The sequence below is a fragment of the Streptomyces bicolor genome (assembly GCF_000719285.1).
Lineage (GTDB): Bacteria > Actinomycetota > Actinomycetes > Streptomycetales > Streptomycetaceae > Streptomyces > Streptomyces bicolor.
Genome location: NZ_JOFS01000011.1, coordinates 1 through 110494, shown reverse-complemented (window position 1 = coordinate 110494; position 110494 = coordinate 1). Strand labels below are relative to the sequence as shown.

General features: G+C 71.3%; 108 protein-coding genes and 5 pseudogenes (1 of these 113 cut by a window edge). 71 read left to right on the top strand and 42 right to left on the bottom strand.

Annotated features, from left to right (window positions below; translation table 11 throughout):
- Window positions 1-912, top strand: the 3' portion of a protein-coding gene (locus IF78_RS0117380; protein ID WP_031482324.1) for a DUF6895 family protein. The gene continues 9 nt to the left of window position 1, outside the view; only the last 912 of its 921 coding nucleotides appear in the window; its start codon lies beyond the left edge, outside the window; the stop codon is at window positions 910-912.
- A complete protein-coding gene (locus IF78_RS0117375; RefSeq protein WP_031482322.1) occupies window positions 909-2027 on the top strand; it encodes a serine hydrolase domain-containing protein in 1119 nt (372 codons plus the stop codon). Before IF78_RS0117380 ends, IF78_RS0117375 begins: the two co-directional genes overlap by 4 nt.
- 107 nt (window positions 2028-2134) lie before the next feature.
- Here the strand turns inward: IF78_RS0117375 and IF78_RS0117370 are convergent, their stop codons facing one another.
- On the bottom strand, window positions 2135-3502 hold the full coding sequence (locus tag IF78_RS0117370; RefSeq protein WP_031482320.1) for an alpha-lytic protease prodomain-containing protein: 1368 nt from the start codon (window positions 3500-3502) through the stop codon (window positions 2135-2137).
- 297 nt (window positions 3503-3799) lie between these two features.
- Between IF78_RS0117370 and IF78_RS0117365 the strand changes: the two genes are divergently transcribed.
- The 7 genes from IF78_RS0117365 (at window position 3800) to IF78_RS0117335 (ending at window position 10470) form a co-directional block, all read left to right on the top strand.
- Entirely contained in the window at window positions 3800-4249 is a 450-nt protein-coding gene (locus IF78_RS0117365; RefSeq protein WP_031482318.1) for a Fur family transcriptional regulator, read from the top strand.
- 24 nt (window positions 4250-4273) lie between these two features.
- On the top strand, window positions 4274-6490 hold the full coding sequence (gene katG, locus IF78_RS0117360; RefSeq protein WP_031482316.1) for a catalase/peroxidase HPI: 2217 nt from the start codon (window positions 4274-4276) through the stop codon (window positions 6488-6490).
- A 260-nt stretch (window positions 6491-6750) separates the two neighbouring features.
- Window positions 6751-7857 carry an NAD(P)/FAD-dependent oxidoreductase gene (locus tag IF78_RS0117355; RefSeq protein WP_031482314.1) on the top strand — a complete coding sequence of 369 codons (1107 nt, stop codon included), beginning with the start codon at window positions 6751-6753 and terminating at the stop codon, window positions 7855-7857.
- Window positions 7858-8071: 214 nt separating this feature from the next.
- The gene (locus IF78_RS0117350) at window positions 8072-8761 is read left to right on the top strand and encodes a hypothetical protein (protein WP_031482311.1); all 690 of its coding nucleotides are present in this window, start codon (window positions 8072-8074) and stop codon (window positions 8759-8761) included.
- On the top strand, window positions 8758-9045 hold the full coding sequence (locus tag IF78_RS0117345; RefSeq protein WP_031482309.1) for a BON domain-containing protein: 288 nt from the start codon (window positions 8758-8760) through the stop codon (window positions 9043-9045). Before IF78_RS0117350 ends, IF78_RS0117345 begins: the two co-directional genes overlap by 4 nt.
- Window positions 9042-9809: a metallophosphoesterase family protein gene (locus tag IF78_RS0117340; RefSeq protein WP_031482307.1), complete on the top strand. Its 768-nt coding sequence runs from the start codon at window positions 9042-9044 to the stop codon at window positions 9807-9809. Before IF78_RS0117345 ends, IF78_RS0117340 begins: the two co-directional genes overlap by 4 nt.
- Before the next feature lie 133 nt (window positions 9810-9942).
- On the top strand, window positions 9943-10470 hold the full coding sequence (locus IF78_RS0117335) for a hypothetical protein (RefSeq protein WP_031482305.1): 528 nt from the start codon (window positions 9943-9945) through the stop codon (window positions 10468-10470).
- Between the two features lie 278 nt (window positions 10471-10748).
- Here the strand turns inward: IF78_RS0117335 and IF78_RS0117330 are convergent, their stop codons facing one another.
- Window positions 10749-12011 (bottom strand): MFS transporter, encoded by a 1263-nt coding sequence (locus IF78_RS0117330; RefSeq protein WP_031482303.1) that lies wholly within the window; start codon window positions 12009-12011, stop codon window positions 10749-10751.
- Window positions 12012-12381: 370 nt separating this feature from the next.
- Entirely contained in the window at window positions 12382-12945 is a 564-nt protein-coding gene (locus IF78_RS0117320; protein WP_031482298.1) for a hemerythrin domain-containing protein, read from the bottom strand.
- A 359-nt stretch (window positions 12946-13304) separates the two neighbouring features.
- Here IF78_RS0117320 and IF78_RS0117315 point away from each other — a divergent pair, with 359 nt between their 5' ends.
- The 12 genes from IF78_RS0117315 (at window position 13305) to IF78_RS0117260 (ending at window position 25753) form a co-directional block, all read left to right on the top strand.
- Window positions 13305-14291: an NAD-dependent epimerase/dehydratase family protein gene (locus tag IF78_RS0117315; protein WP_031482296.1), complete on the top strand. Its 987-nt coding sequence runs from the start codon at window positions 13305-13307 to the stop codon at window positions 14289-14291.
- Window positions 14292-14332: 41 nt separating this feature from the next.
- Window positions 14333-15967 (top strand): carbamoyltransferase family protein, encoded by a 1635-nt coding sequence (locus IF78_RS0117310; protein ID WP_031482293.1) that lies wholly within the window; start codon window positions 14333-14335, stop codon window positions 15965-15967.
- Entirely contained in the window at window positions 15964-16959 is a 996-nt protein-coding gene (locus tag IF78_RS0117305; protein WP_031482291.1) for a glycosyltransferase family 2 protein, read from the top strand. Before IF78_RS0117310 ends, IF78_RS0117305 begins: the two co-directional genes overlap by 4 nt.
- Complete coding sequence (locus tag IF78_RS0117300) at window positions 16956-17513, top strand: D-glycero-alpha-D-manno-heptose-1,7-bisphosphate 7-phosphatase (protein WP_037640689.1); 558 nt, start codon at window positions 16956-16958, stop codon at window positions 17511-17513. The genes IF78_RS0117305 and IF78_RS0117300 overlap by 4 nt, the downstream gene beginning before the upstream one ends.
- Window positions 17510-18517, top strand: a complete 1008-nt coding sequence (locus tag IF78_RS0117295; protein WP_031482287.1) for a glycosyltransferase family 9 protein — start codon at window positions 17510-17512, stop codon at window positions 18515-18517. The genes IF78_RS0117300 and IF78_RS0117295 overlap by 4 nt, the downstream gene beginning before the upstream one ends.
- Window positions 18514-19476 (top strand): glycosyltransferase, encoded by a 963-nt coding sequence (locus IF78_RS0117290; RefSeq protein WP_031482285.1) that lies wholly within the window; start codon window positions 18514-18516, stop codon window positions 19474-19476. Before IF78_RS0117295 ends, IF78_RS0117290 begins: the two co-directional genes overlap by 4 nt.
- Window positions 19473-20708, top strand: coding sequence for a glycosyltransferase (locus IF78_RS0117285; protein WP_031482283.1), 1236 nt, complete (start codon window positions 19473-19475; stop codon window positions 20706-20708). Before IF78_RS0117290 ends, IF78_RS0117285 begins: the two co-directional genes overlap by 4 nt.
- Entirely contained in the window at window positions 20705-21385 is a 681-nt protein-coding gene (locus tag IF78_RS0117280) for a D-sedoheptulose-7-phosphate isomerase (RefSeq protein ID WP_031482281.1), read from the top strand. Before IF78_RS0117285 ends, IF78_RS0117280 begins: the two co-directional genes overlap by 4 nt.
- Window positions 21382-22836 (top strand): D-glycero-beta-D-manno-heptose 1-phosphate adenylyltransferase, encoded by a 1455-nt coding sequence (rfaE2, locus tag IF78_RS0117275; protein WP_037640685.1) that lies wholly within the window; start codon window positions 21382-21384, stop codon window positions 22834-22836. Before IF78_RS0117280 ends, rfaE2 begins: the two co-directional genes overlap by 4 nt.
- A gap of 64 nt (window positions 22837-22900) precedes the next feature.
- Window positions 22901-23920, top strand: coding sequence for a glycosyltransferase family 9 protein (locus tag IF78_RS0117270; RefSeq protein WP_031482278.1), 1020 nt, complete (start codon window positions 22901-22903; stop codon window positions 23918-23920).
- Window positions 23889-24833 (top strand): glycosyltransferase family 2 protein, encoded by a 945-nt coding sequence (locus IF78_RS0117265; protein WP_051827962.1) that lies wholly within the window; start codon window positions 23889-23891, stop codon window positions 24831-24833. The genes IF78_RS0117270 and IF78_RS0117265 overlap by 32 nt, the downstream gene beginning before the upstream one ends.
- On the top strand, window positions 24830-25753 hold the full coding sequence (locus tag IF78_RS0117260) for a glycosyltransferase family 2 protein (RefSeq protein ID WP_031482274.1): 924 nt from the start codon (window positions 24830-24832) through the stop codon (window positions 25751-25753). The genes IF78_RS0117265 and IF78_RS0117260 overlap by 4 nt, the downstream gene beginning before the upstream one ends.
- Before the next feature lie 17 nt (window positions 25754-25770).
- Here IF78_RS0117260 and IF78_RS48900 read toward each other — a convergent pair whose 3' ends face one another.
- On the bottom strand, window positions 25771-25944 hold the full coding sequence (locus IF78_RS48900) for a hypothetical protein (RefSeq protein WP_167348317.1): 174 nt from the start codon (window positions 25942-25944) through the stop codon (window positions 25771-25773).
- A gap of 314 nt (window positions 25945-26258) precedes the next feature.
- Between IF78_RS48900 and IF78_RS0117250 the strand changes: the two genes are divergently transcribed.
- A complete protein-coding gene (locus tag IF78_RS0117250) occupies window positions 26259-27476 on the top strand; it encodes a polysaccharide pyruvyl transferase family protein (RefSeq protein WP_051827960.1) in 1218 nt (405 codons plus the stop codon).
- A 28-nt stretch (window positions 27477-27504) separates the two neighbouring features.
- On the top strand, window positions 27505-28956 hold the full coding sequence (locus tag IF78_RS0117245; protein WP_031482270.1) for an FAD-dependent oxidoreductase: 1452 nt from the start codon (window positions 27505-27507) through the stop codon (window positions 28954-28956).
- Here the strand turns inward: IF78_RS0117245 and IF78_RS49720 are convergent.
- Both IF78_RS49720 and IF78_RS49715 read right to left on the bottom strand, forming a co-directional pair.
- Window positions 28939-29472, bottom strand: coding sequence for a right-handed parallel beta-helix repeat-containing protein (locus IF78_RS49720; RefSeq protein WP_031482268.1), 534 nt, complete (start codon window positions 29470-29472; stop codon window positions 28939-28941). The genes IF78_RS0117245 and IF78_RS49720 overlap by 18 nt on opposite strands.
- The gene (locus IF78_RS49715; protein WP_031482266.1) at window positions 29466-29771 is read right to left on the bottom strand and encodes a glycosyl hydrolase family 28-related protein; all 306 of its coding nucleotides are present in this window, start codon (window positions 29769-29771) and stop codon (window positions 29466-29468) included. The genes IF78_RS49720 and IF78_RS49715 overlap by 7 nt, the downstream gene beginning before the upstream one ends.
- Window positions 29772-29865: 94 nt before the next feature.
- On the opposite strand from IF78_RS49715, the gene IF78_RS0117230 reads away from it, so the two are divergent.
- Entirely contained in the window at window positions 29866-30645 is a 780-nt protein-coding gene (locus tag IF78_RS0117230) for an SDR family NAD(P)-dependent oxidoreductase (protein WP_031482264.1), read from the top strand.
- A 19-nt stretch (window positions 30646-30664) separates the two neighbouring features.
- Here IF78_RS0117230 and IF78_RS0117225 read toward each other — a convergent pair whose 3' ends face one another.
- The gene (locus IF78_RS0117225) at window positions 30665-31237 is read right to left on the bottom strand and encodes a GNAT family N-acetyltransferase (RefSeq protein ID WP_031482262.1); all 573 of its coding nucleotides are present in this window, start codon (window positions 31235-31237) and stop codon (window positions 30665-30667) included.
- A gap of 105 nt (window positions 31238-31342) precedes the next feature.
- Here IF78_RS0117225 and IF78_RS0117220 point away from each other — a divergent pair, with 105 nt between their 5' ends.
- Window positions 31343-32362, top strand: a complete 1020-nt coding sequence (locus IF78_RS0117220) for a sigma-70 family RNA polymerase sigma factor (RefSeq protein ID WP_031482260.1) — start codon at window positions 31343-31345, stop codon at window positions 32360-32362.
- A 92-nt stretch (window positions 32363-32454) separates the two neighbouring features.
- Here the strand turns inward: IF78_RS0117220 and IF78_RS0117215 are convergent, their stop codons facing one another.
- Complete coding sequence (locus IF78_RS0117215; RefSeq protein ID WP_031482258.1) at window positions 32455-33108, bottom strand: phosphoribosyltransferase; 654 nt, start codon at window positions 33106-33108, stop codon at window positions 32455-32457.
- Window positions 33109-33392: 284 nt separating this feature from the next.
- Here IF78_RS0117215 and IF78_RS0117210 point away from each other — a divergent pair, with 284 nt between their 5' ends.
- The 3 genes from IF78_RS0117210 to IF78_RS0117200 all read left to right on the top strand — a co-directional run bounded on the left by IF78_RS0117210 (window position 33393) and on the right by IF78_RS0117200 (window position 35363).
- Window positions 33393-33791, top strand: a complete 399-nt coding sequence (locus IF78_RS0117210) for an SseB family protein (protein WP_031482256.1) — start codon at window positions 33393-33395, stop codon at window positions 33789-33791.
- 121 nt (window positions 33792-33912) lie between these two features.
- Window positions 33913-34803, top strand: a complete 891-nt coding sequence (locus IF78_RS0117205; RefSeq protein WP_031482254.1) for an SDR family oxidoreductase — start codon at window positions 33913-33915, stop codon at window positions 34801-34803.
- 107 nt (window positions 34804-34910) lie between these two features.
- Window positions 34911-35363, top strand: coding sequence for a YbhB/YbcL family Raf kinase inhibitor-like protein (locus IF78_RS0117200; RefSeq protein ID WP_031482252.1), 453 nt, complete (start codon window positions 34911-34913; stop codon window positions 35361-35363).
- Here the strand turns inward: IF78_RS0117200 and IF78_RS0117195 are convergent.
- Window positions 35351-36274: a polysaccharide pyruvyl transferase family protein gene (locus IF78_RS0117195; protein WP_234439822.1), complete on the bottom strand. Its 924-nt coding sequence runs from the start codon at window positions 36272-36274 to the stop codon at window positions 35351-35353. The genes IF78_RS0117200 and IF78_RS0117195 overlap by 13 nt on opposite strands.
- Window positions 36275-36408: 134 nt before the next feature.
- On the opposite strand from IF78_RS0117195, the gene IF78_RS0117190 reads away from it, so the two are divergent.
- The 3 genes from IF78_RS0117190 (at window position 36409) to IF78_RS0117180 (ending at window position 37876) form a co-directional block, all read left to right on the top strand.
- Window positions 36409-36648, top strand: coding sequence for a hypothetical protein (locus IF78_RS0117190; protein ID WP_031482248.1), 240 nt, complete (start codon window positions 36409-36411; stop codon window positions 36646-36648).
- 123 nt (window positions 36649-36771) lie between these two features.
- Entirely contained in the window at window positions 36772-37104 is a 333-nt protein-coding gene (locus tag IF78_RS0117185) for a hypothetical protein (RefSeq protein ID WP_031482246.1), read from the top strand.
- A gap of 130 nt (window positions 37105-37234) precedes the next feature.
- Complete coding sequence (locus IF78_RS0117180) at window positions 37235-37876, top strand: phosphoribosyltransferase (protein WP_031482244.1); 642 nt, start codon at window positions 37235-37237, stop codon at window positions 37874-37876.
- Between the two features lie 3 nt (window positions 37877-37879).
- Here the strand turns inward: IF78_RS0117180 and IF78_RS0117175 are convergent, their stop codons facing one another.
- A complete protein-coding gene (locus IF78_RS0117175; protein WP_031482243.1) occupies window positions 37880-39004 on the bottom strand; it encodes a CapA family protein in 1125 nt (374 codons plus the stop codon).
- 166 nt (window positions 39005-39170) lie between these two features.
- Here IF78_RS0117175 and IF78_RS0117170 point away from each other — a divergent pair, with 166 nt between their 5' ends.
- Complete coding sequence (locus IF78_RS0117170; RefSeq protein WP_031482241.1) at window positions 39171-40583, top strand: RtcB family protein; 1413 nt, start codon at window positions 39171-39173, stop codon at window positions 40581-40583.
- A 97-nt stretch (window positions 40584-40680) separates the two neighbouring features.
- Here IF78_RS0117170 and IF78_RS0117165 read toward each other — a convergent pair whose 3' ends face one another.
- Window positions 40681-41136 (bottom strand): archease, encoded by a 456-nt coding sequence (locus IF78_RS0117165; protein WP_031482240.1) that lies wholly within the window; start codon window positions 41134-41136, stop codon window positions 40681-40683.
- Between the two features lie 102 nt (window positions 41137-41238).
- On the opposite strand from IF78_RS0117165, the gene IF78_RS0117160 reads away from it, so the two are divergent.
- The 3 genes and pseudogenes from IF78_RS0117160 to IF78_RS0117150 all read left to right on the top strand — a co-directional run bounded on the left by IF78_RS0117160 (window position 41239) and on the right by IF78_RS0117150 (window position 44442).
- Entirely contained in the window at window positions 41239-41706 is a 468-nt protein-coding gene (locus IF78_RS0117160) for a TIGR03668 family PPOX class F420-dependent oxidoreductase (RefSeq protein ID WP_031482239.1), read from the top strand.
- Between the two features lie 82 nt (window positions 41707-41788).
- Window positions 41789-43076, top strand: a pseudogene (locus IF78_RS43715) (gluconate:H+ symporter).
- 37 nt (window positions 43077-43113) lie between these two features.
- Window positions 43114-44442 (top strand): enolase C-terminal domain-like protein, encoded by a 1329-nt coding sequence (locus tag IF78_RS0117150; protein WP_031482238.1) that lies wholly within the window; start codon window positions 43114-43116, stop codon window positions 44440-44442.
- A gap of 31 nt (window positions 44443-44473) precedes the next feature.
- Here the strand turns inward: IF78_RS0117150 and IF78_RS0117145 are convergent, their stop codons facing one another.
- Window positions 44474-45286: an amidohydrolase family protein gene (locus IF78_RS0117145; protein WP_031482237.1), complete on the bottom strand. Its 813-nt coding sequence runs from the start codon at window positions 45284-45286 to the stop codon at window positions 44474-44476.
- An 80-nt stretch (window positions 45287-45366) separates the two neighbouring features.
- Here IF78_RS0117145 and IF78_RS0117140 point away from each other — a divergent pair, with 80 nt between their 5' ends.
- The 4 genes from IF78_RS0117140 to ppk2 all read left to right on the top strand — a co-directional run bounded on the left by IF78_RS0117140 (window position 45367) and on the right by ppk2 (window position 48367).
- Entirely contained in the window at window positions 45367-45792 is a 426-nt protein-coding gene (locus IF78_RS0117140) for a MarR family winged helix-turn-helix transcriptional regulator (protein ID WP_031482236.1), read from the top strand.
- Between the two features lie 56 nt (window positions 45793-45848).
- On the top strand, window positions 45849-46310 hold the full coding sequence (locus IF78_RS0117135) for an SRPBCC domain-containing protein (protein ID WP_031482235.1): 462 nt from the start codon (window positions 45849-45851) through the stop codon (window positions 46308-46310).
- 83 nt (window positions 46311-46393) lie between these two features.
- On the top strand, window positions 46394-47422 hold the full coding sequence (locus tag IF78_RS43710) for a pectate lyase (RefSeq protein ID WP_234439821.1): 1029 nt from the start codon (window positions 46394-46396) through the stop codon (window positions 47420-47422).
- A gap of 51 nt (window positions 47423-47473) precedes the next feature.
- On the top strand, window positions 47474-48367 hold the full coding sequence (gene ppk2 / locus IF78_RS0117125) for a polyphosphate kinase 2 (RefSeq protein ID WP_031482233.1): 894 nt from the start codon (window positions 47474-47476) through the stop codon (window positions 48365-48367).
- A gap of 14 nt (window positions 48368-48381) precedes the next feature.
- Here the strand turns inward: ppk2 and IF78_RS0117120 are convergent, their stop codons facing one another.
- The 5 genes from IF78_RS0117120 to IF78_RS0117100 form a co-directional block, all read right to left on the bottom strand.
- Window positions 48382-48765: a luciferase domain-containing protein gene (locus tag IF78_RS0117120; protein ID WP_031482232.1), complete on the bottom strand. Its 384-nt coding sequence runs from the start codon at window positions 48763-48765 to the stop codon at window positions 48382-48384.
- A gap of 87 nt (window positions 48766-48852) precedes the next feature.
- Window positions 48853-49755: a YceI family protein gene (locus IF78_RS0117115; protein WP_031482231.1), complete on the bottom strand. Its 903-nt coding sequence runs from the start codon at window positions 49753-49755 to the stop codon at window positions 48853-48855.
- Window positions 49756-49807: 52 nt separating this feature from the next.
- Entirely contained in the window at window positions 49808-50890 is a 1083-nt protein-coding gene (locus IF78_RS0117110) for a maleylacetate reductase (RefSeq protein WP_031482230.1), read from the bottom strand.
- Window positions 50887-51744 carry an intradiol ring-cleavage dioxygenase gene (locus tag IF78_RS0117105; RefSeq protein WP_031482229.1) on the bottom strand — a complete coding sequence of 286 codons (858 nt, stop codon included), beginning with the start codon at window positions 51742-51744 and terminating at the stop codon, window positions 50887-50889. Before IF78_RS0117105 ends, IF78_RS0117110 begins: the two co-directional genes overlap by 4 nt.
- Before the next feature lie 34 nt (window positions 51745-51778).
- Window positions 51779-53524, bottom strand: a complete 1746-nt coding sequence (locus tag IF78_RS0117100) for an FAD-dependent monooxygenase (protein ID WP_031482227.1) — start codon at window positions 53522-53524, stop codon at window positions 51779-51781.
- A gap of 149 nt (window positions 53525-53673) precedes the next feature.
- Between IF78_RS0117100 and IF78_RS0117095 the strand changes: the two genes are divergently transcribed.
- Window positions 53674-55443 carry a helix-turn-helix domain-containing protein gene (locus IF78_RS0117095; RefSeq protein ID WP_031482224.1) on the top strand — a complete coding sequence of 590 codons (1770 nt, stop codon included), beginning with the start codon at window positions 53674-53676 and terminating at the stop codon, window positions 55441-55443.
- Window positions 55444-55471: 28 nt separating this feature from the next.
- Here the strand turns inward: IF78_RS0117095 and IF78_RS0117090 are convergent, their stop codons facing one another.
- Window positions 55472-56056, bottom strand: a complete 585-nt coding sequence (locus IF78_RS0117090; protein WP_051827955.1) for an AMIN-like domain-containing (lipo)protein — start codon at window positions 56054-56056, stop codon at window positions 55472-55474.
- Window positions 56057-56252: 196 nt separating this feature from the next.
- Here IF78_RS0117090 and IF78_RS0117085 point away from each other — a divergent pair, with 196 nt between their 5' ends.
- From IF78_RS0117085 to IF78_RS0117070, 4 genes are all read left to right on the top strand, one after another.
- On the top strand, window positions 56253-57419 hold the full coding sequence (locus IF78_RS0117085; protein WP_031482220.1) for an FAD-dependent oxidoreductase: 1167 nt from the start codon (window positions 56253-56255) through the stop codon (window positions 57417-57419).
- Between the two features lie 120 nt (window positions 57420-57539).
- Window positions 57540-59639, top strand: a complete 2100-nt coding sequence (locus IF78_RS0117080; protein ID WP_031482218.1) for a xanthine dehydrogenase family protein molybdopterin-binding subunit — start codon at window positions 57540-57542, stop codon at window positions 59637-59639.
- An 18-nt stretch (window positions 59640-59657) separates the two neighbouring features.
- Window positions 59658-60113 carry a (2Fe-2S)-binding protein gene (locus IF78_RS0117075; RefSeq protein WP_031482216.1) on the top strand — a complete coding sequence of 152 codons (456 nt, stop codon included), beginning with the start codon at window positions 59658-59660 and terminating at the stop codon, window positions 60111-60113.
- A 56-nt stretch (window positions 60114-60169) separates the two neighbouring features.
- Entirely contained in the window at window positions 60170-61042 is an 873-nt protein-coding gene (locus tag IF78_RS0117070) for a fructosamine kinase family protein (RefSeq protein WP_031482214.1), read from the top strand.
- A 64-nt stretch (window positions 61043-61106) separates the two neighbouring features.
- Here IF78_RS0117070 and IF78_RS0117065 read toward each other — a convergent pair whose 3' ends face one another.
- Window positions 61107-62000, bottom strand: coding sequence for a hypothetical protein (locus IF78_RS0117065; protein ID WP_037640676.1), 894 nt, complete (start codon window positions 61998-62000; stop codon window positions 61107-61109).
- A 361-nt stretch (window positions 62001-62361) separates the two neighbouring features.
- Here IF78_RS0117065 and IF78_RS0117060 point away from each other — a divergent pair, with 361 nt between their 5' ends.
- Window positions 62362-63483 (top strand): IS630 family transposase, encoded by a 1122-nt coding sequence (locus IF78_RS0117060; protein WP_324617271.1) that lies wholly within the window; start codon window positions 62362-62364, stop codon window positions 63481-63483.
- A gap of 40 nt (window positions 63484-63523) precedes the next feature.
- Here IF78_RS0117060 and cpt read toward each other — a convergent pair whose 3' ends face one another.
- The 3 genes and pseudogenes from cpt to IF78_RS0117045 form a co-directional block, all read right to left on the bottom strand.
- The gene (cpt, locus tag IF78_RS0117055) at window positions 63524-64054 is read right to left on the bottom strand and encodes a chloramphenicol phosphotransferase CPT (RefSeq protein WP_078662488.1); all 531 of its coding nucleotides are present in this window, start codon (window positions 64052-64054) and stop codon (window positions 63524-63526) included.
- Window positions 64055-64153: 99 nt separating this feature from the next.
- Window positions 64154-65347 carry a CaiB/BaiF CoA transferase family protein gene (locus tag IF78_RS0117050; RefSeq protein WP_031482206.1) on the bottom strand — a complete coding sequence of 398 codons (1194 nt, stop codon included), beginning with the start codon at window positions 65345-65347 and terminating at the stop codon, window positions 64154-64156.
- A gap of 92 nt (window positions 65348-65439) precedes the next feature.
- Window positions 65440-65679, bottom strand: a pseudogene (locus tag IF78_RS0117045) (MarR family transcriptional regulator); the annotation flags it as partial.
- 145 nt (window positions 65680-65824) lie between these two features.
- Here IF78_RS0117045 and IF78_RS0117040 point away from each other — a divergent pair.
- On the top strand, window positions 65825-66178 hold the full coding sequence (locus IF78_RS0117040) for a hypothetical protein (RefSeq protein ID WP_031482201.1): 354 nt from the start codon (window positions 65825-65827) through the stop codon (window positions 66176-66178).
- Window positions 66179-66217: 39 nt separating this feature from the next.
- On the opposite strand, the gene IF78_RS0117035 is transcribed toward IF78_RS0117040, so the two are convergent.
- The gene (locus tag IF78_RS0117035) at window positions 66218-67213 is read right to left on the bottom strand and encodes a helix-turn-helix domain-containing protein (protein ID WP_031482199.1); all 996 of its coding nucleotides are present in this window, start codon (window positions 67211-67213) and stop codon (window positions 66218-66220) included.
- A 177-nt stretch (window positions 67214-67390) separates the two neighbouring features.
- Entirely contained in the window at window positions 67391-68365 is a 975-nt protein-coding gene (locus IF78_RS0117030; protein ID WP_031482197.1) for an alpha/beta hydrolase, read from the bottom strand.
- Window positions 68366-68617: 252 nt separating this feature from the next.
- Here IF78_RS0117030 and IF78_RS0117025 point away from each other — a divergent pair, with 252 nt between their 5' ends.
- A complete protein-coding gene (locus IF78_RS0117025; protein WP_031482195.1) occupies window positions 68618-69583 on the top strand; it encodes a TerC family protein in 966 nt (321 codons plus the stop codon).
- A gap of 212 nt (window positions 69584-69795) precedes the next feature.
- Window positions 69796-70677, top strand: a complete 882-nt coding sequence (locus IF78_RS0117020) for an LLM class F420-dependent oxidoreductase (RefSeq protein ID WP_031482193.1) — start codon at window positions 69796-69798, stop codon at window positions 70675-70677.
- Here the strand turns inward: IF78_RS0117020 and IF78_RS0117015 are convergent.
- On the bottom strand, window positions 70653-70871 hold the full coding sequence (locus IF78_RS0117015) for a hypothetical protein (protein WP_031482191.1): 219 nt from the start codon (window positions 70869-70871) through the stop codon (window positions 70653-70655). The two genes, IF78_RS0117020 and IF78_RS0117015, sit on opposite strands and share 25 nt — an antisense overlap.
- A gap of 130 nt (window positions 70872-71001) precedes the next feature.
- Between IF78_RS0117015 and IF78_RS0117010 the strand changes: the two genes are divergently transcribed.
- A complete protein-coding gene (locus IF78_RS0117010; protein ID WP_031482189.1) occupies window positions 71002-71907 on the top strand; it encodes a LysR family transcriptional regulator in 906 nt (301 codons plus the stop codon).
- A 51-nt stretch (window positions 71908-71958) separates the two neighbouring features.
- On the opposite strand, the gene IF78_RS0117005 is transcribed toward IF78_RS0117010, so the two are convergent.
- Window positions 71959-72522 carry an NADPH-dependent FMN reductase gene (locus IF78_RS0117005; protein ID WP_031482187.1) on the bottom strand — a complete coding sequence of 188 codons (564 nt, stop codon included), beginning with the start codon at window positions 72520-72522 and terminating at the stop codon, window positions 71959-71961.
- Between the two features lie 99 nt (window positions 72523-72621).
- On the opposite strand from IF78_RS0117005, the gene IF78_RS0117000 reads away from it, so the two are divergent.
- The 4 genes from IF78_RS0117000 to IF78_RS0116985 all read left to right on the top strand — a co-directional run bounded on the left by IF78_RS0117000 (window position 72622) and on the right by IF78_RS0116985 (window position 77101).
- Window positions 72622-73296 carry a TetR/AcrR family transcriptional regulator gene (locus tag IF78_RS0117000; protein WP_199921406.1) on the top strand — a complete coding sequence of 225 codons (675 nt, stop codon included), beginning with the start codon at window positions 72622-72624 and terminating at the stop codon, window positions 73294-73296.
- Between the two features lie 70 nt (window positions 73297-73366).
- Window positions 73367-74401: a LacI family DNA-binding transcriptional regulator gene (locus IF78_RS0116995; protein WP_051827973.1), complete on the top strand. Its 1035-nt coding sequence runs from the start codon at window positions 73367-73369 to the stop codon at window positions 74399-74401.
- A gap of 54 nt (window positions 74402-74455) precedes the next feature.
- Entirely contained in the window at window positions 74456-75634 is a 1179-nt protein-coding gene (locus tag IF78_RS0116990) for a 4-hydroxybenzoate 3-monooxygenase (RefSeq protein ID WP_031482180.1), read from the top strand.
- Window positions 75635-75664: 30 nt separating this feature from the next.
- Entirely contained in the window at window positions 75665-77101 is a 1437-nt protein-coding gene (locus IF78_RS0116985) for an aldehyde dehydrogenase family protein (RefSeq protein ID WP_031482178.1), read from the top strand.
- 33 nt (window positions 77102-77134) lie between these two features.
- On the opposite strand, the gene trxA is transcribed toward IF78_RS0116985, so the two are convergent.
- Window positions 77135-77521: a thioredoxin gene (gene trxA / locus IF78_RS0116980; protein WP_031482176.1), complete on the bottom strand. Its 387-nt coding sequence runs from the start codon at window positions 77519-77521 to the stop codon at window positions 77135-77137.
- Here trxA and IF78_RS50435 point away from each other — a divergent pair.
- Window positions 77520-77648: a hypothetical protein gene (locus tag IF78_RS50435; RefSeq protein ID WP_280514406.1), complete on the top strand. Its 129-nt coding sequence runs from the start codon at window positions 77520-77522 to the stop codon at window positions 77646-77648. The two genes, trxA and IF78_RS50435, sit on opposite strands and share 2 nt — an antisense overlap.
- Window positions 77649-77652: 4 nt before the next feature.
- The gene (locus IF78_RS0116975) at window positions 77653-79086 is read left to right on the top strand and encodes a dihydrolipoyl dehydrogenase family protein (protein ID WP_031482174.1); all 1434 of its coding nucleotides are present in this window, start codon (window positions 77653-77655) and stop codon (window positions 79084-79086) included.
- Between the two features lie 23 nt (window positions 79087-79109).
- On the opposite strand, the gene IF78_RS0116970 is transcribed toward IF78_RS0116975, so the two are convergent.
- Entirely contained in the window at window positions 79110-79757 is a 648-nt protein-coding gene (locus tag IF78_RS0116970) for a peptide deformylase (RefSeq protein ID WP_031482172.1), read from the bottom strand.
- Window positions 79758-79918: 161 nt separating this feature from the next.
- Between IF78_RS0116970 and IF78_RS0116965 the strand changes: the two genes are divergently transcribed.
- Window positions 79919-81319 carry a PepSY-associated TM helix domain-containing protein gene (locus tag IF78_RS0116965; protein WP_031482170.1) on the top strand — a complete coding sequence of 467 codons (1401 nt, stop codon included), beginning with the start codon at window positions 79919-79921 and terminating at the stop codon, window positions 81317-81319.
- A gap of 58 nt (window positions 81320-81377) precedes the next feature.
- Here IF78_RS0116965 and IF78_RS0116960 read toward each other — a convergent pair whose 3' ends face one another.
- From IF78_RS0116960 to IF78_RS0116950, 3 genes are read right to left on the bottom strand one after another with little or no spacing between them, the layout of a single operon-like run.
- Window positions 81378-81725, bottom strand: coding sequence for a tetratricopeptide repeat protein (locus IF78_RS0116960; protein WP_031482168.1), 348 nt, complete (start codon window positions 81723-81725; stop codon window positions 81378-81380).
- A 57-nt stretch (window positions 81726-81782) separates the two neighbouring features.
- Entirely contained in the window at window positions 81783-82247 is a 465-nt protein-coding gene (locus IF78_RS0116955; protein WP_031482166.1) for a winged helix DNA-binding protein, read from the bottom strand.
- On the bottom strand, window positions 82244-82792 hold the full coding sequence (locus IF78_RS0116950; RefSeq protein ID WP_031482164.1) for a MarR family winged helix-turn-helix transcriptional regulator: 549 nt from the start codon (window positions 82790-82792) through the stop codon (window positions 82244-82246). Before IF78_RS0116950 ends, IF78_RS0116955 begins: the two co-directional genes overlap by 4 nt.
- A gap of 113 nt (window positions 82793-82905) precedes the next feature.
- Here IF78_RS0116950 and IF78_RS0116945 point away from each other — a divergent pair, with 113 nt between their 5' ends.
- The 5 genes and pseudogenes from IF78_RS0116945 (at window position 82906) to IF78_RS43705 (ending at window position 87913) form a co-directional block, all read left to right on the top strand.
- On the top strand, window positions 82906-83871 hold the full coding sequence (locus IF78_RS0116945) for a pirin family protein (RefSeq protein WP_031482162.1): 966 nt from the start codon (window positions 82906-82908) through the stop codon (window positions 83869-83871).
- 1018 nt (window positions 83872-84889) lie between these two features.
- Window positions 84890-85039, top strand: a complete 150-nt coding sequence (locus IF78_RS48450; RefSeq protein ID WP_158751422.1) for a hypothetical protein — start codon at window positions 84890-84892, stop codon at window positions 85037-85039.
- A gap of 614 nt (window positions 85040-85653) precedes the next feature.
- On the top strand, window positions 85654-85932 hold the full coding sequence (locus IF78_RS0116925; protein ID WP_031482160.1) for a hypothetical protein: 279 nt from the start codon (window positions 85654-85656) through the stop codon (window positions 85930-85932).
- A 19-nt stretch (window positions 85933-85951) separates the two neighbouring features.
- A complete protein-coding gene (locus IF78_RS0116920; protein ID WP_158751420.1) occupies window positions 85952-86980 on the top strand; it encodes a hypothetical protein in 1029 nt (342 codons plus the stop codon).
- Between the two features lie 418 nt (window positions 86981-87398).
- Window positions 87399-87913: pseudogene (locus IF78_RS43705) on the top strand (DinB family protein).
- 663 nt (window positions 87914-88576) lie between these two features.
- Here IF78_RS43705 and IF78_RS48445 read toward each other — a convergent pair.
- The 8 genes from IF78_RS48445 to IF78_RS0116875 all read right to left on the bottom strand — a co-directional run bounded on the left by IF78_RS48445 (window position 88577) and on the right by IF78_RS0116875 (window position 98646).
- Window positions 88577-88726 (bottom strand): hypothetical protein, encoded by a 150-nt coding sequence (locus tag IF78_RS48445; protein WP_158751418.1) that lies wholly within the window; start codon window positions 88724-88726, stop codon window positions 88577-88579.
- 176 nt (window positions 88727-88902) lie between these two features.
- Window positions 88903-89856, bottom strand: a complete 954-nt coding sequence (locus IF78_RS48440; protein ID WP_158751416.1) for a hypothetical protein — start codon at window positions 89854-89856, stop codon at window positions 88903-88905.
- 121 nt (window positions 89857-89977) lie between these two features.
- A complete protein-coding gene (locus IF78_RS0116900) occupies window positions 89978-92578 on the bottom strand; it encodes an ABC transporter permease (RefSeq protein ID WP_031482154.1) in 2601 nt (866 codons plus the stop codon).
- A 96-nt stretch (window positions 92579-92674) separates the two neighbouring features.
- Window positions 92675-93454, bottom strand: a complete 780-nt coding sequence (locus IF78_RS0116895; protein ID WP_031482152.1) for an ABC transporter ATP-binding protein — start codon at window positions 93452-93454, stop codon at window positions 92675-92677.
- A gap of 207 nt (window positions 93455-93661) precedes the next feature.
- Entirely contained in the window at window positions 93662-94348 is a 687-nt protein-coding gene (locus IF78_RS0116890) for a response regulator (protein WP_037640672.1), read from the bottom strand.
- Window positions 94341-96056, bottom strand: coding sequence for a sensor histidine kinase (locus IF78_RS0116885; RefSeq protein ID WP_031482149.1), 1716 nt, complete (start codon window positions 96054-96056; stop codon window positions 94341-94343). Before IF78_RS0116885 ends, IF78_RS0116890 begins: the two co-directional genes overlap by 8 nt.
- Window positions 96057-96208: 152 nt before the next feature.
- The gene (locus IF78_RS48890) at window positions 96209-96739 is read right to left on the bottom strand and encodes a hypothetical protein (protein WP_234439819.1); all 531 of its coding nucleotides are present in this window, start codon (window positions 96737-96739) and stop codon (window positions 96209-96211) included.
- 887 nt (window positions 96740-97626) lie between these two features.
- Window positions 97627-98646, bottom strand: coding sequence for a LacI family DNA-binding transcriptional regulator (locus tag IF78_RS0116875; RefSeq protein WP_031481845.1), 1020 nt, complete (start codon window positions 98644-98646; stop codon window positions 97627-97629).
- Window positions 98647-98946: 300 nt separating this feature from the next.
- Between IF78_RS0116875 and IF78_RS0116870 the strand changes: the two genes are divergently transcribed.
- Genes IF78_RS0116870 through IF78_RS0116855 form a run of 4 tightly spaced genes read left to right on the top strand, consistent with a single transcriptional unit; the run spans window position 98947 to window position 103818 of the window.
- Window positions 98947-100338: an ABC transporter substrate-binding protein gene (locus IF78_RS0116870; protein WP_031481843.1), complete on the top strand. Its 1392-nt coding sequence runs from the start codon at window positions 98947-98949 to the stop codon at window positions 100336-100338.
- Between the two features lie 5 nt (window positions 100339-100343).
- Window positions 100344-101261, top strand: coding sequence for a carbohydrate ABC transporter permease (locus tag IF78_RS0116865; RefSeq protein ID WP_031481841.1), 918 nt, complete (start codon window positions 100344-100346; stop codon window positions 101259-101261).
- 4 nt (window positions 101262-101265) lie between these two features.
- A complete protein-coding gene (locus IF78_RS0116860) occupies window positions 101266-102108 on the top strand; it encodes a carbohydrate ABC transporter permease (RefSeq protein ID WP_031481840.1) in 843 nt (280 codons plus the stop codon).
- Between the two features lie 45 nt (window positions 102109-102153).
- Window positions 102154-103818, top strand: a complete 1665-nt coding sequence (locus tag IF78_RS0116855; RefSeq protein WP_051827952.1) for a glycoside hydrolase family 13 protein — start codon at window positions 102154-102156, stop codon at window positions 103816-103818.
- Between the two features lie 90 nt (window positions 103819-103908).
- On the opposite strand, the pseudogene IF78_RS47670 reads toward IF78_RS0116855, so the two are convergent.
- Window positions 103909-104007 (bottom strand): annotated as a pseudogene (locus IF78_RS47670) (carbohydrate ABC transporter permease); the annotation flags it as partial.
- Window positions 104008-104022: 15 nt separating this feature from the next.
- Here IF78_RS47670 and IF78_RS46175 point away from each other — a divergent pair.
- The 3 genes and pseudogenes from IF78_RS46175 to IF78_RS0116840 form a co-directional block, all read left to right on the top strand.
- Window positions 104023-104331 (top strand): annotated as a pseudogene (locus tag IF78_RS46175) (transposase); the annotation flags it as partial.
- Window positions 104332-104338: 7 nt separating this feature from the next.
- On the top strand, window positions 104339-105154 hold the full coding sequence (locus tag IF78_RS0116845; protein WP_031481834.1) for an IS5 family transposase: 816 nt from the start codon (window positions 104339-104341) through the stop codon (window positions 105152-105154).
- Window positions 105155-105395: 241 nt separating this feature from the next.
- A complete protein-coding gene (locus IF78_RS0116840; RefSeq protein ID WP_031481832.1) occupies window positions 105396-106235 on the top strand; it encodes an IS5 family transposase in 840 nt (279 codons plus the stop codon).
- A 178-nt stretch (window positions 106236-106413) separates the two neighbouring features.
- Here the strand turns inward: IF78_RS0116840 and IF78_RS43695 are convergent, their stop codons facing one another.
- A complete protein-coding gene (locus IF78_RS43695; protein WP_037640668.1) occupies window positions 106414-106593 on the bottom strand; it encodes a hypothetical protein in 180 nt (59 codons plus the stop codon).
- 199 nt (window positions 106594-106792) lie between these two features.
- Between IF78_RS43695 and IF78_RS46170 the strand changes: the two genes are divergently transcribed.
- The 3 genes from IF78_RS46170 to IF78_RS0116820 all read left to right on the top strand — a co-directional run bounded on the left by IF78_RS46170 (window position 106793) and on the right by IF78_RS0116820 (window position 109266).
- Window positions 106793-107389: an FhaA domain-containing protein gene (locus IF78_RS46170; protein ID WP_078662481.1), complete on the top strand. Its 597-nt coding sequence runs from the start codon at window positions 106793-106795 to the stop codon at window positions 107387-107389.
- Window positions 107390-108242: 853 nt separating this feature from the next.
- Entirely contained in the window at window positions 108243-108701 is a 459-nt protein-coding gene (locus IF78_RS0116825; protein ID WP_051827950.1) for a MarR family transcriptional regulator, read from the top strand.
- A 151-nt stretch (window positions 108702-108852) separates the two neighbouring features.
- A complete protein-coding gene (locus tag IF78_RS0116820) occupies window positions 108853-109266 on the top strand; it encodes an ATP-binding protein (RefSeq protein ID WP_031481826.1) in 414 nt (137 codons plus the stop codon).
- A gap of 636 nt (window positions 109267-109902) precedes the next feature.
- Here the strand turns inward: IF78_RS0116820 and tnpA are convergent.
- The gene (gene tnpA, locus IF78_RS0116815; protein WP_078662478.1) at window positions 109903-110340 is read right to left on the bottom strand and encodes an IS200/IS605 family transposase; all 438 of its coding nucleotides are present in this window, start codon (window positions 110338-110340) and stop codon (window positions 109903-109905) included.
- Window positions 110341-110494: the final 154 nt, after the last annotated feature.

Here is a 110494-nt window from a genome sequence, read left to right as displayed (position 1 = left end):
ACCCGTCTCATGCACACCGTCGGCGTCCGCGCCCTGGAGTGGCTGTGGGCCCATCGCGACGGATTCCGCCTGGAGCCCGACGTCGATCCCGAAGTGGGCTTCCTGGAGCGCTTCAAGCCGGTCGGCGAACTGGCCCTGATCTGCCGGGTGTTGTTCCGCGAGGGCGTGGCCGGATCGCGGCAGGCCGACCTCGCGCGTCGGCTCCTCGACCACACCTGGCGCAACACACTGGACGGCGGTCGCATGCTGGTGCGCGGCCAGCGCGTCGAACCGCTGTCGCCCATCCCGTTCGAGGTGTACCTCCCGTACAAGGAACTCGGGTACAGCGAGCCCGAAGTTGAGCGCGCCACCGTCCTCTACCACCGGCTCGACAGCTGGGCCGCCCTCGAACTGGACCCGACCCGCCGCCTCGGACTGTCCGCGTTCCAGCGCCGCTTCGGCCTCGTCCCCCGCGTCCCCGAGGCGGACAGCGTCGGTTCCACCTGGCTGGGACAGACGCCCGAGCCCTGGACGGTCAGCGGGCACATCGCCTACGACGTCACCCACACGGTGTTCCACCTCACCGACTGGGGAGAGCACCCCGAAGGCCTGCCGCCGGACATCGCCGACTACCTCGCCACCTGGCTGCCGGTCTGGATCGACGACTGGCTGGACCTGGAGCGCTGGGACCTGCTCGGCGAACTCCTCGTCGTCGACGCCTGCCTGCCCCGCCCCACCCTGGACGAACGGGCCTGGCGGGGCTTCGCCGCCGCGCAGCAGCCGGACGGCGCCATGCCGGCCGTACGGACGATGCCCGAGGGCGAACCGGACGAGGTGTTCGACATCGTCTACCACCCGACGCTGGTCGCCGCGTTCGCCTCCATGCTGGCCACCTCGCGCGCCCTCGCCGAGCTGACGCACGCCACCGAATGACCGGCCGGTCCACGCCCTGGCCGGGCGCCGCCGACGATCCGGACGAGGCGGATGAGGCGGACAAGGCGGACGAAGCGGGGGCGCGCGGCGCCCTCGGCACCACTCCGGGCAGCGACGACGCGCTGCGCGAGCGGCTGGTGAGCGCGGTCGACGCCGTGGACGCGCCCGACGTCGTCCTCGCCGTCTCCCGGTCCGGTCGCCGCACCCTGCACTGCGGTGGCACCGCCTCGCCCCCGCCGGTCCCGCGGGAGGACCTGCGCTACGAGATCGGCTCGGCGTCGAAGGCGTTCACCGGACTCCTGCTGGCCCGGCTCATCCAGCGCGGCCTGCTGACCGGGGGCGAGCCGGCCGCCTCCTGCCTGGACCCCCACCGGCGCGGCGGCCCGGCTCCGGTGACGCTCGCCCACCTCATCACGCACACCGCCGGACTGCCCGCCCTGCCGGGCGACTTCTATGTGCGGGCGCTTCCCGCCTGGCGCACCAACCCCTACGGTCGCTATCCGGCCGAGCGGGTGACCGGCGCGTTCCTGCGCCATCGCCCCCGGCACCGGCCCGGCACCCGGTGGCACTACTCCAACTTCGGCGTCGCCGTGCTCGGTCACGCCGTCGCCGCGGCGACCGGCACGCAGTGGGATGAGCTGCTCGGCGCCCATGTGCTGCGTCCGCTCGGCCTGAGCGGCACCGCCCTGGCGGCGGCGGATCCGAAGGCCGACGCCGTAGGACACGGCAAGGACGGGCGCACGCCCACCCTCGCCTTCGACGCCGGCGGGTTCGCGGCGGCGGGTGCCGTCCGCGCCACCCCGCACGACCTGCTGACGTTCCTCGAGGCCCACCTCGACCCGGCCGGCTCCCCGCTCGCCGACGCACTGCGGGCGGTGCGCACACCGGTGCTCCGGCGAGGACTGGATCGCCGGCACATCCACACAGTGGCGTGGTTCCGGCACCCCACGAACGGCGGGCCGATGTACTTCCACAGCGGGGCGACACTCGGCCAGCAGGCGTTCCTAGGCTTCAGGCCCGACACGGGCACGGCCCTGGTCGCGCTGTGCACCCGCCGATTCCGCGCCCGCGACCCCTTCGTCGCCACCGCCTACGCGCTCCTCGCGCAGGACTAGAGCCCGTCCGGGAGAGACGGGCCCTGGCGTGCCTGCGGGCGGGCAGCCTCGGATGCGGAGCGGACGGTGCGGGGGCCGGCCCCCGCACCGCCACGGCCGTACGACTCCTACAGCCGCTGCCACAGGGCCGGCGTCGCGACCGGCGACCAGCCGCGCTGTGCCTGGTGGGACTGCAGGCACTGGTACCGCACACCCGCGTGGGTCACGGTCGCGCCCGCCTCGTAGACGCGGCCCGCGGTCCAGGTGTCCACGGCGTTGTCCTCCGGAGCCGGGGTTCCGGGCTCGGTGGGCGCGGTCTTCAGGACGAGGCCGAAGTCGCTGAGGATCGGGTTGATGGGCTGGTAGAAGGTGGTGCCGCCGTTCGTGCAGTTGCCCGAGCCGCCGGAGGTCACGCCCTGCGCCTGGGTTCCGGAGATGTAGGGGCCGCCGGAGTCACCCGGTTCGGCGCACACCGTGGTCTCGGTGACGCCGTTGACGGTGCCCTGGGCGTAGCTGACGCTCGTGTCGTGCTGCGAGATGGTGCCGCAGTGCCAGCCCGTGGTGGAGCCGGAGCGGCAGATCGACGCCCCGACGAGCGCCTGGACCGATCCGGTGACCTGCGTGCGCTGGCCACCCGCGCCCTTCACGTCGGCCGTCGTGGTCCAGTCACTGTTGACGGCGATCCAGGACATGTCCTTGCGGGGGAACGTGGACGCCTGGAACGTGCCCTGGTCCGCCAGGTTGTAGCCGGCGGTCGAGTCGCCCCGGTTGCCGCAGTGACCCGCCGAGGCGAAGCCCTGCTGGTCGTCCTTGGTGACGGAGAATCCGACGGAACAGCGGGCGGAGCTCTCGATGTAGTAGGCGTCGCCGCCGACCACGTCCGCCAGCAGCCGCGGCCGTACCGCCGAGACGCGGATGCCCACGCCCTTGCCCTGGAGGTCGGCGGCCTCGATGAAGGCGGTGGCGGCCGACCGCTTGATCGCCTGTACGACGACCCGGTTGGCCGGTACGTCCACGTACCAGACCGGTGTGTCCCGCGTCTTGACCTTGCGGGCGGTCGCGTCGAGCTTGCTCTTCACCGACTGGAGCTCGGTCAACGGCCGCTTGACGACCGCCGCCTTGGCGCCCTGGGCCTCGATGGCGGACACGTCGGCTGCATGGGTGGTGGCGACGGTGAGCTCGGCGGAGGTCGCTCCTCGCACCCAGGCCCCCGCGAAGTGCGTGCCCAGGGCGTTGCGGAGGCGGCCCGCACGGGCGCCCGCCTCCGCCTCGTTGACCAGCCGCTCCGCCGCCTGACCCGGCTTCAGTTTCAGATCACGCTCCATGGCGCGCAGCACCGCCGCGGGCGGCCGGTCGGCCCCGAGGGTCTGCGCGGCCGTGGACGCGGGCACCGGCGGCGGTGCGGCCGTGGCGGCCGAGGTGGCCCCGGTGAGGACGAGGGTGCCGAGAGCGGTCAGGGCGACGCGGCGGCCGGCCGCGGTGTGTCTGCCGAGCATGCGATGTACCTCCATCGAGTACGAGTGGGATGTCGGCCACGTCGAGGTCTTGACGGAAAGGCATGTCGCGATGCAGGGAGAGGTGTTTTTTCGCGCTTTGGGGGACGTTGGGGGTGCGGCATGTGCGCTAGCGGACGGAAAAAGGGGAGAGAGCGTGGTTCGTCCGGCGCGCCTGGGTGATCCCCGTCGGCCGAAGGGGCGCCGACCCGACGGACCCGTCGGTGGGCCCATGCCCGCACCAAACTTTCATCGTTCGTTTTCTTGAATCATTCGTGTTTAGCGAGGTAGGTTGTCGCCATGACCGCATCCCAGACACCGACCCCCGCCGAGGAGCTGCGCGGTGCCGGCCTGCGGGTGACCGCCGCGCGTGTCGCGCTGCTGGAGGCTGTGCGATCCGGTGACCACCTCGGCGTCGAGGCCATCGCCTCCGGGGTGCGTGATCGCGTGGGTCATGTCTCCCTGCAAGCCGTGTACGAGGGCCTCCACGCGCTCACGGCGGCGGGACTCATACGCCGTATCGAGCCGGCGGGCAGCCCGGCCCGGTTCGAGGGGCGTGTCGGCGACAACCACCACCACGTCGTATGCCGGTCGTGCGGTGTCGTCGCCGATGTCGACTGCGAGGTCGGCGAGGCGCCGTGCCTGACCGCGTCCGACGACCACGGCTTCTCGATCGATGAGGCCGAGGTCATCTACTGGGGCCTGTGCCCTGAATGTTCCACCGCCAACAGTGCACCCCGAGCACTGTGATTCACCTAGTTCGGAAGGTTTCCCATGGCTGAGAACCCCGATGCGATCGTCACTGACGCGAAGGCTGAGGGCACCGGTGGCTGCCCCGTGGCGCACGGTCGCGCCGCGCACCCCACGCAGGGCGGCGGCAACCGTCAGTGGTGGCCGGAGCGGCTCAACCTGAAGATCCTCGCCAAGGACCCCGTCGTCGCGAACCCGCTCGGTGAGGAGTTCGACTACGCCGAGGCGTTCCAGGCCCTGGACCTCGAGGCCGTGAAACGGGACATCGCCGAGGTGCTCACCACCTCGCAGGACTGGTGGCCGGCCGACTTCGGCAACTACGGCCCGCTGATGGTCCGTATGGCCTGGCACAGCGCCGGCACCTACCGCATCAGCGACGGCCGCGGCGGTGGCGGTCGTGGTCAGCAGCGCTTCGCGCCGCTGAACAGCTGGCCGGACAACGGCAACCTGGACAAGGCCCGCCGTCTGCTGTGGCCGGTGAAGAAGAAGTACGGCCAGTCAATCTCCTGGGCCGACCTCATGATCCTCACGGGTAACGTCGCCCTGGAGCAGATGGGCTTCGAGACCTTCGGCTTCGGCGGCGGCCGCGCCGACGTCTGGGAGGCCGACGAGGACGTCTACTGGGGTCCCGAGACCACCTGGCTCGACGACCAGCGCTACAGCGGCGACCGCGAGCTGGAGAACCCGCTCGGCGCCGTCCAGATGGGCCTCATCTACGTCAACCCGGAGGGCCCGAACGGCAACCCGGACCCGCTGGCCGCGGCCCGCGACATCCGCGAGACGTTCCGCCGCATGGCGATGAACGACGAGGAGACCGTCGCCCTCATCGCCGGTGGCCACACCTTCGGCAAGACCCACGGCGCCGGCCCGGCCGACGCGGTCGGCAACGACCCCGAGGCCGCCTCCATGGAGGAGCAGGGCCTGGGCTGGAAGTCCACCTACGGCACCGGCAAGGGTGGCGACGCCATCACCTCCGGTCTCGAGGTCACCTGGACCACCAAGCCCACCCAGTGGAGCAACGACTTCTTCGACATCCTCTTCGGCTACGAGTGGGAGCTGACCGAGTCACCGGCCGGCGCCAAGCAGTGGGTGGCCAAGGACTCCGAGGAGATCATCCCGGACGCGCACGACCCGTCGAAGAAGCGCCGTCCGACGATGCTCACCACCGACCTCTCGCTGCGCTTCGACCCGATCTACGGTGAGATCTCGAAGCGCTTCCACGAGAACCCGGACCAGTTCGCGGACGCCTTCGCCCGCGCCTGGTACAAGCTGACCCACCGTGACATGGGCCCGAAGTCGCTGTACCTCGGCCCGGAGGTCCCGGCGGAGACCCTGCTGTGGCAGGACCCGCTGCCGCAGGCCGAGGGCGAGGCCATCGACGCGGCCGACGTCACGGCCCTCAAGGCCAAGCTCCTCGAGTCGGGCCTGACCGTCTCGCAGCTGGTCGGCACCGCGTGGGCGTCGGCCTCGTCGTTCCGCTCCAGCGACAAGCGCGGCGGTGCCAACGGCGCCCGCATCCGCCTGGAGCCGCAGCGCAACTGGGAGGCCAACGACCCCGACCAGCTCGCGCTGGTGCTGCGGACCCTCGAGGGCATCCAGCAGGAGTTCAACGCCTCCGGTGCCAAGAAGGTCTCCCTGGCCGACCTGATCGTCCTCGGTGGCTCCGCCGCCGTGGAGAAGGCCGCCAAGGACGCAGGTCACGACATCGAGGTGCCGTTCGCCCCGGGCCGTGTCGACGCGACCGAGGAGCACACCGACGCGGAGTCCTTCGCCGCGCTGGAGCCGGCCGCCGACGGGTTCCGCAACTACCTCGGCAAGGGCAACCGCCTGCCGGCCGAGTACCTGCTGCTCGACAAGGCCAACCTGCTCGCCCTGAGCGCGCCCGAGCTGACGGTCCTCGTCGGCGGCCTGCGTGTCCTCGGTGCGAACAGCAACGGGTCCAAGCACGGCGTCTTCACCGAGACCCCGGGCAAGCTGACCAACGACTTCTTCGTCAACCTGCTCGACCTGGGCACGACCTGGAAGTCCACCTCCGAGGACCAGACCACGTTCGAGGGCCGTGACGCCTCCGGCGCGGTCAAGTGGACCGGCACCCGTGCCGACCTCGTCTTCGGCTCGAACTCCGAGCTGCGCGCGCTCGCGGAGGTCTACGCGAGCGACGACGCGAAGGCGAAGTTCGTGAGCGACTTCGTCGCCGCGTGGGTCAAGGTCATGAACGCGGACCGCTTCGACCTTCGCTGAGTCCGGTCGATCCGCACCGACGTCCAGGCAGGCCCGCAGGGGCCGGCCTGGACGTCGGCGTTTCTCCCGTCACTTGGCACTCGCCTCGGCGTCTGTCCGATCAGCGTTACCTCACGTGGCCATCTTTCACAGAACGCACACCTCGCCTCAGCAACCTCTTTAAGTTTCAAGCGCTACGCTCGCCGACAGGGGAGTGGCCAACGGCGGCCCACCCGCCGTGCGCCCGCTCCTTCTTCCCCCACCAGCACAGGAGACCGGGCGTGCTCGACGGCGACGTAGTGATCATCGGCGGCGGCTATGCCGGCGTCCGGCTGGCCAAGCGACTGGACGCGACGGCGCACGTCACGCTCGTGGACCGCAAGGACGTCTTCTTCCACCGCATCGCCTCCCTGCGCGCGGGAGTTCGGCCTGACTGGTCGTTCACCCCCTTCATCCCGTACGACCGGCTGCTGACCAACGGCCGCGTGGCCGTCGGCAAGGCGGTTCGCATCGACACCACCGAGCGCCAGGTGGTGCTGGCGACGGGGGAGCGGCTCCCGTACGACGTGCTGGTGATCGCCACCGGCGCCGACTACCCCGAACCGGCCCGCTTCACCGGCACCACCGCCGAGGAGGCGGCGAAGTCCTTCGCCACGCACCAGCAGCAGATCGCCGGCGCCGAGCACATCCTGGTCGTCGGCGGCGGGCCCTCCGGAGTCGAGCTCAGCGCCGAGATCCGCCTCGCCCGGCCGGACGCCCGGGTCACGCTCGCGCACTCCGGGCCGGAACTGCTGCATTCCACGGGCAGCACACGGGCCGGGCGCAAGGCGCGAACCTGGCTGGAGTCCCACGACGTCGAAGTGCGGCTGGACGCCTTCATGTCGCCCGGGTTCGACTTCGGCACCTATCGCGACGCCCAGGGCCACATCATCGAGGCCGACCACTCCTTCTGGGCGACCGGCACCACGCCCAACACGCTCTGGCTGCGGCTGGCCGGGCACGGCGACTGGCTGAACCCGACGGGCCATGTGAAGGTCGACCAGGCGCTGCGCGTCCAGGGATGGCTGGACGTGTTCGCGGTCGGCGACGTGAACGACGCCACCGAGCTCAAGATCACCCCGGCCGCCCTCGCCCAGGCCGACCTGGCCGCGCACAACATCCGCGCCTACCTGAAGAGCGGCGGAAAGCACCGCAAGGAGCCCCGCTTCTACCGGCCGGTCCACCGCACCCCGATCATCGTCCCGTTCGGCCCGGCCGACGGAGTGACCCTGCTGCCCGTGCCGGGCGGCGAGACGGCGGTACTCGGCAGCCGCACCACGACCCTGGCCAAGGCGAAGACGCTCATGACGCCGTTCATGAGACGCCAGCTCGGCTACACCGCGGCCTGAGCGGACGCACGGGCAAAACTGGGCCGGGCCCGACGGCACTCCAGCCGTGGGCCCACCGACGACCGTGCGCGTCGACAGCGCGCCGTGCGAAGGCCTGGAGTATCGAAGGCACGCCGTATCGAAACCGGGCGGGTCGGGTACTCGGGGGTTTTCCGAGCCCGCCCGGGCCCGACAGGGGCCCGCGCCGGACGGCCGGACGGCGAACGGAGTCGGCATGATGCGCAACCGGGAGCGTGCGACGCCCACTCGGCAACCCGGGTCTCCCGATCTGCGCCCGGTCGCGGAGGCACCGCCTTCGGTGAGGGAATCGCAGCCGCGGAACAACCAGGAACTGCCCCGTGATCGCAGCCAGGCGATTCTCGAGGCGGCGAAACAGGTGGGCGCCCTGTTGAAGCGCAAGGGGCACCGCTTCGCCCTGGCCGGCAGCGTCGCCGTGTACGCGCACGGCGGGAGCGGTCATCTGCAGCACGACGCCGACTTCTGCGTATGCCGCTCCGACGCCGAAGCGGTGGCGGACACCCTGGCCGAGGCCGGCCTGACGGTCCGTACCCCGCCGGAGGACTGGCTGATGAAGACCACGTGCCTCGGGCAGGACGTCGACTTCCTCTTCGAGCTGGCGCACCGCCCCGTTACCACGGACCTGCTGGCCCGAGCCGAGGATGTCCCGGTCGACTCCGTGCACATGCCCGTCCTGCCGCCGACGGATCTCATGCGGGGCCTGATCGAGGCCTTCTCCGAGCACTACTGCGACTTCGGACCGGCGCTCGCCACCGCCCGCGCCCTGCGCGAGAAGGTCGACTGGGAGGACCTGCGCGGCTCCTGCGGGGACGAACCGATGCCCGCCGCGTTCTTCTTCCTTCTCGAACGCCTGAACGTCATCGCCCCGCGGGAGGAGCCCCGATGAGCGAATACGCCGCCAGGCCCGCGCCCGGCGCCGGTGGAGGGGGGAACCTGGACTACCGCGTGGCCCATCTCGCCGAGCACCTTGCCGCCGGGGACCTCGGCGAGCTGGGTGTGCGGATCGAGATCCGCGGCGCGGCGGTCCTGCTGACCGGCACCGTACCGTCCGAGCAGTGTCGTGACGACGTCCTCCGCATGGCCCGCGAAGAGCTGCCGGGCACCCCGGTCCATTGCGACATCGTGGTCGCGGACACCGCCGCGCCCGATCATGCCGAGGAGGTCGAATGATCCGGATAGCGGCCGTCGGGGACATCCACATGGGGCCCGAGAGCAAGGGCCTGCTCCGTCCCTCGTTCGACACCCTGCCCGACTGCGCCGACGTCCTGCTGCTCGCCGGGGACCTCACCCGCCACGGCACCCCGGAGGAGGCGCGGGTGGTCGCGCGCGAGATCGAGGGCCTGGCGGTCCCCGTCGTCGCGGTCCTGGGCAACCACGATCACCACGCCGACTGCCCCGACGAGGTCAGCGCCGTGCTCCGGGACGCGGGCGCGCAGGTCCTCGAAGGGCAGGCGACCGTGGTGGGCAACGACCACGCGCGCATCGGCGTGGCCGGCACGAAGGGTTTCGGCGGCGGATTCGTGGGGCGCTGTGCCGGTGAGTTCGGCGAGCCGGTCATGAAGGAGTTCGTCCGGTACTCGCGTCGGCGCGCCGACACCCTGCTGGCCTCCCTGCGGGAACTGGAGGGGCAGGACTGTGACGTACGCATCGCCCTCACGCACTTCTCCCCGGTGCCGGACACGCTGGCCGGTGAGCCTCCCGAGATCTACCCCTTCCTCGGCAGTTACCTGCTGGCCGAGGCGATCGACACGGCGGGCGCCGACCTCGCGGTGCACGGGCACGCGCACCTGGGCACGGAGCACGGCATGACCAGCGGTGGTGTGAAGGTGCGCAACGTCGCACAGCCGGTCATCGGCCGGGCGTTCCACGTCTACCATCTCGCGCGGCCCGAGCGGGTACCGCCCGTCGGCACCGAGGACCGGACCCTGGGCTGAACCGTCGCCTCGCAGTGTGGGCCAGACCACGCCGCTCATCGGCCGGCAGGCGTATTCGCGGTGTGGGGCGGCGGGCTACCTTTTGATGAACCCCGTTCATCTGATGGATCCCCGTACTTCGGACGGCTCGGCAGTGCTCGCAGATCTCTCCCCGCTCATCGCGGCGACCACCCAGTGGCTGACACGTTCCTACCCCGCGTCCGGCGGCGCGCTGGCCGCTGCCCTGGGCGAGGTGCAGGCCCGGCAGGCCGTCACCGTCGCGGCATGGCTGCGCTACCCGACGTCGACGGACGCCGCGCTCGTCGGGATGGCCGGCCCCGGCGGCTCGGCCGGTCTGGACTGGATCACCGGCGCGGACGCGGCCGTCCATGACGCGGAGGACGACTTCGCCTGGCGCACCTGGGTCGACGAGGTCGTGGCCAGCTGGGCGGCGTGCCTGCTCACCGACGGCGAGCTGGCCCGGCTGGCGGTCGCCGCGATCGCCGACGGCGGCCACACGACCGGCGTGCCGGTGGAGTTCCGGCGCCTGGTGTCCCCCGACACCCGCGACCGCCAGGCCGCGGCGCTGCTGCGCCACCCCGACCTGCTCGCCCCCGTGGCGGCCCTGCACCGTGTGGCGCTCCAAGAGCGCCTCGGCCCGGGGCAAGCGCTCATCGCCTGAGCCTCCCGGGCGCGCCACGGACGGATCCCCGGCCGGTGCAGCCCGGCGTGCCGCGAGCAGCGACCGTACGGCTCGTGCCCACGACCGGCCTGCCGGCCCCTGGCCGCCTCGCTCGCAGCCACATGCCCCGAGCGACCTCCCGACGAACGGCCCAGGGCGGAGAAACCCCCCAGCGCCCTGCACGCCGACGCGGCGCAGATCGCGGCGGCCCGAGGGCGTCGCCACGCTGCTCGCCGGCACTCAGCAGGTGAAGAGTAGGCCCGCGTCGCGCCTCCCCGTCAGGCGGCCGTGCCGAGGGCCTCGCGCTCGGTGACGTCCCCGTCCTTGGTCGGCAGGGTCACCGGCGTCGGCACCCGGCGGGTCCGCAGGACGAGGCCCGCTCCGATGGTGACCGCGATGATCAGCCCACCCGTCACCAGGGCACCGCGGGCCCCGGCCAGCTCCATGAGGAGTCCGAGTGCCGGCGGGCCGCCCAGGCCCCAGGCCGTGCCGATGCTGCTCCACACGCCGAGTACACGTCCCCGCAGGTGGGCGGGCGGGTCGGTCTGGAGTACGGCGGTTCCGGCGGTGTCGGACACGGACTCCACGACGGCCATCGGCAGGACCATGACGAGCAGCACCGCCAGCGACGGCGACAGCCCCGCCGCCACCTGCAGCAGACCACCCGCGGCCGCCAGCGTGCCCACGAGCCGGACGGAGGGCCGCCGCAGCCGGGCGCCGAGGACCGCGCCCAGGATGCCGCCGACGGCGAGAACCGTGGAGACGGTGCCGAAGGCGCCCGCGCCGCCCGCGAGCGGCCCGGTGACGAGCACGGCCAGGGTGAGGCCGTAGTTGCGGCCGAAGACCGAGCTGAGCCCGGTGACGGCGGCGAGTGCGACCAGGCGGGGCCGACGCGCGAAGAAGAGCAGGCCCTGGCGCACGGTCATGTCCGGATCCGTCTTGCCGCGCTCGCGTCCGGGAGCCGCGCGCAGCCGCGTGGCGTGGCGGACCGCGCCGGGCGCCGGGCGCAGGAACGGGATGACCGAGGCCACGAAGAGGAACGACAGACCGTTCGCGGCGTACGCGGCGGCCGTGCCGAGGAAGCCGACCGTCAGACCCGCCAGTGCGGTGCCCACGAGCCGGCCCGCGTTGTGCACCAGCGCGCCCACGCCGATGGCGGAGGGGACGTCCTCCACCGGAACCAGATCGTTGCCCAGCAGGGCGCACGCCGGTCCGTCGACGGTGGCGATCATGCCGGTCACGGCGGCCAGCACCATCAGGGAGGTCATGTCGAGCTGGTCCAGCGCCACCAGTACAGCCGTGGTGAAGGCGACCGCGCCGAGGAGTGCCTGACTGACGGCGGCCGTCAGCTTCAGGGACCAGCGGTCCACGGCCGTGCCGCCCAGCAGGCTCATGAACAGGGCGGGAGCGGCCTGGACGGACATCGAAAGACCCGTCGCCGCGGCGGAGCCGGTGATCTCGAGGACGAGCAGGTTCTGCACCGTCAGCTGCATCCACGTGCCGGCGTTCGACAGGAAGTTGGCGACGGACCACCAGCGCATGCTGCGGTACCGCAGCGACCGCCAGGGCGAGCGGGACGCGCCCTTGGACGGGACGGAAGCGGTTTTCGGCGCAGGCGGGGGCAGGGCAGGGGTGGTGGAAGACACAGTGCGGGTACCCGACAACCAGGAGGAGTCAGCGGAGGGACCGGGGAACCGGGATCACCGGCTGCGTTGCGCGGCGGGTTCCACCGAGTCGGTCACGGCGCGGACCATCGTTACAGACCAGACCCCCGAGTCGACGACGCCTGCCCTGCGCCGCATCGCCGTTCGGGGGTCAACTGCCCGGGAAAATCCCGTATTTGGTTGATCGAGTGTGGTTGCTCACAGCCCTCGGGCGGCCGGCCCGCACGGCCGTCCACCCGGGTGGGGGTCAGTCCTTCTTGCCGCGTCCCGTCAGCGCGTCGCGCATGCGGTCCACCATGCCGACACCCGGGGCCAGCAGCTTGTTGGCCGGCGGCTTGTCCGGGGCGGACGGGTGCGGGCGGGTCGGTGCCATCTTCTTCGCCTGCCGCACCTTGTCGCCCAGCTCGTCGAGGGTGCTCGCGGAACATGCCGCCCGCAGCTTGGGGAAGAGGTTCTCCTCCTCGTCGGCGATGTGCGAGCGGATCTCGTTCATCAGCGTCCCGATGAGCCGGTCGAACTCGGGATCGTCGGCGTCGCACCCCTCCAGGTCCTTCATGATCTGCTCGGCCTTGGAGTGATCGTCTATCTCCTTGTCGGCCAGGGCGTCCCCACCCGCCACGTGCTCCCGCACGGCCGGGTACAGATAGGCCTCCTCGGCGACCGAGTGCCGGACCAGCTCGATCGTGGCCTGGTCGGCGTACACCTTGCGGTCCTTGTCGCCGGTCGGGAGCCCCGCGATCCGGCCGAAGAGCTGCTCGACCTCGCGGTGATCGGTCACCAGCTCGTCGATGACGTTCCCACCATGACCCATGTCCTTCACCTCCACCGTCAACGGCGGTCCGGACGGATCCGCCGCGGCTCCGAGTGCCCTCGGTCGGCGTGCTCACACGGGGAGTCGCGACTGTCTGCGAACCGTCGCATAGTGGGAATCAACGTGTGAAAACAACTGGCACGGGAACTACGTGTCACAGCGTCGCCGGACTGGCGACCCGCCAGGGCGGTCCTGCCGCTCCGCGCACCTCACCGACATGTTCTTTCACTCTCGCTCATAGCTCCGGGAAAGCCCGTAAGTGCTTTCCGCAGCTCCCGGAAAACCCTCTTGTGCCGCGCCGTACGCGCGTGCCGGGCGCCGACCGCCTGACGCCTCCGTGCGCGGACGAAGGAAGTCCCATGAACGCTCTCTCGTCATGTACATGGCAGCGCGCTCTGGTGACAGGCGGCGCCGGCTTCCTCGGCAGTCATCTGTGCGAGCGCCTGCTGAATTCAGACGTCGAAGTCGACTGCGCCGACAACCTGTCCTCCGGCTCGCGCGAGAACATCGCGCAGCTCGAAGGGCGGCGCGGCTTCCGGTTCGTCGAGTGCGACGTCGCGGCGCCCGACGCCCCACAGCGACTGCCGGGGCCGTACGACCTGGTCCTGCACTTCGCGTGCCCCGCGTCACCGGCCGACTACCTGCGGCTGCCCCTGGAGACGCTCGACGTGGGCAGCCTGGGCACCCGCAACGTACTGGCCGTGGCCGAGCGTGACGGAGCCCGTTTTCTGCTCGCCTCGACGTCCGAGGTCTACGGCGACCCCCTGTGCCATCCGCAGCGCGAGGACTACTGGGGCAACGTCAATCCGGTGGGCCCGCGCAGTGTGTACGACGAGTCCAAGCGGTTCGCCGAGGCGCTGGTCACCGCTCATGTGCGGGAGCGGGACGCGAACGCGGGCATCGTCCGCCTGTTCAACACCTACGGCCCGCGCATGCGCGCCCACGACGGGCGCGCCGTGCCCACCTTCGTCAGTCAGGCACTGGCCGGCGAACCGCTGACGGTGGCGGGTGACGGCCGTCAGACGCGGTCCCTGTGCTACGTCGACGACACGGTCGACGGTGTCCTGCTGGTCGCGGCGAGCCACTCGGTCCGCCCCGTCAACATCGGCGGCAGCGACGAGGTCACGGTCCGCGAGATCGCCCAGCGCGTGGTCGAACTGACGGGATCCTCCTCCCGCATCGTGTACGTCGACCGCCCCACCGACGACCCGCAGCGCCGCCGCCCCGACACCGGCCTGGCGCGTGAACTGCTGGGCTGGACGCCCCGCGTGCCCTGGGAGGAAGGCATCAAGCAGACCATCGCCTACTTCGCCACGGCGCAGTCCGCGGCCGATCCGGCGCCGTAGACGAGACAGCACCCTTCCCCTACGCCGCACGGAGGCAACGCATGCGTGTCCTGGGAATCAACGCCCTCTTCCACGACCCCGCCGCAGCGCTCGTCATGGACGGCAGGATCGTGGCAGCGGCGGAGGAGGAACGCTTCAGCCGGCGCAAGCACGGCAAGCGACCCGTCCCCTTCTCCGCCTGGGAACTGCCCGAACTGTCCGCCCGATGGTGCCTGGAGCGGGCCGGTCTGACCCCGTCCGACCTGGACGCGGTCGCCTACTCGTACGACCCCCGACTCGCCCGTCCAGCAGAACAGTTGGGCGTGTACGACCCCTGGGACCATCTGCGTCAGGAATACGCACGCCGCGCCCCCGAGTTCCTCGCCGAGGCCCTGCCGGGACTGGACCCGGACAAGGTCCGCTTCGTCGCCCACCACGTGGCGCACGCCGCCTCCGCCGGGCAGGCCGCCCCGTATCCCGACAGCGCCGTGCTGGTGCTGGACGGGCGCGGCGAGTGCGGCTCCCACCTCGCCGGCCGCTACGCGAACCGCGAACTCACCGTGCTGGGCTCGCAGTCGCTGCCCGACTCGATGGGTCTGTTCTACGAGGACCTCACCCAGCACCTCGGATTCCTGCGCAGCAGCGACGAGTTCAAGGTGATGGCGCTCGCCTCCTACGGAAAGCCCCGCTTCCTCGACCAACTGCGCCACTACGTCCACCTGGACGACCACGGCGGATTCCGGGCCCGCCCCGTCCCCTGGGGGACGCTGGTCCCGGCGCGCCTGCCGGGTGGCGCCTGGACGCGGGACCACGCCGACATCGCCGCCAGCGCGCAGGCATGCCTGGAGGAGGTCCTGCTCGGCCTCGCCCGGTGGCTGCACGACCGTACCGGTGAGGACGTGCTCACGCTCGCGGGCGGAGTGGCGCTCAACTGCGTGGCCAACACCCGGCTGTACCGGGAGACACCCTTCCGCCGTGTCTGGGTGCAGCCCGCCGCCGGAGACGCCGGCACCGCACTCGGCGCCGCGCTGCATGTCGCGAACCAGAAGGAAGCCGTGGAGGCCATGCCGACCGCCGCCCTCGGCCGCGGCTGGAGCGACGACGAGCTGCGCGCCTGGCTGGAACGCGCGGCCGTGCCCTACGAGGAACCCGACGACATCGCCGAGACCGTCGCCGCCGAACTCGCCGGGGACGGCATCGTGGCCTGGTTCCAGGGCCGCAGCGAATACGGACCCCGGGCCCTCGGCCACCGCTCACTGCTCGCCCATCCCGGCCGCGCGGCGAACCTGGAGCGCCTCAACGCGGTCAAGGGCCGGGAGGAGTTCCGCCCCGTCGCCCCCATGGTCCTGGCCGAGCGGGCCGCCGAGCTCTTCGACGGGCCGCTGCCCAGCCCGTACATGCTCTTCGTGCACGACGTCGCCGAGGAGTGGCGCGACCGCATCCCGGCCGTCGTCCACGTGGACGGCACGGCCCGCATCCAGACCGTGGACCGGCAGGACGAACCCCTGGTCGCGCGCGTGATCGACGGATTCGAGCGCCTCACCGGACTGCCCGTCGTGGTCAACACCAGCCTCAACACCGCCGGACGGCCCATGGTCGACGATCCGCGCGACGCCCTGGAATGCTTCGGCTCCGCGCCGGTGGACCTGCTCGCCCTCGGACCGTTCGCGATCCGGCGGAAGAAGGTGTTCGCATGACCGACGCGCCCGCCTACTCCGTCGTCATCCCGACGATCGGCCGGCCCTGCCTCGCCGACTGCCTGCGCGCGCTCGCCGCGGCCACCGGCCACCCGCCCGACGAGGTCGTCGTGGTCGACGACCGCCCCGACCCCAGCGGCGAACTGCCCTTGGAGGCCGCCGGCGAACTGCGCGGACGACTCCGCAGCCTGCGCACTGGGGGCCGCGGTCCGGCGGCTGCCCGCAACGCCGGCTGGCGCACGGTCCGTACGCCCTGGACCGTCTTCCTCGACGACGACGTCCAGGTGCTGCCCGACTGGTCCCGCCGCCTGGCCGACGACCTCCGTGCGGCCGGCGCCTCCACGGGCGGTATCCAGGGACGCCTGCGCGTGCCCCTGCCCGAGGACCGCCGTCCCACCGATTGGGAACGCGGCACGGCCGGGCTGGAACACGCCGCCTGGGCCACGGCCGACATGGCCTACCGGACCGCGGCACTGGTGGACGTCCAGGGCTTCGACGAGCGCTTCGGCCGGGCCTTCCGGGAGGACGCCGACCTGGCGCTGCGCGTGCGCGAGGCCGGGTGGTCGCTGCACCGGGGCGGGCGTACGACACGCCACCCGGTGCGGGAGGCCGACCGCTGGGTGTCGGTGCGGGCCCAGCGCGGCAACGCGGACGACGCCCTGATGACCCGGCTGCACGGCCCCGACTGGTGGGCGCGCGCCCAGGCACCGCGCGGCCGACTGCCCCGGCACGCCGTCGTGACGTCCATGGCGCTCACGGCACCCGCCCTCGCGTTGGCCGGCCGGCCCCGCGCGGCCGGTGTCGCCGGCGCCCTGTGGGCGCTGGGCACGGCGGAGTTCGCCCTGGCCCGCATCCGGCCCGGGCCGCGCACCCCACGGGAGATCACCACCATGGTCGCCACCAGCGTGGTCATCCCGCCGCTCGCGATACGCCACTGGCTCGACGGCCTGATACGCCACCGGCGGGCGACGGCCCTGAGGAGCACGCCGTGAACCCGCGGACCGGTCAGCACACGCGCGTCGCCGCCGTCCTCTTCGACCGCGACGGCACCCTCGTCGAGGACGTCCCCTACAACGGCGACCCCGCCCGCGTCCGCCCACTGCCCGGCGCCCGGCGGGCAGTTGAGCTGCTGCGCGGCGCCGGTGTCGCGACCGGCGTGGTCAGCAACCAGTCCGGTATCGGCCGCGGACTGCTCACGGAAACCGACGTACGCCGCGTCAACGACCGAGCGAACACACTCCTCGGCGGACTCAATACCTGGGTCTACTGCCCGCACGCCCCCGAGGCGGACTGCCCCTGCCGCAAACCTCGGCCGGGCCTCGTCATCGAAGCCGCACGACGCCTGGGTGTGGCCCCCTCGCAGTGCGTGGTGATCGGCGACATCGCGGCCGACATCCAGGCCGCGCACGCCGCGGGCGCCCAGGGTGTGCTCGTGCCCAACGCGGCCACGCTGCCGGGCGAGGTCGAAGCCGCGCCGAGCACGGCCCCCGACCTGCTCACGGCGGTGCGGCGGATCCTCGCCGAGACCCGGGGTGATCGCCCGTGAAAGCACTGGTCGTACGCCTCGACAGCTTCGGCGACGTGCTGCTCGCCGGGCCCGCGGTCCGGGCCGTGGCGGCACACTCCTCCCACGTCACGATGGTGTGCGGACCCCGCGGCGAGCCCGCCGCGCGACTCCTGCCCGGCGTCGACGACGTGATCGTGTGGGAGGCCCCGTGGGAGGGCTTCGACCCGCCCACCGTCCAGGAGGCAGACCCCGACGGTCTCGTACGGCGCCTGAAGGAAGAGGCGTTCGACACCGCGCTCGTGCTCACCTCCTTCCACCAAAGCCCCCTGCCCACCGCCCTGTTGCTACGCCTGGCCGGCGTCCCGCGCATCGGCGCCGACAGCGTGGACCACCCCGGCCGTCTCCTCGACGTACGGCACCGGCGGCTGCCCGGCCGGCACGAGGTCGAGGCCGCCCTGGACACCGCGGCCGCGATGGGCTTCCTGCCGTCCCCCGGGGACGACGGCCGGCTGCGCGTGCTGCCGCCGCCCGACACCATCGCGCTCACCGGCAACGGCCCCTACGTCGTGCTCCACCCCGGCGCCAGTGCCGCCGCCCGGGCCTGGAGTCCCGAACGCTGTGCCGAGACCGTCGAGTTGCTCGCCGACGCGGGACACCGGGTCGTCGTCACCGGAGGCCCCGACGAGACCGGCCTCACCCGGAAGGTCAGCGGCGACACCGCCGTCGACCTCGGCGGCCGGACCGATCCGCGCACACTCGCCGGAATCCTGCGCACGGCCGACGTCGTGGTCTGCGGCAACACCGGCCCCGCCCATCTCGCCGCCGCCGTCGGCACACCGGTCGTCTCCCTGTTCGCGCCCGTGGTCCCGGCGGAGCGCTGGGCACCGTACGGCGTACCCGGCGTGCTCCTCGGCGACCAGCACGCACCCTGCGCGGACACCAGGGCCCGGCACTGTCCCGTACCCGGCCATCCCTGCCTCGACGAGGTCACGGCCCAGGACGTCGTGGCCGCGGTGCACAAACTCCTGGGGGAGTCCCCATGAACATCCTTGTCTGGCATGTGCACGGGTCCTGGCTGACGTCGTTCGTCCAGGGCGCGTACACCTTCCTCGTCCCCGTGACGCCCGACCGCGGCCCGGACGGCCTGGGGCGGGCCAGGACCTGGCAGTGGCCGCCCAGCGTAAGGGAGTTGAGCCCCGCCGAGCTGCGCGGAACCGACATCGACCTGATGGTGCTGCAACGGCCGCACGAACTCGACCTGGCCCGGCGGTGGACCGGCCGCCGCCCCGGCATCGACGTACCGGCCGTGTACGTCGAGCACAACAGCCCGCACGAGACGCCCGTCGACACCCGGCACCCGCTGGCCGACCGGTCCGACGTCCCCCTCGTGCACGTCACCCACTTCAACCGGCTGATGTGGGACAACGGCCGTGCGCCGACCACCGTGATCGAGCACGGGATCATCGACCCCGGACACCTGTGGACCGGCGAGGAGCCGCGCGCCGCGGTCGTCGTCAACGAGCCGGTACGGCGCGGACGTACGACAGGAACCGACCTGTTGCCCGCGTTCGCCCGCGCGGTGCCGCTGGACGTCTTCGGCATGCGCACCGAAGGCCTCGCGGACCATGTCGGACTTCCGCCGGACCGCCTGCGCAGCCGGGACCTGCCGCAGAGCAGGCTGCACCCGGCGATGGCGCGCTGCCGTATGTACCTCCACCCCATCCGGTGGACGTCGCTCGGGCTGTCCCTGCTGGAGGCGATGTTCCTGGGGATGCCCGTCGTGGCACTGGACACCACCGAAGTGCGCGAGGCCGTTCCGGAGGGAGCCGGAGTGGTGTCCAACCGGCTCGAGGTGCTGCAGGACGCCATGCGCGGATTCCTCGCGGATCCCGTGGACGCCCGGCTGACAGGGGAGGCCGCCAGGGCCGCGGCACAGGCCCGCTACGGAGAGCGGCGCTTCCGGGACGACTGGGAGCGCCTGATCAAGGAGGTCACCCGATGAGCACCAGCCACCCCTCGGCCGGCCTTGTCGCCATGGTCTCCGAGCACGCCAGTCCGCTGGCCGCGCTCGGCGGGCCGGACGCGGGCGGACAGAACGTCTACGTGGCGCACCTCGCCGGGCGACTGGTCCGCCGGGGACACGAGGTCATCGTGTACACGCGGCGTGACGACCCCCGGCTGCCGGAGCGGGTCACCACACCCGACGGATTCCAGGTCGTCCATGTCCCCGCAGGACCGGCGGCACCCATACCCAAGGACGAACTCCCGCCCTACATACCGGAGTTCGGCGACTTCCTGGCCCGCGAGTGGGCGGCGGAGCCACCCGACGTGGTGCACGCCCACTTCTGGATGTCCGGCTGGGCGGCGCTGGCCGGGGCGCGCGGCCTCGGCGTACCCGTCGTGCAGACCTACCACGCGCTCGGCACCGTCAAGAGGCGCTACCAGGGCGCCGCCGACACGAGCCCGCGCGACCGCATCGCGATCGAGACCGTCGTCGGCCGGGAGTGCAGCCGCATCATCGCCACCTGCAAGGACGAGGTCGCCGAACTCGAGGCCATGGGCCTGTCACGGCAGCACATCTCCGTCGTCCCCTGCGGTGTGGATCCCGACCGGTTCGCGCCGGTCGCGGGGATCCGCAGGCCACGGTCCGCGCCCCGGCGGCTGCTCGCCGTCGGCCGGCTCGTCCCCCGCAAGGGCTTCGACCGCGCCATCCGCGCCCTGGCCGACGTCCCCGACGCCGAACTCCTCATCGCCGGCGGACCCGAACCCGCCCTGCTCCTCGCCGAGCCCGAGGCCGAGCGGCTGCGCGCCATCGCCGACGAGTGCGGCGTCGCCGACCGGGTGACACTGCTGGGCGGGGTGGGCCGCGAGCGGATGCCGGGGCTGATGTCCAGCGCCGACCTGGTGCTGTCCCTGCCCCGCTACGAGCCGTTCGGCATCGTTCCGGTCGAGGCCATGGCCTGCTGCGCGCCCGTTCTCGCCACCGCCGTCGGCGGGCAGCTCGACACCGTCGTGGACGGCGTCACGGGCGTCCTGGTCCCGGCCGAAGACGACCACGACATCAGCGGCACCATCCGCCGTCTGCTGGCCGACCCGGAGCGGCTCGCCCGCTACGGCGCCCAGGGGCGTCGCCGTGTCCTCGCCCGCTACACCTGGGACCGCGTGGCCGAAGGCGTCACCGGTGCCTACAGCGCCGTCTCCACCGTCCCCTCGCTCTCGGGAGCCCTCCGATGAACCTCGCCACCGACGTCACGCACTGCGACGACCTGATGAAGGCACTCGAAGGATTCCGCGGTTACGCCGGGCCCGTGGTCCAGCGCTGGGGCAGCTCCCTCGCCGCCCGCCTCGGGACGGGGGCCCGGCTTCTCGTCGCGGGCAACGGCGGCAGCGCGGCACAGGCCCAGCACCTCACCGCCGAACTGGTCGGCCGCTACCGGGACGACCGCCCGCCGTTCTCCGCGCTCGCGCTGCACGCCGACACGTCCGCCACCACCGCCATCGCCAACGACTACGGCGTCCAGGAGATCTTCGCCCGGCAGGTCGGGGCACACGGCCGCGCCGGGGACGTCCTGGCGCTGCTGTCCACCAGCGGCGCCAGCGCCAACCTGCTCGTCGCGGCGAGCGAGGCCCACCGCCTCGGCATGACCGTGCTGGCGCTCACCGGCCCCGCGCCCAACCCGCTGGCGGGCGCCGCGGACGAGGCCCTGTGCGTCGAGGCCGCGACCTCCGCGACGGTGCAGGAGCTGCACCTCGTGGCCGTCCACATGCTCTGCGAGGCCTTCGACCAGGCGGTCGAACGCCGGGCGGCATGGGAGCGGCGGCACCCGGCCGTCGAACGGGCCGACACGGTGGAGCGACGGCACCGGCCCCGGGAACGCTGGGCGTTCCTCACGGAGGAGGAGGGCGTATGACCGCCCCGGCCCCGCTGCTGGTCGTCGGCGACGCCCTGCTCGATCGCGACGTCTGCGGCCGGGTCGAACGGCTGGCCCCCGACGCGCCCGTACCCGTGGTCAGCGGATCCCGGCACAGTACCCGCGCCGGTGGCGCGGCGCTGGCCGCCTGCCTCGCCGCGGCCGACGGCCGCCCGGTCACCCTGGTCACCGCGCTGGGCGACGACCCGGACAGCGCGACCCTGCGCAGGCTCCTGTCCGGCCGGGTCGAGCTGGTGGAACTCCCGCTCACCGGGGCCCTGTCCAGCAAGACCCGGGTCCTCGCGGACGGCCGCCCGCTGCTGCGCCTGGACGACGGCGAGGGAAGAGCCCGGGAGGCAACGCGGGAGGCGGTCCGGGCGGTCGCCGAGGCCGGCGCCGTGCTCGTCGCCGACTACGGCCGGGGCACCGCCGAGGTGCTGCGTGAGGCGCTGGCCGGTGCCGCGACGCGGGTGCCCGTCGCCTGGGATCCGCATCCCCGTGGCCGGCCACCGGTACCCGGGGTCCGGCTGGCGACGCCCTCCGCCGCCGAGGCACACGCCTTCGCGGGCGCCGCCGCCGATGCCGAGGAGGCCGAGCACAGCAGCGAGCTGCACACCGCGGCGCAGGACGCCGGACGGCTCGTCCAAGCGTGGCGGGTGGCCTCGGTGGCGGTGACGCTCGGCGGGCGCGGCGCGCTGCTGTCGCACGGCGCGACACCGCTGCTGGTGCCGTCGCCGGTCACGGCCGAGGGCGACGCATGCGGGGCCGGGGACCGGTTCGCGGCGACCGCCGCCGGGCTCCTGGCCGACGGCGAACTCGTCGAGACGGCCGTGCGGGAAGCCGTCCACGCCGCCACCCGCTATGTCGCCGAAGGGGGCGTCCGGTCCCTGGCCATGGACACCGCGCCGACCGAACCGGCCCGGCCGCCCTCCGACGCCGAACCCACAAACGACGCCCTGCGCACGGCCGCCCGGGTGCGGGCCGCGGGCGGGACCGTCGTGGCCGCCGGCGGCTGCTTCGACCTGCTGCACGCCGGCCATGTCTCGCTGCTGCAGGCGGCCCGGCGCACCGGCGACTGCCTGGTGGTGTGCGTCAACTCCGACGCGTCCGTACGCCGACGCAAGGGCGACGGCCGACCACTGGTGCCGGAGGCGGACCGGATCCGGGTGCTGCGCGCACTGGAGTGCGTCGACGCGGTCGCCGTGTTCGACGAGGACACACCGGAACGGCTCCTCGGCGAGCTGCGCCCGCACATCTGGGCCAAGGGAGGCGACTACGCCCTGGCCGGCCTGCCGGAGGCACCGCTCGTGGAGAGCTGGGGCGGCCAGGTCGTCCTCTTCCCCTACCTCGACGGCCGCTCCACCACGGGCATCGCCGAGCGAGCGGCCCTGGCCCCCCGGACGACGGGCACACGGCCGAAGGTCGCCGGAGGCGGACGGAGGCCACGGTGAACGACCCCCGTCGAGCGGACGGAGGCCCCGGTGGCCGACCCGTGCCGAGCCGAAGGAGGCGACGGTGAGCGATCCGCCCGGGCGGCGCCGCGTACTGGTGCTGCGGGCGCTGGGCCTGGGCGATCTGCTGGCCGGTGTGCCCGCGCTACGGGGCGTGCGGCGGGCCTTCGCCCGGGATCACGTCGTACTGGCGCTTCCGCCCGCACTCCGCGAGGCGGCCCTGGCCACCGGAGCCGTCGACAGCGTCCTGGCGGCCGAGGCACCGGGCCGTGCCGTGCCGTCCCTGGACCACTGGGCCGGGCCGCCGCCGGACGTCGCCGTCGACCTGCACGGCAACGGACCCGAGAGCCGCGACGCGCTGGCCGCCCTCGAACCCCGTCGGCTGCTGGCATACGCCGAGCCGGATGACGGCCGCGTCCGGCCCCTGGTGTGGCGGCCCGAGGAGCACGAGCGCGTGCGATGGTGCCGCTTCCTCGGGGCCTACGGCATCCCCGCGGATCCCGACGACGTACGGCTGCCCCCGCCCGCCGCGCCCTCCCCGGCGCCGCGCGCCGTCGTCGTCCATCCGGGCGCCGAGTCCGCCTCCCGCCGCTGGCCGGCCGAGCGGTACGCCGTCGTCGTACGGCGGCTTCGAGCATTCGGCCGTCGCGTCGTCGTCAGCGGCGGACCCGCGGAGGACGCGCTGGTCCTGGACGTCGCCGAACGCGCCGGTCTGCCCCCGGGCGACCTGCTGCGCGGCGGGCTGCCGTTCGGGGAGCTGTCGGCGCTCGTCGCTCATGCGGCGCTCCTGATCAGCGGCGACACCGGCCTGGCGCATCTCGCGGTGGCCCACGGCACGCCGTCCCTGACCCTCTTCGGCCCGGTCTCTCCCAGCCAGTGGGGACCACCGCGCGCCGAGCGCCATATCGCCCTGTGGAAGCCCGGCCCACCGGGCGATCCGCACGGGGCGGTCCCCGACCCGCAGTTGCTGCGGATCGGCGACGAAGAGGTCGTCGCCGCCGCACAAAGACTGCTGCGGGCCGAGCAGCCGACCACGCAGCCAAGGAGAGGAGATGACGTTCGTGGCACATCAGTCCGCTCTTGACGCGCCGCCGGTTCGTGCGGACGGCCCCGACGGGCGCGTCACGGTCGCGGTGATCACCCGCGACCGCCCCGCGAGTGTGCTGCGCACCCTGGACGCCCTGGCCGCCCTGCCCGAGCGGCCGCGCGTGATCGTCGTGGACAACGGGTCGGACGACGCGACCTGCGCCGCCATGCGCCGGCATGCGGCGGCAGTCCGGCTCCTCAGGCCCGACGAGAACACCGGTGCGCTCGGCCGCAATCTCGCCGTGCGGCACGCGGACACGCCTTACGTCGCGTTCAGCGACGACGACTCCTGGTGGACCCCCGGTGCGCTGCGGCAGGCGGCCGACCTGCTCGACGCGCATCCTCGGCTCGGCCTGCTCGCCGCCCGCACACTCGTCGGCCCCGACCGGGCCGAGGACCCGCTCAACGCGGTGCTCGCGGCCTCGCCCCTGCCGCACGAGCCCGACCTGCCCGGCCGTCCGGTGCTCGGTTTCCTGGGCTGCGCCTGCGTGGTGCGCCGGGACGCCTTCCTCAGGGCGGGCGGCTACCACCCGCTGCTCTTCTTCGGCGGGGAGGAGACCCTGCTCGCCTACGACATCACGGCCGCCGGCTGGGGCGTGACCTACGAACCCTCACTGACGGCCCGTCACCTTCCCGAGCCCGGAGGCCGCGACGGCCGCAACCATCTGGTGCGGCGCAACGAAGTGCTGACCCTGTGGCTGCGCCGCCCGCTCCCGGTGGCCCTGCGGGCCAGCGCGCGCCTCGTGACCTCGGCCGTCGCCGGTGAGCCCGGCGCCCGCCGGGCGCTGCGCGAGGTGCTCGAACGGTGGCCCGCCGCCGTCGCCCGGCGCAGGTGCCTGCCGGCCCACGTCGAGCAGGCGGCCCGGTTGCTGGACACGGACACACCGGAGCAGGGAGGCAGGCCCGCATGAGCACAGGCGACCCGGCGCCCGCCGTCCCGGACGGCCGTACGACGGTGGTGGTGATCACCCACAACCGGTGCGCGGAACTCCTGCACACGCTCCGGCTCCTGCGGGAGCTGCCCGAGCGGCCACAGGTCATCGTCACCGACAACGCCTCGACCGACGGAACCGCCGAAGCGGTCCGGAGCGACTTCCCCGACGTCGTGCTGCTGCGGCCCGGCCGCAACCTGGGCGCGATCGGACGCAACCTGGCCGTGCGCCGGATCCGTACCCGCTACGTGGCCTTCTGCGACGACGACACCTGGTGGGAACCGGGCAGCCTGCGCCGGGCGGCGGACCTACTCGACGAGCGGCCGGGACTCGCCTCGGTCACCGCCCGCATCCTCGTGGAGCCGGACGGCACGGAGGATCCCGTCGTGCCGGAACTCCGGGAGTCCCCGCTGACGGGGCCCGACTGGTTGCCGGGCCCGGCCCTGGGCTCCTTCCTCGCGGCGGCCACCGTGATGCGCACTGACGCCTTCCGGGCCGGGGGCGGCTTCCATCCGGGCCTGTGGCTCGGCGGCGAGGAGGAACTCCTGGCCACCGATCTGCAGCGGCAGGGCTGGTGGCTGAGCTATGCCGAGGAACTGACCGTCCATCACCGGGCGTCCGTGCTGAGGGACAGCACGGCACGCAGGGTCGTGGGGCTGCGCAACACGCTCTGGTTCACCTGGCTGCGCCGCCCGCTGCTGCCGGCCCTGCGGCAGACGGCCCACCTGATGGCCACGGTCCCGCACGACATGGCCTCCGCCCGGGCCTTCGCCCGCGCGGCGGCCGGCCTGCCGTGGGTGCTGCGGCAGCGCGACCCGGTGCCGCCGGAGATCGAGGGCAGGCTTACGGCACTGCAGCGCGCACGGCGTTCGTCGCCGGCCCGCAGGTACGTCGGATGACAGCGGTGCCGACGCCGTCAGGCCTTCCTGTCGGGCCCGTCGACGCCCTGGTCGGTTTCGGCGGCGTCGTCGCGCTCGCCCTCCGCCTGGGAGGGCGTCGTGTACTCCGGAGCAGGGTGATGCGCCCAAGGGGTCTCGGCGTCCTCGCGCTCGCCCTCGGCCTGCGACGGGGTGTGGTGGCTCACGCTCATCGTGGTCCCTCCTGCGCACGGGACGGTCGGCCTGCCCTCCCCGGGGGCGGGGGAGGGACCCGGCATGTCGAGCGCAGGAACGGGTACCCCCTCGCCCACCGGTGACACGGTGCCGCCTGCATGCGTTGCCGCCGCACGGCGGGTACCCGTCAGGCCCTGGCACGGCTCGGCGGCGGAAAGGACGGGCGGTGCGCGAGCACCCATACTGTCCCTACGGGCACAGCCCTCGGCCCGTATCCCGCCGCCGTGCCGGACCGGCGGCCACCGGAAAAGCCTCGTGGGCACCGCCCGCCTCCTTCGAACGGGAGTTCCGGATGACGATCAACCAGCAGCCGTCGCCCGTCACGCCGGATCTGCGGATCGGCCTGCTCGGCTCGTACGGCGGGTGCAACATCGGTGACGAAGCGATTTTGATGTGTGTGCTGAGCTGCCTGCGCGCCCACCGGCCGCAGGCCCGGCTCGTGGTCTTCAGCCGCAACGCCGACCACACCCGAAGCCACCAGCCCCAGGCCGACGAGGTGGTCGACTGGGAGGGCGTCCCGCAAAGGCCCGTCCTCGACGCCCTGGCCGGACTGGACCTGCTCGTGCTGGGCGGCGGCGGGATCCTGTACGACGGGGAGGCGCGGCGCTATCTGCGGCTGGTGAAGGCGGCCCACGAGCGCGGCGTGCCCACCTTCGCCTACGCGGTCGGCGCGGGTCCGCTGCGCGAAGCGGACGACCGGGAGGCGGTGCGCACCGTGCTGCCGCAGATGACCGATGTCGTGGTACGCGACGAGGAGTCACGGCTCGTCCTGGAGGAGGTCGGCGTCGAGTGCGAGCTCACCGTCACCGCCGACCCGGCGCTCATGCTCACCCAGGAACCCTTCACCGAGGAGATGATGCGCCGGGAGAGCCTCCCGACCGATGGCCGGCTGGTCGGGATGTCCGTGCGCGAACCCGGCCGGGCCGCGGAGAAACTCGACGAGGACGGATACCACGCGCTGCTCGCCGACGTCGCCGACTTCCTCGCCCGGCGCCTGGACGCACAGGTGGTCTTCGTGCCCATGGAGCGCCAGGACGTCCGGCACGCCCACGGCGTGCTGTCCCGGATGAGCGCCCCCGACCGGGGCCGCATCCTGAACAACTCCTACAGTCCCGGCGAGGTCCTCGGCTTCATGAACCACCTGGACATGGTCGTCGGCATGCGCCTGCACGTGGTGATCTTCGCCGCGCTCGCCGGCCTGCCCGTCCTGCCACTGCCGTACTCCGGCAAGGTCTTCGACTTCGCCCGCCGTACGGGGGCACCGGCGCTGGTCGGTGTGGCACGGGAACAGGCTGGGCTCCTGCTCGCCGAGGTGGACCGGCTCTGGGACGAGTTCCCGCAGCGGCAGAAGAACCTCAACGCCCGGGTACAGGAACTGCGGTCCCTGGCCCGGGACACGTGCGCCCGTTGCGGAGACCTGCTGGACTCCATCGACGGCGGCGCGCGCGACGAACGGCCGGCGCAGGACGCGAACCTGATCCTGACCCGGGCTCCCGGACAGCCGACCTGAGGGACGACACCCGTCGACGGGAGAAGCGATGCCGATCCTGGAACCTCCGCGCCCCGCGCGCACCGTCACCCTGCCTCCACGGGCGGCCCGCCACGGCGGCCGTACGGACGTCCTGGTCGTCGGCGGCGGCCCGGCCGGCACCGCGGCCGCCTACGCGGCGGCCGACGCCGGTGCCGATGTCGTCCTCGTGGAGCGCTACGGCTTCCTCGGCGGCAACGCCACGGTGGCGCTGGTGATGCCGCTGATGTCGTTCCACAACGAGCAGAAACAGGCGGTGTTCGACGAGGCCGGACACGACGCCCGGCTGCTGCCGACGGACCACGGCGAGGGCGAACCGGTGGTGGCCGGATTCCTCTGGCTCCTGCTGGACCGGCTCACCGCACGCGGCGGCTGCATCCCGCCGTCCCCCGACACCGGCTACACGGTGCCCTTCGACCCGGAGATCTACAAGCTCGTGCTCCTCGACCTGATGGACCAGGCGGGCGTGCGCATGCTGTTCCATTCCTTCGCCTCCACCGCGCTGCCCCTCGACGACGGCTGGCGGGTCGTCTTCGAGACCAAGTCGGGCCCTGTGGTGATAGACGCCGGTGTTGTCGTCGACGGCACCGGGGACGGCGACATCGCCGCCGCCTGCGGGGCGCCGTACGAGATCGGCAGGCCCGAGGACGGGCTCGTGCAGCCGATGACGCTGATGTTCCGTGTCGTCGACTTCCTGCAACCGCAGTTCTCCGAGTACGTCAGCGAGCATCCCGACCAGTGGCGGGGCGTGCACGGCCTGTGGGACCTCGTCCAGGAGGCCACCGAGGCGGGCGGACTGCGCCTGCCCCGCGAGGACATCCTGTTCTTCGGCACCCCGCACCCCGGCGAGGTCAGCGTCAACAGCACCCGGGTCACCCGCGCCCTCGGCACCGACGTGTGGGACCTCAGCCGCGCCGAGTACGTCGCACGCCGCCAGATGGAGCAGATCGGCCGCTTCCTGCAGCGGAAGGTGCCCGGATTCACGAAGTCGTACGTGGCACAGAGCGGCGTCCAGATCGGCGTACGGGAGACCCGCCGCATCCTCGGCGATTACCACCTCACCGGCCACGACATCCTCGCGGCGCGCGCCTTCCCGGACGCCGTCGCCCACGGCGCCTACCCCGTCGACATCCACAACCCGAGGGGCAGCGGCACCGTCCTCAAACGCGTCCCGCGCGGGCACTTCTACGACATCCCCCTGCGCTGCCTGCTGCCCCGGGACACCGACCGCCTGCTCGTCGCCGGGCGCTGCATCTCCGGCTCGCACGTGGCGCACTCGTCCTACCGCGTCATGCCCATCTCGATGGCGACCGGCCAGGCGGCCGGGGTCTGCGCCGCACTGGCCGTCCGCCTCGACCGCAGTCCCCGCGAGGTGCCGTATCACCTCGTCCAACGGGCGCTACGACGCCAGGGCGCCCACCTGCGCCTCGAACCCCGGGAGCCCCTACCGCAGCGCCGCTGACGGGTGGAGGAACGGGTACCCAGCCACGACGGCGCCGCAGACGCACGAGAAGCCGTGCGTCTGCGTCCCGGGCCGCTGGTCGTCCCAGGCCCGGTTGTCACTCACCTGCGCTCCGCTGACCGCTGCGGCGATCGTGACTCCGGCTGCCGGACCGGAGGAGTCCGGCAGCCGGTACGCCGAGCCCGCCCCGGGTGTGCCGTCGGTCCAGGCCGTGCCCGCGCCCGGGCGCACGAGGGCCAGGGCCAGCCGGGTTGATGTGTTGAACGTGACGACGGCGCTCTGCCTGCCGACACGGATGCCGTCCAGGGCGTTGTCCCGGATGTCGTTGGATTCCAGCACGAGGTTCGCGACCGGCTCCTGGCCGCCGCCGGCGAGGTTGTGCTCCCAGTAGCCGTAGCGGCCGTTGTCGCTGATGCGGTTGCCCCGGAAGGCGTAGGGACCGGGGGTGTTGCCGCCCCGATGCCGTCGCGCACGTTTCCGTCGATCACGCAGCCCGTGACGATGCCGCGTCACCACGCCCGAGCCGTCGATCTCGAAGCCGGCGGGACCGGTGTCGTCGGGGCATCGGGATTGCACAGGACGAAGCAGGTGGCGCCCCGGTCGGCGCCGATCAGCGACACGCCGCTGCGCCACACGACGCCCTGGTCGCGGATCACGTAGCGGCCGGGCGGCACGCGGATGACGCGCGGTTGGCCGTCCGCCTCGCAGGCCGCCCCCAGCGTGTCCACCAGCTTCGCGAGCGCCGGTCGGTCGTTGGTCGTGCCGTCGCCGACCAGTCCGTGCTCCTGGGCGTCGACGGTCAACAGCATGGACATCGGCCGCTCCTCTACCATGCGCGCACCGGGCAGGCGCTCGGGCCGGACGGGGCCCGGGCGCTGCCGCCGGGCGAGAGCGGCCTAGTGTGCGGGCATGACATCGCAGGCGTATCTGTCGGACCTGTTCTCACTGGAAGGCCGCGTCGCCGTGGTGACCGGCGGTAGCTCCGGCATCGGCCGGGCCGTCGCCGAGGCCCTCGCCCGCGCGGGAGCGAGTGTTGTGGTCGTGGCACGCAAGGAGGCCGAGCTGGCCGCGACGGTCGGCGAGTTGGAGGCCCACGGCTGCCGGGCCGCCTGGGTGAGCGCCGACCTGGGCACACGCGACAACGTGCGCGCGGCGGCCGAGGAGGCGGCCGGGGCGTTCGGCGAGCCCGACATCCTCGTCAACAGCGCCGGGATCAACCTGCGTCCCCCGATGGCCGAGCTGGGCGAGAACGTGTGGGACACGACGATGGCCGTGAACCTGGAGGCGCCCTACCTGCTGGGGCAGCGGTTCGGGCCCGGCATGGCCGAACGGGGCTTCGGCCGGATCATCCACATCACCTCCCAGCAGGCGCACCGGGCGTTCGTCCAGAGTGGCGCCTACGGCGTCTCCAAGGGCGCGCTGGAGTCGCTGGCCCGGTCCCAGGCCGAGGCATGGTCGCCGTACGGTGTCACCTGCAACACGCTCGTGCCGGGCTTCGTCATGACGCCGCTCAACGCGCGCCTGTCGTCCGACCCCGAGAAGGTGGCCGCGCTGGCGGCACGGACGATGGTCGGGCGCAACGGCCTCGCCGAGGACTTCGCCGGTGCGGCCGTGTTCCTGGCGAGCCGTGCCTCCGCCTACGTCACGGGGCAGGCGATCTTCGTCGACGGCGGGTTCTCCGTTCACTGAGCCCGCCGAGGGCGGTGCGTCAGCGCAGGTCGAGCCGCATCAGGATCCGCGGATGACCGGCGAGCACCGAGGTGGTGTCGGCGGCGTGGACGAACCCGGCGCGTTCGAAGTTCTTCCGGAGCCCGGCGTACGCCATCGTCAGGTCGACCCGGGCGTCACCGTTGTCGAGCGGGTACGCCTCGATCACCGGTGCCCCCTCGGCACGGGCGAACTCGACCGCACCGGCGATGAGGGCGTGGGTGATCCCCTGCTTCCGGTGGCCGGGTCGCACCCGGATGCACCACAGCGACCAGACCGGCCGGTCGTCGACGTGCGGGATCTTGCGGTTGCGTGCGAAGGACGTGGCCGAGCGCGGCGCCACGGCGGCCCAGCCGACCGGCTCGTCCCCGTCGTAGGCGAGCACGCCCGGAGGGGGATCGGCCCGGCACAGCTCGGCGACGTACTCGCCGCGGGCCGGCCCGCGCAGCTCGTTGTTGAGCTTGGACGGGATCCGGTAGCTCAGGCACCAACAGACGTTTGCCGTGGGCGACTTCGGGCCGATCACCGCACGGACGTCTTCGAAGACGGAAGCCGGACGAACTTCGATGGGCATGGGTCCACCATGGCACGCGGGAGGCCCCCGCGGTTCGCCGCGGAGAGCTCGGGTACCCGGCGAGCACTGCAGAGTGTGAAGCAACCGGGACGGAGGGCCGTGCGGATGCCTCCCCTGAAACAGACACCGGCGATGGATCCCAGGGTGAGCCGCCGTGCCTCCACCCGGATCGCACGCTCGCGCGGCCGGGTCCCCGAGCCCGACGAGGAACCGGATCTGCTCGGCCAGTACCTGGCTCGGATCGCGGCGACCCCCTTGCTCACCGCGCAGGACGAGACGCGGTTGGCCCAGCGCATCGAGACGGGAGTACGGGCGGTCGAGGAACTGCGGCAGGCCGACGCCGACGCGCGTGACCTGCCGCCGGAGCGGCGCCGGGAACTGGACGCGGCCATGCGGGACGGCCAGGCGGCCAAGGACCACATGATCCGCGCCAACCTCCGCCTCGTGGTGGCGATGGCCAAGCGGCACGCCCACCGCGGCGTGCCCCTGCTCGACGTCATCCAGGAGGGCAACCTCGGGCTGATCCGGGCCGTGGAGAAGTTCGACCACACCAAGGGCTTCAAGTTCTCCACCTACGCGGTCTGGTGGATCCGCCAGTCGATCGAACGCGGCCTGGCCCAGCAGGCCCGCGCCGTGCGGCTGCCGATGCACGTCGTGGAGGAACTGCGCAAGCTCGCCAAGGCCGAGCGGCGTCTGCGGCACGACCTGGGGCGCGAACCCACCGCCGAGGAGGTCGCCCGGGACAGCGGCTTCGCCGAGGAGCGCGTCGAATGGCTGCGCCGCGTCGGACGCCAGGAGGTCAGCCTGGACACGCCGGTCGACGAGACCGGTGAGACCGTGGTCGGTGGCCTCATCCCCGACACCGAGGTGCTGCAGGCCGCGGACGTCGCCGAGTACCAGGCGCTCGCGGCGGACCTCAGGAAGGCCATCGGCACGCTCGCACCCCGCGAGGCCATGATCCTCAGCCTCCGGTACGGCCTGCACGACGGGGAGCAGCGCACCCTCGAACAGGTCGCGCGGCATGTGGGCCTCACGCGTGAGCGCGTACGGCAGCTGGAGAAGCAGTCGCTGGCGCGGCTGCGGAAGCCCGAGACGGGGCAGCGGCTGTTGGCGTGGGCGAGCTGAGGAGGCGCAGCCGCGATTGACGGGTGTTGGCCTGCGGGACGAGTTGACGAGCCGAAGTCGCGGCGCCGAACCCGCGACATGGCCGGCCCGTGTCACGCCGTGGCGTGGAACCTCTGCAGCGTGTTCGTGATCCGCGTGTCGGAGACCTGGCCGAAGTCCTCGTACCACTCACCGACCGTGTGCAGTGACGGCGGCTGCTCGAGGCACACCACGTCGTCGCACTCGCGGCCGATGGCGGCCGTGGTCCGCGGGCTGCCGACGGGGACCGCCATGATCAGCCGGGCCGGGCCATGGCGGCGCAGGTACCGCAGCGCCGCCGTCGCGGTCAGGCCGGTCGCCAGGCCGTCGTCGACGAGGACGACGGTACGGCCGTTGACGGAGGGCAACGGGCGGCGGCCACGGTAGACGTACTCGCGGCGGTGCAGCTCGTTGCGTTCGCGCGCCACGACATCACCGAGCCGGTCCTCGGACAGATGCATCATGGCCAGGCTCTGCCGGTCGTACAGCGGCGGATCGTCGGCGACGACGGCGCCGATCGCCGTCCGCGGCCGGATCGGGGTGCTGATCTCGAGGGCTACCAGCACGTCCAGCGGGGCGTGCAGAGCGCGGGCCACCTCCGCGGCGACGGGCACACCGCCGGGGGGCATGGCCAGCACGAGCAGATTGAGCAGGTCGCCCGAGTCGGCCCATTCGACCAGCCGCAGGGCGAGTTCCTGTCCGGCGTGGGTACGGTCACGGAACGGCACGGCTCTCCTCCCTCGACATCGGCGCAGCCGCCGGGTTCCCGGCCGCCCGTACGGCGAAACGCGGCACGGCAGCCGCTACCCGGGCCCCATGAGGCGTGGGCCACCGCGTCCTGCCATACGACGGCCCCCACGCCCCGGCGGTGCGCGCGATCCGTGGTTTCTGGCGTGCTGTCGGGCGCGCACATGAGAAACGCGGGATCGGGTACCCGAATCGACCGGCGTATTTCGCGAGAAGCCGGTGCGGACCGGAAGATCAGGCACGAAAAACGGTGACGGGACGAACCATGACCAACCCCCACTTCGAGAGCGATGCCTCCGTGACCCAGCAGGCCCTGCGCACGGTCGTCGAGAAGGGCGCGGACGAGAGGGCACTCAGCACGCTGGCGCACAGCGAGGTGCTGGTGCCGACCGCGACGAACGCGATGGGGCCGGCTCCCACGGCGCTGACGCTCCCCGTGTTCGAACAGGAGGACGGGACCGAACTGGTCCCGGTCTTCACCACGCAGGAACGCATGGAACAGGCCATGCCGCGGATGCGGCGCCACCGCAGTGTGCTGCTCGGCGCCCTCGCCCATGACTGGCCCTCCGAGAACCTGTCCCTGATCATCGACGCCGGCACCCCCGAGCAGCTCGCGCTGACGGCCCACGGCGTCAAGGCACTGCTGGACCGGGGCGACATCTGACACCCGGTGATCGCGCGGGGCGCGGCGGCGATCCCGGCTGTGCACGGGCGGTGGCTTTTCGTCCGGGGCACGGCGGGAACCCGGTCCGGGCACGTGCCCGCCCAGCGTTCAGGAGGCCGTCGTGACCGATCCGCAGCACACCCGGCAGAACCCGGCCACCCAGCATCCGCAGCCCGATTTCCCCGCACAGGACCAGCCCCACCCCGGCTGGACGGGCCCGATGGACCCGCCGCCCGACCACGGCGAGGAGAGCTACCGGGGCACCGGCCGGCTGGAGGGCCGTAAGACCGTCATCACCGGCGGCGACTCCGGCATCGGGCGGGCGGTGGCCCTGGCCTTCGCCCGGGAAGGCGCCGACGTGCTGTTCACCCACCTGCGGGAAGAGGCGGACGAGGCACGTGAGACGGCTCGGCTCGTCGAGGACGCCGGGCGCAAGGCGGTCGCCGTCGCCTGCGACATCCGCGAGGAGGACAACTGCCGGGCCCTGATCGAGCGCGCGGTCGCGGAGTTCGGAGGCATCGACGTCCTGGTGAACAACGCCGCCTACCAGATGTCCCAGCCGGACGGCATCGAGGCGATCACGACCGAGCAGTTCGACCGGGTCATGCGCACCAACCTCTACGGCATGTTCTGGCTGACGAAGTTCGCCCTGCCGCACATGCCCAAGGGCGGCAGCGTCATCAACTCCACGTCGGTGCAGGCCTACAAGCCCAGTCCGCATCTGCTGGACTACGCGATGACGAAGGGCGCGATCGTGACCTTCACGCAGGGGCTGGCCCAGATGGTCATCGACCGCGGCATCCGCGTCAACGCGGTCGCGCCGGGCCCGGTGTGGACGCCGCTGATCCCCGCGACGATGCCCGACACCGTCGAGTTCGGCAAGCAGAGCCCACTGGGACGGCCGGCCCAGCCCGCCGAGATGGCACCCGCGTACGTCTACCTCGCCTCCCAGGAGGCAAGCTTCGTCACCGCGGAGATCCTGAACGCGACGGGCGGAACGCCCCTTCCATAGGAGGCACCGCGGCGGGGCACGAGTGCCCGACACCGCGGGGCGCTCGCTGCCGGAACGCCTGCCCGGCGTCGTGTGTGGCTTGTGCTCGTGTGGGTACTGCGGCGCGCATGACCGGTATCGAACTCAAGAGCTCCGCGTTCAACGACCACGCGATGATCCCGCGCCGCCATGCCATGGAGGGGGACAACGTCTCCCCACCCCTGACCTGGTCCGGAGTCCCCGACGAGGCCTCGGAACTGGTCCTGCTCTGCGAGGACCCGGACGCCCCGTCGGGAACCTTCGTCCACTGGCTGGTGACCGGAATCGATCCGCACACGGACGGGCTGCCGGCGGGCAGGGCGACCCCGGGCAGTCACCCGCACCGCAACGGCTACGGGGAATCCGGGTGGGGCGGCCCCCAGCCCCCACGCGGCGACGACGCGCACCGGTACTTCTTCCGCCTCTACGCCCTCCCCGGCCCCGTCTCCATCCCGGAGGCGGCCACGGCCGACGAAGCACACCGGGTACTGGACCAGCAGCAGTTGGCGAGCGGGACCCTCGTCGGGCTCTACCAACGCTGACGGTGAACCTGATCACCGGAAGGTGCGAAGAGCGCGTCGAGCAGCCGCTCCGTGCCGTCCACGGGCGTCCCTTCGAGGAACTCCCGCTGACGGCTCCGGGCCGCGTCACGACCGTAGGTGAGGCACCAGTTCCACCAGCGGTCCAGCTCACCGCTGTCCAGCCGCTCCGCGGGGACGAGGGCCGGCCAGTGGCACGCTTGCGCCTGCGCGGTGACCTTGGCGCCGCCGGCGACCGGATCGACGGCGAGTGCCGGCGTCCCGGCGCGCAGCGCGAGCACGAGCCCGTGCAGGCGGTCGGTGACGACACAGTCCATCCGGGACAGGACGGACTGGAGCTGGTCGGCCGTCGTGCACAGACGCCAGTCACGGGAGTCGAGCCGCGTCTCCAGCTCGACCGGCGCGCAGTCCAGGCGGCCGAGCCAGCGGGTCACCGTGTCGGCGACCTCCTCGTGCCGGCGACGCCCGCCGTACTCCCGCTGGCCGTGCGTGAGGATCACCCCGACGACGGGGGAGGGGGCGTGCGAAGAGGCGCACGCGGAGAGGTCCCGCACCGGGGCCCCGTCGGGTGTGTCCCGGGCCAGGACGCGGTGGAATCCGGTGACGGCCGGATCGTCCGGGTCCAGCACGGACGTCCCGACCGCGATGCGCCGGCACCGGGCGAATCGCCGGTGCAGCTGCGCCACCTGGGAGCCGTGCAGGGGACCGCACACGAACAGCACATGCGAGTACGCCTCCGGCCGGACGTCCTCCAGGTGGGGCGCTTCAGGGAAGTACCCCGGACTCCACACGGTGTCGTACGCGAGGCCCGCCTCGGCCAGCAGATCCTGGACCCGCCTCAGGGCGAGCACATCACCGGCCGTGACCTCCCCGTCCCGGAAGCTGAACCACCCCGTGAGCAGGATCCTTCGCATTCGGTCACGCCTCGGTACCCGTGCTGTCATCGACGCCGCGAGTACCCTGACCCGTCGCGGGTCATGCCACGGACGAGTCGGAGTGGCCCGTACGCCGGGCTGCGTACGGGCCGGGTAGAGCGCATGGTGGTGACATGAGCACGCGTCCCCCCGTGGTGGTGCTGCCGCCCGCGTCGGACGGCGGGCGTGAGGTGACGATCCACGGCAAGCCCGCGGGCACCGCGTACAGCCTGTTCGACGTGCTGGATCTGGTGCACCGCGCCGAGCTGCCCACCGAGGACCGGGCCATCGACGACCCCGAGCTGATCGAGTGGCGCGGCGGCGGGCCGTACGACTGGAACGAGGCCGGTACGTCCGATACGGCGGGCGGGTGAAGGCAGGCGCCCGCAACGTGTCCCGGGCGCCACCCTCGTATGTCCGAGGTTCCCGTCGGAGCGCCGCTGACCTTGACTTGGAGCGGCAACTCCGAACGGAACCACTACCTCACGGGGACACGTATGAACCGCAGGAAGAGCGTCTTCGCAGCCGGCCTGGCCACCACCGTCTCGGCCCTGGCCCTCACCCTCGGCGGCATGGCCGCCCCGGCGCAGGCCGCGGGCACCGTCGACTGCGACGGCCGGGTGCACCACAACAACCCGGACCACGGCATCGTCGGCTGCCAGAACAACAGCGACCGCACCGTCACCTTCCGAGCCGAGATCGTCTGCGGCCGGGCCCCGGACGTCTCCGGCCAGTGGGTGACGCTCGCCCCCGGCCAGTACGGCGAGTCGTCCGGCGTCTGCGCCTTCTACAGCTCGGGCGTCGGCAGCGTCGGCTGGACCATTCAGTAAGGCCGTTCGCTGGTTCCGGGGCGTCGATGGAGACGGGTCCGTGGGCCGGCACGAACCCACGGGCCCGAGCCCCCTGGTGTGTCCGATTCCGGTGGGTGGGGTACGCGGCGACGGACGGAAGGGGAAGCCCATGCAGTTCCGAGACCGCGAGGAGGCCGGGCGGGAGCTGGCCGAGCAGCTGCGTATCCGGCAGGACAAGGGCATCCTTCCGCACCCCGTCGTCCTCGCGCTGCCCCGGGGCGGCGTCGCGGTCGCCCGGGAGATCGCCCAGGTGCTCGAGGCCCCGCTGGACGTGCTCGTCGTACGCAAGATCGGCGCACCGTTCCACGAGGAGTTCGGGGTCGGCGCGCTGGCGGGCGACGATCCGCCGCTGCTCGACGAGGCGTCGCTGTACCGGCTGGGGCTGAGCGAGGCCGATCTGGCGCCGGTGGTCGAGCGGGAGCGGAAGGAACTGCGGCGGCGCGAAGAGCGCTATCGGCAGGGCAGGCCTGCGCCGGACCTGGGCGGCCGTACCGCCATCGTGGTCGACGACGGCGTCGCGACCGGTTCGACCGCCCGCGTCGCACTGCGCGCCGTACGCAGCCGGAACCCCGAGCGCCTGGTGCTGGCCGTGCCGGTCTGTGCACCGGAGGCGGCCGAGGAACTGCGCCGGGAGGTCGACGAGTTCGTCTGCCTGCACGAGCCGAGGCTGTTCAGCGCGGTCGGCGAGTGGTACGAGGACTTCGGTCAGCTGACCGACGCCGATGTGCTGGAGGCGCTGCGCGGCGAGTGAGGCTCACTGAGCGGCCGGAGTGGGGTGCTGCGTCAGGGTGAGCGCGCCGTCCGCGTCCAGGGTGAGGTGGGTGCCGTAGCTGATGCGGTCGAGGGTGTCCCGCAGCCAGGCGCGGTCCTCGGGCGGCGCCGGTTCGAGGCGCATGCGGCGCGCGAGCAGGGGTGTCATGCGCAGGTCGGTGAGGGCGCCCGTGTCCGCCGCCACCGTCACGAAGTAGGCGATGCGCAGGTCGTCGCGGTACGCCTCGTAGCCGGGGATGCCCTCGTAGTCGTCGATGAAGTCGCCGCAGCCGTGCAGGATCAGCCGTTTCCGGTAGACCTCGACCGGGCGGGGGTGGTGCGAGGAGTGGCCGTGGACGACGTCGGCCCCGCCGTCCACCAGGGCGTGCGCGAAGCGGCGTTGGCCGCGCGGGACGAGGTAGCCCCAGTTGGAGCCCCAGTGCACGGAGACGACGACGATGTCGCCGGCCCGCTTCACCTGCCGTATGTGCCGTACCGCGGCGGCGGCCGTGGTGGGCGAGAGCTCGGGGATGTGGGCGACGCCGGGCAGGTCGGCGGTGGCCGCCCAGCCGGGTGGGATGCCGCTGTTGCCGGCGCCGAGGGCGAAGACGAGGACGCGGCCGCCGTGGGGGAGCGGAAGCGCGACGGGTGCGTACGCCTCCTCGGCGCTCCGCCCCGCGCCCGCCGTCCGCAGACCGGCGCCGTGCAGCACGGCGAGGGTCTCCTCCAGGCCCGGGCGGCCGAAGTCCTGCACGTGGTTGTTGGCCAGGACGCAGACATCGGGCCGGGCGACCGTGAGGGCGGGGAGGTTGGCCGGATGCATGCGGTAGTGCACCGCCTTGCCCGGCTCGAACGCGTCGCTCCGCGTGACCGACGTCTCCAGGTTGACGATCCTGACGTCCGGCGCGCTCTCCTCCAGCAGCCCCAGCGCCTCGCCCCACGGCCAGGCGGGTTCGACCGGCGCCGGGATCGGGCCGCTCACCGCCTCCGCCATGCTCACGTAGGCCCGGGCGTCCGTGACGTACCCCTCCCGCAGCGCGGGGTCGCCGGGCCGGGCCAGGATCTGGTCGACGCCGCGTCCGAGCATCACGTCACCACAGACGAACAGCGTCACCGTGCCGCCGCTCATGACTCAACGGTACGAGGTCGCGGTGAGCGCGGCCCCGCCGAGGCCCGCAGGCGAACCGCGAACCGCGAACTGCCGCGCCGGACGCGATAGGGATGCCCCGGCACGGGTACCCCGCACCTGCGTACCGGCCGCAACGGACCGTCGGCCGAAGGCGCGGGAGGCTGTCATGGAACTCGTCGAGGAGGCTCCCCACCGCTTCCGCATGGACCCGCACGGCCCGATGCGGGTGCCGGGCGTGGTGTTCGCGTCCAGGGCGTTGCTCAGGGACGCCGAGAAATCGCTGGAGCAGGTGGCCAACGTGGCCACGCTGCCCGGCATCGTCGGCGCCTCGTACGCCATGCCGGACATCCACTGGGGCTACGGCTTCCCCATCGGCGGTGTCGCAGCGACCGACGTGGCCGAGGGCGGGGTCGTCTCACCGGGCGGGGTCGGCTTCGACATCTCCTGCGGCGTACGGCTGCTGGCCGCCGACAGCGACGCGACGGCGCTGGAGCCGGCGCTGCCCGCGGTGATGGACGGCCTCGACCGGGCGATCCCACGCGGCGCCGGGCCCGGCGGGGTGTGGCACCTGACCGGCCCCGGCCAGCTGGAGCGGATCCTGCGGGGCGGTTCCCGGTACGCGGTGCAGGAGGGGCATGGCGAGGAGCGCGACCTGACGCGCTGCGAGGACGGCGGAGCGGTCGCCGACGCCGACGTGGACCAGGTGAGCGCGCGGGCGCGGGAGCGCGGCCTCGGCCAGGTCGGCTCCCTCGGGTCCGCCAACCACTTCCTGGAGGTGCAGCGCGTCGACGAGGTGTACGACGAGGCGGCCGCCGCCGCGTTCGGGCTCACCGCCGGCCAGGTGTGCGTGATGATCCACTGCGGCTCCCGCGGCCTCGGCCACCAGATCTGCACCGATCACGTCCGGCTGATGGACCGGGCGATGACCCGGTACGGGATCAAGGTTCCCGACCGCCAGCTCGCCTGTACGCCGGTCGAGTCGCCGGAGGGGCAGCGGTACCTCGGAGCGATGGCCGCCGCGGCCAACTACGGCCGCGCCAACCGCCAGTTGCTGTCGGACGCGGCCCGCCGGGTCTTCCGGCGCACCGCGGGCACCCGGCTGTCGCTGGTGTACGACGTCTCCCACAACCTCGCCAAGATCGAGACGCATCCGGTGAAAGGAGCCCGCCGCACCTTGTGCGTCCACCGCAAGGGCGCGACCCGCGCCTTCCCGCCCGGCCATCCGGACCTGCCCGACGACCTGCGCGAGGTGGGCCAGCCGGTGCTGATCCCCGGGACCATGGGCACCGCCTCCTACGTCCTGGTCGGTGTGCTCGGCGGCGACGCGTTCTCCTCCACCTGCCACGGCGCGGGCCGCGTCCTCAGCCGCCACCGGGCCGCTCGCGCGGTGGGCGGCCGGGAACTGCGGGCCCGCCTGGAGTCGGCGGGCATCGCTGTTCGCCCCCGGTCGCTGCGCGGCCTGGCGGAGGAGACACCCGAGGCGTACAAGGACGTCAGCGAGGTGGTGGCCGCGAGCGAGGGCGCGGGACTGTGCCGCACGGTGGCCCGGCTGGTGCCGCTCGGGGTGGTGAAGGGCTGAGGTCGCGTGGGCGGTCGTATGCGTCGTATGCCTTGCGCGGCGGCTGTACGGTCGTAGGGCTTTCACGGTGGCCGTACGGCCGTACGCCTCACGCGACTCACACGTCCACGGTCACCGCGCACGACCACCCGTAGGGACCCGGCCCGATGTGCAGCCCGTGCCAGGAGATGCCCTTCGGTGTGGCGCCCGTGACCTCCACGTCCGCCAGATCGGCGAGCGCGAGCCGCACGTCGAGGTCGCCGTCCGTGGTGTCGGCCTCCAGGTCGACGGGGACCCGGCCGTCCACGTCGAGGCGGAAGACGACTTCGTCGAGGAGTGCCGTCAGCAGGTCCTCGTCGCTGTCCTCCACGAACCGCACCCGCTCCACCGAGGTGGGCCGTACGGCAGTGACGTCCGCGAAGCACTCCACCATCCCGAGCGCGGCCTCCACCAGGCAGCGCTCCCGGCTCACGGCCCACGCCTCGATCCGCACGTCGGCCGTGTGCGGCACCGCCCGATGGCCGCTGCCGCCGCTACGACGTGTCTGGATGTCGTCGTCCGGGTCTCCGACCATCGACACCACCTGATCCGCCGAGTCATCCCCCGAAGAGGGCGTTACACGGATAGGGGTACCCGAGTCGGGGCACGGCGTACCGCCAGGACCGAAGGAGCCGACATGCCGGACATGGCGCAGGGCGAGGCGCGCGGCCGGTTCGCCGGGGCACCCGTCGCGCGGCTGGCGACGGTCGACCCCGAGGGCCGTCCGCATCTGGTGCCGGTCGTGTTCGCGGTGCGCGGCGACGAGATCGTCACCGCGGTGGACGGCAAGCCGAAGCGGTCGCGGCGGCTCAGGCGGCTGCGCAACATCGCGGTCAGTCCGGCCGTCTGTCTGCTGGCGGACGAGTACGACGACGACTGGGACCGTCTGTGGTGGGTCAGGGCGGACGGGGGCGCCCGCATCCTGCCGCCCGACACGCCCGGCGCGCCCGACGTACGGGACGAATCCGGCGAATACGCCGCCGCGATCGAACTGCTGCGGCAGAAGTACCCCCGGTACGAGCGGCAACCGCCGGACGGACCGGTGATCGTGATCACCGTCCTGCACTGGAGGGGCTGGCAGGCCTCCGCGGCGGCCGACGACTGAATCCACGGGCGCAGACCCATTGACCTCAGCCATCCGCGATCATAATCTCCGTCTTCACATGTAGACGGCGTCTTCATGGAGGATCCCATTCAGTGGGCTGAACGGCTTCGCCGCCCTGCTCCTGGTGGCCGTGGGCGTCGGCCTGGTGCAGGGGATCGGCCTGGAGAAGATCCCGGACGTCCTCGCCGAGGGCATCGGCGACCAGACCGGCGACACCATGCTCACCATCGGTCTCGGTGCCATGGTCGGCCGGTTATGGGGACTCCGGCGCCGCCCAGCGGATAGCCGGCAGGCTCCTGGCCGTGTGCGGGCCCCGCTGGGTCCAGGTGGCCATGGTGCTGACGGCCATGCTCATCGGCGTGACGATGTTCTACGAGGTGGCCTTCGTCATCATCGTGCCGATCGCGTTCACCCTCGTCCGGGCCACCCGGGCCAACCTGCTGTGGGTGGGGCTGCCCATGTCGATCGCCCTGTCCACCATGCACAGCTTCCTGCCGCCGCACCCCGGCCCCACGGCGGTGGCCGCCACCTTCCACGCGTCCGTCGGACTGACCCTGTTCTACGGCCTGTTCGTCGCCGTCCCGATCGGAGCGTGCATCGCCCTGCTGCGGCCGCGCCTCCCCTTCGTCCGGGCGATGAACCCGTCCATCCCCAAGGGGTTGGTGAGCGAGCGGGTCTTCGAGGACGACGAGATGCCCGGCCTCGGCTGGTCGCTGTCCGTCGCCCTGCTGCCGGTGGTGCTGATCGCCGGCGCCGCGGTGACCGACCTGGCGGCCTCCGGTGACAGCGGCCCGTTGCACTTCGTCGCCTTCATCGGCTCGGCGCCGATCGCGCTGCTGCTCACCCTGCTCGTGGCGGTCTGGGCGTTCGGCCCGCGCATCGGCCGCGGCCTGGCCGAGGTCGGTGCCTCGTGCAAGGAGGCAGCGCAGGCGATGGCGATGATCCTGCTCGTCATCGGCGCGGGCGGCGCCTTCAAGAACGTCCTCGTCGAGGGCGGCATATCCGACTACATCAAGGACGCGACGGACGGCTGGTCCGTCTCCCCGATCGTCCTGGCCTGGCTGATCGCCGCCATCCTCCGCGTGGCCCTCGGCTCCGCGACCGTCGCCGTCGTCACCGCCTCCGGCGTCGCCCTGCCCCTGCTCGCCGGCAGCGGCGTCCACCCCGAGGTGATGGTCCTCGCCGTCTCCTGCGGATCGATCGCCTTCTCGCATGTCAACGACCCGGGCTTCTGGATGTTCAAGGAGTACTTCAACCTGTCCGTGTTGGACGCCATCAAGGCGCGCACCACCTACACGACGGTGCTCGCGATCCTCGGCCTCGGTGGCGTACTGGTCCTGGAACGGGTCCTCGACGCCCTCAATGTCTGACCTCTTGCCCGCCCTCACGAGAACGGCACTTCCCGTCATGAGCCAGCCCGTCGTCACCCGCTTCTCCGTCTGGCCCGTCGCCGGCCGCGACTCGATGCTCCTCAACCTCTCCGGTGCCCACGCCCCCTGCTTCACGCGCAACGTCGTCGTCCTGGAGGACTCCGAGGGCCGTACGGGCCTCGGCGAGGTCCCCGGCGGGGAGAAGATCACCCGGACCCTGCGCGACGCCGCACCCCTCGTCGTCGGCACCCGCGTCGGCGACCACAACCGCGTCCTGCGTACGATCGAGGCGGCCTTCGCCGACCGCGACTCGGGCGGTCGCGGCGCCCAGACCTTCGACCTGCGCACGACGGTGCACGCGGTCACCGCCGTGGAGTCGGCCCTCCTCGACCTGCTCGGCCAGTACCTGGAGGTGCCCGTCGCCGCCCTGCTCGGCGACGGCCAACGGCGCGACGCCGTACGGGTGCTCGGCTACCTCTTCTACGTCGGCGACCCGGACCGCACCGACCTCGACTACGTCCGCGACCCGGACTCGCCCGTCGAGTGGTACCGGATCCGGCACGAGGAGGCGCTGACCCCCGAGGCGATCGTCCGGCAGGCCGAGGCCGCCTACGACCACTACGGCTTCAGCGACTTCAAGCTCAAGGGCGGTGTCCTGCCGGGTGCGGAGGAGGTCGAGGCCGTACGGGCGCTCAAGGAGCGGTTCCCCGAGGCGCGGATCACCCTCGATCCCAACGGCGCCTGGTCCCTGCGCGAGGCCGTCGAGCTGTGCCGCCCCCTCGCCGGCACGCTCGCCTACGCGGAGGACCCCTGCGGGGCGGAGGGCGGCTACTCGGGCCGGGAGATCCTCGCCGAGTTCCGCCGGGCCACGGGACTGCCCACGGCGACCAACATGATCGCCACGGACTGGCGCCAGCTCACCCACGCCCTGGCCCTGCAGTCGGTGTCCATCCCGCTGGCCGACCCGCACTTCTGGACCATGCGGGGATCGGTACGGGTCGCCCAGCTCTGCAACGTGATGGGGCTGACCTGGGGCTGCCACTCCAACAACCACTTCGACATCTCCCTGGCGATGATGGTCCACTGCGGAGCGGCCGCCCCCGGTGAGTACAACGCCCTGGACACGCACTGGATCTGGCAGGAGGGACGGGAACGGCTCACCGTTGAACCGCCCACGATCAGCGGCGGCGAGATCGCCGTACCGGACACGCCCGGACTGGGGGTCCGCCTGGACAGGGAACGGCTCCTCGCCGCGCACGAGTTGTACAAGGAGAAGGCCTTGTCGGGCCGCGACGACGCAGCCGGGATGCAGTACCTGATCGAGGGCTGGACCTTCGACGCGAAGCGGCCCTGTCTCGTGCGCTGAGTCGCGGGAGAGGTTCCCGGCGGGCCGGGTGTCAGAGGGCGAAGACGCGGCGGGCGTTGCCGTGCAGGAACAGCTCCCGCGTCTCCTCGTCCAGCTTCAGGGCGTCCAGGTGCTGCAGAGCCCGACTCGGCGTGATCATGGGGTAGTTGGAGCCGAACAGGACCTTCCGGCGCCCCCGGCCGCGCAGGTACTCCACCAGTTCCGGCGGATAGCGGTGGGCGGTGTAGGCGCTGGTGTCGATGAAGACGTTCTCGTGCTTGTCGGCGACCGCGATCATCTCGCTCGTCCAGGGGTAGCCGATGTGCCCGCACACGATCGTGAGCTCGGGGAAGTCCAGCGCGACCTGGTCGATGTACGGGATCGGCCGCCCCGTCTCCGACGGCCGCAGCGGGCCGGTGTGCCCGACCTGCGTGCAGAACGGCACGCCCAGGTCCACGCAGGCGGCGTACAGCGGGTAGTACAGCCGGTCGGTGGGCGGCAGTCCCCACAGCCACGGGATGACGCGCAGCGCCACGAAGCCCAACTCGCCGACGGCGCGCCGCAGTTCCCTCACTGCGGCCATGGGCCGGGCGAGGTCGGCGCCCGCCACAGCGCGCAGCCGCCCGCCGGACTCCTCGACGAAGGCGGCCACCTCGTCGTTGTCGATCAGCGCGCCCTGCGGCCCGTACCAGGCCGCCGCGAGGCCGACCTCCACATCCGCGGCCTCCAGCGCGGCCACCGTGACCTCGACGGGCAGCGGCTGGTCGAGCGTTCGCATGCCGGTCCAGCGGCGAAGTGACTCGAACATCTCGTGGTTGGCGTGACGCGGCGTCGGATGCTGCATCCAGGCATCGATGACGGGCATGGACTCGGCCTTTCCCAACACCTCACTTCACCAGTGAAGTGAGCATGGCGGCGGCCCGCCGCGTCTGTCAACATCGGTCCATGCCCGAGCCCGATCAGCGTCTGTTCTTCCTGCTCCAGCGGGCCGCGCACCAACTGCGCACCGCCTCCGACCGGCGCCTGCTGGCCGCCGCCGGGATCACCACGGCCCAGCTCGGCGCGCTGTTCGCGATCCGGGACGAGCCGGGCATCACCCAGCAGCGGCTGGCCCACACCCTCGGGCTGCGCGAGTCCGCCGTCACCGGGCTGGTCGGACGGCTCACCGCGGCCGGTCTGGTCGTCAAGCGGGCGCATCCCCGGGAACACCGGGCGGTGGTGCTGGAGCTGACCGGCGACGGGGCCGCCGCGCTGGACTCCGCGCAGCCGGAGGTCGACCGGTTCAACGCCGAGGCGCGGGCGCTGCTCGGCGAGGACGGCTTCACGCGCACGGCGGCGGCGATGCGGGCACTGGCTCATTGGGAGGGCTGAAGCGGGCCGGGTCTGTTCCACCTGCCGCTCTGGGGCACCGCAACTATCGTGAGGCCATGTACTCGACGCGGGTCTCCCGGCATGTGAACGCCTCGCGGGCGGCGGTCTACCGGGCTCTGCTGGACGCGGACGCCGTGGCGAAGTGGCGGGTGCCGGACGGCATGACCGCGCGGGTGCACGAGTTCGACGGCAGGGAGGGCGGGGCGTTCCGGGTCTCGCTCACCTATGACGTGCCGACCGGCACCGGCAAGTCTGATGCGCACACCGACACCTACCACGGTCGTTTCGTGCGGCTCGTGCCGGACGAACAGGTCGTCGAGGAGGTCGAGTTCGAGACCGACGACCCCGCGCTGCGCGGCACGATGACGATGACCACGACCCTCACCGACGCCGACGGCGGCACGGATGTCCTCATCGTGCACGAGGGGGTTCCCGACGTGGTGCCCGAGCAGGACAACGAGACCGGTACGCGCATGGCGCTGGCGAACCTCGCCCGGCTCGTCGAGGCGGGAAAGTGATCGGCAACCTGTGAGCGGTCGGCGGCGACTGTGGGGCGAGGGGGCTTCCCGCCGCCTCCCCGAGACCGAACGAGAGCCACCGCATGAGCACCAGAACGCCTTCGCGCAGGCGCAGTCAGCACCGTAGGAGACCCGACCGCCGCCCCCTGGTGATCGGCGCCCTGGCCATCGCCCTGGTCGCGGGCGCGGTACTGCTGATGGCCAGGCCCGACTCGGGGGCGGACACGGCGAAGGGCGGGCACTCGACGCTTCTGGAGGCGGGCGGCCCCCGCCCGGCCACGTCCTCGACGCCCACCTCGGCCTCCGCCTCCCCGTCGCCGTCCAAGTCGTCGGCGTCCCCGTCCCCCTCGAAGGCATCGCCCCGCAAGCACACCACCCCCTCCGCGAAGCCGACCGCCGCCGCCCGCCCCGCCACCGGCGTCGCCGCCTGGCCCACCCCCACCACCGACCGGCCGGTGACCGCCACCATCCAGGTCTCCGGCAGCTACGACGGCGGCCTCAAGCGGTTCCAGGGCTCAGGCGCCCTCGGCGGCGACGGTCAGGACGAGGACCAGGACCCGCTCTTCGAACTCGCCGAGGGGGCGATTCTGAAGAACGTGATCCTGGGCGCCCCGGCCGCCGACGGAGTGCACTGCCTGGGCAGTTGCACCCTGCAGAACGTGTGGTGGGAGGACGTCGGCGAGGACGCGGCGACCTTCAAGGGCGCGTCCGCGTCGGCGACGTACCGCGTCCTCGGCGGCGGTGCCCGGCACGCGGACGACAAGGTCTTCCAGCACAACGGCGCCGGCACCGTGACCATCCGGGACTTCCAGGTCGCGGACTTCGGCAAGCTCTACCGCTCGTGCGGCAACTGCGACACCCAGTACGAACGCCACGTCGTCATCAGCCAGGTGAGGGTGACCGGCACCGGCGGCGCCATCGCCGGGATCAACGCCAACTACGGCGACACGGCCACCCTGTCGGGCGTGACGATCACCGGTGACGGCGGCAGGGACATCACCGTCTGCGACCGCTTCCGGGGCAACGACAGCGGGGACGAGCCGAGCAGGACCGGCAGCGGATCGGACGGCGTGTACTGCCGGTACAGCGCGTCGGACGTCACCTATAGCTGATCTTTGCCTGGGGTTCGCCGGGCGTACGAAAGCGCTCGCTTGCATTGCTGTATGGATACGGAACTGTTGTCAGGGCTGCGCGTCGACTACACCGATCAGGACGACCCCGTCCTGATCAGGCCGGACGGCAGCCCCGTCGACACCTGGCGGGAGAACTACCCGTACGAGCAGCGCATGGAGCGCCCCGAGTACGAGTGGCACAAGCGGCTCCAGCAGATCGAGCTGCTGAAGCTGCAGAGCTGGATCAAGGAGAGCGGCCGGCGTCTCGTCATCGTCTTCGAGGGACGGGACGCAGCCGGCAAGGGCGGCACGATCAAGCGCTTCACGGAGCACCTCAACCCGCGCGGCGCCCGCGTCGTGGCGCTGGAGAAGCCGACCGAGCGCGAGCGCGGCCAGTGGTACTTCCAGCGGTACGTCGAGCATCTGCCGACCGCGGGTGAGATCGTGCTGTTCGACCGGTCCTGGTACAACCGGGCCGGCGTGGAGCGCGTGATGGGCTTCTGCAGCGACGACGAGTACCGGCGCTTCATGCGGCAGGCCCCCGCCTTCGAGCGGATGCTCGTCGACGACGGCGTCGACCTGGTCAAGTTCTGGTTCTCGGTGTCCCAGGGCGAGCAGCGCACCCGGTTCACCATCCGCCAGGTCGACCCCGTACGGCAGTGGAAGCTCAGCCCCATGGACCTGGCCTCCCTGGACCGCTGGGACGACTACACCGCCGCCAAGGTCGCCATGTTCCGCGAGACGGACACCGAGCACGCGCCCTGGACGGTGGTGAAGAGCAACGACAAGAAGCGCGCCCGCGTCGAGGCCATGCGCAGTGTGCTGGCCCGCTTCGACTACGCCGACAAGGACGAGGAGGTCGTCGGCACCCCCGATCCCCGGATCGTCGGCGCGGCCGCGGGTCTGCTGGAGGCGGGGGAGGACGACTCCGCGGACGAGCGCTGACCGCAGGGCAGGTCCTAGCCCCGGGGCAGCACCGTCACGCGACGGAAGTTGCACTCGTCCCCTGCCGGGTGCCCGGCGGGGGACGGCCGGTTCTGATGGGCCTTGAGGGCCGCGCTGACCAGGCTCATCAGCAGATCGACGTCCGTGTCGCAGTCGAGATGGACGGTCACCCAGTTCGAGCCCGGGACCAGGCGGATCGCGGTCGACTCCCGGAGGTCGTCGTGGAACCGCTGAATGGCCGAGACCGTCAGGTGCAGATCCACGTCCCGGTCGGAGTGGAAGTGCACGATCTCGCTGTGGACGGAGCGCAGTGCCCGCCCTGCGCCGCAACTGGCCGGGCCCGAGTTCAGATCGGGCCAGAGTTCCAGTTGTTCCATGGCGCGCTGGGCCAGTGTCATGCACCCATAGTCACCCGATCACCGCGTCGCAACCAGAGGTTGAGCGAACTGTAACCGGGGCGTGAGGTACCTCTCAGCCACCGTGGCTCATTCGGGAGGTGTCGGGGTGTCGTGCGTGCGGTACATCGCCTGTACGTCCAGCTCCAGCTGGACCGTGGGACCGACCACCGCGATACCGCGCGCGAGCATGCTGCGCCAGTTCAGCGTGTAGTCCTCCCGGTGCAGCTCCGCCTTGGCCAGGGCCGCGCAGCGCAGTTCCTCGCCATAGCCGCCGTTGACCGACCCCAGGTAGGTGGTGTCCAGCTCGACGGAGCGGCTGATCCCATGCATGGTCAGAGAGCCGTGCAGCGTCCACTTGGTGCCGCCCCGGAACGCGAACCGCGTGCTGGTGAAATCGATGTACGGGTAGCGCTCGACGTGCAGGAAGTCGGCCGAGCGCAGGTGGTTGTCGCGGGTGTTGTTGCCCGTCGTGATGCTCGCGGCCTCGATGCGCACCGACACCCGGGATGCGGCCATGTCGGACTCCACGTGTATGCCGCCGGTGAAGCGCTCGAAGCGGCCGTGGACGTGGGCCATGCCGACGTGCTTGGCGATGAACCGGATCGCCGTGTGCGGCGGGTCGAACAGCCAGGTGCCCGGTACCGGCAGGTCCAGTTGGCGTCCCGACATCAGCTGGACCCGCTCGGTGGGGGGCGTCGTGCCGCCGATGACGTCCACGTTCTCCTGGTGCGGTGTGAGGCCCTCGGCCGTGATCCGCAGGCCGTAACGGCCCGGCGGAAGCGCGGCGAAGAACAGCCCGTACGGATCCGTGGTGCCCCGCACCACGACCTCGTGCGAGTCCATCGCGGTCACCGTCACATCGGCGCCCCGCATCGGCAGCCCCACCGGATCCACGACCTCCCGGGCCACGCCGCCCGCGCCGGACGGCACGGGAAACCCCGCGGCGGGCACCCCCCGGGAGCGTCGACTCCTGAGCAGTCCGAGGGGCATGGCGATCACCTTTCTTCGGGGGTGGGGGAATGTGAGTGGGGGATGGAGGGGCTTACTGAACGGCGGCCGTCGGCTGCCCGCCCTCGTACGCGGCGCGCAGCAGCGCGAGCACGCCACCGGCCGTGACCGGACGGGGGTTGGCGTACGCCTGGCCCGCGGTCTGCGCGGCGGCCGTGGCCAAGTCGGCCTCGTCGAGGCCGAGTTCGGCGAGGGAGCGGGGGGCGCCGAGGCGTCCGGCCAGTTCCCACAGGGCCGTCGGCGCGTCCTCGGCGTCCAGGGCGCGGGCCACGGTGGCGGCGGCGTCCGGCGCGGCCGGGGCGTTGTGGGCGAGGGCGTACGGCAGGACCACGGTGTGCGTCTCGGCGTGCGGCAGGCCGAAGGTGCCGCCCAGGACATGGCACAGCTTGTGGTGCAGGCCCATGGTGGTGGCGCCCAGGCAGGACCCGCACAGCCAGGCGCCGTACAGCGCACGGCCGCGCGCCTGAACGGACGCCGGCTGCGCGGCCACCTCCGGCAGCGCCCGCGCCATCGCCCGTACGCCCTCCCCGGCCATCAGTGCCACCAGGGGCGAGGTGTCCGGCGCGTACAGCGCCTCGACGGCGTGTGCCATCGCGTTGACGCCGCTGGTCACGGAGAGCGGCACGGGCAGGGAGAGGGTGAGCTCGGGGTCGTAGACCACGCTGCGGGGCAGCACCTTGGGGTCGCGGCCGGTGCGCTTGGCGCCGTGCTCGGTCAGGCCCCAGACGTCCGTCATCTCCGAGCCGGAGTAGGTGGACGGCACCGCGATCAGCGGCAGCCCGGTGCGCAGGGCGATCGCCTTGCCCAGCCCGATCGACGAGCCCCCGCCGACCGCCACGCACCCGTCGGCCCCCGCCGCCCGGGCCACCTCGACGGCCCGGTCGGCGACCTCGACGGGCACATGCATCCGAGCCCCGTCGTGCAGCCCCGCACAGGCCGGGCCCAGCGCGTCCGCGACCGCCCGGGCCGTGTCCGCCCCACGCGCCCCGCACACCACCAACAGCCGCCGCAGACCGAGACGTTCGGCCTCACCGGGCGTCGCTGACAGGGCCGCACCGGGCCGGAGGACGACCCGCACGGGCCGGCTCTCGTACGAGAAGTCGAGGAAGTCCGTCACGCCCGCTCCAGCACGTGGTCGAACCGGGCGTGCCGGAAGGGGTTGCCGACGCCGAACTCCCGGGCCCGTGCCGGGTCGTCGATCTCCTTGAAGTCCTGCACGAGGCTCGGCTTGACGGCGAACACGGCGTCGGAGTCCAGGTACTCGCTGCCCGCCACGAAGATGTGCGTGGTCACCGGCGTGTGGCCGGCGGCGGAGGCGATGAAGTGGATGTGGGCGGGGCGGTAGGGGTGCCGTCCGGCGGCCCGCAGCAGCTCACCGACCGGGCCGTCCGTCGGGATCGGGTACGGGCTCGGCACGCATGTCCGGAACCAGAAGCGGCCTTCGGCGTCCGCCGTGAACAGTCCCCGGCCGTTGCCCGGCGGCTGCACGTCCGGGCGTTGCACGTCGTAGAAGCCGTGCCCGTCCGCCTGCCATACGTCGATCCTCGCGCCGGGCAGCGGACCGCCGTCCCGGGACAGCACCCGCCCGCTGACCACGCACGGCTCGCCGTCACCGACCAGGTCGATGGTCGCGCCGAGCTCGCGCAGGGGGGACTCGGTCATGTGGAACGGGCCCAGCACCGTCGACTCGGTGGCGCCCGGGCCCTGGCGCTCGTTGATGGTCTCCAGGAGCATCGACAGCCCGAGCACGTCCGACAGCAGGATGAACTCCTGCCGGGTGTCCGTGCACGCCTGCCCGGTCGCGGTCAGGAACCCGATCGCCCGCTCCCACTCCTCCTGCGTCAGCCGTGTCTCCCGCGCGAAGGCGTGCAGATGACCGATCAGGCCCGTCAGCAGCTCCCGCAGGCGGGGATCGGCGGTCCCGCGCAGACTGGCGACGGCCTCGTCGGTGACTGTCGGCTCGCCGGTCATGTCGGCTCCTTTCCCGGCCTCCTCGGCGCACATCTCAACCGTGCCCGAGGATCCGCCGCAGCGCGTCCGTGAGCAACCGTTCGGCTTCCTCGGCCGAGGCCGCGCCGGCGTGCCGGAACGCCACATACCCGTCGGGGCGTACGAGGAGAGCGCCCGCGTCGGAGATCTCGCGAAGGTTCGCCCAGTCGCCGTACGGGTCCTCGTAGTGCTGCCCCGGTCCGATCACCACCGTGGCGATGTCGAGGGGCTGGGCCGCGGCGGCCCGCACCCAGGCGTCGCCGCCGATCCCCGTGAGCAGCGTGAAGCGGCCCTTGCCGACGGTGTCGAGGGTCGACAGGGTCCGGGTCCCGGAGGTGATCCAGGCGTGCGGGAGCTTGGCGCCGGGGCGGGAGGCGGGCTGGTGGTGCAGCTCGGGGTCGCGGGTGAAGCCGGGGTCGGGAGTGCCGTCCGGGACGACCGCGTCGGAGGCGTAACGCTGATTGAGGTCGACGCCGTGCGCGTTGAACTCGTACACCTTGAAGGCGATCGCCTCCCGCAGCGCGATCCGCTGCTTCTCCGCCGCCTCCGTGCCGTCCTTGCGGGCGGCGATGTTGGCCCACAGCTGCTCGGGCGTCTGCGGCGAGAGCCCGTCGAGTGCCTCGAAGATGGGGGCGGTCTCGGCGATGGACTTGTTGGCGCGGGTCACGATCTGCTTCCCGACCGGAGCCCGCTCGGCGTCGTAGGTGTCGAGCAGCTTCGGCGACGCCACGCCGTCGAGGACGAGCTTCAGCTTCCACGCCAGGTTGTAGGAGTCCTGGATGGAGGTGTTGGAGCCGAGCCCGTTGGACGGCGGGTGGCGGTGCACGGCGTCGCCGGCGCAGAACACACGGCCGTTGGCGTACGTCTCCGCGTACATCTCGTTGACCGTCCACGCCGAGGACGACTTGATGGTCACCGGGATCTCGTCGTCGCCGACCAGCTGCCGTACGACGGACAGCGCGTACTCCTCGGTGAGGTCGGGAGCGCCCGCGGTCACGTCGTAGCCCCAGACGATCAGCCACTCGTTCCAGGGCCGCACGCAGCGCACGAGGCCCGCGCCGATGCCGCCGACCGTGGCGCCGGGCGCGAGCACCCAGTAGAGGGTGGAGGGGCGGTGGGCCGTGTACCGGCTCAGATCGGCGTCGAAGACGATGTTGATGCTGCCCGCGACACCCATCTGACCGCCCATGGGCAGCCCGGCGTCCTCGGCGACCTTGGAGCGGCCGCCGTCGGTGCCGATCAGGTACTTGGCGCGGATCGTGTACTCGTCGCCGCGCAGCCGGTCCTCGACCGTGACCGTGACGCCGCCCTCGTCCTGGACGAAGGACCGGTAGACGGTGCTGAAGCGGAAGTCGGTGCCGCGGGCGATGGCCGCGTTGACCAGCACCGGCTCCATCAGGTGCTGCGGCATGTCGCACATCCGGGTCGGGCTGGCGAGTTCGTGCGCGGCCTGCACGAGCGGATCGTTGCCCCAGGAGCGGACCCGGCCCAGCTCGTCGCCGGCCAGGCTGGTGCAGAACGTCGTGTTGCCCATCAGGTGCTGGGGCGTCGCCTGGGCGACCACGTCCTCCTCGACGCCCAGATCGCGCAGCACCTCCATGGTGCGCTGGTTGGTGATGTGCGCGCGGGGGGTGTCGGCCAGACTCGCGTACCGGGTGACGACCATGTTGCGCACGCCGTAGGTGCTCAGGGCGAGCGCGGCCGACGCGCCCGCTGGGCCGCTGCCCACGATCAGTACATCGGTCTCGACGACGGTGTGCACGACAAAACGCTCCAGGAGATGAGACAGGAGACGGGAACGGAATCCGACCTTTCAAGATCATGGAGCGGGGCGTGCCGTCGTGGGTGTCTCATTACGAGACAGCCCGCCATCGCCGGGTGTGCGAGGCCCCCGATACGGTGGGGAGCGCCATGACGACCGCGGAACACCTCCCTGACCTCGCCCCTCTCCGTCAGGCCCGCCAGCGGTTCCTGGCGGGGCGCCCGCTCCCGGACGGTGTGCCGGACGACCTCGTCGCCGCCTGGCGGCGCGCACGGTTCTTCGGCGTACGGCCCGATCTGGAGGGCCCGGTACGGGAGTCGGTGGCCGACCCTGTCGACTCGCCTCTGCTGGAGGCGGCGCGTCCGGCGCTCACCCGCCTCGCCCCGGTCCTCGACGTCGAACGGTCGGCACTGGTCCTCACCGACGAGCGGCTGAGGGTGCTGTGGTCGACGGGCAGCGCACCCGGCGACGACACCTGCCGCGACCTGTCCGAGCGGGAGGTCGGCCACAACAGCGCCGCGCTCGCGCTGCGCACCCGGCGCAGGGCTGAGGTGCACGGTCCGGAGCACTTCCTCGACGTGTGGCAGGACGTCTCCGCGGTCAGCGTGCCGTTGCTCTCCCCGCAGACGGGCAAGGCGCTCGGCACGGTGACGGTCGCCTCCGGCCTGTGCGCGGGGTGCCGACCGCACCCCGGGGCCGTCCTGGCGGAGGCGATCGCCACGGCGGTGGAGGCGGAACTGCGGGCACGCGCGCGTACCCCGGAACGCGCGCTGCTCGACGCCTACGAGCGGGCCGCGCGGGGACGCGAGCGGGCGGTCGTCGCGCTGGACGGCCGTAACCGGCTGGTCAGTGAGGCCGCGGTGCGTCTTGCCTCGCCGCAGGTGCTGGAGGCGTTGGAGCGGGGTGCGCGGGCGTGCGTCAGCTGGACCGGCGAGGCGTACGACATCCCGCTTCCCGAGGACGCCGGGTGCACGGCCGAGATCACTCCGGTACGGCACGAAGGCCGCGTCCTCGGCCTGGTCGCCGTGCTCGCGCCACGTCCCCTGGAGCCGGTGCCGTCGCCGAGGCGCCCGGTGAGCTCGCTGGTGGGGAGTTCGGTGCCGTGGCGGCATGCGGTCGCGCGGGCGATGTCCTTGGCCCTCACCACGGGGCCCGTGCTTGTCGTCGGAGAGAGGGGAACGGGCAAGACCACGCTCGCCCTCGAACTCTTCGCCGACACCGCTCCGTTGGTCGTGGACGCCGCGGAAGCACCCGAACTCGGCCTCAAGGACGACGAGCGTAGCGGGATGGGGGTCCGCCCGGCTGAAGACTGGGGGAGGACCGGAGACCGCCCCCTGCTCCTGCGCCACGCCGAACGGCTCGCCCAGCCGGACGTCGCAGCCCTCAACGCCCTCCTGGACGAGCGCCCGGACGCCCACCTGGTCGTCACCTACACGCCCGGAACCTCGCCGGGCCCCTGCCTCCAGCGCCTCCTCGACACGCTCGCGGCCCGCTCGGTGACGTTGCCGGCCCTGCGCGAACGCCCCGAGGACATCAGGGAGTTGCTCCAGGCCCTGGCGCCCGCGCCGGCCCCCGGCAGCCCTCCACTGACTTGGACCCTGGACGCGCTGCGGGCGCTGGAACGGCATCCCTGGCCCGGAAACGTGACCGAACTCGCCCACCTCCTACGGGCGCTCGCGAGTCAGCGCCGGGTGAGCGGACCGGTACGGCGCAGCGAACTGCCGGATCCCGTCCGGGAGGGGCCCGCGGGACGGAGCCTCAGCCCCATGGAGCTCGCCGAACGGGCCGCGATCCTGGAGGCGTTGCGCCGCCACGGCGGCAACAAGGCACGCGCCGCGGCGGCGTTGGGGATCGCCCGGGCGACCCTGTACCGGAAGTTGCGGGAGTATCAGGGGCGGGACGCCCTGACCGTCCCGTAGCCCTGATCACAGCGACTCCGTCAGGGCCTCAGCGTGCCCCGGTCCAGTTGTGCGCGACGTCGACCACGACCCGGTCGGTGGCCACCCACACGCGGAAGGGCAGCCGCGCCCGGACGCCGAGTCCGATCTGTGTGTCCCCTTCGAAGCTGCCGGCGAACCGGGCGTCCCTGAAGGTGCGGTAGCCCGTGAGGTCCACGCCCGACAGACGCTGACCGGCCCGCACGGGATACGTGGGCTTCCCCGTGTCGGGGTCGTAGGCCGGGGCGGCCACCCGCACCTCGAGGACGGCTCCGCCGCCGACGGGGATGTAGTTGCCCGAACCGTCCTGGTGGAGGCGGCTGACGTACCTGACGGAATAGCCGAGGCCGCTGGTGCCCGCGCCGGGGACGTCGACGACCATGCGGTCGAAGCAGGCGTGCCGGCCGGTCCTGATGTTCGTCACCGACTCCGACGTGGCGGCGGAGCGGGTCTTGGTCTGACTGCCCCAGCCGGTGGGGCAGGCGGTGGTCCGGGTGGTGGTGGTCGTGGTGGCATCGGCCGGAACCGCCGCCACACCCAATGTGGCGGCCATGAGCGCGACGGTCGTCGCCCAAGCCACTCGCTTTCGTCCCATTTCGTCCCCCAGGAGGTGATGTGCCTGATATTAGAGGAGACATTCGGGTTGCCGGAATGGTTGCATGCATTCCGGTTCGGCGTTCCGAACCGTGCGGTGGCTGGGGGCTCGTTCGGGAACCCGGGCCGGACGTGGGACGTTCCACGGAGGACGGCGGCGACCGGCAGGGGGTCGTACGCGCGTCCAAGGGGGCGATGTGACGCGGTTGATTGTCGTAGGGGGCGGGATCGCCGGTGCGGGAGCGGCGCTCGCTCTGCACAAGGCCGGATTCGACGTCGCCGTGTACGAGGCGCATCCGGACTCCGCCGAGGACATCGGCGCGTTCCTCACGCTCGCGAGCAACGGCATGCGGGCTCTCGCGGAGGTCGACGCCTCGGAAGCGGTCACCGCCATCGGCTTTCCGCTCACCTCGATGCGGGTCCTCGACGACACGGGCGCCGAGGTGGCCCACGTGCCGCTGGGCGAGGCCGGCACCGCGCACCTTCGATACCGGTGCCTGTGGCGCGGCGACCTCAACGCCGCCTTGCAGGCCGAGGTCACGCGCCGGGGCATCGGCATCCGGCACGGCGCCCGCCTGGTGTCGGTCGAGGACGGCACGGACGGCGTGACCGCCCACTTCGCCGACGGCAGCACGGCCACCGGCGACCTGCTCATCGGGGCGGACGGCCTGAACTCCACCGTCCGCAGCCTCATCGCTCCCGACGCGCGCCCGGAGTACGCCGGACAGTACGTCTTCTACGGCTACACAGGCACCGCCCCCGCGGCCGCCGGGGCCGAGACGATCACCATGGTGCGCGGCAGCTCTGTCGCCTTCGGGTACGCGGTGTCGCCCGCGGGGGAGACGTACTGGTTCGCGCGCGTCACCGACGCACCCCTGGCCGCCGACGCCCTCGCCGACGGCACCCCGGCCCGCTGGCGCGACCTGCTGCTGCCACTGCTGCGCAAGGACGCCACCGCGGCCGCGGACCTCGTCGCGGCCACCTCCGACCGGCTCATGGTCACCAACGCCACCGAACTCCCCACCGGGACGCCCTGGCGCTCCGCCCGCACGCTGGTCATCGGCGACGCGGCCCACGCGGCGTCCCCCGCCACCGGGCAGGGCGCGTCCATGGCGCTGGAGGACGCCGTGATCCTCGCCAAGTCCCTGCGGGACACACCGGACACCGACGCCGCGCTCGCCCTCTACGAGACCCTCCGCCGCCCTCGCGTGGAACACAACATCACGGTCAGCGGCGGCATATCCCGGGGCACCCGCGCCCCGTCAGGTCCCGGCGCACGGGGCGGCAGCGGTAACCGGCAGGGAGAGGACGAACTGGTACGACACCTGGAGTGGGGCACCGACCTCTCACGACTCGGCCCGTAGATCGATGCAGCGGCCAACCGGCGCAACCCCGGCGCGCACCCGCCCCTCATACAGGTCGAACCACCCCGGGTTCTCGGAGAGGAGCGTCTGTTGGCCAGTCAGTTGTCCCGTCGACAGTTCGTGGTGTACTCGCTGGCGGCGACCACCCTGACCGTCGCGGCACCGCTCGGCTGCGACGGCTCGACCGCGCAGGGCGCCGAGGAAGCCACGGCCGACGGCCGCGCCGCCTCCGACGTCCTGGTCACCGGCACCGACGAGGAGATGCTGGTCCTGGAGGTCACCCCGGCCAACAGGGTCGTCGTACGGCTGCCGCGCGTCGAGGTCGGCCAGGGCGTCACCACCGCCGTCGCGATGATGATCGCCGAGGAGCTGGACGCCCGCCTCGCCGACGTCGACATCCCGCTCGCGGACGCCCGCGGCAAGGGCAACCAGTTCACCGGCGGCTCGAACTCGGTCAGTTCGCTGTACGGACCGGCCCGGCAACTGGCCGCCACCGCCCGCGCCAAGCTGGTGACCGCGGCGGCCCGGCAATGGCACGTCCCCGCGCGGACCCTGCGCACCCGGGGCACCCGGGTCTTCGCACCGGACGGTCGCTCGGCCGCCTTCGGAACGCTGACCAGAGCCGCCGCCCGGATCACGCGCCCCGCCGTGTCGACCGACCCCAAGCCCGCGTCCAAGCACCGCGTGATCGGCCGGCCGACGACCCGCATCGACGGCCGCGACATCGTCACCGGCAAGGCGACGTACACCGGAGACCTCGCGGTGGCCGGCGCCAAGCCGACTGTGGTGGCCCGGCCGCCGACGATCGGCGGCAAGGTCGTCTCGGTCGACTCCGCGGCCGCACGCGCCATGCCCGGCGTGCACGCGGTCGTCCGGATCGACGGCGGTGTCGCCGTGGTCGCCGACACCTTCCACCACGCCTTCCAGGCCCGGGACGCCCTCCGGATCAAGTGGGCGCCGGGCCCGCTGGCGAACGTCTCCGACGCCGAGATCCGTTCCCGGCTGCGTGCCGCCGTGCCGAAGCTGGCGACCCCGCCGCGCGGATCGGCGCAGACGGAGGCCGAGTTCGAGTTCGCCTTCGTCAGCCACGCGCCGATGGAGGTGCTCACCGCCGTGGCGGACGTACGCGCCCAGCGCGCCGAGATCTGGTTCTCCTCCCAGACACCGCAGTCGGCGCGCGAGGAGATCGCCTCGACGATCGGCCTGCCGGTGTCGAAGGTCCGGGTCCATGTCCTGCGCGGCGGCGGCTCGTTCGGACGCCGGCTGAACTACGACGCGGCGATCGAGGCGGCCCTGATCTCCAAGAAGGCGCGCCGGCCGGTGAAGCTGATGTGGAGCCGGGCCGACGACATGCGGCACGGCCGCATGCGCCCGGCCTCCCACCACCGGATCCGGGCCAGCCACGCCCGGGGCAGGGTGGTGGCCTTCGCCCATGCGACGGCCTCGGTCAACGAGTCCTTCGGCAAGCAGGGCCTGTCCACTCAGGGCGGCGTGGGCTCGGCAGTACGCGCCCCCGGGGCGGCCCCGCTCCCCAGCGACAGCGGCCTGTACAACTTCGGCCGCCTCTCCGGCGATTCGGGCTCGGTCGACCTCGCGATCCCCCTCGGCGCCTGGCGCTCGGTGGACTCCGGCACGGTGCGCACCGCCGAGGAGATCGTCGTCGACGAGGTCGCCCGCGCCCTCGGCAAGGACCCGGTCGCCTTCCGCCGAACGACACTGCGGAGCAAGGCCGTCAAGGCCGTATTGGACAAGGTCGCCAAGGCGGGGGACTGGGGCCGGACCATGCCCCGGGGCCACGCCCAGGGTGTCGCCGTGCACGAGGAGTACGGCTCCTGTGTGGCCTGCCTGGTCGAGATCGACGCCGCCGATCCGAAGAACCCCCGGGTGACCAAGGTGGTGATGGCGGCGGACGTCGGCACGGCCGTCAACCCGCGCGGCCTCGAGGCCCAGCTCATGGGCACCGCGGTCGACGGCATCTCCACGGTCCTGCGGGCCGGGCTGCACATCGACAAGGGCGCCGTCCGCGAGAGCAGCTTCGCCGACTTCCACTACGCGCGGCAGCGGCACGCCCCGCAGCACTTCGAGGCGCACATCATGCCCTCAAAGGGCGATCCCGGCGGTGCCGGCGAACTCGGCGTCCCCGCCGCGGCGGGCGCCGTCGCCAACGCCTACGCCCGGGCCACCGGCACCAAGCCGCGCCGCTTCCCCCTCAATTTCTGAGCCTCCGAGAAGGTACCGATGCCGTCCTACTCCTTCACCCTCAACGGCAAGCGCGTCACCGTCGAGGCACCCGCCGACATGCCCCTGCTGTGGGTGCTGCGCGACCTGCTGAACGTCACCGGCCCCAAGTACGGCTGCGGCGTCGGCGCCTGCCGTGCCTGCACCAGCCATCTCGACGGCGACGAGATCCAGCCCTGTGTCGTCCCCGTCGCCGACTGCGCCGGCCGTGCGGTCACCACCATCGAGGGCCTGGCCGACGGCGACCGGCTGCACCCCGTGCAACAGGCCTGGCTGGACTGCGACGTCGCCCAGTGCGGCTTCTGCCAGCCGGGCCAGATCATGGCCACGGCCGCCCTCCTGAAGAAGACGCCCCGGCCGACGGACGCCGACATCGACCGGATCGAGAACGTCTGCCGCTGCGGCACCTACTCCCGGATCCGCGAGGCGATCAAGAAGGCTGCCGCCGGGAGTTGACCCGGTGACTTCGCCGACCGGGTGACTGCGGCGCCGCCGAGGGCCGCCGTACCCTGATGGCCGTGCACAACTCCTTCGAGAGCCCGAGCGCCGCGGCGGCGCGGTTCATCGGTCTGCCCGCCATCGGTGAACGCCGGCTCTCCGGGGCGCTCGCCGAAGTCACCCTCGACGACGGCCGGGTGGTGATGGTCAAGCGCGGCGACGGCGACCGCGCCGCACAGGCCGAGGCGGCGGGACTGCGCTGGCTGGCCGACGCCGGCACGGTTCGCATCCCGGCCGTACACGGCCACGACGGGCGGTGGCTGGTCACCGACCGGGTGGTCACCGGCCGGCCCGGCGCCGCGGCGGCGGAGCGCCTCGGCCGCGAACTGGCCGCCTTGCACGCCACCGGCGCACCCGCGTTCGGGGCTCCGCCGCCCGGCGGCCCCGAGGACGCGTACATCGGCCTCGCGCCGATGCGCAACGTCACCGGCCCCGACTGGCCCCGCTGGTACGCGGAGCACCGGGTGCTGCCGTATCTGCGCCGCGCGGTCGACGAAGGCACGCTCCGCAGCGCCGAGACACCCGTCATCGAGCGGGTCTGCGAACGGCTCCCCGAACTGGCGGGCCCCGCCGAGCCGCCCGCCCGGCTGCACGGCGACCTGTGGAACGGCAACGTCCTGTGGGGCGCCGACGGACATGCCTGGCTCATCGACCCGGCCGCGCACGGCGGCCACCGCGAGACCGACCTGGCCATGCTCCACCTCTTCGGCTGCCCCCACCTGGACCGGCTCCTGGACGGCTACCGGGAGGCCGCGCCCCTCGCCGACGGCTGGCGCGACCGCATCAGCCTCCACCAGCTGTTCCCGCTCCTGGTGCACGCCGTGCTCTTCGGCCGCGGCTACGCCGAACAGGCCCTGGCGGCGGCCGAGTCGGCCCTGACGGCGTGAGCTGCGGGCAGGGGCCGGCCGTCCCGGATCGCGGTCCGGTGGAGTGAGTGGCCGGCCGGAACCCTCACCTCCAACTCGGGGACGGACCGGTGACATTGCCATGCGGCACCGGACGGCCCGTGAACGCGTCCAGCACGATCCGGTCGCCGAGCGGGCGGTCCAGTTCGACCGTCACCTTCTTGACGCGCAGGTCGGCCGTGCAGATACCGCCCGTCGCGCCGACGACGTAGGCGGACAGGACCACGCTCCCGTCGGTCTCCAGCGCGTCCACGGCGGGTCCGTCGTCGCAGGACCCGTGGTAGCCGTGCACGGTGACGGACCGGTCGTCCTCGGCCACCTCGACCAGGTCGTGGAGCTCCCGCACACCGTTGGACGGCGCTTCTCCGACGGGCCCGATGGGCGGCTGGGGAAGCTTCGACGGGTCGACGGCGACGCGCTTGAGCGGGGTGTCGTAGCCCTCGATCGTGAACAGCCACGCCGGGACGGTGGCCGGGCCGCGACTCGTGGCCAGCGTCGTCTCACCCAGCTTCGCCCCGGTCACCGTGAGATACGGCCCCGGCCCGCTGCTGCGGCCCACCCTCTCGTACGCCTGCCGCGCGCCCATGAGCGGCAGCGTGAGCGAGCCGCCGCGCTCCCAGGTCACCGTGGCGTCCTTGCGCGGGGAGTCGGGGAGTTCGCCGCGCAGCCGGAAGTTGTCCGTTATGTACGCCTCTTTGTCGGCGTCGTTGTGGAAGGCGTCCTCGGGCAGCTGGACCGCGTCCGCCATCGGGTAGTAGCCCTTGCGCCAGGTCTCGGCGGCCGGTGAGCCGTCCCAGGCCTTGGCCACCTCGAGGGCGCGGGGCCTGGTGTCCGGCGCCGGCTCGGAATCGCCCGAGCCTGCGGCGCCTGCGCCGCATCCGGCGCTGAGCAGGCAGAGGGCGGTGAGCAGTTGGACGGTGCGTGAAGCGGTCGTACGCATGGATCCCCCCGGACGGACGGCGACGGGCACGGGCGGGGCGAGGTCGCGGTCGCCCCGACACTGTGACGCACGAAGGGCCCGGAACGTTGGGGTCACACCAGGGACTGTGTGCCGAGCACGGCGAGTAGCGCGAGGCGTTTCGGCGTCCTCGCTGCCCGGCTCGGCCGTGTGCGGATGGCACAGCTCGGCCCCCGGCGGCCCGACCGGCGGCTACTTCGACGTGAACGGGCCGCTGCCCTGGTGACGTCGGGCCGCCGATGCCCTCAGGACCCGTCTAGTGCTCTGACCGCATAGGTTCGCCGGGTTGGTCGTTGGAGCGGTTGGATGGGTGGTGACGTCCGATCCGACCGCTGGAGGTGTGGTGGCCGAGCCTGTGCGGGTGCGCAGACTGACCGACCAGGAAGGGCAGAAGCTGCAGCAGATCGTCCGCCGGGGCAGTACCAGCTCGGTGCGCTACCGGCGGGCGATGATGCTGCTGGCCTCCGCCGGCGGGAACCGCGTCCCGGTGATTGCACAGCTGGTGCAGGCCGACGAGGACACAGTGCGGGAGGTGATCCACTGGTTCAACGAGATCGGCCTGGCCTGCCTGGACCCTCGATGGGCGGGAGGCCGTCCCCGCCTGCTCAGTGATGACGACGAGGACTTCGTCGTCCAGACGGCCACCACCCGCCCCACCAAGCTGGGACAGCCCTTCACCCGCTGGTCGATCCGCAAACTCGCCGCCTACCTTCGCCGCGTGCACGGACGCATCATCCGCATCGGCCGGGAAGCCTTACGGTGCCTGCTCCTGCGCCGCGGCATCACCTTCCAGCGCACCAAGACCTGGAAGGAATCACCCGACCCCGAACGCGACGCCAAGCTCGACCGCATCGAGCACGTCCTGGAGCACCTCCCCGACCGGGTCTTCGCCTTCGACGAGTTCGGCCCGCTCGGGATCCGGCCCACCGCCGGCTCCTCCCGGGCGAAGCAGGGCAGGCCCGACCGGCTCCCGGCGACCTACCGTCGCACCCACGGCGTCACCTACTTCCACGGCTGCTACTCCGTCGGCGACGACCGCTTGTGGGGCGTCAACCGCCGCCGCAAGGGCACCGCCAACACGCTGGCCGCGCTGAAGTCGATCCGCGCCGCCCGGCCCGACGGCGCCCCGATCTACATCATCCTGGACAACCTCTCCGCCCACACAAGTCAGGGCATACGCCGCTGGGCGAAGAAGAACAAGGTCGAGCTGTGCTTCACTCCGACCTACGCCTCCTGGGCCAACCCGATCGAGGCGCACTTCGGACCGCTGCGGCAGTTCACCCTGGCCAACTCCCACCACCGCAGCCACCCCGCGCAGACCCGGGCCCTGCACCGCTATCTGCGCTGGCGCAACGCCAACGCCCGTCACCCCGACGTGCTCGCCGCCCAGCGCAAAGAGCGCGCCCGCATCCGCAGCGAAATGGGCATCCGCTGGGGCGGACGCCCCCTCACCACCGCCGCCTGACTCGCCCCGGCCTCACAGCGGCGGACAGCCTGGCTGTCGATCACTTGACATGCGCGGCGATGGTCCGTGCGCACTCCATCGCCTCCGCGTGCGTGGTGTCCACCTCCAGGTCATAGGCAACGCCCTGGTGGGCCACTTCCGCCTGGGATGCAGCCATCCCGATGGTCCGATCGCCTCGTGCGACCTCACGGCCTGCGGCCACCTCCGCGTCACACCTGACGCCGACCCACAGCACCTGCAGTTCACCCAAGGCTTTCTGCCATCGCTGCTGTGAGTACGCTCCGCCGAGAAAGACCTCGTCGACGATGACCCGGGCGCCTGCACGGGCCATCGCGGCGACTCCCTCGATCCATGCCGCTTCCAGCGTTCGGAACTCAGGACCGACGACCACCTCTCCGTCCGGCGCGAACTCGATCCCGCCATCCGACGCCTGCATGGACGCCGGCATCGCCTCAACCAGCGTGTCTGTCCCGAGGGCCAGCCACGGATCCGGCAGCACTGCCTGCAGACACCGAACGATCCCGGATTTCCCCGAGCTGGAACCACCATTGACAACGATCACCTGAGTCATCACCGCGCCACAGTAGAGGCGCCAGGGCAACGCTCGAAACAGATTTCCGTGAACCCTGCACCGCCTGCCACAACCCGGCGAACCTTCCCGGTCAGAGCACTAGATGACGGCGTCGGCGCGCAGGGCCCCGATCTCCTCGCCGGTACGCCCGAGTTGGGCGAGGATCGCGTCGGTGTGCTCGCCCACCTCGGGCACCGGGTCCATGCGCGCGGGCACTCCCGCGAGGTCGGCCGGCGGCAGCAGGGCCCGTGCCGTCGCGCCGCCCGGCACCGCGACCTCGCTCCAGCGGCCGCGGGCGGCCAGGACGGGGTGGTCGAGGAAGGCGGGGACGTCGTTGACCCCGGCACAGGCGATGTTGACGGACTCCAGGTCCTTCAGGATCTCCTCGGCACCGGAGCGGGCACAGCGCTCGGCGACGACGGCGTTGAGCTCGTCGCGGTGGGCCACGCGGGCGGAGCTGGTGGCGAAGCGCGGGTCGTCCGTCAGCTCGGGCCGCCCCAGGAACTCGGCGCACAGGACGGCCCACTCGCGCTCGTTCTGGATGGAGAACAGCACCTCCCTGCCGTCCGCGGCCGCGAAGGCGCCGTACGGAGCGAGGGTCGGGTGCTGGGTGCCCAGACGCGGGGGCTGGGCACCTCCGTACTGCGTGTAGTAGGCGGGCTGCCCCATCCACTCGGCCAGCGCCTCGAACAGGGACACCTCCACCGGATGGACCGTACCGGTGGTGGCGCGCGTGTAAAGGGCGGTGAGAATGCCGCTGTACGCGTACATCCCGGCGGCGATGTCGGCGACGGAGATGCCGACGCGGGCGGTCTCGTCCGGAGTTCCGGTGAGCGACACGAGCCCTGTCTGGCACTGCACCAGCAGGTCGTAGGACTTCCGGTCGGCCCACGGCCCGGACGTGCCGTACCCGGAGATCGTGCACGGCACCAGCCGCGGCCACCGCTCACGCAGCGCCTCGACACCCAGACCGAGGCGGTCGGCGGCACCGGGCGCCAGATTCTGTACGAACACGTCGGCTCCGTCGAGGAGTTGGCGCAGGATCTCCAGGCCCCGTGGAGCCTTCAGATCCAGCGTGAGCGACTCCTTGGACCGGTTGAGCCAGACGAAATAGCTCGACTGCCCGTGCACCGTCGTGTCGTACCGACGGGCGAAGTCCCCGTCCCCAGGCCGCTCGACCTTGATCACGCGCGCACCGAGGTCGGCGAGCTGCCGGGTGGCGTACGGGGCGGCCACCGCCTGCTCGAGGCTGACGACGGTGATGCCGGACAAGGGGAGACGGGGCGCGCTCATGCGGGTCATTAGTACGTGTCCGTGCGAGGAGCCGTCAACGGCTGCCCGAACCGCCGCGACAGGGCCCAGGGCGCCGCGCCGTCTCAGACGGGGACGCGGAGGGTCTCCACGTGGCTGAGGACGACCGCGTCGGCGACCTGCTTCATCTGCAGGTGGCCGCCTTCGCCGTCGTGCTGTCGGCTGAGGACGTCGAGCAGGGAGTACTCGCGCACGCTCAGGTCGTGCCCGGTCTGCAGGGCGCGCTCGATGTGCGCCTCGATCCTCCCGTGCAGCAGGGAGAGGGCGCACCAGCCCTGGGCGAGGGCGGTGAGCGCGGGGTCCGTGGCGGTCATGGCGCCGGTGTCCTCCATCCCGATGTGAGTGTCCTCCAGGATAGGGCATGCGTGAAATTTCCAGCGAATGCGTGTAGAGCGCGCGTGCAAGCACTGCGGAAACTCCGTGGCCTTCGCATCGGCGGTGTGGGTATCGTCGGCGCCCATGATCAGCACGCCTCCGACGACCACACTCTGGCGACCCACCGGCCCCAAGGAGCTGGACCTGGTCCGCGAGCTGGACTGGCGTGCCTGGCCGCCGAGGCTTCCCGAGCAGCCGATCTTCTACCCGGTACTCAACGAGGACTACGCGGTGAGGATCGCCCGGGACTGGAACGTCAAGCACGACGGCGCCGGCTTCGTCACCCGGTTCGAGGTCGAGTCCGACTTCCTGGGCCGGTACCCCGTGCAGCAGGCGGGCGGTGAGACGATCCTCGAACTGTGGGTGCCCGCCGAGGAACTCGACGAGTTCAACGCCCACATCGTCGGCACGATCGAGGTCGTGCACGAGTTCCGCTGACCGCGGCCGGCGCCGGAGCCGGTGCCGGTGCCGGTGCCGTCAGGGTCGCGCCAGATGCCGCATGGTGAGCGCCACGCCCAGCCTGAACCTGCCCTGCGGTGTGCGCAGCGGCCAGCCCAGCAGGTGCTCGGCGTGTGCCAGCCGCTCCTGGAGGGTGGAGTGGTGCACGTTGATCTCGGCCGCCGCCGCCCGCAGGCTCACCGTCGAGGCGACGGCGTGCAGCGTGGCGAGCAGCCAGGGCGCGGCCGCCGCGGCCGACTCCAGGGCCTGTACGTCGGGCGGCGGCTCGGCGCCCGGTGCGACGAGGTCGGCGAGGAGGGCGATGCCGCCCAGCTCGTCGGCGTGGACGACGCCCGGACCGGGGTCCTGTGCGGTGCCCTCGGCCGTGAAGCGGAGCGCGACGCGCGCCTGCGCCCAGGAGCGCGGCAGGTCGAGCACGGGGACGGCGGGACCCACGCCCACCCGGCCGTCGGGCGGCGGCTCGGGCTCCGGATGCGCGGGGGCGATGCGGGCGCGGCCGTCCAGCGGGGCGAGGACGCGGGCCGGTGCGGTGGGATCGAGCCCCAGCCGACGGGCCGCGTGCAGCCGCGCCGCCTCCGGGGCCGTGGCGTCGAGGACGGTCTCGACCAGCGCCGGATCGTCGGCCGGCGCCCGCCCGCGGGTCCGGTCGAGCACCAGCCGTACGGCACCGGCGGCCCGCTCCAGGATCACCGCGTCCACGACACTGGGCTCCGCCGCCTCGGCCCGCTCCAGCCACAGAGCCGGAGCGCCGCCCGGCCTCAGCGCGGCGCAGGGCCAGGCGGGATCCGGGGGCGACTCGCTCTCCCGGCGGATCCCGTCGGCCTCGACCCGGACCTGCACCCGCCGGTCCGCGTCCACCAGCCGCGCCGGCACCCCGGCCAGCACGGCGGCCCCGCGCACCAGCGCTTCCAGCCCGGCCCGAGCCTCGGCGAGCCGATCGAAGTAGGCGATGACCCGGACGGCGGCACCGGCGTCCGGATCCAGCGCGGTCAGACGTCCAGCCAGCTCCTTCATGGGCCCATGGTGCGGTATGCGGTCAAGGGACCGGGAGCCCGAGCATGAGAACGCCGGGCAGGGCGACGTACCCAAGGGGCGCGGGGCTGTATCAATATGCGGCTCCACCGCGTGGGCGCGACAAGCCACACACGACCCGCACCATCACTGAACCTGGCAGACGAACAGGCGAACGCCTCACTCACCCAACAGCCTCTTCAACCACGCCAGATGCGCTCCCCGACACGCCCGCGACAACGCCGCCTGAGGCGCGAACCCGTCGAACCCGTGGAACCCACCGGGCCACACATGCAGCTCGGCCACGCCACCGGCCTGCCAGATCCGCGACGCATAGGCGACGACCTCGTCACGGAAGGTCTCCGCGGAGCCGACATCCAGGAAGGCGGGGGGCAGCCCCGACAGGTCCTCGGCACGGGCAGGCGCCGCGTACGCGGGCACGTCGGGCCCACCCCGACGCTCACGGAGCAGCGCCGTCCAGCCGGTCTCGTTGGCCGTACGGTCCCAGATGCCGAGGCCCGCCATCTGATGGACGGAAGGACTGTCGTTGCGGTCGTCCAGCATCGGGCACATCAGCATCTGGCCGATCACCTCCGGGCCCTGGCGGTCCCGGGTCAGCAGCGCGAGCGCCGCGGACAGTCCGCCACCCGCGCTGGCACCGGCCACGACGATCCGCTGCGGGTCGCCGCCCAGCTCGGCCGCGTGCTTCGCGGTCCACTCGAGGCCGGCGTACACGTCATCGATCTGCGCCGGGTACGGGTGCTCGGGTGCGAGGCGGTACTCCACGGACACCACGATCGCGTCCACCTCTTTCGCCCACGCCAGCGGGATGTCCACGCCGACCCGGTTGTTGCCGATGACCAGGCCGCCGCCGTGGATGTGGTAGATCACCGGCCGCGGAGCCGCGACCGCCCGGGCGGCCGGCCGGCAGATCAGCAGGGAGATCTCGGGGGCGCCCTCCGGGCCGGGCACCGTACGGTCCTCGACCTCGAAGAATCCGCCCATGGTCAGATCCAGCTCGGCCAGCATCTGGATGCCCGGACCCCGGCGGACCTCGGCTATCTCGTCCATCGTCAGGCCGGGCGAGATCACGTCCCTGATGAGCTCCAGGGCGGCGGCGAGCTCGGGATCGAACGGGGGCGGGACCTGGGTCATGGCTTCTCCTCACACGGGGGTCACACGGGGGCACGCGTGCCCGGCGGCTCTGCGACTGTGCGGCCATGATCCGCGCACCCGCCTCTACCGGAGCGCCGCCGTTCGGCGGAACCTGCCCGCCGTACGGCGGGTGGCTCCCTCACGTCCGGGAGATTGCCAGGACATGACTCTCTGTTCACCTGCTGTGGGTGGAAGGAACCACAGGTCGGCGATCACGCTGTCAGAGCCTCACCTGCACCAGGAGTAGCACCTGTGAACGTTTCCCTCTCCGTCTGGCTGCTGACCATCGTGGCCCTGTGCGCGCTGGTCGCCGTCGACTTCTTCATCGGTCGCAAGCCCCACGACGTGTCGATCAGGGAAGCGGGGACCTGGACGATCGTCTGGGTCGTACTGGCCTGTCTGTTCGGCCTGGGGCTGTTCTACTACGGCGGCGCCCGGCCCACGGGGGAGTTCTTCGCCGGGTACATCACGGAGAAGTCGCTCAGCGTCGACAACCTCTTCGTCTTCGTCCTGATCATGGCGAAGTTCGCGGTGCCCTCGCAGTACCAGCAACGCGTCCTGATGATCGGCGTGATCATGGCCCTGGTGCTGCGCGCCGCCTTCATCGCGGCCGGCGCGGCGATCATCTCCACGTTCTCCTGGGTGTTCTACGTCTTCGGCGCCTTCCTGATCTGGACCGCCTGGAAGCTGGTCCAGGACGCCCGCAAGGAGGAGCACGAGGAGGAGTACCAGGAGAACAAGCTGCTGCGGATGGCGGAGAAGCGGTTCGGCGTGGCCGACCGCTACCACGGCACCAAGCTGTTCATCACCGAGAACGGCAAGCGGATCATGACCCCGATGCTGGTCGTGATGCTGGCGATCGGCTCCACCGACGTCCTGTTCGCCCTCGACTCCATCCCCGCGATCTACGGGCTGACCCAGGACCCGTACATCGTCTTCACCGCCAACGCATTCGCGCTGATGGGCCTCAGGCAGCTCTACTTCCTGATCGGCGGCCTGCTGAAGAAGCTCGTCCACCTCAGCTACGGCCTGTCGATCATCCTCGGCTTCATCGGCGTCAAGCTCGTCCTGCACGCGCTCCACGAGTCCGGCGTCCACGTCCCCGAGATCAGCATCCCCTTCTCGCTCGGCTTCATCGTGCTCGTTCTGGCGGTGACGACGGTGACCAGCCTGCGCGCTTCCAAGAAGCAGGAGCGGACAGACGCCGCACGCATGTGAACAGATGCCCTGCCGGCGCAACAGCCGTGAGCGCCGCGACCAGCGCACACACCCCGGTCCGGCCGAGGCGGCCGTAGGCGCGGGCGCCCGGCCAGGAGCCGACCGTGCCGCTGACTGGGCGACCGACTCGCCGGGTTGCCTTGACTTCGAGAGCGCTCGAAGAACTAGCGTCGTCGGCGTCGGTGAACGGTCCGGGTGAACGGAGACAGGCCATGCGGGTCGGAGTGCACATCAACCGTTTCGACCATTCCGGTGGAGGCCCCGCGCTCGGTGCCGAACTCGCCGCCGCGGGCGCCGCCGCCGAGGCGGCCGGGGTGAGCTGGCTGTCGGTGATGGACCACTACTTCCAGATGGAGTTCAACGGCCGTGCCGAGGACCCCATGCTGGAGGCCTACACGACCCTCGGCTTCCTCGCCGCCCACACCTCCACGGTCCGCCTCGGCGCCCTGGTGACCGGCGTGACCTACCGCCACCCCGGCCTGCTCGCCAAGATCGCCACCACACTCGACGTGCTGTCCGGCGGCCGGGCCACCCTCGGGATCGGCGCCGCCTGGTACGGCCGCGAGCACGAGGGGCTCGGGGTGCCGTTCCCGTCGGTCGCCGAGCGCTTCGAGCGGCTGGAGGAGACCCTGCGGATCTGCCTCCAGATGTGGGATCCGGAGACCGACGGGCCCTTCGAGGGCAAGCACTACCGGCTGGCCGAGACCCTCTGTGTGCCCGCGCCGATCAGCGCCCCGCACCCCGAGATCATGATCGGCGGGGGAGGGGAGAAGAAGACGCTCCGGCTGGTGGCCCGCTACGGCGACGCGTGCAACCTGTTCACCACCTCACCGGAGGAGGTCAGGCACAAGCTCGACGTGCTGCGCGGCCACTGCGACACCGAGGGACGTGACTACGACGCGATCCGCAAGACGGTCGCCTACGGCGGGGACCCGGCCACCGAGGGCGACCTCGACGCGTTCACCCGGGAGATCACGGGCTACACCAAGCTCGGGATCGACACCGTGATCCTCTCCCCGCGCCTGGGCGAGACCTCCGCCTGGATGGAGAGCTTCGTGGCCCCGGCCGTTCAGCGGCTGGCCGAACTCGACTGAGCCTCGGCGGGACGGCTGCGGGACACGACCCGCGTCCCGCGGCCGTCGACGACCCGCATCTGCAGCGATCCGCAGCCGCAGCGCGTCCACAGCGTGTGGCCCGCCGCGGTGCCGTGCCGGGAGAGCACCTGGAAGGGCTCGGCGCCGTCGGGCCACCCGCAGTGCGGGCAGACGGTGCCGGTCGGGCTGGTCATGGCGACTCCTCGTACCTCGTGGTTGGTTGACCGTGTGGCTGGTTGACCGTCGCGACACAACCAAGGGTGCGATGCGCCTTCGTACACGTCCAGGTTGACTTTCCGGACGACACCTTGAAGCGTGGCCTTCATGATTGACCTGCGCCGACTGCATGTGCTGAGGGCCGTGGCGCACTACGGCACGGTCACCGCCGCCGCCAACGCCCTGCACTTCACGCCCTCCGCCGCTTCCCAGCAGATCCGCCAGCTCGCCCGCGAACTGGGCGTCGACCTGCTCGAACCGCAGGGCCGAGGGGTGCGCCTCACCGCGGCCGCCGAGAGCCTGCTCGCACACGCCGACGCGATCGCGGCGCGCTGGGAGGAGGCCGAACTCGACCTGCGCGCAGAACACAGCGCCCCCACCGGCCAGCTGCGCGTCTGCGGTTTTCCCATGGCCGTGTCGGTGCTGCTGGCGCCGATGGCCGTACGCCTGCGGGAGCGGCACCCGAGGCTGACCGTGCGCATCCAGGAGACCGGCGTCCCGGCGAGCTTCGACCTGCTCTTCGAGGGTCAGGTCGACCTGGCGGTGGTGGAGGTGACCCCGCACAACCCGCCGCTGAGCGACGCCCGCTTCGACCAGCAGCCGCTGCTGGACGACCCGTACGATCTCGTCGTTCCGGAGGATCATCCGCTGGCCCGACGTAATCGGGTGGACCTGGCGGAGGCCGCGCACGAGGACTGGATCGCGCCGGTGCCGGACAGCCCGTGCCGTCCGCATGTGATGTCGGCGTGCGGGGCGGCCGGGTTCACCCCGAACGTGATGCATCACGCCATGGACTGGAACGTCACCGCCCACCTGGTCGCCCATCGCCTCGGCGTCGCCCTGATCCCACGGCTGGCCCAGCTGACCCCGCACCTGTCGATCCGCCGCGTCCGCTGCTCGGGCGAGCCGCACCGCAAGCTGCTCACCTGCACTCGCCGGGGCTGCCGGGAACGCCCGGCGGTGGCGGCGGCGCTGGGGGAGCTGCGGGAGCTGGCGCCCACGGCGGTGGCCTGACACGGCGAGAGGCCGGAGCCCAGGGCGCCGGCCTCTCGTCAGGGGTACCGATCAGGCGGCGACCGGCTCGCCGGCGTTGCCGTGGACGCGTGCGATGACCTCGGTCAGCTGCGCGGCGACCTCGGCGTCGTCGACCGGGTGCGTCTCGGCGAACCGGACCACGGAGCCCGGGATGGACAGCTTGACGTCCTCGAGAACCTTGCCGCCGGCGATGCCCACGGCCTTGCGGGTCTCGTCCTGCGCCCATACGCCGCCGTACTGGCCGAAGGCGGTGCCGACCACGGCGACCGGCTTGCCGCCGAAGGCGCCGGCGCCGTACGGGCGGGACAGCCAGTCGATGGCGTTCTTCAGCACGGCCGGGATGGTGCCGTTGTACTCGGGGGAGAAGAGCAGGAACGCATCGGAGGCCTGTGCGGCCTCGCGCAGCTTGATGGCGGCGGCGGGGACGCTGCCCTCGACGTCGATGTCCTCGTTGTAGAAGGGGATGTCGGCCAGGCCCTCGAAGAGCACGACCTCGGCGCCCTCGGGAGCGAGCTTGACGGCCGCCTCGGCCAGCTGACGGTTGTGCGAACCGGCACGAAGGCTGCCGACGAGCGCGAGGATGCGAACAGACATGCGAACTCCCAGGGTGCTGAAACACTGCCGTTACGATCCGGACCGAGGTCCGCTTACTTTCTAGCACCTTAACCGGACCGTGGTCCAGTTTCATTCCCGATGCTTTACGCTGGCTTCATGTCCGCCGACCTGCCGCTCTTCCCGCAGCCTCAGGAGCCCCTCGACACGCCTCGGTTGCTGGAGGTCGGCTCCGCCCCCGACGAGCCCTGCCTGCGTGCCGACGCGGCCCGCAACCGCGCCCGGCTGCTGGAGGCGGCCGCCGAGCTGATCGCGGAGCACGGCGCGGCCGGGGTCACGATGGAGGCGGTGGCCGCGGCGGCCGGCGTGGGCAAGGGCACGGTCTTCCGCCGCTTCGGCGACCGCACCGGCCTGCTGACGGCGTTGCTGGACCACTCCGCGAGGAAGCTGCAGGCCGACTTCCTCGGCGGGCCGCCGCCGCTGGGCCCCGGGGCGCCGCCGGTCGAGCGGCTGCACGCGTTCGGCCGGGCGGTGCTGTACCGCACGGCCGAGCAACTGGACCTGCACCTGGCCGCCCAGCCGGAGCCGACCCGCCGCTTCAGCCACCCCGCGCGCCGGGGGCTGCACACCCACGTCACGATGCTGCTGCGGCAGATCCTGCCCGACGCCGACTGCGATCTCCTCGCCCAGACGCTCATGGCGTATCTGGACCCCGCCCTGATCAACCACCTGAACAGGCAGTGCGGGATGCCGATGGAGCGGCTGGAGAACGGCTGGACCGACCTGGTCGCCCGCGTGACGAGCACGGGGACGTGAACGGGGAGGTGAACAGGCGGGGGCCCTGAGCTGAGCCTCGCTCACAGCTTCTGCAAGGATGCGGTACGTCATGGTGCAGATACCGAAAACGCCCGCGCCCGCTTCCCCCGCACCGCGCTCGGTACCCACGAGCGCCGATGTGGCCCGCCTGGCCGGCGTCTCGCGCGCGACCGTCTCCTACGTCCTCAACAACACCAGCGCCGTCCGGATCAGCGAGCCCACCCGCCGCCGCGTCCACGAGGCCGCGAAGGAGCTGGGGTACGTCCCGCACGCGGCCGCCCGCAGCCTGCGCGCCGGGCACAGCCGCATGGTCCTGATGCCCGCACCGAGCTTTTCCGGCGGCCCGCTCTACAGCCGGTTCCTCGGCGACCTCCAGGCCGCGCTCGGTCGCCTCGACTACACCGTCGTACAGCACGGAAGCGTCGGTCTGCGCGGCGACGAGGCCGCCCGCGCGTGGGCCGAGCTGCGTCCGGTCGCCGTCCTGGTGCCGGGCTCCGGGCTCTGCCCCAGGGGTGTGACCGTGCTCAAGCGGTCCGGCGCGCGGGCCGTCGTCACTCTCGGCCCCGAGTCCGTCGAGGGCGCCCACGCGCTGTTGATGGACTACGAGGCCGTGGGCCACTGCGCGGGACGCCACCTCTACGACCGCGGCCGGCGCCGTATCGGCGTGGTCGTGCCCGAGGAGGAAAGGCTGAAGGCCTTCTCCACGCCCCGTCTCGAAGGGGTACGCCGTGCCCTGGAGGGCACCGACGCCACCGTGACCGCCCTGCCCCTCGCCTACGACGAGGAGGCCGCCGCACGGCTCGCCGCCCGCTGGCGCGACCTCGGTCTCGACGCCGTGTTCGCCTACAACGACGAGTACGCGATGCTGCTGATGCGCGCCCTGCAGGACGAAGGCCTGCGCATCCCCGCCGACACGGCCGTCATCGGCGCCGACGACCTGATGCTCGGACGGCTGCTGCGGCCTAGGCTGAGCACCGTCCACATAGAGCTGCCGTCCGGCCGGGACCTCGCGGAACTGGTCGACCGCGCGGTGCAGAGCCCCGGCGCCGCGCCCGAGACGCACAAGGTGCTGGGGGCGTCGGTGGTGCACCGCGAGTCCAGCTGAGGGACCGCGTGTCCGGCCGGCGCAGGAGGTACCGCCGAGGCAGGGAGGCGTGGGATGCGCACGAGGGTCGGCATCGTCGGCGGCGGCCCCGCCGGACTGCTGCTCGCGCGCCTGCTGCACCGTGCCGGCATCGACTGCGTGGTCCTGGAGTGCCGGACGCGGGAGTACGTCGAGCAGCGCCAGCGGGCCGGGATGCTGGAGCAGGGCACGGTCCACGCGTTGCAGGAGGCCGGCGCCGCCGAGCGGCTGCAGGCCGAGGGCCTGGTGCACCAGGGCATCGAGCTGCGCTTCGCCCGGGAACGTCACCACATCGACTTCCCGGCCCTCACCGGCGGCCGTACCGTGACGATCTACGCCCAGACCGAGATCGTGAAGGACCTCGTCGCCCTCCAACTCGAGGACGGGCCACCGCTGTTGTTCGAGGCCGAGGCCCTCGCGGTCGAGAAACCGGAGAGCGACGCACCCGTCGTCCGGTTCCGGCACGAGGGTCGCGAGCAGACGCTGACCTGCGACTGGGTCGCCGGCTGCGACGGCTTCCACGGCGTCTCCCGCGACGCCTTCCCGGCCGGGGCCGGGCGGTCGTACGCGCACGACTACCCCTACTCCTGGCTCGGCATCCTGGCCGAAGTGCCGCCGTCCTGCGATGAGTTGATCTATGCGCGCGGTGAACGCGGGTTCGCCCTGCACAGCATGCGCTCACCGTCCGTCTCCCGGCTCTATCTCCAGGTCCCCAACGACACCGACCCCGCCGACTGGCCCGACGACCGCGTCTGGGACGAACTCGCCGCGCGCTTCGCCATCGACGGCGACTGGACGCTGAACCGCGGCCCCATCACCTCCAAGTCCGTGACGACGATGCGCAGTTACGTCCACGAGCCGATGCGCCACGGCCGGCTCCTGCTCGCCGGGGACGCCGCCCACATCGTCCCGCCGACCGGCGCCAAGGGCCTCAACCTCGCGGTCTCGGACGTACGGGTGCTCGCCCGCGCCCTCATCGCGCTGTATCGCACAGGTGGCGCACACCTTCTCGACGAGTACTCGGAGTTGTGTCTTCAGAGGGTGTGGCAGGCCACCCGTTTCTCCGACGACATGACTAGGATGTTGCACGCTCAACCAAATGGGGATGCGTTCGACGACCGGATGCAGCTCGCACGGCTGCGCCGGATCACCGCATCCCGTCACGCGGCCGCCGAACTGGCGGCGAACTACTCGGGACTTCCGCTCCCCGTGTGAGTCCCGCCGGTGATCGAACGGAGAGTCGCAATGCCGTTGCTCGACCCCAAGACCTGGCAGTCCAGCTCCCTGTCGGGAGAGGAGTACGCCGTCACCGAGCCCGCCACCGGCGACACCCTCGGCACCGTCACCCTGGCCACCGCCGAGGACGTCGGTACGGCCGCACAGGCCGCCCGTGCCGCCCACTCCGAGTGGGCCCGCGTCCCGCACTTCGTGCGCGCCGGTGTGCTGCGCAAGGCCGGTGACCTGTTCGCCGCGCACGCCGAGGAGCTGCGCGAGTGGATCGTCCGCGAGTCGGGCTCGATCCCCGGCAAGGCCGACTTCGAGCTGCACGTCGCCGCCCAGGAGTGCTACGAGGCCGCGGCCCTCGCCTCCCGCCCGGCCGGTCAGGTCCTGCCCAGCGAAGCACCCCGGCTGTCCTACACGCGCCGGGTCCCCGTCGGGGTCGTCGGCGTGATCTCCCCGTTCAACGCCCCGCTGATCCTGTCCATCCGCTCGGTCGCCCCGGCCCTCGCGCTCGGCAACGCGGTGGTGCTGAAGCCGGACCCGCGCACCGCGGTCTGCGGCGGGCTGTCGTTGGCCGCGGTCTTCGCCGAGGCCGGTCTGCCGGAGGGGCTGCTGCACATCCTGCCGGGCGGCCCCGAGGCGGGCCAGGCGCTGGTGGCCGACCCGCGGGTGCCCGTGATCTCCTTCACCGGGTCCACGGCCGCCGGCCGGGCCGTCGGCGAGGCCGCCGGGCGGCATCTCAAGCGCGCGCACTTGGAGTTGGGCGGCAACTCCGCGCTGATCGTGCTGGAGGACGCCGACATCGACGCGGTGATCTCCACGGCGGCCTGGGGTTCCTTCTTCCACCAGGGCCAGATCTGCATGACGACCGGCCGCCACCTCGTCCACCAGTCCCTGTACGCGGAGTACGTCGAGCGGCTCGCGGCCAAGGCCGACTCCCTCGCCGTCGGCGACCCGCACCGCGCCCAGGTCCACCTCGGCCCGCTCATCGACGCCGGCCAGCTCGGCAAGGTGCACGGGCTGGTGGAGGCCAGCACCTCCCGGGGCGCCAAGCTGGCGGCGGGCGGCACCCACGAGGAGCTCTTCTACCGGCCGACGGTGCTCGCCGGAGTCGACGAGCAGACCCCCGCGTACGCCGAGGAGGTCTTCGGTCCTGTCGCGCCCGTACGCGCCTTCAGCACCGCCGACGAGGCCGCCGCGCTCGCCGCGGCGAGCTCCTACGGCCTCTCCCTGGGCATCGTCACCGGTGACGCCGCCCGCGGCCTCGATCTGGCCGAGCGCATCCCGACTGGCATCGTGCACATCAACGACCAGACCGTGAACGACGAGGCCGTCGCCCCCTTCGGCGGCATCGCCGCCTCCGGCACCGGCGCCCGGTTCGGCGGCGAGGCCAACCTGGAGGCGTTCACCGACGTGCGCTGGACGACGGTGCGCGGGGACGTGGCGGCGTACCCCTTCTAGACGGGGTTCCTGCCGGTCCGCTGCACCCCGGTCCTACTGGCCGTTCTGCTCGGCTTGCTCCTGCTGGGCGGCCACGGCCTTGCGGACCTCGTCCATGTCGAGCTTCCGGGCCTGCCCGATGACGTCCGTGAGGGCGGCCTCGGGCAGCGCGCCGGGCTGCGCGAACACGGCGACACGGTCACGGACGATCATCAGCGTCGGGATCGACTGAATGCCGAAGGCGGCGGCCAGCTCCGGCTGCGCCTCGGTGTCGACCTTGCCGAACACCAGGTCCGGGTTGTCCTCGGCGGCCTTCTCGTAGACCGGCGCGAACTGACGGCACGGCCCGCACCAGGACGCCCAGAAGTCGATCAGCACGAACTCGTTGTCCGTGACCGTCTGGTCGAAGTTCTCCTTGGTGAGCTCCACGGTGCTGCTCATGGCGATATCCCTCTTCCTGGTGTGGGGCGAAGCCGTCGGCGACAACACGGCCGCACGGTTGCGTATTCCGCTGGGTATTCCGCGCGCGTACCCGTGTGGCCACGCCGCACACCACCCGCAAGACTGACCCCATGACGGAAACGGATTCCATCGCGTACGACGTCGTGGTCCTCGGGGCCGGGCCCGTGGGGGAGAACGTGGCCGACCGCACCCGTGCGGCCGGACTGACCACCGCGGTCGTGGAGAGCGAGCTGGTCGGCGGCGAGTGCTCGTACTGGGCGTGCATGCCCAGCAAGGCGCTGCTGCGCCCGGCCATAGCCCAGGCCGACGCCCGCCGCCTGCCCGGCCTCAGCCAGGCGGTGCAGGGCCCCCTCGACGCGGCAGCTGTCCTCGCCCGGCGCAACGAGTACACCTCGAACTGGCAGGACGACGGCCAGGTCGGGTGGCTGAGCGGCATCGGCGCCGACCTCTACCGCGGCCACGGCCGCCTCACCGGACCCCGCACCCTGGAGGTGACCGGCCCCGACGGCGTACGGCATGTCCTGACCGCCCGGCACGCCGTCGCCGTGTGCACCGGCAGCCGGGCCGTCCTGCCCGACCTGCCCGCCCTCGCCGACGTCAAGCCGTGGACCAGCCGAGAAGCCACCGGCGCCCAGGCCGTGCCCGGCCGTCTGATCGTGGTCGGCGGGGGAGTGGTCGCCACCGAGATGGCCACGGCCTATCAGGCCCTCGGCTCCCGGGTCACACTCCTCGTCCGCGGCAAGGGCCTGCTCAACCGCATGGAGCCGTTCGCCGGCGAACTCGTCGCCGAGGCGCTCACCGAGGCCGGCGCCGATGTCCGCACCGGGACCTCGGCGGAGTCGGTGACCAGGGAGAACGGCACCCTCGTGGTCGTCACCGACCGCGGCGACCGCATCGAGGCCGACGAGATACTCTTCGCGACCGGGCGCGCCCCGCGCACCGACGACATAGGCCTGGACACGGTCGGCCTGGAGCCCGGCTCCTGGCTGGAGGTCGACGACACCCTGCGGGTCACCGGCAGCGAGTGGCTGTACGCGGTGGGCGATGTCAATCACCGGGCGCTCCTCACCCACCAGGGCAAGTACCAGGCCCGCATCGCGGGCGCGGCCATCGCCGCCCGCGCCTCCGGCGTCCCCCTGCTGGAATCCGACCCCTGGAGCGCCCACGCGGCCACCGCCGACCACGCCGCGGTCCCCCAGGTCGTCTTCACCGACCCGGAGGCCGCCGCCGTGGGCCTGTCCTTGGCGGAGGCGGAACAGGCCGGCCACCGCGTCCGCGCCGTGGACTACGACCTCGCCTCGGTATCCGGGGCGTCGCTGTACGGCGACGGCTACCGCGGGCGCGCCCGCATGGTCGTCGACCTGGAGCGCGAGATCCTCCTCGGCGTGACCTTCGTCGGCCCCGGCGTCGGCGAACTCATCCACTCGGCGACCGTCGCGGTCGCCGGTCAGGTGCCGATCAGCAGGCTGTGGCACGCGGTCCCGTCGTACCCGACGATCAGCGAAGTGTGGCTGCGGCTCCTCGAGTCGTACCGCGACAACTGACCTACGGCCGCCAACCGGCCTGCTCAGTCCGGCAGTCGGAAGCCCAGGGCCTTCGCCGCCTCGCCCGGGGCCGGCTGCGCCCAGTACTCGGCCACCGCCTGGTTCGAGGACAGTGAGCGCAGTTCGGCCCGGTCCAGGTAGAGCATGCCGTCGAGGTGGTCCGTCTCGTGCTGCACGATCCGGGCGGGCCACCCCGTGAACACCTCGTCGACCGCGCGCCCGTGCTCGTCCTCGCAGGTGAGCCGTACCTCGGCGGGCCGTGCCACCACCGCCTGGTAGCCCGGGACGCTCAGGCAGCCCTCGAAGAACGCGGCACGAGCGGCACCCACCGGTTCGTACGACGGGTTCACCAGCACCCGGAACGGCTGCGGCACCCGCCCCCGCGCCAGCCGCACCTCCTCCGGCACCGGTGCCGGGTCCTCGATCACCGCGATCCGCAGCGGCACACCGACCTGCGGTGCCGCGAGGCCGACGCCCGGCGCCGCGTGCATGGTGATCCGGAGGGCCTCGACGAAGCGGGCCAGCAGCGCCGGGTCCAGTTGACCGTCGAAGGGCTCGGTGGGACGCCGCAGCACCGGATCGCCGGCCGCCACGATGGGCAACGGGCCCTCGGTGGCGAGGAGTTGCTCGATCTGTTCGGCCACGGAGGCGCGGTCGTTCGGAGTTGCCATCGCGCCAGCATGCCATGGCGCGCGCAGGACCCGCCGATTCCCGTGTGACGTACGCCACTTAACGCGTCCGGAACTCGACGGACCCGCCATCCGACTACTGGACCGCTACTGCAGAGAGAAGAACGTCCCCCTCGCCGTCCCACGCCCCGGAGATGCCGCCGATGTCCACCGCTCCCTCGACCGCCACCGAGGAGGCGTCGCAGCCCGACGCCCCGGCGTCGCCGCCCAGCAGATGGGCACCGCTGCGTCCGCTGATCCTGCGACTGCACTTCTACGCCGGCGTGCTCGTCGCGCCGTTCCTGCTCGTCGCCGCGGCCACCGGCTTCCTTTACGCCGGAGCCTTCCAGGCCGAGAAGCTCGTGTACTCCCACGAGATGACCGTCCCGGTCGGCGACGAGAAGCTGCCGATGTCCGAGCAGGTCGCCGCCGCGCGCAAGGCCCACCCCGAGGGCACGGTCTCGGCGGTACGGCCCTCACCGGCGGACGACGCGTCCACCAGGGTGCTGCTGTCCGGCGTCGAGGGCGTCAACCCCGACCACACGCTCGCCGTGTTCGTCGACCCGTACACCGCCGAGGTGCGCGGCTCCCTCGAACAGTACGGCGCGACCGGCGCGCTGCCCCTGCGCACCTGGATCGACGAGTTCCACCGCGACCTTCACCTCGGCGAGACCGGTCGCCTCTACAGCGAGTTGGCGGCCAGCTGGCTGTGGGTGATCGCGGCCGGCGGCCTGGTGCTGTGGTTCACCCGCCGCCGCGCCCTGCGCAAGGTGCGGGGCACCAGTGGCCGCCGTCGTACGCTCGGCCTGCACGGCACTGTCGGCGTCTGGGCCGCGATCGGGTTCTTCTTCCTGTCGGCGACCGGCCTGACCTGGTCGGCGTACGCCGGCGCCAACATCGACGAACTGCGCACCTCGCTCGGCCAGGCCACCCCGTCCGTCTCGGCCTCGGCGGGCGGCGACCACGGGGGCCACGGCGCCGCCGCCGGCACCGGAGGGAGCGGCGAGCACGGCGTCGGCCTCGACAAGGTTCTGGCCGCCGCGCGCGCCGAGGGCCTGGGCGATCCCGTGGAGATCGTGCCGCCCGCCGACGACTCGTCCGCGTACGTGGTGAAGCAGGTGCAGCGCAGCTGGCCGACGAAGCAGGACTCGGTCGCCATCGACCCTGCCTCCGGCGAGGTCGTCGACGTGCTGCGGTTCACCGACTTCCCCGTGCTGGCCAAGTTGACCCGCTGGGGCATCGACCTGCACACCGGGGTCCTGTTCGGGCTGGTCAACCAGATCGCCCTGATGCTGCTGGCACTTTCGCTGATCCTGCTGATCGTGTGGGGCTACCGCATGTGGTGGCAGCGCGGTCGCGGCTCCGCCTTCGGGCGGCCCATCCCGCGCGGCGCCTGGCAGCAGGTGCCTCCGCTGATCCTGGTCCCGCTGGTGGCGGTGGTCGCCGTGATCGGCTACTTCCTGCCGCTGCTCGGCATCTCGCTGGCCGCCTTCGTCGTCGTGGACGTCGTGCTGGGCGAGGTGGCCCATCGGCGGGGGAAGCGGACGCCCGCGGAAGCGAAGTAGCGGAGAACCCCAACACTTGGGGCCCGGTTTCCGGGGGGATCCGGGCCCCTCGCCATGCTCAGAGCTGCTCGAAGTCGCCCGCCAGCGCCGACGCGAGGCGCATGTGCGGCTCTGCCTCCGCGTGCCGTCCCTGCCGTTGCAGGGTGCGGCCCAGCATCAGCCGGGCGTACTGCTCGACGGGGTCGCGCTCGATGACTACACGCAACTCGCTCTCCGCACGCCGCAGTTGGGCCGAGTGGTAGTAGGCGCGCGCCAGCAGCAGCCGCGGTCCGGTCTGCTCGGGCGCCTCCTCGACCAGCTTGCCGAGGACGCGCGCGGCGGCGGCGTAGTCCTTGGCGCCGAAGAACATCTGCGCGCGCTCCCAGCGCTCGGCCGGTGTTCCGTGGTCGTAGTACGTCGTGTCCACTCGTGACCTCCTTCGACGCCGTCAACGGAGCGCGGTAGTTCAATATTCCACCACTGGTCACCCGGTCATGGCGGCGAGCTCGGCGTCGGCCCGCTGGGTGATGAGGGTCAGCACGCGTCCGGCGACGGCCAGATCCTCCGTCGGGATACCGGCGTAGATCCGGGCGCTGATGGGGGCGGTCTCGGTGGAAGTCCTGACGTACAGCTCCCGTCCGGCGTCCGTGATCCCTACCCGGGACCGCTCCTGAGGGGCCAGCAACTCCGCGGTGATGAGTTCGCCGACCACGGAGTGAGCCTCCGCGGCGTCGATCTTCAGCGCGCCGACGACACTGTCGACGAGGTGGTCCCGCTCGACCGGTCCGTCCGCGACGGCGACGAGTCGAAGGGTGACGGACTGCTGGAACGTCGCGCCGTGGCGGGCCAGTACGCGCTCGAGAAGCGCGCGGCCGGCGTAGTGGGCCAGGGCTATGACCCGGGGGTCGAGCAGGGGAGTGGTGGTGGTCGGCGGCTGGGTGGTGGTCATGACTGCTCCTTGTCGGACTCGTTGCCTGACTCGGTGTCGAGGGCGAGCGGGTCGAGGGCGAGCGGGTCGAGGGCGAGCGGGTCGAGGGCGAGCGGGTCGAGAGGCGCGTCGAGCAGGATCGCCAGGTCGCGCGTGAACTCCCCGGTGCGCGCGCTGTCCAGCCCGCCGAGCGGCGCCAGCAACTGCTCGAGCAGCCCCTGGACGACCTTGATCGCCTGACGGGTCCGCTCACGGCCCTGCTCGGTCAGCGCCAGCTGCACCGCGCGCGGGTCACGGGGGTCCCTGGTGCGTTCGAGGAGACCGGCGCTCTCCAGGGAGCGCGCCAGCTTGGAGACGTAGAGCGGTTCCAGTCCGGTGTGGTCGGCGAGACGCCGCTGGCTGGGGCGTTCCCCGCGGCGCTGCATGCCGTACAGCGAGGCCACCAGCGCGTATTGCGCATGGGTGAGCCCCAGTGGGGTCACGGCCCGGTCGACCGCGACCCGCCACTTCGTCGACAGGCGCCACACCAGGAAACCGGGAGTGGCCTTCTCGGAACCCTTGCTCATGCTCGATACAGTACATGGCTACTATATCCATGACTACTATTTTCTGAACCGCATCGAGACAGCGCCGGGTGACGGACTGACGCGGCGGCCCCGGCGGGGCTAGTTTGGGCGCCATGAGCAATCTTGATCGCGAGGCGGTGCCCGCCATCTGCGGCGGCCGTGGTTTCGTCGTGGCGGAGCCCGTACGCGAACTTCTCAGCCCTCGCCACGTCAAGCTCGGCGAGTCCACCGAAGTGCGTCGACTGCTGCCCAACCTGGGTCGACGCATGGTCGGCGCCTGGTGTTTCGTCGATCACTACGGCCCCGACGACATCGCCGACGAGCCCGGCATGCAGGTGCCGCCCCACCCGCACATGGGTCTGCAGACGGTCAGCTGGCTGCACGAGGGCGAGGTGCTGCACCGCGACTCGACCGGCAGCCTGCAGACCATCCGCCCGCGGGAACTGGGCCTGATGACCTCGGGCCGGGCGATCAGCCACTCCGAGGAGAGCCCCAGATCGCACGCCCGTTTCCTGCACGGCGCCCAGCTCTGGGTCGCCCTCCCGGACGGCCACCGCCACACCGACCCGCACTTCGAACACCACGCCGAGCTGCCCGTCGTCACGGCACCGGGCCTGCGGGCCACGCTGATCCTCGGCGACCTCGACGGCGCGAGCTCGCCCGGTACGACGTACACCCCGATCGTCGGCGCGGACCTGACCCTGGCCCGCGGCGCGGACGTACGCCTCCCCCTGGAGCCGGACTTCGAGTACGCCGTCCTGTCCATGTCCGGCGAGGCCCACGTGGACGGCGTACCGGTACTGCCCGGCTCCATGCTCTACCTCGGCTGCGGCCGCACCGAACTCCCGGTGCGCGCCGAGTCGGACGCGGGCCTCATGCTCCTCGGCGGTGAGCCGTTCGAGGAGGAGCTGGTCATGTTCTGGAACTGGATCGGGCGATCTCAGGAGGAGATCGTGCAGGCGCGTCGGGACTGGATGGAAGGGTCGCGGTTCGGGGAGGTGAAGGGGTACGACGGGGCGCCACTGCCCGCACCGGAACTGCCGCCGGTGCCGTTGAAGCCGCGGGGGAGAGTGCGCTGACCAGCTGAAACGCGTCAGCGTTGGTGGCCGCAAGGCGGAAGGCGGTCGGGTAATTCTCACTGTCTTCCACCTGCTTGCCGGGAGGCGTCTGAATAGCTGGCTGGCTCCGGCTGGTGCGGTTGGCGATTCCATGGTGTGGCTGCCTGTGGGCGGCTGTGGCAGGACTCTTGCTGACCTAATGGTGACTTTGCTGACGCCTCGTCAGGCCCGGGCGAGGGGCTCTTCTCCCAGGTGCGGGGCTTGCGGAGGTGTTTGCAGGTTCGGTGGTGGCCGGACCGATGCTGACTTGGCTGGCGGTCGAGTCAGGCGTTGCGGAGGGACGGCGTCGCTCACGCTGCCGCCGTTGAGGGCTCACAAGATTCCGTTGTCGCCGCTGTCCTCGGCAGCGCCGCTTGCGTCCGATCCGAAGGTGCTGCGCCGGAGAGTGACTAGCAGGTTCTTCGTCTGCTGGTGGTACATCGCGCGCATCGCCCTGATCAACGCGAATGCGCGGTTCTAAGGGAAGTGGGCCGATCTGGCCCGCGTATGGTCCGGATCTTGGTTGTGAGGGGGCGCGGCAAGAGAGGGCAGCGCGTATGGCAGGCGGACCACGATTCGCGAAGCCGGAGACGAAGAGATCTTCTTGAAGTCGTCCACCAGGCGGCCCTGACCTGCGGCAACGCAGCCGATCAGGTCTCTGAGCTGCACGGATCTCTCTTTCGTGGTCTTTCAGTCTCGTGCCTCGTTGGGCAGTCGATTCTCCCCACGCGCTCCCCAGAGACGCTCGTACTCCCCAGATTCTCCCCAGAGGAGCTGCGGTGGAGGCGCATGCGGCGGAATGTTGGAGGGCGTCCGATCAGCAGCACCGGTCACGGTGAGTGAGGGAGCGAGGTAGACGTGAAGTGCGGCAGTGGGTTCGTCTTCTGCTGGCCGGTGGTGTGCCGTTCGGTGAAGGGAGGGTGTAAGTGGCGCCTCCTAGGGTGTGAGTGCTGCGTCGGTCGGTGTCGTATCGCTGGGAACCGTGGGGGAGTGGCGCGTCATGTCCGTCACCGACACCGCCTCCAACGCGGCGGTGAAGCGCGCGCGAAGTGCATTCCACCGCGGCCGGGGCCAGCCCCGGTCCGAGGCCCTCCAGCCAGGCGGCGAGGTCGTCGGGGGCATCGATCCGGGCCGGCTGGTCCGACTGTGACTACCCCGGCCACTCGCGCTCCGTCTCGACCGCGCCCTTGAACGCCTGCCCCCAGCCACCGAGGGCGGTGCCGGCACGGCTGGAGGAGCAGGAACGGGAGATCGCTGCGCAGGCCGAGGCGGCCAAGAAGCGGATGGCGGAGCTTTCCGCGCAGCTGGAGGAGTTTCACCGCACCGCCGAGGAGATCCGCATCACCGTGTTCGCCGCGGCCGCGCCCCGCCGCGGGCGCGGCAGGTGTGCGAGGCGATGGACCTGGAGATCGCGCCCAACACCATCAACAACACCCGCCTGAAACTCAAGCGGCTCGCCGAACGCGGATCCTGGCCGAGACCCAGGCGGGCTTGTTCACCCATCCGCGGCCGTAAGCCGCCCTGCGTGGCCGCGACCTGCCCGCCCACCCTCAACGAAGCAGCAAATCATCGAACCGCGCAGGGGCGGCCTCGTCGACTCGGTGGAGCCCTCCGACCGCGGGGCTGTCCAGCTCGGGACTGATCCGGGCTTCCACCGACGGGTCGGTGCGCAACCGGATCGGGTGACATTGAGTTACCGCGAACGGCGGAACAGCGTTCTTGTCATGCAAGCTGATGAGGTCACACGACAAAGGACATCTCCCTGTGAATCTTTCGTCTCGCGCCGCCCTTCTCGCCCTTGCCGCGGCCGCCGCCGTCGGCGCTTCCGCCGCTCCGGCCGCCGCGGGTGGCATCGGCGCGATCGGACTGCCGGCCCACGACACCTACTGCGCGAACGTCGGGCAGCAGGCGCAGGCCGACCGCACCCAGGAGGGTGCGGCCCCGCTGGGCGCCAACCTGGTGCAGACGCCGCTGCTCATCCAGCGCAACAGGTGCGCCAACACCGACTACGGCACCGGGCTGGGCGGGCCGCTGGGCGCGTGACGGAGCACAGAGGACAGCGGTGACCGAGACGGCTGTGGCAGCAGACTCGCACGTTGTGGTGGTGTCGCTGCGCAAGAGCGGCACCCACCTGATCGGTGAGGTGATGAAGGCGCTGGGCTATGCGCCGTTCGGCGCCGTACGGGCGTCCGGCGACATGGAGTTCGCCGACCCGGCCCAGGTACGGCGGCTTCTGGAGGTCGCCTACGGGTCCGAGGAGGCCGGACGGCTGTTCGGCGGCCACGACCGAATGGTGCTGGCGGCAGCGTTCGAGGCCGTCGTCGCGGCCCTGCACAAGATGTGGGCGATCCGGCTGGGGGCGCCCACACCGCTGTCCTTGCCCGGCGTTCCCGGGGTGGACGCCGGCCTGGTGGGGCGTCTGCTGTGCGCGCCGGAGGCCGCCGACTTCCATCTGCTGCCCGGCCGGTGCTGCTGGTTCGTCCACCAGCTCGACCTCACCGCCGCTGACCCCGCCTTCCTGAACACCTGGCTCGACACCGGCAGGCCGAGGATCATCTTCAACTACCGGAGCCTGCCGGACATCCTCGTTTCCACCATCAACTTCCTGGTCCGCGACGCGCCACCGGACCGGCCCGACCCGGTGGGTACCTTCCCCGACCACCGCGTCTACCGTGACATCCTGCGCTCCCTGCCCGACATGGACGCCCGACTCCACCTCGCGCTGACCGACCCCGGCTTCCCCGGCATGGAGACGGCCCGCCGTTCCCTGTGGCTGCTGCGCCACCCGGCCGTGTGCAAGGTGTCGTTCGAGGAACTCATCGGACCTCACGGCGGCGGCACCAGCATCGCCCAGCAGGCCGCCGTCGCCCGCATCGCCGACTTCCTCGGCAACCACGCCGCCCGTCCCGCAGCCGTCGCCGAGCAGATCTTCAACCCGAACTCCTTCACCTTCCACCAGGGCAGGACAGGAACATGGCGCGAGCACTTCGGCCCGCGCCATGAGGAACTACTCCAGCGTAACTACGGTGACGTCGCGTCTGCGTACGGAGCCCCAGCAGCCACGAACTCCTCCGCCTGCTACGGGCCTTGATTCTTCCGCCGCCCCGACGCGACCGCGCCCGCCTCTTTTCGGGCCCAGAGTTCAGACAGCGGACATGCATCGCGGGTACCTCCCTCACCAGCGGTCGGCAGCCGGTCGCACCGGCGTACGGGAGCTCTTCCCGGGTCAGGCGCCGCTTGGACTACCCGGTGGGCTGCGCTGGTGCCCGGCCTGCCATGCCTGCACGGCGGCCGCCAAGTGCTCCTGCAACTCGACTGGCATCGGCTGCCCTGACGCGATCGCGGTGACGGCCTCGGCGACCGTCCGCAGTTTCACATTGGCGCGCTGCGAGAGGGCACGTGGTGAAGGGCTCTGGCATGTCCAAGCCGTAATCGCGCCAGGGCCTGTCCGGCGGATCTTGGCCGAAAGCCAGGCGACAGTCGGAACCGAGCGCCTGACGTCCGCAGACATGGCACCTTCACTTGAGCGTCCCCCCTTGCAGGCCGACGAGCGCACCGCGCTGATCGGCTGGCTGGATCTGCAACGGCAGATCCTGAGATGGAAGTGCGATGGCCTGAGCGAGGCCGACGCGCACCGCTCTGTCATCCCGACCTCGCCGGCGATGACGATGGCTGGCCTCATCAGCCATATGCGGTGGGTCGAGCACACCTGGCTGGAGGTGCTGTTCCTGGGCGGCGACAAGACGCAGAACCCGTCCTTTGACGAGACGGACGAGGACGCGAACTGGCGTACGACGGCATTCCGTTGAAGCAACAGCTCGCGGAGTACGAGGCCCAGTGCGCCCGAAGTAACCAAATGGTGGCCGCGGCCTCCCTGGACGACGTCGGCCGCCACCCCGCCTACCGCTCCGGCAACGCCAACCTCCGCTGGATGCTCATCCATCTCGTCGAGGAGACCGGACGGCACGCGGGGCATGCGGACATCGTGAGGGAGCTACTCGACGGGGCGAAGGGGTATTACTAGGTCCTCGGTGGATCACGACCGGAGCCTGAGCTGGATCGAGACAACGGTGACGGTGCCGTGGAAGACGTAGGCGCGTTTGTGGAACCGCGTCGCGACAGCCTGGACGTTCTTGAGGGCATTGATCGTCCGCCCCGCCTCGTTCCTGCACTTGTAGATCGTCTTGTTGAAGCCGGCAGGCCGACCGTCCCTGCGGCCTCTGCGTTGCCATGGTGGCGGCCGGTGTTCCGCCCGAAGAGGAGGGATGGTCTGTTGGCCGTGACGCTCGCTTGACGCTCTGGGCGCCTGCACGCGGGGTCGAGGGCCGAGAAGTAGGTCCTGACCTGGCCTTTCTGAGACTCGCTCAGGCCGACATCTTGCCGATGACGATCATGTGGAGTGCGTGGCCATCCTTGAGCCGGTGGCCAAGGAACCCTGACCTGCGGTTTTGTGTTTGCGCATTATGTGCGGTGTGGGCGTTACGGGCGGTATCCTGACGCTCATTTGACGCTCGTTCTGATGAGGTGTCAGGTGCCTTGTTTGGGCAGGTCAGACCCTGTCGAGGTGGTGAGCGCCGATGAGACGACGAGGGCAGGCGACGCTGAGTGCAGACCGACTGAGTCCTGCTGATCGGATTGGCGGGGTGTCGCCGTCGCTACTGGAATGGATCACCCCTGCGGCTGACCGTCAGGACGACAGCCCGTCGGCATCGGCGGTGAGGACGCACCCGCGGATGGAGGTGTCGCCGTCGGCGGCCAGACACCTGGTCATGGCGGCGGTGCCGTCGGCCGACCAACTGCGCTGAGACCAGCGACCGGTCTGCGCCGGCGCCGCCATTGGGCGCCGGCGTCTTATTGGCCACGTCACTGCTCGTTCGCCGGCGCCACAACTGCGGGGCCGGGCAGGAAGGCCCTGCCCGGCCCCGTATCCGTTCGTCTGGTCACGCCCAGCGCATCCCCAGGCCGCGCTCGCCCGCCAGCTCTACAACGCTCGCGACCTGGGGAGGTGTGCTGCTAGTTGTCCTTGCGCTTGATCCACGACAGCGGAGCCGCGCTGCCGGGTGCCTGGATCATGACGCGTGCCGGGATGAGGACCGTCTTCTGCTTCCGCTCGCCGTTGGCGGGGCTGAAGTCGAGCTTGTAGACGATGTACCCGAGGTACTGACCGGCGTTGGCGCGTGACTCGATCCGCCCCAGCACGCCGTCCGGAATGGAGACATTGCGGCTCTGGTCCACCGTGTTCGTCCATTTGTTGGTGGTGGTGGTCGACTGGCTGTAGCTGAAGTTGGCCTCCCTGCCGGACCCGCCGCTGGCCGGCCCGGCGGTTATCTCCATTTGTGAGGAGATGTTTCCGCCGATGGACCAGCCCGTGGTCTTGCTGGTGTCCTGGCCGACCATGGCCGAGGTCTTGTAGGAGAAATCCGCCCTGCCCATCTGCGGGTCCGTGCTGTTCATCCTCGGGTACGGCGTCTCAAGGCGGCCGACGAAGCCGCAGGGCTGCGGCTCGCCGCCGGGGTTGTGGCTGGGCTGGCCGCACATCGACTTGGCGTCCCAGTTGTCCAGCCACGGTTCCTTGTCATCGCTGCTGCTCTTGCGGACGTCGGGACCCTCGGTGGTGACGCCCGATGTGGGGTTGAACCGGTCTCCCAGCTGGTTCGGGACGTCCGCGAGCGCCTGATCGTGCGGGTAAGCCTTCTCGACGTCTTCGAGCTTGACCTCCTGCGAGTCCTGTCCCTGAGCCGGGTAGCCCTTGATGGCTTCCGACTGGTTCAGGCGGTTCTGGCTCTGGTTGAGGTAGTTGATGACGTCCTGTTCGGTCCTGAGGAAGGTGTTGCCGTCCTCGGCATGGGCCGGGGTGGAAGAGCCGACCAGGGACATGCCGGTGAGGAAGGCGGTGGCGAGGGCACCCGCCACCAGGCTGCCCTTCCGCGGGTCTCGACGAGCAGGGGTGGTGCACAGCGTGGACACGTGAATCTCCTTGGCTTGTCGGGAATTTTCCGGGAACTGCTCCGGCATCGACCGCTGGTCGGCCGCGCCGCATTCAGAGGGCTTTTTTGGGGAGATTTCGTCGGCTGGTGCCGTCCCTTGGTCAACTCGCCTGGATCGAGCGCAGCATGTTCAGGCGGGCGGCTCTGCGGGCCGGCCAGATGGCTGCCAGGACGCCGATCATCAGGGCCAGTCCCAGGAAGCTGCCCAGCCTGTCCCACGGCAGGACGGTCTCGTACTCGTGCATCGAGGTCGCGGTCAGGCCGCCTGCGGCCCAAGCCAGGAAGATGCCCGTACCGATGCCGAGGACCGCGCCGAACAGTGAGATGACCACGGACTCCAGCCGGACCATCTGCCGGATGCCGGAGCGGTCGAGGCCGATGGCGCGCAGCATGCCGATCTCGCGGGTGCGTTCGAAGACCGACATGGCGAGGGTGTTGACGACGCCGAGGATCGCGATGACGACGGCCATGCCGAGCAGTCCGTACATCATGCTGAGGACCGTGGTGACCTTCTCGTTGTTGTCCTTGACGAGCTGCTCCTGTGTTCGGACCTTCAGCAGCGGGCTGTCGCCGAGGGCGGCGCGGATCTTGCGCTCAAGGCCCGCGGCCTTGCCAGGCTCGGCCTTGACCAGCAGGTTGTCGAACTGCTTCGCCACCGAGTACGGGAGCACATCGGCGCGCGTGCCCAAGGCATCGTCGACGGCGCGGGTCTTGGCGTAGATGCCGACGACCGTCAGCTTCCGCTTCACGGCCTTGCCGCCGTCCATGGCGCCGCCCATCCCGGCGTCGAGGGTGGCGCCCAGCTGGAGGCCGGCTCGCTCGGCGAACTCGTCGGAGACCGCGATCCTCCCGGGGCCGATGTCGTGCAGCGAGCCGGCGCGGAAGTCGAGCTGTGCGACCTTGCCGAACGCGTTCGGGTCGGTGCCGGTGATGACGGCGTATTCACCGTGCGCGTCGAGCTGCGCCGTGGTGACGGGGGCGGCCGCGGCGACCCCGGGTACCTGGGCGATCTTGTCGGCGGCGTCCGCGTCGAGCCCGCGGACGGTGTTGTAGTTGACCTTGTAGTCGGCGGTCAGGCCCTGGGTGGCCTCCTTGGCCATGGCGTCCTGGGCGGAGTGGGCGCCGACGGTCAGACCGGTGATCAGGGCGAGCCCGATCATCAGGGCGGATGCGGTGGCAGCGGTGCGACGCGGGTTGCGTAGCGCGTTCTCCTTGGCCAGCTTGCCGCTGACGCCGAAGAAGCGGGTGGTGACCTTGCCCGCCAGCGCGATCAGCGGTCGGGAGAGCAGCGGGGCCAGCACGATCACGCCACCGAGGGTCAGTACACCGCCGAGCATCGCGGCCATCAGGTTCGACTCGTTGGTGCCCTTGAGCATGGAGACGTACAGCATCACCAGCACCCCGGCCCCGGTGAGCAGGGTGCCGAGCACGTTGCGGACCTTCAGGGCGCGGGCGGGCGGGGCCTGGTCGACGCTGCTGAGCGCCGCCACGGGGGCGATCTTGGCGGCCCTGCGGGACGGCAGCCAGGCCGCCAGAACGGTGATGACGACGCCCACCGCGAGCGAGGCCAGCGGGGCCGCGGGCGTGACGACCAGCGGTCCGTCGGGCAGCCTGGCGCCCGTCGAGTTGAGCAGTGGGCGCATGGCGGTGGCGATGCCGAGGCCGAGCGCGAATCCACCGAGGGAGGCTACGAGGCCGAGCAGACCCGCCTCGATGAGGACGGAGCGGAGGACCTGGCGGCGCGAGGCGCCCACGGCCCGCAGAAGCGCGATCTCCCGACTGCGCTGGGCGATCAGCATGGTGAAGGTGTTGGCGATGAGGAACACGCCGACGAACAGCGCGATGCCGGCGAAGACCAGCAGCGTCTTGGTCAGGTATCCGGTGTTCTTGGCGATCTGTGCTGACTGCTCGGCGGCCAGCTCGGCGCCGCTGGTGGCCCGGGCACCCTCCTTCGGGAGCAGCGCCTGGACCTGGTCGGCCAGCGCGTACTCGTCGGCCCCCGGCCGGGCAGCGACCGCGATCTCGTCGAACTGGCCGGAGTGGTGGAACAGCTTCTGCGCGGTCCCGGTGTCGAAGAGCGTCAGGGTGCCGCCAGCGGTGACCTGGGGGTCGTCGGTGGTGACGATGCCGACCAGTTTCTTGGTCAGGGCGGGTCCATCGGTGGCGAAGCGGACCATGTCACCGATCCGGTAGCCGGCCTTCGCTGCGCTGCCGGCATCGAGGGCCAGCTCACCTGCGGCGGCGGGGCCGCGGCCTTCCTTGATCGGGTAGTGGCTGTCCCTGCCGTCTTTGCCGGGCTGGTAGTTGGTGGCCAGATTCTGCCCGTTGGTGTCGGCGTTGACCGGGCGGCCGTCCTTACCGGCCAGGGTTGCCCAGCCGTGGACAGTGGGGCGCACCGAGGCGACGCCGGGCAGCGCGCGGATCTTCCGCGCCAGCGCGGCATCGAGGGCGGTGGCTGACGTGCCCTCCGGACCGGTTGCCGTGTCAGGGGCGGCCGTGTCGGTGGCGGTGGCGTCCTCTGCCCGCACGGAAACGGCCACACCCTTGAGGCTCTGGGCCGAGGCGTTGCGGAAGGCGTTCGCCGTGGTGTCGGCGAAGACGAGGGTGCCGGAGACGAAGGCGACGCCGAGCAGGACCGCGAGCGCGGTCATGATCAATCGGGCTTTGTGCGCAAGGACGTTGCGCAGGGCGGTACGCAGCATGGTGGTCGGTTCAGTCCTGGGTGCGAGGTGGCAGAGCGCGGATGCGGAAGGCGAGGAAGATCCCTGGTACGGGGCGGTGAGCGGCCACGGGCGGCTTCAGCTCGTCCGCCCCTTGGCGTCGAAGAGCCGCATCCGGTCCAGCACGGTCTCGGGGGTGGGCGCGGACAGCTCGTCGGTGACGCGTCCGTCGGCGAGGAAGACCACCCGGTCCGCGTAGGAAGCGGCAACCGGGTCGTGGGTGACCATCACCACCGTCTGCCCCAACTCCCGTACGGAGTCCCGCAGAAAGCCCAGGACCTCCGCGCCGGAACGGGAGTCGAGGTTGCCGGTCGGCTCGTCCGCGAAGATGATCTCCGGGCGCCCGGCCAGTGCCCGGGCCACGGCGACACGCTGCTGCTGGCCACCGGACAGCTGCGACGGACGGTGCCGCAACCGGCCGGTCAGGCCGACCGTCCCCACGATCAGCTCCAACCACTCCTGGTCGGGCTTACGGCCGACGATGTCCAACGGCAGCGTGATGTTCTCCAGGGCATCCAGCGTGGGCAGCAGGTTGAACGACTGGAAGACGAAGCCGATCTTCTCCCGCCGCAGCCTGGTCAGTTGGCGGTCCTTGAGCCCGGACAGCTCGGTGTCACCGATCCGGGCCGATCCGGCGGAGATGGTGTCCAGCCCCGCCATGCAGTGCATCAACGTCGACTTGCCCGAGCCGGACGGGCCCATGATCGCGGTGAACCGGCCGCGCCCGAACTCCACCGTCACCGAGTCGAGGGCGACGACGCGGGTCTCGTCCTCGCCGTAGACCTTGGTCAGGCCCGTCGCGCGGGCGGCGACGGAGGGGGCGCGGAGGCCGGTTGCGGCCGTGGCGTGCTGCGGCATGGGTGCTCCTGGAAGGGGGTGCGAAACTCCAGACCATCGTGGCCGCGGCACACCCTCGAATCCGTCGCCCTCAGGTCGCGAATGCGCGCCTGCCAACAGGGCAGAACCACCGCTGCTGCCTCGCCCTCACGGACCACGGCCCCTCTACCGACAGACAGAGCCGCCTGCTCTACCCGACGGCAGAGCAGGCGGCCCCTGCCTGCTGCTTCAACCCATGAGCCCGGCCTGGTGCGCCAGCAGCCCCGCCTGCACCCGGCCGCCGCACCCCGTCTTCTCCAGGATCGACCGGACGTGGCTCTTGACCGTCCCCACACCGATGCCGAGCCGCCTGCTGATCTCCGGGTTCGAGAGCCCGTCCCCCAGCATGACCAGTACCTCCCGCTCCCGGCCGGTCAGCCCCGCCACCCGGCTCTCCGGAGCAGCGGCCCCGCCGCCGCTCAGCATCCGCCGGATGACGGCCCCGGTGACACCGGGCGAGAGCACCGCATCCCCCGCGGCCGCCGCTCTGACCGCGCGGATCAACTCCTGCGAACCCTCGTCCTTCAGCAGGAAGCCGGTGGCACCCGCCCGCAGCGCCCGGGTGACGTTCTCGTCGTCACCGAAGGTGGTGAGCATGACCACCTGCGGCCGGGGATCGAGGGCGACCAGCGGTTCGATGGCCGCGAGCCCGTCGAGGACGGGCATGCGGATGTCGAGGAGCACCACATCCGGCCGGTGCTCAGCCGTGAGCCGGACGGCCTCGGCGCCGTTGACCGCCTCGCCCACCACGTCGATGTCGTCGACGTGCCGGAGGATCAGCCGGATGGCGTGCCGGATCATCTCCTCGTCGTCGGCGAGCAGCACCCGGATCGCGGAACCCGCCGCGGAGCCCGCCGAGTTGGCCTGGTCAGTCACGTGTCCTTCTCCCCTGCGGCGGTTCGGTCACCTTCTCCGTGACCATCGGAACGGTGAATCGGTCGATCGCGATCAGGGCGTCGGCCCGGAAGCAGTAGCGGACGATTTCCAGCCGCCCGCCCTTGGACCGCTTGTCCACATACGGATACAGGCAGTCCGTGGCGGACACCGGCCGCGCCGGCTCACGCCCGGCGGCGGCCGCGCGCACCGTATCGGAGTCAAAGGACACGGCCCGCTCCACCCGCTCCCGCGACATCCCCACCCGTGGCTGTTCGTTGCTCCGAGGGTGGGCACCGAGCTGTGCATCGTGCACCAGAACGAGTCCGTACAGCATCATCAGACCCACCCCCGCCAGGCCGACCAGCCCGATGACGGCACCGCCGAGGCGTCGCTGGAGGGCGGTCAGCCCTCGGCCGGGCTCCTCGACGGCGTCGCCCGGCTCCTCCTCATACGGCTCGGCCGTCGGCGGCTCCGCACCGGGCCCGGGCTCGGCAGGGATGTCGGCGGTCACGGCGAAGCCGCCACCAGGCGACCGCCCCGCCTCCAGCTCACCGCCGAGCAAGGCCACCCGCTCCCGCAGCCCGGGCAGCCCCCGCCCGGTGCCGAGCCCGGTCACGGCGGCCGGCGGAACCGGCGGCACGCCGTTGCGCACCCGCACCTCCACCCGCTCGTCGGCGTGGCGGACGGACACGGTCACATGGGCGCCGACCGCGTACCGGTGGACATTGGTCAGCGCCTCGCGCACCACCCGGTGCACCGCCCGCCGCAAGCGGACCGGCCGCGCGTCGAGATCCGGTCCCTCCCAGCACAGCTCGACAGGGATGCCAACGCCGCGCGACTCCGCGACCAGCGCCTCGATGTCCGCACGCGTACCCGTCGCGTCCGTCAGCACCTCAGCGCCGGTGTCCTGCCCCACCGGGCCCAGGACCCCCAGCACCTCTCGCAACTCCCGCATCGCCTCCCGGGCGGCACGGCCCACCACAGTCGCCTCGTCCCGCAGCCCGGGCGCCTCCTTGCGCAGCGCCAGCTCCAGCCCGTCCGAGTACAGCGAGACCACACTCAGCCGGTGCCCGACCAGATCGTGCATCTCCGCGGCGATCCGCGACCGCTCGCGCACCCGCGCCTCGCTGTCCGCCAGCCGCCGCGCCTCCTCCGCGGCGGCCGTACGCTCCCGCAACGCCCGCAACAGCCGGTCCTGCTGCCCGGCAGCAGTGCCCACCAGTCCGGGCACCACGACCGTGGTCACTGCGAGCACCGCACCCAGCGCCAGACCGAAAACCCAGCTGCCCGCCTCCACCAGTGAGGCGGACAGCGCACACGTCACCATCGCCACACCGGCCGCCCCGAGCAGCAGCCCCACCCGCCGTCGCGGCGTCTCGCACTGCCGGGCCGCGGTGTAGGCCGCCACCGCGGTCAGCAACGCCGCCGCAGGCGCCATCCCCATCAGCGCCGCAAGCCCGACCACACCGACCACTGGAAAACGGCGCCGCACCAGCACCAACGCGATTCCGACGACCGCCAGGGCCGGGACCCGCCCCGCCAGCCTGGTCTCGATCCACGACTCGCCCAGATAGGTGAGCAATACCACTACGGCGGCCAGGACCGCCTCCGCACCCGCCCGCCACAGCTGCCACCCCCGTTCGTCTGGCCCGGCGAAGGGACTGCGGACCAGGCGTTTCTCGATGGCTGGTGGTGCGCTGGACAACATGACGTCGATTATCGGCGGCTCCGAAGGGGGATCCCCTGCACCTCACGGAGGACCCGCCTCTACCAACAGATAGAGAACCTCCCTTGGGACAGAGCAGCCCGGCCACAGCGGCATCTGCCCGCCTCACACCCCTGCCGCACCAGCAGACGCGGTCAGCCACGGACAACGGGGAACGCCGCCGCGTCCCCAGCAGTCCGCGCTTGACTACCCAACGGGCCACTGATCTGCGGTGACACATCCCCGCCCCCGTGATATGAGCCGGCGCCTGGCACGGCCACGGGCCGCCGGTCGGCACTGAATGCCCCCGACGCCTCCAGGAAGAGCCACCCGCGCTCCGCCAGGCGCCGGGCTTTCGACCGCAGCCCCTCAACCTTCGCCGGCGTCGCCCCCAGGCCCAGCTCCACCGCGATCTCCTTGGCTCGAAGCGGCCCGTGACCCATGGAACGCTGCTGTTCCAGCACGCCCAGGATCCGCTGATAGTCCGGGGCCAGAACCGTCGCCGGCAGCCCTTCCCGCCAGGGCGGCACCGTCGAGCCCGGCACCGGCGCGAGCGACGGCGCCGCTTCCTCCCCCGCCTCGGTCGTGGTCACGGCAGTGGACTCGGCCGCGAAGACTGCCAGGGCCTCGACCAGTTCCTCCCCTGCGATCACCCGCCGGTCCAACTCGATCTCCGCGGCCTCCAAACACCTCAGCCAGCCGCGCGACTTCCTCCCGCAAGCCCTCCACCCGCATACGGGCAGCCGCCTCTCGCTCCTCCAGCATTCCCAACACCGACGCCCCCGCGCACCCCTCACCATGAAGCGGACACAAGACGTCGCGATGCCTCCCTCAACCCGAGCGAAACTATGCCTAACCAGCCGGAAACAACGGACCACGTTCGGTTGAGATACGGCTTCTGAGCCCGTTCCAGCACGGTCCGCTCCTCGGGAGGCGGGAATGCAACAGCCAGGCGCGAGACTTGCTCATCGGCGGCAGACAGCAGGTCCCAGTGCTCCATCCAGTACAAGGCATCGGCCGAAGGAAGCAAGCCACCGATGACCCTGCCCACGTGCAATGCGAGGAATTGCTCTGCGCTAGCACGTGTGATCAGCAGTTCCGCAAGGCTGCGCCTGGTCTGAGCCTCCCGGCCCAATGCCTCTGCCAGATCCTACAACGGGTGTGCAGGTCCTGGCTAAAGAGGAGTTCATGCTGCCCGGCGAGCCCGTGCAAGGCTTCCGTCACATTGGACAGCACGGCGTCGGTTAGCGGTTCCTGACCGGCGAGAGTGATGCCGCGGCCGAGAAGGGACACCGCAAGAGCACCGCTTCGACTGTCCTCCGAATCGCAAAGGGTGGCACGGGCCCAGGTCATGGCTTCATCCAGCTCCGGCACGTTGATGAGCGCCGGGATTGGTTCTGACCGCGCTTCCTTGATGGCTACGGTTGGGTGAGGATGCTCGGAGCAGTGTGAACCAGGCTCGCCCGTACATTTGGCGCTTGACGGTCTCGATCCGGTTGACGTGCCCCTCGACCGCACCGGAGGCGTACGGGAGGGACAGGCCCGCGGTGACGGCATCGAGGTCTCGCAGAGGTTAGCCGCGGGGTGGCGCGGTGCTGCCGCGGATGACGAGCTGGGTGGGTACGACGACGCCGTGTTCTGTTTCCTCGCCGCGCAGGATGTTCAGGAGCATCCGCCCGGCACGTTCTCCCTGCTCCCGTACCGGTTGCCGCACCGTGGTCAGGTCGGTCAGCTCGGCGACCGGGTGGTCGTCGATGCCGATGACGGAGATGTCGTCGGGGATGCGCAGTCCGGCGCGGCGGAGTGTGCGGATGGCGCCGAGGGCGACCTCGTCGGAGTGGGCGTAGACAGCGGTGGGCGGCTCGGGCTGGCTGAGGAGTTTGGCCATGGCGTCGGCGCCCTGGTCGCCGCCCCAGTCGACGGTGACGACGAGCCGCTCGTCGAGGGGGATGCCGGCGTCGCGCAGAGCGGAGTAGTAGGCGTTCGAGCGGCCCGACGGCTGGACCTCGTCCGGCTGGTCCGGGTCGACTGCCGCGATCATCGCGATGCGGCGGTGGCCAAGGAAGAGCAAATGGTCCATGGCCTGGCGGCCGGCGGTCTCGTCGTCGATGGAGACGTTCGGGTAGGGCGCGTGCTGGCCGCCCGCGGCGATGATCGTGACGCCCATCAGCTCCAGGCGGCGCTGCTCCTCCTCGCCGACCGGGAAAGCCAGAACTACGACGGCGTCGACCTTGCGGCGGGCGGGCAGCCGGTGGAAGAAGTCGTGCCGGTCCTCGATGCCGTCAACGTGGTAGAGCAGCACGTCCAGGTCCGCCGCGCGCAGCACCGACTCCAGTCCTTCGAGCAGCGCCGCGAAGAACCAGCGGGAGATGTGCGGTACGACCACCGCGACCCGCCCGGTGGCGCCGCCGGCCAGGCGGGACGCCTCGGGCGAGACGACGTAGGAGAGCTCCTCGGCGACCGCGAGGACGCGGCGGCGGGTGGCCTCGGATACGCCGTAGTCGTTGTTGAGCGCGCGTGAGGCGGTGGCCATCGAGACGCCCGCCGCGCGGGCCACGTCGGCCATGTTGATCTTCTGGGAGCTCTGCGCCATGCCGGAAGGCTAACCCACCAGCCGAGTAGATCGGAAACGCTTCCGGAATCTTCGGAAGGTTTTCCGAGCCCTTCGGTGATGACGATCGCTGCCCTGCCGGGCCATCTGATCATTTCAGCAGGTCACCTGTAGGTTGCGGCTTCGTTACTTGACAGGCTTGCTTGGTCGCCTCACTCTTTCGGGAACGGAAACGCTTCCGAAACGACCTTCGCACCCCCTGTGGCCCGGTCGGGAAGCTCGCCGACCTCTGTCTGCCGACCGTGCCCTGGATCGGCAGCCGCATGGATGCGAGGAGGCATCATGCCCGAGCAGCACCCCACCTCCCCCGTCAGAATCACCGGCCGACGCCTGCGCGCCCCGCTGGCGTCCGTCGCCGCGGTGTCCGCGCTGGTGACGCTGGCCGCGTGCAGTGCTCCCGGCTCCGGCTCGGACTCCGACGCGGCGGCGAATCCGACGCCGACCGCCGTCAACACCGCCGTCGCCGACACCCCGGCGGAGTTGACCCTGTTCTCCGCGGCCGGCCTGCAGACGTACGAGCAGGGCCTGGCGGACGCCTTCATGGCCAAGTACCCGAAGATCAAGGTGAAGCTACGGGTGGAGGCGGACAACAACTACAACACCGTGCTGCCGAGGCTGCTGGCCTCCGACTCCACGCCCGACCTCGTCCAGCCCTACGACCTCCTCGGCGGCGTCAAGGACAACCTGCTCACCAACCTCGACGCCTACGACAAGGCGTACGGCTGGAGCTCGAAGGTGCCGGCTTCCGCGCTGGCGCCCGGACGGGTGTCGAACGGCGCGGTCGGCGGCGGTCCGCTGTATCAGGCGGGCGGCTCGGCGGGCCCGCTGGTCGGCGTCTTCTACAACAAGGAGCTGGCCGCCAAGGTCGGCATGAAGACCGTGCCCGCCTCGATCGCCGAGCTCGAAGCCGTCATGGCCAAGGCGAAGAAGTCCGGGATCACCCCGATCGTCGCCTCCAACCAGGACGGCCTGATCGGCCACCTCTACAACCTGCTTCTGGGCGACTACATGGGCGCCGAGAAGCTCAGTGACATCGTGTACCACCAGCCGGGCGCAAACCTGGACACCCCGGAGGCGGTCAAGGCCACCGAGACGCTCCAGAAGTGGATCAAGGCCGGTTACTTCGCCTCCGACGTCAACGCCCTCAATCAGGAGGCGTCGTACGGCAAGTTCACCGGCGGCAAAGGCCTGTTCTTCTTCCAGGGCAGCTGGATCACGCAGACCCTCGACAAGAACTTCAAGGGCAAGTACGGCGTCTTCCCGATGCCGCCGGCCACGGAGGACGGCCCGTACGCGGGCATGACCAGCAACACCCTCGCCTTCTCCATCGCCGCCCGCTCGAAGAACAAGGACGCCGCCGCGCTGTTCCTGGACTTCCTCACCACCCCCGAGGCCGCGAAGGTCGCCGTCGAGAACGGCTACGCCGCCCTGACCTCCGGCACGGCCGCCCGGGGCAAGCCGTCGCTGTCGGGCACGCTGACCGAGCAGATCCAGGCCGGTTACGCCGCCATCGCCGCCGACAACGGCTTCGACAGCTGGCTCCAGAACGCCGACCCGGCCCTCAACACCAAGCTGACCCAGCAGCTCCAGTTGCTGGTCTCCGGCAACGTCGAGCCCGCCGCGATGGTCGAGACCCTCCAGACCACCTACGCCGACGCACTGAAGAGCAGCTGAGCAGTATGCGATCCATCAAGTCGCCCGCCGGTGCCACCGCCACCCGCAGCCGCCACCGGCTCCGGGCCCGGCGGTGGGCCGGCTGGCTCTTCGCCCTTCCCGCCCTCGCCTTCTACGGCGTCTTCAACTTCTACCCGGTCCTGCTGTCGGTCCAGTACTCCTTCTACGACTGGGACGGCGTCGGCGCCTCCACCTGGGTGGGCCTGAAAAACTACACCCAGGTCTTCACGGACAACGAGCAGTTCTCCTCCCTGCTCCACGCCTTCTACCTGATCCTGTTCTTCACCATCCTGCCGGTGACGATCGCCCTGATCACCGCCTCCGTACTGCGGCAGCTGCAAGGCCGCTTCACCGGAGCCCTGGCCCGCACGCTGCTCTTCCTGCCGCAGATCATCCCCGGGGCTGCCGCCGGTGTCGCCTGGACGTGGATGTACTCCGACAACGGCGTGGTCAACCAACTCCTGCGCGCCATCGGCCTCGACGACGTCGCCCGCCCCTGGCTCGCCGACTTCACCTGGGCCCTGACCGCGGTCGGCTTCATCGGCACCTGGCTGTCCACCGGACTGTGCACGATGCTGCTCCTGGCCGGCATCGGAAAGATCGACAACAGCCTGTACGAGGCGGCCCGCATCGACGGCGCAGGCCCCATCCGCCAGTTCCTGGCCGTCACCCTGCCGGGGCTCCGCAACGAGATCGGCGTCTGCGTCACCATCACGATCATCGCCGCGCTCGCCAGCTTCGACGTCGTCTACCTCTCCACCCAGGGCGGCCCCGGCACCCAGACCATGGTCCCCGGTGTTGCCGTCTACAACCTGGCCTTCAACGACGCCCGCCTCGGCACGGCCTCCGCGCTCGCCGTCGTCCTCGCCCTGGTCGTGATCGCCGTCGTCGTCCCGCTCCAGCGCTTGTTCCGGGAGAAGTAGTCCGATGCCCGAACGCACGCAGACCGCACGCGCACTTCGCCGTCGCGCTCCCGGCCTCGTCCTCATCACCGCCGCCGCGCTCTACTCCGTCGTCCCGCTCCTGAGCATGGTCAGCGCAGCCCTCGCACCCCAGGGCACGTTCCCCTCAGGACTGAGCTGGCCGTCAGACCCGCACTGGCACAACTTCGTCGACGCCTGGAACGTCGCCAACATCACGACGCTGCTGAAGTCCAGCACCCTCATCGTGCTCGGCGTCGTCCCCGTCGCGGTCCTGATCGCGACGATGGCCGCGTACGCGATCGCCGTACTGGAGATCCCGCTGGGCGGCGTCTTCTACACAGTCCTCGTCCTGACGCTGACCCTGCCGTACGAGATCGTGATCGTCCCCCTCTACGAACAGACCAGAGCCATGGGCCTGCTGGGCACCCAGTGGGCGCTGATCCTCCCGCTCATCGGGATGAACATGCCGTTCGCGGTGTTCTGGATGCGGGCGCACTTCGCAGGAGTACCGAAGGAGCTGTCCGAGGCGGCGGGCATGGACGGCGCCGGCCCCTGGCGCGCGCTGTTCCACATCCACCTGCCGCTCGCCCGGCCCGCGATCGCGTCCCTGGCGCTGCTGATGTTCCTGTCCACCTGGAACCAGTTCCTGCTCGCGCTGGTGCTCATCGACGACCCGAACAAGCGCACCATGGCAGGCGCGCTCCAGGCGTTCACCACCAAATACAGCACCGACCAGGTCCTGCTGAACGCCGGCGCCCTTCTCATCATGGCCCCCACGATCCTGGTGTTCCTGGTCCTGCAACGCCACTTCGTCAAGGCGCTGCTCCAGGGCTCGGTCAAGGGCTGACCACCACCCCCACTTTCATCTTCAGACAGTCAGGACCGAGCACCCATGAGTAACCCGACCCCCACCGCGCTGCCCGCCGAAGCCGCAGCCGATGCCGACTGGTGGCGCAGGGCCGCCATCTACCAGGTGTACATACGCAGCTTCGCCGACGGCGACGGCGACGGAACCGGCGACATCGCCGGCCTCCGCTCCCGACTGCAGTACCTGGCCTACCTCGGCGTCGACGCGATCTGGATCAACCCCTGGTACCCGTCCCCGCTGGCCGACGGCGGCTACGACGTCTCCGACTACCGCGACATCCACCCCGCCTACGGCACCCTCGACGAGGCCAGGCAACTGATCACCGAGGCCCACGAACTCGGCCTGCGCATCATCCTGGACATCGTCCCCAACCACACCTCCGACCAGCACGTCTGGTTCCAGCAGGCGCTGGCGGCAGGCCCCGGCTCCCGGGAACGAGACCGCTTCATCTTCCGTGACGGCAGGGGCGAGGACGGCTCCCTGCCCCCCAACGACTGGCACGCGGCTTTCGGCGGCCCCACCTGGACCCGCACGCCCGACGGCCAGTGGTACCTGCACCTCTTCGCCCCCGAACAGCCCGACCTCAACTGGGACAACCCCGAGGTCCGTGCCGAGTTCGAGGCGATCCTGCGCTTCTGGTTCGACCTGGGCGTCGACGGCTTCCGCATCGACGTCGCCCACGGCATGGTCAAGGACCCGGCGCTGCCCGACCTCGGCCTGACCGAGTTCTCCGTCCTCACGGGAGAGGGCCAGGTGGACCACCCGCACTGGGACCGCGACGGCCTGCACGACATCTTCCGCAGCTGGCGCGCCATCGCGGACAGCTACCCCGACCCGCGCGTCTTCGTCGCCGAGGCCCACGTCCGCCCCAACCGTATGCCGGAGTACCTGCGCCCGGACCAGCTCCACACCGCCTTCAACTTCGACTTCCTCAAGTGCCCCTTGGACGCAGGCGCGTTGCGCGAGGTCATCGACCGCAGCATCACCAGCCTCGCCGCCGTCGGCGCACCCGCCACCTGGGTGCTGTCCAACCACGACGAGACGCGCCACGTCACCCGCTACGGCCGCGCCGAAACCGGCGTCCAGGCCCTGTTCCGGGACCGGCCGATCCCCACCGACCTCTCTCTCGGCACCCGCCGCGCCCGGGCGGCGGCCCTGTTGATGCTGGCCCTGCCGGGAGGCGCGTATGTCTACCAGGGTGAGGAGCTGGGCCTCTACGAGGTCGAGAACATCCCGGAGGAACTCCTCCAGGACCCCATCTGGGAACGCTCCGGCTACACCCTCCGCGGCCGCGACGGCTGCCGAGTCCCCCTCCCGTGGACCGGTGACACCCCGCCCTTCGGCTTCAGCACCACCGGAGCCACCCCCTGGCTGCCCCAGCCCGAGGACTGGAAGTCGTACACCGCCGAGGCCAACCAGGCCGACTTCGCCTCCATGCTCCAGCTCTACCGCTCCGCCCTGCGCCTGCGCCGCACCGAGCCCGGCCTGCGCGGCGAGGAGTTCCGCTGGCTGGAGAGCCAGCAGGGCACGCTGCTCTTCGAGCGGGGCAACGGCGTGGTGTGCGCGGTGAACCTGTCCGACCAGCCCGTTTCCCTCCCCGCCGGCCACAGCCCCCTCCTCGTCTCGGGGCTGCTGGACGGTGACGGCCTGCTGCCGCCGGACACCGCGGCCTGGCTGCACCGGGGCTGACCTCACCTCAATCCACCAGGGCCTGTCCGGTCTTCCTCCCCGCCACCCGGACAGGCCCTGGTCCCATGTGCGGAAGTCGGCCGGGCGGGGCTACTTCACGGCCCCCGCGGTCACACCTCGCGTCAGCGAACGCTGGAAGATCACGAAGAACGCCACCATCGGGATCACGCCCAGCAGCGCGGCCGCGCTCATGGCCAGGTGGTGGGGGACAATCCGGAACGGCTGGACAGCGAAGCGTTGCGCGCCGCTTTGTGCGGAGGCAGCCCTGTCGAGCGTTCCTCGGGACGGCGGCATTTCCGTCGCCTCAACCGTGGCGGCGACCGGCAGGCCAACGCCGCGCTCCACCGCATCGTGTTCAGCCGCCTGCGTGTCGACCCGCGCACTCAGGACTACTATGAGCGCCAGATCAAGGAAGGCAAGACCCGGCGCGAAATCGTCCGTTGCCTCAAACGCTACGCGGCCCGGGAGGTCTTCCACCTGGTCAAACAGCTACAGCCAGCACCCCGCTCATAGGGGCTGTGTGAGTGTTCGACCCTGGATTGTGGACGATGACCTCTGGGCGTTGATCGAGCAGTTGCTCCCACCCTGGCCACAGAAGGCACCCGGACCGAAGCCGGTGGATGACCGGCTGTGCCTGCAGGGCATCCTGTACGTGCTCTACAACGACGTCAGCTGGCAACTGCTGCCGCTGGAGCTGGAGCTGGGGTTCGGCTCGGGACAGACCTGCTGGCGCCGGCTGGGCAGGTGGCACGAGGCCGGCGTCTTCGAGAAGCCGCACCGCCTCCTGCTCGCCGAGCTGCACGCGGCCGACGCGCTGGACTGGTCGCGGGCCTGCGTGGATGCCTCCCACATCCGCGCGAAAAGGGGCGAAGCCACCGGCCCGTCACCGGTCGACGGTGGGAAGACGGGCAGTAAACACCATCTAATGGTGACTCACCGGGCCGGCACCCCGTTCAAGGTCATCACCACTGCGGCCAACGTCAACGATGTAACCCAGACCCTCGCCCTGGTCGACGGCATCCCGCCTGTCGCCGGCAAGCCCGGCCGTTCGCGCAGGCGCCCTGACGCACTTGTGGGCGACAAGGGTTATGACAGCAACCCCAACCGACGCGAGCTGTGCAGGCGCCGCATCCTGCCGGTGATCTCCCGCAAGGGTGCCCCGAACGTCAAGGGCCTGGGCAAGCTCCGCTACGTCGTCGAGCAGACCTTCTCGCTCCTGCACCATTTCAAGCGCTTGGCCGTCCGTTGGGAAAGACGCCTTGACCTGCACGACGCCCTCGTCTCCCTGGCCTGCGGCCTCATCTGCTGGAGGCGGCTCAAGAGGATCCGAGCGTGATCGTGTTACGAGCTCTTTGAGTGGGCATTTAAAGATGGCCTGTGGTGGTAAGTAACTTTTGCGGCCGTCAGCCTTGAGGTGTTTACCCCATACGCGGACCCTCGCGTCCATCAAGCCGCGGAGTTGACCGCCCGTTTGCTCCGGTTCTCGTGCACGAAGTCCGTCTGGTTTGTAGATCAGGCAGAAACGCCCAGCAGTAGCGGAACAGCACCGACTGCCGCATCCATGATCACGCTACGGCGTGAGCCAGCGGAAGCCGTACCCCAGCGACCTGTCCGACGCCCGATGGGCCTTAATCGAGCCGAGGTTGACGGCCTGGAGAAAGGCCCGGCTCGACCGCAGGCCCACCGGGCAGCCGGCCAAGGTCGATCTGCCCGACGTAGTCAACGCACTCCTCTACATCAACCGCACCGGAATCCCCTGGAAATACCTCCCGCACGACTTCCCCAACCACGGCACCGTCTACGCCCACTACGCCGCCTGGCGCGACGAGGGAATCCTCACCCAGCTCAACTACGACCTCACCGGCCTGGCCCGCGTGAAGGAAGGACGCAAGCCCGAACCAACCGCTTCCGTGATCGACACCCAGAGCGTGAAGACCTCCACCAACGTGCCCCTGACCAGCCAGGGAACCGACGCCGCCAAGAAGATCGTCTGCAGGAAACGAGGCATCCTCACCGACACGATCGGACTCATCCTCGCCGTGACCGTCACCGCCGCGAGCCTGTCCGAGAACGCCGCCGGAATACGCCTCCTCGACCAGGCCAAGAAGACCTACCCAACCATCTCCAAGAGCTGGGTCGACACCGGCTTCAAGAACGCCGTCATCGAGCACGGCGCCAGCCTCGGAATCGACGTCGAAGTCGTCAACAGGAACCCAGGAGTTCGCGGCTTCCACGTTGTCAAAAGGCGCTGGGTTGTCGAACGAAGTATCGGTTGGATCATGCTGCACCGGCGCCTCGCCCGAGACTACGAGACCCTGCCCGCCAGCTCCGAGGCCATGATCCACGTCGCCTCGATCGACAACCTCACCAAGCGCATAACGGACGAGACGACACCCACCTGGCGAGGAACTTACTAGGAGATAAAGGGCAATCCACCTAGATCAAACGCCCTCTAAGACCGGCGCGTCCATGACGTGACTCTGCACGAGGACATGGACGGAGGCGCCGTCGCGGGGGCGGGCGCGCCGTCAGAGGGCCGACCCTGCACGGCCACGGCACTGCGCGCCCTGCATGCGGACGGACTCCTACGGGCGATCAGTCGTCGTCGTGCGGTGCGATCACTACGAGGAATGCGTCTGACTTCAGGTCCATGACGACCTTGGCGGGCTCGCCCTTGGCGCGGCGCGCCGCCGCGTACTCCTCCGCCGGCCACGATCCGCGCGGGGACCCCGCAGGAAACCGCTCCAACACCTTCCTGCCCATCGAGGCAGACATCTGGCACCTCCAGAATCGACCATCGACTCGAACCGGTTACTCCCGTACAACCCGGCTGCCCCGGATCCATGCCGGTATGTCTGTCCCCCGACAACCCCGGCCCCCCCGCGCCGGAGCCGCCCGGCAGCAGGGCGCTCCAGACGGACCTTGCGCGCGGTCGGCACTCTGATCTGTACACACAAGGGCAGGGCCGCGGCCTATGAGTGGGCCCATTGGCGTATCGGGGAACCCCCGTCACAGTTCCCTCTCCACGTCTGTGACGGAGTGGGGCGCGCACTCCTGCTGTAGGCGCTTCCGGGATGAGCACCTCCGCAACCAGGTGAGCGTCATCGGCCATGGCAGCGGGACCCATGTGGGCGAACGTGGTCTCGAGGTGTGCGGGCAGGTGTACTCGATGAGACTCTTCGGCACTGTTGAGCGAGCCATGGACGGATGGACGTCAGGCCTATGGGACCGCCTGGCTCGGCGCATAAAGGATCCAGTGGAGCTCGTCTCCACCCTGCTCCAACACTGCGACGACAAGGCCTTGATCATCGACCGCCATCGCATCCTGGTGCCCAACGCGTTCGTCATCGAGCTGCTCCCGGACATCCATCGCAAACTCGAAGCCAGCGCCGAACAGGTGGCGCCGCACCTCGCGAACCAGGTCCGCCGTCATGCGGCCGAACGCGGTTACACCTTCGCTGGACCCATCACTGTCCACCTGCGCCCCGCATCCGGCGACATGACTGACCGCTACTGCGTCCGCAGCCGTATCGCACCAATCGGAGCGCCCCCGCGCACTTGCGATGGATGAGGGAGGGCCGAAAGGGACAGTCGGAGCAACCGGGCCAGGGCATCACGCACAGCCGCAGCTTGAAGCCTCTGGACTCCGCTGCGCGGCGAACGCCAGCGATGTGCTCAGCCCGCAGCACTCGCAGAAGGATTCCAGCGCAGTCGTCGACGTAGATGGTCCGGTGCGCCGACGGCTTGCTGCCGCGACAAGACCGTGGGCCGCTTCCGCGACACCGACCTCGACGAGCATGGCTCAAGGAGCCCCCCCACCCCCGCACCGCCTCACCAGGACCTGGCCCGGGCACGCGACTGTGATCGTTGCCTGGGATGGGGAACCGTCGTCACGCCTCGTCGCCACCAACTCTGCGGAGCATGCCAGCGTGCCGCGGCAGCAGAACCGGCGTCTGCCGCTGCATACGGCAGACCCGATGACCAGCGCACATAGCCCCTGAGGGCCCAGTCACAGTGACCCGTTCCCGACAGGGCTGAGTCCCGCGGGGTCTGGATGTCGGCCAGGACTGCGACAGTGCACCGGCCACGCGGCGTGACGAGGTCTGCCATCGTCGCTCCTTTCGCCAGCTCATCGGTCCCACGCCGAGTGCCCCCACGGTCCAGGGCAACGGGACAGGGCTGATCGTGGCAGTCCTCACCGCTGGGCCGGGAGTTGAGAAACAGCTACCTAGCTTGGAGCGACCGCGGCCCTTGATGACAGAGATTGCCGAAGAACTCGCCGGTCCGCTTGGGTCCATCACTCGGATGCCCGATTACCGCCCCGGAGGGCTCAATTCAGAGGGGTCTCGAACGGGCAGCCGTGGGTGAGGCGCTACGAGTCGGGTAGGCGCGTGTACCCAATGGCATCAAGGAAGGGGCAGAACGTGTCTGCGGATCTTGAGCCTACCGAGGCGGTGAGGGTGGCAGAGTGCCTCGCCGAGTCGATGGTCGAGCTGTGGCGGCGTGCCCACGAGGACGTCGCGCCGACGATCTCGGATGAGCAGATGCGGGGTTTGCTCGCCCTGGAGAGTGAGCAGGAGAACTTCAGCGCGCTCGCTGAACGTCTCGGTCTGAGTGCTGCATCGGCAACGCGGATGTACGACCGGTTGGAGCAGCGCACGCTGGTGCGCCGTTCTTGTTCCGGCCGTCGGGTGCAGGTGTCCCTCACGGGTGCCGGCAAGTGTGTTCTGGAAGCCACGCGCCAGCGCCGTCGTCAGCTTTTGGAACAGGTCGTGGTGGCGGCTGCGCCGACGGATCGCCCCGTACTGCGTGACGCGCTCGATCAACTGTATGGCGTGGTCAGCCCATTGGTGCAGATTCCCCGCAGCCGCTCGCCGCTCTAATGCGTCGCGTCGTCGGCCCGCAGCGCAACCCGGGCTTCTGCGCCCCGCGCAGCCCCGACCTGTCGGGCATCGACCGGGTGGCGGCCGTATCCACACCGTCGCAGCACGCCGAAACCGGCGGAATAGCAGACCCTTTGAGGAGGAGTCGTCCATGGGACGGAACGACCTGAAAGAGGGCACGAGGACACACAACCGCACCACTCTCAGCAGCCGATCCGATTCTCCGACGCGAGCCCGCAGCGTGTGCCGGAGCTTCCTAAGCAGCCTCGATCCGCCGATGGAAGACGAAGCGGCATCTGCAGTCGAGTTGGTGGTCTCCGAACTGGTCACCAATACCGTGCGTCATGCGCGTGGCACCGTCTGCACCCTAGACCTGGAGGTCACGCCAGAAGCTGTGGCGGTGTTGGTCCACGATGACGATCCGACGCCGCCGCAGGAGCGAACCCCCGACCTCACTGGCGGCACGGGCGGATTCGGCTGGCCGATGGTGGTGACCCTGGCCAGCGACGTAACCGTGAAGACCACGGCTCACGGCAAGACCATATGCGCGCTCCTGTCCAGGTAGCGGCCGCAGACCCTTCCCGATCCGACGCGGGCATAAGGGAATTCTGGGTCTTCTGGCCACGCAGTTCACGTCCCAACATCTTGCGCAGGGCTCCGGGTCCAACGCATGCCTGAACTCATGAAGAATCCGGCCATTTTGCAAGTAGCGAATTGAATGCGGATCATGAATTCGGGTAGATGGATTCGCATGCCGGGTAGAGATGCGTCCCGGATGAAGGATCCTCGGCAGACCGTGAAAACGGAGCCAGCCGTCCCCGTAGAGCGTGACGTCCTTGCTCGGGGCAGCATGCGGCAGGGTGGTTGGTGCCTCACTCTGGTGAACTCTCCTCACCTGGGCCCGCTGGTCACCTCGCCATGCTGGCAACACATGTTCCTCGCCGTCGTTCGCGCCAACGAGCGCACTCACCCTGCGTCCGGCGACCTTATTCCGCTGACCTGGAACGAGATCCAGCACATGTTCATCGCGCTCGTCGTTCCGCCCCGAGCACGGAAGAGTTGCTACCGGCGGCAAGCCGCAACGCAGACATGAATGATCACGATCTACCTTTGATCTTGGCTAGTGCTCCGGCGTTTACGCCGGAGGTGAAGGCCGTCTCAGAACTGCTGTGCCCCGCGCTGTGGGCACGGGTCCGCGGTATCAACCTCGGCTCACGGGGCGCTGCTGCCGCTCGATGTACTGCTGTACGACGGTCAGGGGCGCCCCGCCGCAGCTCCCGGCGAAGTAGGAGCCGGACCAGAAGTGTCCGCCCCACAGGTAGCGGCGGACGTGGGCGTCGTACTCCTTGCGCAGGAGTCGGGCGGAGACGCCCTTGAGGGAGTTGACGAGCTTGGAGAGCTGGACTTTCCGCGGGTAGTGCACGAGGAGGTGTACGTGGTCCTGTTCACCGTTGAACTGCTTCAGCTCAGCCTCGAAGTCCTGGCAGATCTCACGCATGATCTCTTCGCAGCGCGTCAGCATGGCGTCTGTCATGGCCTTGCGCCGGTACTTGGTGACGAAAACCAAGTGGACGTGCAGGTTGTAGACGACGTGGCGGCCTGTGCGTAGATCAGGGTTCGGATTCCTTCGGGGTGACATGAACCAGACGATAGAGTGATCACGTGAAGGCGGAACTCGGCCTGGTGAAGCGGCGGTTCGGGCACCGTGCCCGGCTGGCGCTCAGCCCTGCCGAGACCCGGGTCGTTGACGAGCAGGCGCACGCGGCCCGGACGATGTGGAACTGCCTGCACGC

Bases quoted from the DNA above. Each gene is read 5' to 3' on its own strand.
- IF78_RS0117315 (WP_031482296.1), top strand. From the start codon at position 13,305: ATGAACGCTCTCTCGTCATGTACATGGCAGCGCGCTCTGGTGACAGGC.
- IF78_RS0117195 (WP_234439822.1), bottom strand. From the start codon at position 36,274: ATGCGAAGGATCCTGCTCACGGGGTGGTTCAGCTTCCGGGACGGGGAG.
- IF78_RS0117065 (WP_037640676.1), bottom strand. From the start codon at position 62,000: ATGCGTACGACCGCTTCACGCACCGTCCAACTGCTCACCGCCCTCTGC.
- IF78_RS0116820 (WP_031481826.1), top strand. From the start codon at position 108,853: ATGGGACGGAACGACCTGAAAGAGGGCACGAGGACACACAACCGCACC.
- IF78_RS0117350 (WP_031482311.1), top strand. From the start codon at position 8,072: ATGATGCGCAACCGGGAGCGTGCGACGCCCACTCGGCAACCCGGGTCT.
- IF78_RS0117200 (WP_031482252.1), top strand. From the start codon at position 34,911: ATGACCGGTATCGAACTCAAGAGCTCCGCGTTCAACGACCACGCGATG.
- IF78_RS0117230 (WP_031482264.1), top strand. From the start codon at position 29,866: ATGACATCGCAGGCGTATCTGTCGGACCTGTTCTCACTGGAAGGCCGC.
- IF78_RS0116865 (WP_031481841.1), top strand. From the start codon at position 100,344: ATGCGATCCATCAAGTCGCCCGCCGGTGCCACCGCCACCCGCAGCCGC.
- IF78_RS0117340 (WP_031482307.1), top strand. From the start codon at position 9,042: ATGATCCGGATAGCGGCCGTCGGGGACATCCACATGGGGCCCGAGAGC.
- katG (WP_031482316.1), top strand. From the start codon at position 4,274: ATGGCTGAGAACCCCGATGCGATCGTCACTGACGCGAAGGCTGAGGGC.
- IF78_RS0117280 (WP_031482281.1), top strand. From the start codon at position 20,705: ATGAACCTCGCCACCGACGTCACGCACTGCGACGACCTGATGAAGGCA.
- IF78_RS0117310 (WP_031482293.1), top strand. From the start codon at position 14,333: ATGCGTGTCCTGGGAATCAACGCCCTCTTCCACGACCCCGCCGCAGCG.
- tnpA (WP_078662478.1), bottom strand. From the start codon at position 110,340: ATGTCACCCCGAAGGAATCCGAACCCTGATCTACGCACAGGCCGCCAC.
- IF78_RS0116995 (WP_051827973.1), top strand. From the start codon at position 73,367: ATGGTGCAGATACCGAAAACGCCCGCGCCCGCTTCCCCCGCACCGCGC.
- IF78_RS48900 (WP_167348317.1), bottom strand. From the start codon at position 25,944: ATGAGCGTGAGCCACCACACCCCGTCGCAGGCCGAGGGCGAGCGCGAG.
- IF78_RS0117070 (WP_031482214.1), top strand. From the start codon at position 60,170: ATGGCCGTGCACAACTCCTTCGAGAGCCCGAGCGCCGCGGCGGCGCGG.
- IF78_RS0117050 (WP_031482206.1), bottom strand. From the start codon at position 65,347: ATGAGCGCGCCCCGTCTCCCCTTGTCCGGCATCACCGTCGTCAGCCTC.
- IF78_RS0117370 (WP_031482320.1), bottom strand. From the start codon at position 3,502: ATGCTCGGCAGACACACCGCGGCCGGCCGCCGCGTCGCCCTGACCGCT.
- IF78_RS0117190 (WP_031482248.1), top strand. From the start codon at position 36,409: ATGAGCACGCGTCCCCCCGTGGTGGTGCTGCCGCCCGCGTCGGACGGC.
- IF78_RS48445 (WP_158751418.1), bottom strand. From the start codon at position 88,726: ATGGCGGCGCCGGCGCAGACCGGTCGCTGGTCTCAGCGCAGTTGGTCG.
- IF78_RS0117185 (WP_031482246.1), top strand. From the start codon at position 36,772: ATGAACCGCAGGAAGAGCGTCTTCGCAGCCGGCCTGGCCACCACCGTC.
- IF78_RS0116945 (WP_031482162.1), top strand. From the start codon at position 82,906: ATGAGCAATCTTGATCGCGAGGCGGTGCCCGCCATCTGCGGCGGCCGT.
- IF78_RS0117075 (WP_031482216.1), top strand. From the start codon at position 59,658: ATGCCGTCCTACTCCTTCACCCTCAACGGCAAGCGCGTCACCGTCGAG.
- IF78_RS0116965 (WP_031482170.1), top strand. From the start codon at position 79,919: ATGTCCACCGCTCCCTCGACCGCCACCGAGGAGGCGTCGCAGCCCGAC.
- IF78_RS0116885 (WP_031482149.1), bottom strand. From the start codon at position 96,056: ATGTTGTCCAGCGCACCACCAGCCATCGAGAAACGCCTGGTCCGCAGT.
- IF78_RS0117030 (WP_031482197.1), bottom strand. From the start codon at position 68,365: ATGACCCAGGTCCCGCCCCCGTTCGATCCCGAGCTCGCCGCCGCCCTG.
- IF78_RS0116955 (WP_031482166.1), bottom strand. From the start codon at position 82,247: ATGACCACCACCCAGCCGCCGACCACCACCACTCCCCTGCTCGACCCC.
- IF78_RS0117170 (WP_031482241.1), top strand. From the start codon at position 39,171: ATGGAACTCGTCGAGGAGGCTCCCCACCGCTTCCGCATGGACCCGCAC.
- rfaE2 (WP_037640685.1), top strand. From the start codon at position 21,382: ATGACCGCCCCGGCCCCGCTGCTGGTCGTCGGCGACGCCCTGCTCGAT.
- IF78_RS0117135 (WP_031482235.1), top strand. From the start codon at position 45,849: ATGTACTCGACGCGGGTCTCCCGGCATGTGAACGCCTCGCGGGCGGCG.
- IF78_RS0116875 (WP_031481845.1), bottom strand. From the start codon at position 98,646: ATGGCGCAGAGCTCCCAGAAGATCAACATGGCCGACGTGGCCCGCGCG.
- IF78_RS0117180 (WP_031482244.1), top strand. From the start codon at position 37,235: ATGCAGTTCCGAGACCGCGAGGAGGCCGGGCGGGAGCTGGCCGAGCAG.
- IF78_RS0116855 (WP_051827952.1), top strand. From the start codon at position 102,154: ATGAGTAACCCGACCCCCACCGCGCTGCCCGCCGAAGCCGCAGCCGAT.
- IF78_RS0116990 (WP_031482180.1), top strand. From the start codon at position 74,456: ATGCGCACGAGGGTCGGCATCGTCGGCGGCGGCCCCGCCGGACTGCTG.
- IF78_RS0117150 (WP_031482238.1), top strand. From the start codon at position 43,114: ATGAGCCAGCCCGTCGTCACCCGCTTCTCCGTCTGGCCCGTCGCCGGC.
- trxA (WP_031482176.1), bottom strand. From the start codon at position 77,521: ATGAGCAGCACCGTGGAGCTCACCAAGGAGAACTTCGACCAGACGGTC.
- IF78_RS0116985 (WP_031482178.1), top strand. From the start codon at position 75,665: ATGCCGTTGCTCGACCCCAAGACCTGGCAGTCCAGCTCCCTGTCGGGA.
- IF78_RS0117375 (WP_031482322.1), top strand. From the start codon at position 909: ATGACCGGCCGGTCCACGCCCTGGCCGGGCGCCGCCGACGATCCGGAC.
- IF78_RS0116870 (WP_031481843.1), top strand. From the start codon at position 98,947: ATGCCCGAGCAGCACCCCACCTCCCCCGTCAGAATCACCGGCCGACGC.
- IF78_RS0116895 (WP_031482152.1), bottom strand. From the start codon at position 93,454: ATGCCGCAGCACGCCACGGCCGCAACCGGCCTCCGCGCCCCCTCCGTC.
- IF78_RS0117285 (WP_031482283.1), top strand. From the start codon at position 19,473: ATGAGCACCAGCCACCCCTCGGCCGGCCTTGTCGCCATGGTCTCCGAG.
- IF78_RS0117090 (WP_051827955.1), bottom strand. From the start codon at position 56,056: ATGGGACGAAAGCGAGTGGCTTGGGCGACGACCGTCGCGCTCATGGCC.
- IF78_RS0117365 (WP_031482318.1), top strand. From the start codon at position 3,800: ATGACCGCATCCCAGACACCGACCCCCGCCGAGGAGCTGCGCGGTGCC.
- IF78_RS0117040 (WP_031482201.1), top strand. From the start codon at position 65,825: ATGATCAGCACGCCTCCGACGACCACACTCTGGCGACCCACCGGCCCC.
- IF78_RS0117035 (WP_031482199.1), bottom strand. From the start codon at position 67,213: ATGAAGGAGCTGGCTGGACGTCTGACCGCGCTGGATCCGGACGCCGGT.
- IF78_RS0117250 (WP_051827960.1), top strand. From the start codon at position 26,259: ATGACGATCAACCAGCAGCCGTCGCCCGTCACGCCGGATCTGCGGATC.
- IF78_RS0117165 (WP_031482240.1), bottom strand. From the start codon at position 41,136: ATGGTCGGAGACCCGGACGACGACATCCAGACACGTCGTAGCGGCGGC.
- IF78_RS0117095 (WP_031482224.1), top strand. From the start codon at position 53,674: ATGACGACCGCGGAACACCTCCCTGACCTCGCCCCTCTCCGTCAGGCC.
- IF78_RS0117020 (WP_031482193.1), top strand. From the start codon at position 69,796: ATGCGGGTCGGAGTGCACATCAACCGTTTCGACCATTCCGGTGGAGGC.
- IF78_RS0117105 (WP_031482229.1), bottom strand. From the start codon at position 51,744: ATGACCGGCGAGCCGACAGTCACCGACGAGGCCGTCGCCAGTCTGCGC.
- IF78_RS43695 (WP_037640668.1), bottom strand. From the start codon at position 106,593: ATGTCTGCCTCGATGGGCAGGAAGGTGTTGGAGCGGTTTCCTGCGGGG.
- IF78_RS0117000 (WP_199921406.1), top strand. From the start codon at position 72,622: ATGCTTTACGCTGGCTTCATGTCCGCCGACCTGCCGCTCTTCCCGCAG.
- IF78_RS0117305 (WP_031482291.1), top strand. From the start codon at position 15,964: ATGACCGACGCGCCCGCCTACTCCGTCGTCATCCCGACGATCGGCCGG.
- IF78_RS0117225 (WP_031482262.1), bottom strand. From the start codon at position 31,237: ATGCCCATCGAAGTTCGTCCGGCTTCCGTCTTCGAAGACGTCCGTGCG.
- IF78_RS0117140 (WP_031482236.1), top strand. From the start codon at position 45,367: ATGCCCGAGCCCGATCAGCGTCTGTTCTTCCTGCTCCAGCGGGCCGCG.
- IF78_RS0117265 (WP_051827962.1), top strand. From the start codon at position 23,889: ATGACGTTCGTGGCACATCAGTCCGCTCTTGACGCGCCGCCGGTTCGT.
- IF78_RS0117010 (WP_031482189.1), top strand. From the start codon at position 71,002: ATGATTGACCTGCGCCGACTGCATGTGCTGAGGGCCGTGGCGCACTAC.
- cpt (WP_078662488.1), bottom strand. From the start codon at position 64,054: ATGACTCAGGTGATCGTTGTCAATGGTGGTTCCAGCTCGGGGAAATCC.
- IF78_RS0117015 (WP_031482191.1), bottom strand. From the start codon at position 70,871: ATGACCAGCCCGACCGGCACCGTCTGCCCGCACTGCGGGTGGCCCGAC.
- IF78_RS0117290 (WP_031482285.1), top strand. From the start codon at position 18,514: ATGAACATCCTTGTCTGGCATGTGCACGGGTCCTGGCTGACGTCGTTC.
- ppk2 (WP_031482233.1), top strand. From the start codon at position 47,474: ATGGATACGGAACTGTTGTCAGGGCTGCGCGTCGACTACACCGATCAG.
- IF78_RS0117175 (WP_031482243.1), bottom strand. From the start codon at position 39,004: ATGAGCGGCGGCACGGTGACGCTGTTCGTCTGTGGTGACGTGATGCTC.
- IF78_RS0117220 (WP_031482260.1), top strand. From the start codon at position 31,343: ATGCCTCCCCTGAAACAGACACCGGCGATGGATCCCAGGGTGAGCCGC.
- IF78_RS49715 (WP_031482266.1), bottom strand. From the start codon at position 29,771: ATGTCCATGCTGTTGACCGTCGACGCCCAGGAGCACGGACTGGTCGGC.
- IF78_RS0117145 (WP_031482237.1), bottom strand. From the start codon at position 45,286: ATGCCCGTCATCGATGCCTGGATGCAGCATCCGACGCCGCGTCACGCC.
- IF78_RS0117120 (WP_031482232.1), bottom strand. From the start codon at position 48,765: ATGACACTGGCCCAGCGCGCCATGGAACAACTGGAACTCTGGCCCGAT.
- IF78_RS0116970 (WP_031482172.1), bottom strand. From the start codon at position 79,757: ATGGCAACTCCGAACGACCGCGCCTCCGTGGCCGAACAGATCGAGCAA.
- IF78_RS0117160 (WP_031482239.1), top strand. From the start codon at position 41,239: ATGCCGGACATGGCGCAGGGCGAGGCGCGCGGCCGGTTCGCCGGGGCA.
- IF78_RS0117320 (WP_031482298.1), bottom strand. From the start codon at position 12,945: ATGGGTCATGGTGGGAACGTCATCGACGAGCTGGTGACCGATCACCGC.
- IF78_RS48450 (WP_158751422.1), top strand. From the start codon at position 84,890: ATGTCCGTCACCGACACCGCCTCCAACGCGGCGGTGAAGCGCGCGCGA.
- IF78_RS0117260 (WP_031482274.1), top strand. From the start codon at position 24,830: ATGAGCACAGGCGACCCGGCGCCCGCCGTCCCGGACGGCCGTACGACG.
- IF78_RS43710 (WP_234439821.1), top strand. From the start codon at position 46,394: ATGAGCACCAGAACGCCTTCGCGCAGGCGCAGTCAGCACCGTAGGAGA.
- IF78_RS0116900 (WP_031482154.1), bottom strand. From the start codon at position 92,578: ATGCTGCGTACCGCCCTGCGCAACGTCCTTGCGCACAAAGCCCGATTG.
- IF78_RS0117245 (WP_031482270.1), top strand. From the start codon at position 27,505: ATGCCGATCCTGGAACCTCCGCGCCCCGCGCGCACCGTCACCCTGCCT.
- IF78_RS0117115 (WP_031482231.1), bottom strand. From the start codon at position 49,755: ATGCCCCTCGGACTGCTCAGGAGTCGACGCTCCCGGGGGGTGCCCGCC.
- IF78_RS0116950 (WP_031482164.1), bottom strand. From the start codon at position 82,792: ATGAGCAAGGGTTCCGAGAAGGCCACTCCCGGTTTCCTGGTGTGGCGC.
- IF78_RS50435 (WP_280514406.1), top strand. From the start codon at position 77,520: ATGGCGATATCCCTCTTCCTGGTGTGGGGCGAAGCCGTCGGCGACAAC.
- IF78_RS0117345 (WP_031482309.1), top strand. From the start codon at position 8,758: ATGAGCGAATACGCCGCCAGGCCCGCGCCCGGCGCCGGTGGAGGGGGG.
- IF78_RS0116975 (WP_031482174.1), top strand. From the start codon at position 77,653: ATGACGGAAACGGATTCCATCGCGTACGACGTCGTGGTCCTCGGGGCC.
- IF78_RS0116860 (WP_031481840.1), top strand. From the start codon at position 101,266: ATGCCCGAACGCACGCAGACCGCACGCGCACTTCGCCGTCGCGCTCCC.
- IF78_RS0117210 (WP_031482256.1), top strand. From the start codon at position 33,393: ATGACCAACCCCCACTTCGAGAGCGATGCCTCCGTGACCCAGCAGGCC.
- IF78_RS0117330 (WP_031482303.1), bottom strand. From the start codon at position 12,011: ATGCGCTGGTGGTCCGTCGCCAACTTCCTGTCGAACGCCGGCACGTGG.
- IF78_RS0117005 (WP_031482187.1), bottom strand. From the start codon at position 72,522: ATGTCTGTTCGCATCCTCGCGCTCGTCGGCAGCCTTCGTGCCGGTTCG.
- IF78_RS46170 (WP_078662481.1), top strand. From the start codon at position 106,793: ATGAGTGGGCCCATTGGCGTATCGGGGAACCCCCGTCACAGTTCCCTC.